This is a genomic window from Vogesella fluminis (assembly GCF_014652335.1).
In the GTDB taxonomy this organism is placed as follows: Bacteria; Pseudomonadota; Gammaproteobacteria; order Burkholderiales; family Chromobacteriaceae; genus Vogesella; species Vogesella fluminis.
Window position 1 is genome coordinate 1 of the sequence record NZ_BMYP01000011.1, and the last position, 100,691, is coordinate 100,691.

The 100,691-nt window shown below is 63.7% G+C and carries 88 protein-coding genes; 46 read left to right on the forward strand and 42 right to left on the reverse strand.

All coding sequences use genetic code 11. From position 1 onward, the window contains the following. Positions 1-184 precede the first annotated feature (184 nt). From IE083_RS05740 to IE083_RS05750, 3 genes are all read left to right on the forward strand, one after another. Positions 185-1,066 (forward strand): NAD(P)-dependent oxidoreductase, encoded by an 882-nt coding sequence (locus IE083_RS05740; RefSeq protein WP_189352670.1) that lies wholly within the window; start codon positions 185-187, stop codon positions 1,064-1,066. A 1-nt stretch (position 1,067) separates the two neighbouring features. Further along, positions 1,068-1,844, forward strand: a complete 777-nt coding sequence (locus IE083_RS05745) for a hydroxypyruvate isomerase family protein (RefSeq protein WP_189352671.1) — start codon at positions 1,068-1,070, stop codon at positions 1,842-1,844. Between the two features lie 299 nt (positions 1,845-2,143). Continuing rightward, a complete protein-coding gene (locus tag IE083_RS05750; RefSeq protein ID WP_189352672.1) occupies positions 2,144-3,469 on the forward strand; it encodes a DEAD/DEAH box helicase in 1,326 nt (441 codons plus the stop codon). Between the two features lie 139 nt (positions 3,470-3,608). Here IE083_RS05750 and IE083_RS05755 read toward each other — a convergent pair whose 3' ends face one another. The 7 genes from IE083_RS05755 to IE083_RS05785 form a co-directional block, all read right to left on the reverse strand. Then, complete coding sequence (locus IE083_RS05755) at positions 3,609-5,300, reverse strand: sensor domain-containing diguanylate cyclase (protein WP_189352673.1); 1,692 nt, start codon at positions 5,298-5,300, stop codon at positions 3,609-3,611. A gap of 64 nt (positions 5,301-5,364) precedes the next feature. Then, on the reverse strand, positions 5,365-5,853 hold the full coding sequence (locus IE083_RS05760) for a phosphatidylglycerophosphatase A family protein (protein WP_189352674.1): 489 nt from the start codon (positions 5,851-5,853) through the stop codon (positions 5,365-5,367). Continuing rightward, the gene (thiL, locus tag IE083_RS05765) at positions 5,837-6,778 is read right to left on the reverse strand and encodes a thiamine-phosphate kinase (RefSeq protein WP_189352675.1); all 942 of its coding nucleotides are present in this window, start codon (positions 6,776-6,778) and stop codon (positions 5,837-5,839) included. The genes IE083_RS05760 and thiL overlap by 17 nt, the downstream gene beginning before the upstream one ends. 56 nt (positions 6,779-6,834) lie before the next feature. Further along, complete coding sequence (gene nusB / locus IE083_RS05770) at positions 6,835-7,284, reverse strand: transcription antitermination factor NusB (protein ID WP_189352676.1); 450 nt, start codon at positions 7,282-7,284, stop codon at positions 6,835-6,837. Positions 7,285-7,318: 34 nt separating this feature from the next. Then, on the reverse strand, positions 7,319-7,786 hold the full coding sequence (ribH, locus tag IE083_RS05775) for a 6,7-dimethyl-8-ribityllumazine synthase (protein WP_189352677.1): 468 nt from the start codon (positions 7,784-7,786) through the stop codon (positions 7,319-7,321). Positions 7,787-7,831: 45 nt separating this feature from the next. Next, the gene (ribBA, locus tag IE083_RS05780) at positions 7,832-8,998 is read right to left on the reverse strand and encodes a bifunctional 3,4-dihydroxy-2-butanone-4-phosphate synthase/GTP cyclohydrolase II (RefSeq protein ID WP_229799625.1); all 1,167 of its coding nucleotides are present in this window, start codon (positions 8,996-8,998) and stop codon (positions 7,832-7,834) included. 64 nt (positions 8,999-9,062) lie between these two features. Further along, positions 9,063-9,671, reverse strand: a complete 609-nt coding sequence (locus IE083_RS05785; RefSeq protein ID WP_189352679.1) for a riboflavin synthase subunit alpha — start codon at positions 9,669-9,671, stop codon at positions 9,063-9,065. 170 nt (positions 9,672-9,841) lie between these two features. Between IE083_RS05785 and IE083_RS05790 the strand changes: the two genes are divergently transcribed. Genes IE083_RS05790 through IE083_RS05800 form a run of 3 tightly spaced genes read left to right on the forward strand, consistent with a single transcriptional unit; the run spans position 9,842 to position 12,980 of the window. Then, positions 9,842-11,452: a peptide chain release factor 3 gene (locus tag IE083_RS05790; RefSeq protein ID WP_189352680.1), complete on the forward strand. Its 1,611-nt coding sequence runs from the start codon at positions 9,842-9,844 to the stop codon at positions 11,450-11,452. Between the two features lie 17 nt (positions 11,453-11,469). After that, entirely contained in the window at positions 11,470-12,330 is an 861-nt protein-coding gene (locus IE083_RS05795) for a mechanosensitive ion channel family protein (protein WP_189352681.1), read from the forward strand. Between the two features lie 2 nt (positions 12,331-12,332). After that, a complete protein-coding gene (locus tag IE083_RS05800) occupies positions 12,333-12,980 on the forward strand; it encodes a TetR/AcrR family transcriptional regulator (RefSeq protein ID WP_189352682.1) in 648 nt (215 codons plus the stop codon). 80 nt (positions 12,981-13,060) lie between these two features. Here IE083_RS05800 and IE083_RS05805 read toward each other — a convergent pair whose 3' ends face one another. Then, positions 13,061-14,041, reverse strand: a complete 981-nt coding sequence (locus tag IE083_RS05805; RefSeq protein ID WP_189352683.1) for a LacI family DNA-binding transcriptional regulator — start codon at positions 14,039-14,041, stop codon at positions 13,061-13,063. 159 nt (positions 14,042-14,200) lie between these two features. On the opposite strand from IE083_RS05805, the gene ptsP reads away from it, so the two are divergent. The 6 genes from ptsP (at position 14,201) to IE083_RS05835 (ending at position 21,163) form a co-directional block, all read left to right on the forward strand. Beyond that, positions 14,201-16,705 (forward strand): phosphoenolpyruvate--protein phosphotransferase, encoded by a 2,505-nt coding sequence (gene ptsP / locus IE083_RS05810; RefSeq protein ID WP_189352684.1) that lies wholly within the window; start codon positions 14,201-14,203, stop codon positions 16,703-16,705. After that, positions 16,702-17,661: a 1-phosphofructokinase gene (gene pfkB / locus IE083_RS05815; protein WP_189352685.1), complete on the forward strand. Its 960-nt coding sequence runs from the start codon at positions 16,702-16,704 to the stop codon at positions 17,659-17,661. The genes ptsP and pfkB overlap by 4 nt, the downstream gene beginning before the upstream one ends. A 43-nt stretch (positions 17,662-17,704) precedes the next feature. After that, entirely contained in the window at positions 17,705-19,405 is a 1,701-nt protein-coding gene (locus tag IE083_RS05820) for a fructose-specific PTS transporter subunit EIIC (RefSeq protein ID WP_189352686.1), read from the forward strand. A gap of 272 nt (positions 19,406-19,677) precedes the next feature. After that, a complete protein-coding gene (gene folE, locus IE083_RS05825; protein ID WP_189352687.1) occupies positions 19,678-20,400 on the forward strand; it encodes a GTP cyclohydrolase I in 723 nt (240 codons plus the stop codon). Between the two features lie 10 nt (positions 20,401-20,410). Next, complete coding sequence (locus IE083_RS05830) at positions 20,411-20,839, forward strand: BLUF domain-containing protein (protein ID WP_189352688.1); 429 nt, start codon at positions 20,411-20,413, stop codon at positions 20,837-20,839. A gap of 153 nt (positions 20,840-20,992) precedes the next feature. Continuing rightward, positions 20,993-21,163: a hypothetical protein gene (locus tag IE083_RS05835; RefSeq protein ID WP_170152108.1), complete on the forward strand. Its 171-nt coding sequence runs from the start codon at positions 20,993-20,995 to the stop codon at positions 21,161-21,163. Between the two features lie 60 nt (positions 21,164-21,223). Here the strand turns inward: IE083_RS05835 and IE083_RS05840 are convergent, their stop codons facing one another. From IE083_RS05840 to pmbA, 3 genes are read right to left on the reverse strand one after another with little or no spacing between them, the layout of a single operon-like run. Continuing rightward, on the reverse strand, positions 21,224-21,718 hold the full coding sequence (locus tag IE083_RS05840; protein ID WP_189352689.1) for a disulfide bond formation protein B: 495 nt from the start codon (positions 21,716-21,718) through the stop codon (positions 21,224-21,226). 57 nt (positions 21,719-21,775) lie between these two features. After that, the gene (locus IE083_RS05845; RefSeq protein WP_189352690.1) at positions 21,776-22,918 is read right to left on the reverse strand and encodes a patatin-like phospholipase family protein; all 1,143 of its coding nucleotides are present in this window, start codon (positions 22,916-22,918) and stop codon (positions 21,776-21,778) included. A 27-nt stretch (positions 22,919-22,945) separates the two neighbouring features. Continuing rightward, positions 22,946-24,298 carry a metalloprotease PmbA gene (gene pmbA / locus IE083_RS05850; protein WP_189352691.1) on the reverse strand — a complete coding sequence of 451 codons (1,353 nt, stop codon included), beginning with the start codon at positions 24,296-24,298 and terminating at the stop codon, positions 22,946-22,948. 110 nt (positions 24,299-24,408) lie between these two features. Between pmbA and yjgA the strand changes: the two genes are divergently transcribed. Genes yjgA through trpC form a run of 4 tightly spaced genes read left to right on the forward strand, consistent with a single transcriptional unit; the run spans position 24,409 to position 27,317 of the window. Then, positions 24,409-24,969, forward strand: coding sequence for a ribosome biogenesis factor YjgA (gene yjgA, locus IE083_RS05855; RefSeq protein WP_189352692.1), 561 nt, complete (start codon positions 24,409-24,411; stop codon positions 24,967-24,969). Between the two features lie 3 nt (positions 24,970-24,972). Beyond that, a complete protein-coding gene (mog, locus tag IE083_RS05860) occupies positions 24,973-25,551 on the forward strand; it encodes a molybdopterin adenylyltransferase (RefSeq protein ID WP_189352693.1) in 579 nt (192 codons plus the stop codon). Next, positions 25,548-26,513, forward strand: coding sequence for a YheT family hydrolase (locus IE083_RS05865; RefSeq protein WP_189352694.1), 966 nt, complete (start codon positions 25,548-25,550; stop codon positions 26,511-26,513). The genes mog and IE083_RS05865 overlap by 4 nt, the downstream gene beginning before the upstream one ends. A 12-nt stretch (positions 26,514-26,525) precedes the next feature. After that, complete coding sequence (gene trpC, locus IE083_RS05870; RefSeq protein WP_189352695.1) at positions 26,526-27,317, forward strand: indole-3-glycerol phosphate synthase TrpC; 792 nt, start codon at positions 26,526-26,528, stop codon at positions 27,315-27,317. A gap of 97 nt (positions 27,318-27,414) precedes the next feature. Here trpC and IE083_RS05875 read toward each other — a convergent pair whose 3' ends face one another. The 7 genes from IE083_RS05875 to orn all read right to left on the reverse strand — a co-directional run bounded on the left by IE083_RS05875 (position 27,415) and on the right by orn (position 35,073). After that, positions 27,415-28,362 (reverse strand): ABC transporter permease, encoded by a 948-nt coding sequence (locus IE083_RS05875; protein ID WP_189352696.1) that lies wholly within the window; start codon positions 28,360-28,362, stop codon positions 27,415-27,417. 12 nt (positions 28,363-28,374) lie between these two features. Then, a complete protein-coding gene (locus tag IE083_RS05880; RefSeq protein WP_189352697.1) occupies positions 28,375-29,472 on the reverse strand; it encodes an ABC transporter permease in 1,098 nt (365 codons plus the stop codon). Beyond that, positions 29,469-30,992, reverse strand: coding sequence for an ABC transporter ATP-binding protein (locus IE083_RS05885; RefSeq protein WP_189352698.1), 1,524 nt, complete (start codon positions 30,990-30,992; stop codon positions 29,469-29,471). Before IE083_RS05885 ends, IE083_RS05880 begins: the two co-directional genes overlap by 4 nt. Positions 30,993-31,123: 131 nt before the next feature. After that, positions 31,124-32,077 carry a BMP family lipoprotein gene (locus tag IE083_RS05890; protein ID WP_229799627.1) on the reverse strand — a complete coding sequence of 318 codons (954 nt, stop codon included), beginning with the start codon at positions 32,075-32,077 and terminating at the stop codon, positions 31,124-31,126. Positions 32,078-32,365: 288 nt separating this feature from the next. Continuing rightward, on the reverse strand, positions 32,366-32,851 hold the full coding sequence (locus tag IE083_RS05895; protein ID WP_189352700.1) for a CinA family protein: 486 nt from the start codon (positions 32,849-32,851) through the stop codon (positions 32,366-32,368). Continuing rightward, positions 32,844-34,493: a glucose-6-phosphate isomerase gene (gene pgi / locus IE083_RS05900; RefSeq protein WP_189352750.1), complete on the reverse strand. Its 1,650-nt coding sequence runs from the start codon at positions 34,491-34,493 to the stop codon at positions 32,844-32,846. The genes IE083_RS05895 and pgi overlap by 8 nt, the downstream gene beginning before the upstream one ends. 34 nt (positions 34,494-34,527) lie before the next feature. After that, entirely contained in the window at positions 34,528-35,073 is a 546-nt protein-coding gene (gene orn / locus IE083_RS05905; protein WP_189352701.1) for an oligoribonuclease, read from the reverse strand. Positions 35,074-35,142: 69 nt separating this feature from the next. Here orn and IE083_RS05910 point away from each other — a divergent pair, with 69 nt between their 5' ends. The 5 genes from IE083_RS05910 (at position 35,143) to msrC (ending at position 39,038) form a co-directional block, all read left to right on the forward strand. After that, positions 35,143-36,387 carry a M48 family metallopeptidase gene (locus IE083_RS05910; protein WP_189352702.1) on the forward strand — a complete coding sequence of 415 codons (1,245 nt, stop codon included), beginning with the start codon at positions 35,143-35,145 and terminating at the stop codon, positions 36,385-36,387. After that, positions 36,384-36,710, forward strand: coding sequence for a 4a-hydroxytetrahydrobiopterin dehydratase (locus IE083_RS05915; RefSeq protein ID WP_189352703.1), 327 nt, complete (start codon positions 36,384-36,386; stop codon positions 36,708-36,710). Before IE083_RS05910 ends, IE083_RS05915 begins: the two co-directional genes overlap by 4 nt. After that, positions 36,707-37,573, forward strand: coding sequence for a ribosome small subunit-dependent GTPase A (gene rsgA, locus IE083_RS05920; RefSeq protein WP_189352704.1), 867 nt, complete (start codon positions 36,707-36,709; stop codon positions 37,571-37,573). The genes IE083_RS05915 and rsgA overlap by 4 nt, the downstream gene beginning before the upstream one ends. Positions 37,574-37,699: 126 nt before the next feature. Further along, on the forward strand, positions 37,700-38,437 hold the full coding sequence (locus IE083_RS05925; RefSeq protein ID WP_189352705.1) for a beta-ketoacyl-ACP reductase: 738 nt from the start codon (positions 37,700-37,702) through the stop codon (positions 38,435-38,437). 100 nt (positions 38,438-38,537) lie between these two features. Further along, entirely contained in the window at positions 38,538-39,038 is a 501-nt protein-coding gene (gene msrC / locus IE083_RS05930; protein WP_189352706.1) for a free L-methionine (R)-S-oxide reductase MsrC, read from the forward strand. A gap of 12 nt (positions 39,039-39,050) precedes the next feature. Here msrC and IE083_RS05935 read toward each other — a convergent pair whose 3' ends face one another. Both IE083_RS05935 and IE083_RS05940 read right to left on the reverse strand, forming a co-directional pair. Beyond that, positions 39,051-41,111 carry a sensor histidine kinase gene (locus tag IE083_RS05935; RefSeq protein ID WP_189352707.1) on the reverse strand — a complete coding sequence of 687 codons (2,061 nt, stop codon included), beginning with the start codon at positions 41,109-41,111 and terminating at the stop codon, positions 39,051-39,053. Next, on the reverse strand, positions 41,090-42,478 hold the full coding sequence (locus IE083_RS05940; RefSeq protein WP_229799628.1) for a sigma-54-dependent transcriptional regulator: 1,389 nt from the start codon (positions 42,476-42,478) through the stop codon (positions 41,090-41,092). Before IE083_RS05940 ends, IE083_RS05935 begins: the two co-directional genes overlap by 22 nt. A gap of 242 nt (positions 42,479-42,720) precedes the next feature. Here IE083_RS05940 and fdnG point away from each other — a divergent pair, with 242 nt between their 5' ends. From fdnG to IE083_RS05975, 7 genes are all read left to right on the forward strand, one after another. Next, positions 42,721-45,777, forward strand: coding sequence for a formate dehydrogenase-N subunit alpha (gene fdnG, locus IE083_RS05945; protein WP_189352751.1), 3,057 nt, complete (start codon positions 42,721-42,723; stop codon positions 45,775-45,777). 12 nt (positions 45,778-45,789) lie between these two features. Then, the gene (gene fdxH, locus IE083_RS05950) at positions 45,790-46,698 is read left to right on the forward strand and encodes a formate dehydrogenase subunit beta (RefSeq protein ID WP_189352709.1); all 909 of its coding nucleotides are present in this window, start codon (positions 45,790-45,792) and stop codon (positions 46,696-46,698) included. Then, positions 46,695-47,315, forward strand: coding sequence for a formate dehydrogenase subunit gamma (locus IE083_RS05955; protein ID WP_189352710.1), 621 nt, complete (start codon positions 46,695-46,697; stop codon positions 47,313-47,315). Before fdxH ends, IE083_RS05955 begins: the two co-directional genes overlap by 4 nt. Further along, a complete protein-coding gene (fdhD, locus tag IE083_RS05960; RefSeq protein ID WP_189352711.1) occupies positions 47,312-48,181 on the forward strand; it encodes a formate dehydrogenase accessory sulfurtransferase FdhD in 870 nt (289 codons plus the stop codon). The genes IE083_RS05955 and fdhD overlap by 4 nt, the downstream gene beginning before the upstream one ends. After that, positions 48,165-49,046, forward strand: a complete 882-nt coding sequence (gene fdhE, locus IE083_RS05965; protein ID WP_189352712.1) for a formate dehydrogenase accessory protein FdhE domain-containing protein — start codon at positions 48,165-48,167, stop codon at positions 49,044-49,046. Before fdhD ends, fdhE begins: the two co-directional genes overlap by 17 nt. 358 nt (positions 49,047-49,404) lie before the next feature. Next, positions 49,405-50,379, forward strand: a complete 975-nt coding sequence (moaA, locus tag IE083_RS05970; RefSeq protein WP_189352713.1) for a GTP 3',8-cyclase MoaA — start codon at positions 49,405-49,407, stop codon at positions 50,377-50,379. A gap of 2 nt (positions 50,380-50,381) precedes the next feature. Next, a complete protein-coding gene (locus IE083_RS05975) occupies positions 50,382-51,026 on the forward strand; it encodes a carbonic anhydrase (RefSeq protein WP_189352714.1) in 645 nt (214 codons plus the stop codon). A 283-nt stretch (positions 51,027-51,309) separates the two neighbouring features. Here the strand turns inward: IE083_RS05975 and mobA are convergent, their stop codons facing one another. The 4 genes from mobA to mobB are packed head-to-tail and all read right to left on the reverse strand — an operon-like array spanning position 51,310 to position 53,107. Next, the gene (gene mobA, locus IE083_RS05980) at positions 51,310-51,897 is read right to left on the reverse strand and encodes a molybdenum cofactor guanylyltransferase MobA (RefSeq protein ID WP_189352715.1); all 588 of its coding nucleotides are present in this window, start codon (positions 51,895-51,897) and stop codon (positions 51,310-51,312) included. Next, entirely contained in the window at positions 51,890-52,351 is a 462-nt protein-coding gene (locus tag IE083_RS05985; protein ID WP_189352716.1) for a molybdenum cofactor biosynthesis protein MoaE, read from the reverse strand. The genes mobA and IE083_RS05985 overlap by 8 nt, the downstream gene beginning before the upstream one ends. Before the next feature lies 1 nt (position 52,352). Then, the gene (locus IE083_RS05990; protein ID WP_189352717.1) at positions 52,353-52,604 is read right to left on the reverse strand and encodes a MoaD/ThiS family protein; all 252 of its coding nucleotides are present in this window, start codon (positions 52,602-52,604) and stop codon (positions 52,353-52,355) included. Next, the gene (mobB, locus tag IE083_RS05995) at positions 52,601-53,107 is read right to left on the reverse strand and encodes a molybdopterin-guanine dinucleotide biosynthesis protein B (RefSeq protein ID WP_308426734.1); all 507 of its coding nucleotides are present in this window, start codon (positions 53,105-53,107) and stop codon (positions 52,601-52,603) included. Before mobB ends, IE083_RS05990 begins: the two co-directional genes overlap by 4 nt. 65 nt (positions 53,108-53,172) lie before the next feature. Here mobB and moaC point away from each other — a divergent pair, with 65 nt between their 5' ends. Genes moaC through IE083_RS06010 form a run of 3 tightly spaced genes read left to right on the forward strand, consistent with a single transcriptional unit; the run spans position 53,173 to position 56,254 of the window. Continuing rightward, a complete protein-coding gene (gene moaC, locus IE083_RS06000; protein WP_189352719.1) occupies positions 53,173-53,679 on the forward strand; it encodes a cyclic pyranopterin monophosphate synthase MoaC in 507 nt (168 codons plus the stop codon). A 23-nt stretch (positions 53,680-53,702) separates the two neighbouring features. Beyond that, a complete protein-coding gene (locus IE083_RS06005; protein ID WP_189352720.1) occupies positions 53,703-55,604 on the forward strand; it encodes a type IV pili methyl-accepting chemotaxis transducer N-terminal domain-containing protein in 1,902 nt (633 codons plus the stop codon). After that, positions 55,601-56,254 carry a response regulator gene (locus IE083_RS06010; protein ID WP_189352721.1) on the forward strand — a complete coding sequence of 218 codons (654 nt, stop codon included), beginning with the start codon at positions 55,601-55,603 and terminating at the stop codon, positions 56,252-56,254. Before IE083_RS06005 ends, IE083_RS06010 begins: the two co-directional genes overlap by 4 nt. 127 nt (positions 56,255-56,381) lie before the next feature. Here the strand turns inward: IE083_RS06010 and IE083_RS06015 are convergent, their stop codons facing one another. The 8 genes from IE083_RS06015 to IE083_RS06050 all read right to left on the reverse strand — a co-directional run bounded on the left by IE083_RS06015 (position 56,382) and on the right by IE083_RS06050 (position 69,305). Continuing rightward, positions 56,382-58,367 (reverse strand): methyl-accepting chemotaxis protein, encoded by a 1,986-nt coding sequence (locus tag IE083_RS06015; protein WP_189352722.1) that lies wholly within the window; start codon positions 58,365-58,367, stop codon positions 56,382-56,384. A gap of 216 nt (positions 58,368-58,583) precedes the next feature. Further along, on the reverse strand, positions 58,584-59,270 hold the full coding sequence (gene narI, locus IE083_RS06020; RefSeq protein ID WP_189352723.1) for a respiratory nitrate reductase subunit gamma: 687 nt from the start codon (positions 59,268-59,270) through the stop codon (positions 58,584-58,586). A 57-nt stretch (positions 59,271-59,327) separates the two neighbouring features. Further along, positions 59,328-59,993, reverse strand: a complete 666-nt coding sequence (gene narJ, locus IE083_RS06025; RefSeq protein WP_189352724.1) for a nitrate reductase molybdenum cofactor assembly chaperone — start codon at positions 59,991-59,993, stop codon at positions 59,328-59,330. 2 nt (positions 59,994-59,995) lie between these two features. Beyond that, positions 59,996-61,546, reverse strand: a complete 1,551-nt coding sequence (narH, locus tag IE083_RS06030) for a nitrate reductase subunit beta (RefSeq protein WP_189352725.1) — start codon at positions 61,544-61,546, stop codon at positions 59,996-59,998. Positions 61,547-61,636: 90 nt separating this feature from the next. After that, positions 61,637-65,326, reverse strand: a complete 3,690-nt coding sequence (locus IE083_RS06035) for a nitrate reductase subunit alpha (protein WP_189352726.1) — start codon at positions 65,324-65,326, stop codon at positions 61,637-61,639. Between the two features lie 226 nt (positions 65,327-65,552). Continuing rightward, positions 65,553-66,740 carry a GGDEF domain-containing protein gene (locus tag IE083_RS06040; protein ID WP_189352727.1) on the reverse strand — a complete coding sequence of 396 codons (1,188 nt, stop codon included), beginning with the start codon at positions 66,738-66,740 and terminating at the stop codon, positions 65,553-65,555. A 178-nt stretch (positions 66,741-66,918) separates the two neighbouring features. Next, entirely contained in the window at positions 66,919-67,989 is a 1,071-nt protein-coding gene (gene alr, locus IE083_RS06045) for an alanine racemase (RefSeq protein WP_189352728.1), read from the reverse strand. 8 nt (positions 67,990-67,997) lie between these two features. Then, positions 67,998-69,305 (reverse strand): D-amino acid dehydrogenase, encoded by a 1,308-nt coding sequence (locus IE083_RS06050; RefSeq protein ID WP_189352729.1) that lies wholly within the window; start codon positions 69,303-69,305, stop codon positions 67,998-68,000. 173 nt (positions 69,306-69,478) lie between these two features. Between IE083_RS06050 and IE083_RS06055 the strand changes: the two genes are divergently transcribed. Then, a complete protein-coding gene (locus tag IE083_RS06055) occupies positions 69,479-69,976 on the forward strand; it encodes an Lrp/AsnC ligand binding domain-containing protein (protein ID WP_308426735.1) in 498 nt (165 codons plus the stop codon). 87 nt (positions 69,977-70,063) lie between these two features. Here the strand turns inward: IE083_RS06055 and IE083_RS06060 are convergent, their stop codons facing one another. The 3 genes from IE083_RS06060 to IE083_RS06070 all read right to left on the reverse strand — a co-directional run bounded on the left by IE083_RS06060 (position 70,064) and on the right by IE083_RS06070 (position 72,920). After that, positions 70,064-71,206, reverse strand: a complete 1,143-nt coding sequence (locus IE083_RS06060) for an acyl-CoA dehydrogenase family protein (protein ID WP_189352730.1) — start codon at positions 71,204-71,206, stop codon at positions 70,064-70,066. Between the two features lie 9 nt (positions 71,207-71,215). After that, on the reverse strand, positions 71,216-72,403 hold the full coding sequence (locus IE083_RS06065) for an acetyl-CoA C-acyltransferase (protein ID WP_373295173.1): 1,188 nt from the start codon (positions 72,401-72,403) through the stop codon (positions 71,216-71,218). Positions 72,404-72,512: 109 nt separating this feature from the next. After that, the gene (locus IE083_RS06070; protein WP_189352731.1) at positions 72,513-72,920 is read right to left on the reverse strand and encodes a MerR family transcriptional regulator; all 408 of its coding nucleotides are present in this window, start codon (positions 72,918-72,920) and stop codon (positions 72,513-72,515) included. 212 nt (positions 72,921-73,132) lie between these two features. On the opposite strand from IE083_RS06070, the gene IE083_RS06075 reads away from it, so the two are divergent. From IE083_RS06075 to IE083_RS06120, 10 genes are all read left to right on the forward strand, one after another. Next, positions 73,133-73,981, forward strand: coding sequence for a 3-hydroxybutyryl-CoA dehydrogenase (locus IE083_RS06075; protein ID WP_189352732.1), 849 nt, complete (start codon positions 73,133-73,135; stop codon positions 73,979-73,981). A 304-nt stretch (positions 73,982-74,285) separates the two neighbouring features. Then, the gene (locus tag IE083_RS06080; RefSeq protein WP_189352733.1) at positions 74,286-76,268 is read left to right on the forward strand and encodes an AMP-binding protein; all 1,983 of its coding nucleotides are present in this window, start codon (positions 74,286-74,288) and stop codon (positions 76,266-76,268) included. Further along, positions 76,265-76,579: an ATP-binding cassette domain-containing protein gene (locus IE083_RS06085; protein ID WP_189352734.1), complete on the forward strand. Its 315-nt coding sequence runs from the start codon at positions 76,265-76,267 to the stop codon at positions 76,577-76,579. The genes IE083_RS06080 and IE083_RS06085 overlap by 4 nt, the downstream gene beginning before the upstream one ends. Further along, positions 76,576-76,746 (forward strand): hypothetical protein, encoded by a 171-nt coding sequence (locus IE083_RS06090; protein ID WP_229799629.1) that lies wholly within the window; start codon positions 76,576-76,578, stop codon positions 76,744-76,746. The genes IE083_RS06085 and IE083_RS06090 overlap by 4 nt, the downstream gene beginning before the upstream one ends. 258 nt (positions 76,747-77,004) lie before the next feature. After that, on the forward strand, positions 77,005-78,504 hold the full coding sequence (locus IE083_RS06095) for a CoA-acylating methylmalonate-semialdehyde dehydrogenase (RefSeq protein ID WP_189352735.1): 1,500 nt from the start codon (positions 77,005-77,007) through the stop codon (positions 78,502-78,504). A gap of 94 nt (positions 78,505-78,598) precedes the next feature. Continuing rightward, positions 78,599-79,759 (forward strand): acyl-CoA dehydrogenase family protein, encoded by a 1,161-nt coding sequence (locus IE083_RS06100; protein WP_189352736.1) that lies wholly within the window; start codon positions 78,599-78,601, stop codon positions 79,757-79,759. A gap of 118 nt (positions 79,760-79,877) precedes the next feature. Then, on the forward strand, positions 79,878-80,660 hold the full coding sequence (locus IE083_RS06105) for an enoyl-CoA hydratase (RefSeq protein WP_189352737.1): 783 nt from the start codon (positions 79,878-79,880) through the stop codon (positions 80,658-80,660). Between the two features lie 259 nt (positions 80,661-80,919). Continuing rightward, positions 80,920-82,047, forward strand: coding sequence for an enoyl-CoA hydratase/isomerase family protein (locus tag IE083_RS06110; RefSeq protein ID WP_189352738.1), 1,128 nt, complete (start codon positions 80,920-80,922; stop codon positions 82,045-82,047). 22 nt (positions 82,048-82,069) lie between these two features. Further along, on the forward strand, positions 82,070-82,954 hold the full coding sequence (mmsB, locus tag IE083_RS06115) for a 3-hydroxyisobutyrate dehydrogenase (protein WP_189352739.1): 885 nt from the start codon (positions 82,070-82,072) through the stop codon (positions 82,952-82,954). A 248-nt stretch (positions 82,955-83,202) separates the two neighbouring features. Further along, on the forward strand, positions 83,203-84,921 hold the full coding sequence (locus IE083_RS06120; protein ID WP_189352740.1) for a DEAD/DEAH box helicase: 1,719 nt from the start codon (positions 83,203-83,205) through the stop codon (positions 84,919-84,921). A 73-nt stretch (positions 84,922-84,994) separates the two neighbouring features. On the opposite strand, the gene IE083_RS06125 is transcribed toward IE083_RS06120, so the two are convergent. The 4 genes from IE083_RS06125 to trxA form a co-directional block, all read right to left on the reverse strand. Next, positions 84,995-85,600: a CoA pyrophosphatase gene (locus tag IE083_RS06125; protein WP_189352741.1), complete on the reverse strand. Its 606-nt coding sequence runs from the start codon at positions 85,598-85,600 to the stop codon at positions 84,995-84,997. Then, entirely contained in the window at positions 85,600-86,250 is a 651-nt protein-coding gene (locus IE083_RS06130; protein ID WP_189352742.1) for a trimeric intracellular cation channel family protein, read from the reverse strand. The genes IE083_RS06125 and IE083_RS06130 overlap by 1 nt, the downstream gene beginning before the upstream one ends. Positions 86,251-86,314: 64 nt before the next feature. After that, positions 86,315-87,571, reverse strand: coding sequence for a transcription termination factor Rho (rho, locus tag IE083_RS06135; RefSeq protein WP_189352743.1), 1,257 nt, complete (start codon positions 87,569-87,571; stop codon positions 86,315-86,317). A 160-nt stretch (positions 87,572-87,731) separates the two neighbouring features. After that, entirely contained in the window at positions 87,732-88,061 is a 330-nt protein-coding gene (gene trxA / locus IE083_RS06140; RefSeq protein ID WP_047967082.1) for a thioredoxin TrxA, read from the reverse strand. Between the two features lie 184 nt (positions 88,062-88,245). On the opposite strand from trxA, the gene fabI reads away from it, so the two are divergent. Continuing rightward, entirely contained in the window at positions 88,246-89,034 is a 789-nt protein-coding gene (gene fabI / locus IE083_RS06145) for an enoyl-ACP reductase FabI (RefSeq protein ID WP_189352744.1), read from the forward strand. Between the two features lie 260 nt (positions 89,035-89,294). On the opposite strand, the gene IE083_RS06150 is transcribed toward fabI, so the two are convergent. Together IE083_RS06150 and putA are read right to left on the reverse strand one after the other, a co-directional pair. Then, the gene (locus IE083_RS06150) at positions 89,295-90,521 is read right to left on the reverse strand and encodes a branched-chain amino acid ABC transporter substrate-binding protein (RefSeq protein ID WP_189352745.1); all 1,227 of its coding nucleotides are present in this window, start codon (positions 90,519-90,521) and stop codon (positions 89,295-89,297) included. 114 nt (positions 90,522-90,635) lie between these two features. After that, a complete protein-coding gene (gene putA / locus IE083_RS06155; protein WP_189352746.1) occupies positions 90,636-94,250 on the reverse strand; it encodes a trifunctional transcriptional regulator/proline dehydrogenase/L-glutamate gamma-semialdehyde dehydrogenase in 3,615 nt (1,204 codons plus the stop codon). 267 nt (positions 94,251-94,517) lie between these two features. Between putA and IE083_RS06160 the strand changes: the two genes are divergently transcribed. The 3 genes from IE083_RS06160 (at position 94,518) to IE083_RS06170 (ending at position 100,194) form a co-directional block, all read left to right on the forward strand. Then, positions 94,518-94,697, forward strand: coding sequence for a DMT family protein (locus IE083_RS06160; protein WP_189352747.1), 180 nt, complete (start codon positions 94,518-94,520; stop codon positions 94,695-94,697). Positions 94,698-94,975: 278 nt separating this feature from the next. Beyond that, positions 94,976-97,669: a hypothetical protein gene (locus IE083_RS06165; protein ID WP_189352748.1), complete on the forward strand. Its 2,694-nt coding sequence runs from the start codon at positions 94,976-94,978 to the stop codon at positions 97,667-97,669. Then, on the forward strand, positions 97,666-100,194 hold the full coding sequence (locus tag IE083_RS06170) for an amidohydrolase family protein (RefSeq protein WP_189352749.1): 2,529 nt from the start codon (positions 97,666-97,668) through the stop codon (positions 100,192-100,194). Before IE083_RS06165 ends, IE083_RS06170 begins: the two co-directional genes overlap by 4 nt. 227 nt (positions 100,195-100,421) lie before the next feature. Here the strand turns inward: IE083_RS06170 and IE083_RS06175 are convergent. Continuing rightward, a partial coding sequence (locus IE083_RS06175) for a hypothetical protein (RefSeq protein WP_229799630.1) occupies positions 100,422-100,691 on the reverse strand: 270 nt, incomplete at its 5' end.

The window sequence follows — 100,691 nt, forward strand, 5'->3', positions numbered from 1 at the left end:
ACCTGGAAAACCGGACCGGAGTTCGGCCCTGAAATTTACACCACCTTGACGGACGCTATCCAATGCTAGGCGCGGACGCTTGTGTGCCGGCAGTGGCACCAGCATCCTTCCCTTGTTTTGAAAAGTGCTTTGCCGCCGGCCCCAAGCCGGCTTTTTTTCGCATGACGAATACCGGAAACAAACCATGACAAGGCTGGGTTTTATCGGATTGGGCTTGATGGGCATGCCGATGTGCCGGCGTCTGCTGGCCGCTGGGCATCCGCTGACGGTATGGAACCGCTCCGCCGCCAGGGCCGACAGCCTGCGCGCGGCGGGCGCCGCGGTTGCGGCCAACCTTGGCGAACTGGTGCGCGACAGCGACATCATCATGCTCTGCCTGGCCAATGACGAGGCGGTGCAGGCAGTGTGGCGGGCGGAAGACGGCATCCGTACACGGCTGCGCCCCGGCCAGTTGCTGGTCGACTTTTCCAGCACGTCGCCGGCGCTGACCCGGCAACTGGCGCAGCAGGCAGCCGAACAAGGCGCCGCCTGGGTCGATGCACCGGTGTCCGGTGGCGTACGCGGTGCGGAAAACGGTACGCTGGTGATCATGGCTGGCGGCCTGCCGCAAGATATCGCCCGCCTGCAGCCCGTTGCCGCCTGCCTGTCGCAGCGGCTGAGTCACATCGGCAGCCATGGTGCCGGGCAGGTCGCCAAGGTCTGCAACCAGCTGATCGTGGCCAGCAATGCGATGCTGATCGCCGAAACGGTGCAGCTGGCAGAGGCAGCCGGCATCGACGCCAGCCTGCTACCGGCGGCGCTGGCCGGCGGCTTCGCCGACTCGCTGCCGTTCCAGATACTGGCGCCACGCATGGCGCAGCGCCAATATCTGCCGCTGCAATGGAAGGTGACCACCTTGCTCAAGGACCTCGGCCATGCCCGCCAACTGGCGGCCGAGCACGACGCAACGCTGCCACTGGCCAGCCTCGCAGCCGGCATGATGGCCCGTCATGCCGCGGCCGGCTATGCGGAGCAGGACCTGAGCACGGTGATTGCCTGCTATCTGCCCGATGGTGAGGATCACTGAGATGCCGCGTTTTGCCGCCAACCTGTCGCTGCTGTTTACCGAGCTGCCGTTGCCGGCGCGTTTCGCCGCCGCCGCTGCCGCCGGCTTTGATGCGGTCGAGATCCAGTTTCCCTACGATTATCCGGCGCCGCTGCTGCGCACTGCCGCAGATGCGGCCGCGGTCGACATCATCCTGATCAACCTGCCGGCCGGCGACCTGATGGCCGGCGGTTATGGTCTGGCCAGCCACCCGGCACGCACCGCGCCATTCCGGGCGGCACTGGCCGAGGGCGAGCGCTACGCACAGCTACTGGGTGTGCGCATGGTCAACGTGCTGGCCGGCCGCTTCGATCCGCAGCAGGACGCGGCGCAGACACGGCAGACCCTTGCGGCCAACCTTGCGCTGGCCGGCGAGCGACTGGCGATGCACGGCATCCACGTTACGTGCGAGGCGATCAACAATCTCGACATGCCCGGCTTCGTGGCCAGCACGCCGGCCGAGCTGGCCGCGGTGCTGGCAGAGGCGGCACACCCCAATGTCAGCATGCAGCTGGACCTCTACCACCTGGCGCGGATGCAGCTGGAGCTGGCCGGCACCTTGGCGCAATATCTGCCGCAGACTGCCCACATCCAGTTTGCCGACTGCCCCGGCCGCCACGAACCCGGCACGGGAACGTTGCCGCTGGCGCAAATCTTTGCCCTGCTGGACGAGCTTGGCTATACCGGATGGTGTGCTGCCGAATACAGGCCCGCCACTAGTACGGTGAGCAGCCTGCACTGGCTGACTGCCCGGTACTGATTTTTTCCGTCGCTGCAGCGCAGCATGATTAAAAATCAGCCACTTGCCGCAACTGTTGGCAAAAATCGCTTGCCACACATAATTAATTTCCGTACAATGCATCCTTTCCTGATTTGCTGAGCGGAATCACCCGCGCCGCCAGCTTCCACGATTTCATCGTATCTGACCGTTTTTGGCTTCGTTTCTCGCCTCGTCCTTTCCGTTCGGACTGCAGTTCGCCGCTTTGTCAGGTTGGTTCGATGACCTGTAACCCTTAGCGGGCTAACGCACCGGCCACAAGCCGGACTGAAAGGATCACCATGCATTTCTCCGAACTCGGACTCCCGGAACCCATCGTTCAGGCACTGACCAAATCCGGCTACGAAAGCCCGACCGACGTTCAGGCCGAAGCCATTCCTGCCGCCCTGCTGGGCAAGGACCTGCTGGTTTCGGCACAAACCGGTAGCGGCAAGACTGCCGCCTTCCTGCTGCCGGCCCTGACCAAGATGGGCGAGCGCTCCAAAGGCTCCGGCAACGGCCCGCGCGTCCTGGTACTGACCCCGACCCGCGAACTGGCATCCCAGGTAGAAAAAAACGCCCAGGTTTACGGCGAACACCTGCGCTGGTTGCGCACCGTGACCCTGGTCGGCGGCGCTTCGTTCGGTTTCCAGACCCGCGCCCTGTCGCGCCCGGTGGACATCATCGTCGCCACCCCCGGCCGTCTGATGGACCACATGCGCTCCGGCCGTGTTGACTTCTCCCGCCTGGAAATGCTGATCCTGGACGAAGCCGACCGCATGCTGGACATGGGCTTCATCGAAGACATCGAAACCATCGTTGCCGCCACCCCGGCCGATCGCCAGACCCTGCTGTTCTCCGCCACACTGGACGGCACCGTTGGCCGCATGGCAGAGAAGATGACCCGCTCGCCACAGCGTATCGAGATTGCCCGCAAGGAAGACGGCGGCAGCATCGAAGAACACCTGCTTTACGCCGACGACAATGTCCACAAGGCCCGTCTGCTGGACGCCATCCTGAAAGAATCCGATTTCGAACAGGCGATCGTGTTCAGCGCCACCAAGATCGGCTCCGAAGAAATCGCCGACAAGCTGTCGGACATGGGCTACTCCGCTGCCTGCCTGCACGGCGACATGCCGCAGAACTGGCGTAACCGCACCCTGAACGACCTGCGTCGCGGCCGCATCAAGATCCTGGTTGCCACCGACGTGGCCGCCCGCGGTATCGACGTGCCGGCCATCGGCCTGGTGGTGAACTACGACCTGCCGAAGCAGGCGGAAGACTACGTGCACCGTATCGGTCGTACCGGTCGTGCCGGCCGCAGCGGCGTGGCGATCACCATCGCCGAGTCGCGCGAATTCCACCGCGTGCGCCGTATCGAGCAGTACATCAAGCGCTCGCTGACCGAAGCCGTGATTCCTGGTCTGGAACCGACCCGTCGTCCGCCCAAAGGCCGTCCGGCCGGTGCCCGCAACAACGGCCCGCGTCGCGGCAACGGCGGCGGCTACGGTGACCGCAAACCGGGCGGCGGCTACGGTGGCAACCGTGGCGGCTACGGCGACCGCCGCAGCAGCAGCGGCCCACGCCAAGGCGGCAGCAGCAGCAACCGCGCGCCACGCGCCGAATAAGCCGGCAACAAAAATCCCCGATGCACACATCGGGGATTTTTTTATCTGCGGCCAACCTTGATGTACTCATTGACCCCATGTCAACTCCGCTTTCTCAGCCGTTTTCGCCTTGTCGCGCGCGCGACCTTAGAACAGGTTCTCAGGGGCGCACGATGGCAGACTTGTCGGAATACATCTTGCGGTCGGCGGCGCTCAGCAGCAATTCCGGTTCATCGCCATCCTCCGGATACAGGGCCACACCGATACTGGCAGAGATGCGATACAGCACATCCTCGTCACGCACCGGCCGGTTGATGGCCATTTCCACCTTGTGCGCCAGCGCCTTCAGCGCATGCTCATCACTGATTTGCGGAATCAGCAGCACAAACTCGTCACCACCGACCCGTGCCACGGTATCGGAGCGACGCAACAAGGCCATCAGCCGGTCAGCGATGGTTCGCAGCACCTTGTCACCGGCGGCATGGCCATAGCGGTCATTGACCTGTTTGAAACGGTCCAGATCGACAAACATCACCGCGAACTGCTGACGCAGGCGTTCGGCACGGCGGATTTCCTGCTCCAGCCGGTCGAACAGCAGGGTACGATTGATGCAACCCGTCAATGCGTCGTGCGAGGCCTGGTACTGGATCAGCTGCTGCGACTCCTTGGCATCGGTGACATCCATCAGCACGCCAAACAGCAGCGGCTCGCCATCGCGCTCCACCACCTGCGCCCGCAGTGCCAGCCAGCGATAACCACTGTCTCCATGACGCAGGCGCACCTCCAGCGCCACTGGCGTGCGCTGCTGCAGACTGTGCTGCAGGGCCGCACGCCAGTGCTGGCGATCCTGCACCAGCATACGGCGCTCCACTTCCACCAGCGGCAATAGCGGGCGCGGCGCAACGGTCAGCAGGCGGCAAGCCTCTTCCGACAGCGATACCTGCCCATCCTGCGGCGCGTAGCTCCAGTGCCCCAAGCGGGCCACCTGCCCCGCCAGCCGCAGCCAGCCCAGCTGCTCCGCCATCGCCTGCTGCACCTGCTGCGCCTCGTCGATGGCCTGCTTGCGCTCCACCACCAGCGCCGCCCAGCGTGCCAGATGCTGTACGAATTCGGCATCGGCATCGGAAAACGGCGCCCGCGGCATACTGGCGCAGAAAGCCAGCGTGCCAAAGATGCGTCCCTGCACCAGCAACGGCACGCCGATATAGGCGCGGTAGCGGAATTCACGGTAGCAGGCACTATCGGCCAGCGCCGTTTCCAGCACGTCTGGCAGGCACAGCAGCTGGCCGTTCTGCAAGGTACGTTCACAATAGGTGAGATCCAGCGGCAGGAATTTGCCGCGCTCCAGGCCGTCACCGGCATGGCAGGCAATGATCTCCAGCTGCTCGGCCTTGCGCTGTGCCACGAACGCAACTTCCATCCCCAGCGCCTCGGCCCCGATGGCCAGCGCGAAATCCAGCCGGTGCAGGCGGTTTTTCTCGCCGGAGGCAGCCAGGTCGGAGAGGATTTGCAGGTAGTGCTCGCGCCGGCGACGCTTCTGCTCCTGCTCGTGCCAGTCTTGCAGCGGCACAAGGCGGCAGGCAGCCAATGCCGCCGTCTGCAGGCACGGTAGCAGGCCGAACAGGTGCGGTCCCAGCAGGCACGGCAGCATGTCTGCCGGCAATGGTGCTCCTTGCCATTCCCCGAAACGGGCAGCAACGGGCAGGTGCATGCCGATGACTGCCGTCTCGCCCAACAGCTGTGCGGCTGCCGGATTGCAGGCATGCAAGCGCTGTTGCGCATCGAGTACCAGCCAGGGCTCTGCCGCAGTGTGCAGCAGCGCCATCAGGCCATCATCAAGCACGTTCTGCATATCCGTAACCCGAGAAAAAGTTTTGGCATATTACGGATATGTCATGCCGGTAACAAGATATCTGCTACAGCATCGGTATCAATCGTAATAATAGTGTTGCAAACAGTGCTGCAATGGCATCATCCAGCATCACGCCGAAGCCGCCGTGCACGTGGCGGTCCAGCCAGCGGATCGGCCACGGCTTGACGATGTCGAACAGGCGGAAGGCGGCAAAGGCCAGCAGCCACCACAGCGGCGTGGCCGGCACCAGCGCCAGCACCAGCAGCATGGCCACGATCTCGTCCCACACGATGTGGCCGGAATCGGCCACCCCCAGTGCACGGCCGGTGACGTCGCACAGCCAGATGCCAAGCAGGAACAGCGGCAGCGTCAGCAGCGCCAGCATCCCGCCGCTGACGCCTAGCCACAACAAGAGCGCGGCCAGCGGCAATGCCGCCAGCGTGCCCCAGGTGCCGGGCGCCGGGGTGATCAGGCCGCTGCCAAAGCCCAGCGCCAAAAAGTGCGCCGGCCGCGCCAGCAAAAAGGCAAGGTCCGGTTTACGCGAAGTGGTCATAGCCCAGCCTTTCCAGGGTCACGGCGGCGCCGTGACTATCCAGCAGCCGCAAACCCGGCTCGGCCACGATGCGGCCAACTTTGGTCACCGCCACGCCGGCCTGACGTGCCGCCGCCAGCACCGCATCGGCCCGCGCCGGGCTGGCGGTGAAGCACAGCTCGTAATCGTCGCCACCGGCGGCGATGCAGGACAGCAGCTGCGCGCGGGCGCCATGCAGGGCCGGATGGGTCGGCAAGGCATCCAGCCAGACCTCGGCGCCACAGGCGGAGCGGTCGAGAATGTGGTGCAGGTCGGCGGCAAAACCGTCGGAAACATCCAGCGCCGCATGGGCGATGCCGAGCAAGGCCCGCCCCAGTGCCACCCGTGGCTGCGGCCACTCCAGCTGTCGGCGGCATTCGGGCGGCAGGTCCAGGCTCAGCCGGCCGAGGCGTTGTTGCAGTGCAGCGGCGGCCAGCCCCAGCTCACCGGACACCCAGATGTCGTCACCGGCCTGTGCCGCGTCACGACGCAGCGCCTGGCCATGCGGCGTTTCGCCAAAGATGGTCACCGACAGCGTCAGCGGGCCGCGGGTGGTGTCGCCGCCGATAATGCTGACGCCGTGTAGCGCCGCCAGCCCGAAAAAGCCGCGCGCAAAGGCTTCCACCCAGGCGCCGTCCAGTTGCGGCAGTGCCAGCGCCAGCACCGCCCAGCGCGGCGTGGCGCCCATCGCCGCCATGTCGGACAGATTGACCGCCAGCGTCTTGTGGCCAAGCGCCTCGGGGTCGACATCGGGGAAAAAGTGGCGCCCGGCCACCAGCATGTCTACCGACACGTGCAGGTCGTGGCCGGGGCTGGGGCGCACGATGGCGGCGTCGTCACCGACGCCGAGCACGGCGTCCGGTGCCGTCTGGGTGAAGTGGCGGCGGATCAGTTCGAATTCATTCATGGCGTGACAAATAAAAACACCCGCCGTGGCGGGTGTGGCATGGAAGCAAGCAGTGCTCAGGCACCCTGACGACGACTGCGGATGGCCTGCACTTCGTCGGCACGCACGTCGGCGGCAAACTTGTCCAGTACGCCGTTGACGAACTTGTGGCCGTCGGTGCCGCCGAAGGTCTTGGCGATCTCGATCGCCTCGTTGATGATCACCGGGTACGGCGTTTGCGGGTGCGAGCACAGCTCGAAGGCGGCCATCAGCATGATGGCGCGTTCGACCGGGCTGACTTCCTGCTCGTCACGGTCGTAGTACGGCTGCAGACGTTTCGACAGATCGGCCACGTCGCGCAGGACGCCGAACAGGATTTCACGGAACAGCGCTTCGTCGGCCTTGACGAAGTAATCATTCTCGCGCAGGTGTTTTTCGATCAGCGACGCGGGACGGTCAGCATTCAGCTGCCACTCGTAGATGCCCTGGACAGCGTATTCGCGGGCACGGCGGCGTGCGGTTTTCATGTACGGCTTCCTTTATTTAAAGAACAGGCGCGGCTCAGCCACGCAGGGTCTTGTGCAGATTGACCATTTCGACCGCCACTTGCGCGGCTTCACGCCCCTTCACCAACATGCGCACTTCGGCTTGCTCGTCGGTTTCGGTGGTCAGAATGGCATTGGCGATCGGGATGTCGAAATCGAGACCGACACGGGTGACGCCCGCGCCGGATTCGTTGGATACCAGCTCGAAGTGATAGGTCTCGCCGCGGATCACCGCACCCAGTGCGATCAGCGCGTCAAAGCGGCCGGACCTGGCCATGGTTTGCAGCACCAGCGGCGCTTCCAGTGCACCCGGCACCGTGGCCAGGGTGATGTCGGCGGGATTCACGCCCAGTGCCACCAGCTCGGACAAGCACGCATCGCGCAGACCGTGGCATACCACCTCGTTGAAGCGGCCCATGACGACACCGATTTTCAGGCCGTTGGCAGACAGGTCGGGGGCAATACGGTTTACTTGGTCCAGCATCCGGTTCTCCTTGCGGCGAAAGCCAATCACGAAAAGGGGCGTATTTTAATCCAAATCGGCGTGCAGGTGTTCAGGTTGGGCAAAGCCGGTGACTTCCAGCCCGAAACCGGTCATCGACGGCAGATTGATCGGCGAGGCCATCAGTTTCATCTTGCCCACGCCCAGCGCGCGCAGCATTTGCGCGCCGATGCCGAAGGTCTTGCTGTCCCAGCGCTGGCGGACGGTGCTTTCCGCCTGTTCCGGCAGCGCACGCGCCAGGATGTCGGCGCCGGACTCCGGACGGTGCAGCAGGATCACCACGCCGCAGCCCTTTTCCGCGATTTCTTCCAGCGCGTTGGGGATGGTCCAGCTGTGCTTGCCGCCCATCGGGTCGAGCAGGTCCATCACCGACAGCGGTTCGTGCACGCGCACCAGCGTTTCGGTATCGGCAGAAGGTTGGCCGCAAACCAGCGCCAGGTGCGTGGCGCGGGTCAATACGTCCTGGAACACGTGCAGCTGGAAGGCGCCGAACGGCGTTTCCGCCAGCCGCTGGCCGACTTCCTCGACAAAGCACTCGGTGCGGCTGCGGTAGTGGATCAGGTCGGCGATGGTGCCGACCTTGAGGCCGTGCTCCTTGGCGAACTCCAGCAGCTCCGGCAGGCGCGCCATGGTGCCGTCGTCGTTCATGATCTCGCAGATCACCGATGCCGGTTCCAGGCCTGCCAGACGCGACAGGTCGCAGCCGGCTTCGGTGTGGCCGGCGCGCACCAGTACGCCGCCCTTCTGCGCTTTGAGCGGGAACACGTGGCCGGGTTGCACGATGTCGGTCGGCCGAGCGTCGCGTGCCACCGCCACCAGGGTGGTGTGGGCGCGGTCGGCGGCGGAAATGCCGGTGGTCACGCCCTCGGCGGCCTCGATGGACACGGTGAAGTTGGTGCCGAAGCTGGTGCCGTTGTTGGTGGCCATCATCGGCAGGTTCAGCTGCTTGCAGCGCTCTTCGGTCAGCGTGAGGCAAATCAGGCCACGGCCGAACTTGGCCATGAAGTTGATTGCCTCCGGCGTCACGCGTTCGGCGGCCATCACCAGGTCGCCTTCGTTTTCGCGGTCTTCGGCGTCCATCAGGACCACCATTTTGCCGGCCTTGATGTCGGCGATAATTTCTTGAACCGGGGAAATGCTCATGCTGTGTTCTCCCGCACGCCGTGCGTGCCAGACTTGCTGCGTAACATTCATGCGCGGACGGGGTGCGTCCGCGCGCCTGTAATCTGTTGTTGCGGCCAACCTTGGCCGCAGCGCGTCATGCGCGCGCCGCCAGTACCCGTTCCACGGTGTCGACGATGGCCTGGGTCTGCGGGTCGATCTCGATATTGACGATGTCGCCGGCCTGGCGCACGCCCATCAGCGTACGCTGCAGCGTTTCCGGGATCAGGTGCACGCAGAAGGTGTCGCCCGATACGTCGCCTATGGTCAGGCTGCAGCCGTCTATACCGATATAGCCCTTCTTCAGCACGTATTTGGCCAGTTCCGCCGGCAGGCGGAACCATACGGTGCGGTTGTCCGGGCTGCTGGTCACCTCGGTGACTGTGGCGGTGGCCATGATGTGGCCGGACATCGCGTGGCCGCCGATGTCGTCGCCGAACTTCGCCGCGCGCTCGACGTTGACCCGGTCGCCGACCTTCAGCGCGCCAAGATTGGTCAGGCGCAGGGTCTCGGCCATCAGGTCGAAGCTGACCTCGTCGCCGTCGATGTGGGTCACGGTCAGGCAGCAGCCGTTGTGTGCCACCGAGGCGCCGATCTGCAGGCCGGGTAGCAATGCGGCTGGCAGCGCCAGCCGGTGGCTGCGGAATGCGGTTTTTTCTTCGATGGCGACGATGCGCGCCATGCCTTGCACAATGCCGGTAAACATGGTTTTGCCTTCATTTCAGGACAAACGATCATCGATTGTACCGCGTTGCAGCGCAAAATCCGACCTCGCTGCCGGCAAGGTTGGCCGCAAGGTCGCATGCCGGTGCGCAAAAGCCGGCCGAAATCCAGTACAATCGCCTGTTTTTCCGAATCTTTACCAGACGAGCATCCATGTCCGCCGAACTGATCCGCATTGCCGCCGAAGTGGCCCGTCGCCGCACCTTCGCCATCATTTCCCACCCCGACGCCGGCAAAACCACGCTGACCGAAAAACTGCTGCTGTTCTCCGGCGCGATCCAGATGGCCGGCACCGTCAAGGGCAAGAAAGGCGGCAAGTTCGCCACCTCCGACTGGATGGAAATCGAGAAGCAGCGCGGCATTTCGGTCGCGTCGAGCGTGATGCAGTTCGACTACCGCGAACACACCGTCAACCTGCTGGACACCCCCGGCCACCAGGACTTCTCCGAGGACACCTACCGCGTGCTGACCGCGGTGGACAGCGCGTTGATGGTGATCGACGCCGCCAAGGGCGTGGAGGAGCAGACCATCAAGCTGCTGAACGTCTGCCGCCTGCGCAACACCCCCATCGTCACCTTCATGAACAAGTACGACCGTGAAGTGCGCGATTCGCTGGAGCTGCTGGACGAAGTCGAGAACGTGCTGAAGATCCGCTGCGCGCCGATCACCTGGCCAATCGGCATGGGCAAGGCCTTCCGCGGCGTGTACAGCCTGCTGTCCGACGAGGTGATCCTGTTCGAAGCCGGCAGCGAGAAGCTGATCAGCGACATCGAGATCATCAAGGGTATCGACAACCCGCGTCTGGACGAGCTGTTCCCGCTGGAAATGGAACAGCTGCGCATGGAGATCGAACTGGTCAAGGGCGCCTCCAACGAGTGGAACCTGGACGAATTCCTGGCAGGTGAACTGACGCCGGTGTTCTTCGGCTCGGCGATCAACAACTTCGGCGTGCGCGAGATCCTGGACGCGTTGATCAACTGGGCACCGGCGCCGCAGCACCGCGACGCCACCGTGCGCGACGTGGCGCCGACCGAGGGCAAGTTCTCCGGCTTCGTGTTCAAGATCCAGGCCAATATGGACCCGAAACACCGCGACCGCATCGCCTTCCTGCGCGTGTGCTCCGGCCAGTTCGAGCGCGGCATGAAGATGAAGCACCTGCGCCTGAACCGCGACATCGCCGCCTCCAGCGTGGTGACCTTCATGTCGCACGACCGCGAGATCGTGGAAGAGGCGTTTGCCGGCGACATCATCGGCATCCCCAACCACGGCAACATCCAGATCGGCGACAGCTTCTCCGAGGGCGAAGAGCTGACCTTTACCGGCATCCCGTTCTTTGCGCCGGAAATGTTCCGCAGCGTGCGCATCAAGAACCCGCTCAAGCTCAAGCAGCTGCAAAAAGGCCTGCAGCAGCTGGGCGAAGAAGGCGCGGTGCAGGTGTTCAAGCCGCACAGCGGCGGCGACCTGATCCTCGGCGCGGTCGGCGTGTTGCAGTTCGAAGTGGTAGCCTCAAGGTTGGCCGCAGAGTACGGCGTGGACGCCGTGTTCGAGTCGTGCAATATCTGGTCGGCGCGCTGGTTCAGCTGCGACAACCGCAAGAAGCTGGACGAATTCAGCGACGCACTGGCGATGAACATCGCCACCGACGCCGGCGGCAACCTCGCCTACCTCGCCCCCAACCGCGTCAACCTGGCGCTGACGCAGGAACGCTGGCCGGATATCGTGTTCCACGAAACGCGTGAACACGCGGTGAAACTGAACGACTGATGACGGGGGATGCGCTGATGCCCGCCTGGCTAGTCTCGCTGATGCACAGCTACGGTTCGGATTTCTTCCGCTCCGCGGTGCTGGTGGTGGTGCTGCTGCTGGTTTACGGCAGCATCGTGCGCACCATTGCGGCCAACCCGCGGGTGCCGGTGGACACGCGCCGCCGCTGGATGATCAACATCCGCAACGCGCTGATCATCATCGGCCTGGCCGGCTTCGTCACCATCTGGGCGCGCGAGCTGCAGACCATCGCGCTGTCGATGGTGGCGTTCACCGCGGCGCTGGTGGTGGCCACCAAGGAACTGCTGATGTGCCTCGGCGGCGGGCTGGTGCGTTCGATGTCGGGCAGCTATGAGCTGGGCGACATCATCGAGATCGGTACCATCCGCGGCCGGGTGATGGACATCACCATGCTCAGCACCACCATCATCGAGATCGGCCCGCGCCACGATGCGCACCAGGCCACCGGCCGCTCGCTGAATTTCCCCAACAGCCTGCTGCTGACGCAGGCGGTGGCACGCGAGAACTTCACCGGCGACTACGTGATGCACATCATCACCATTCCGCTGCCGTACAGCGTGCGTCCGGCCCGGGCGGAGCGCCTGCTGCAGGAGATCGCCAACGAGATTTGCGCACCGCACCTGGAGGGGGCCCGCGCGCACATGGCGATGCTGGAAAGCAAGCTGCTGATGGATACGCCGTCGGTGGAGCCGCGCATCTCGCTGCAGCCGGCCAGCGAAAAGGAATACCGGCTGATCGCCCGCATCGCGCTGCCGCCACGCGAGCGGCAGCGCATCGAACAGGCGATTCTGCGCCGCTTCATGTTCGAGTGCTTCCCGGAAACAGAACCGCACACGGCGGCATCCGCCGCGGATTGACCATGCAAAAAAACCGCATCAAGACCTACGACCGCATCGTGCAGGAGAGCCTGACCCTGTTCAACGAGCACGGCGAGCGCAGCATCACCACCAACCACATCGCCGCCCACCTCGGCATCAGCCCCGGCAATCTGTACTACCACTTCCGCAACAAGGAAGAGATCGTCTACCAGATTTTCCTGCTCTATCGTGGCTTCATCACCGAGCGGCTGGCGGTGCCGCAAGACCGGGCGATGGACATTACCGACCTCGCCAACTATCTGGACACCGCGTTCGAGGCAATGTGGCGCTTCCGCTTCATGTTCTACGACCTGCCGGGGCTGATGACGCGCAACCCGCAGCTGCAGCGCGACTACCACCAGTTCGTCAACACCGAGCTGACGACAATACTGGAAGGCCACTTCCGCGAGTTCATCCGCTTGGGGCTGCTGAAAATGGCGCTGGAAGACATCGAGGCGGTATCGGTCAACATCTGGCTGGTGGTGAAATTCTGGTTCGCCTTCGAGCAGACCGCACGCCCCAGCGAACCGATCAACGAGGCCTCCGGCCATCGCGGCGTGCGCCAGGTGCTGGCACTGCTGAAACCCTACGTCAGCAGCGAATTCCTGCCCGCCTTCCAGCTGCTGCTGGCACGCCACCTGCACGGCTGAGCGGCAAGCCGGCTCCGGCAAAACATTGCGGCCAACCTTGCACAAGGTTGGCCGCAATGTTTTTGATGTGCCGAAGCGTGTTACTGCGGCAGGCTGCTGCCGCGCACCACCAGCCGGCCCTGCAGCACCACGATACGCTGGCTGCGTTCCGGCTCGTTAAGTCGCTCCAGCAGCATCGTCATCGCGGTACGGCCGATCTCGTTCACCGGCTGCTCGACCACGGTCAGGCCGTCGCCGAGCAGGTCGGTCCACACCTCGTTGTCGAAGCCGACCAGCGCCACATCCTGCGGCCAGCGCAGGCCGGCGGACTTGAGCGCACGCACCGCGCCCAAGAGCAGCACGCCGTTGCTGACCAGCAGCGCCTGCGGCCGCGCCGGCTCGGCCAGCCACTGCAGCACCGCCTGCTCCGCCGCCTCCACACTGGGCGCCACGAACCGTGCCGGCGCGGCGAGGCTGGCCTGCTGCAGCGCCTCGCTGAAACCGGCGTGCCGCTCCGTGCCGGTGTTGCTGGTATTGCCGAACAGGCCGCCGATGTGGCGGTAGCCCTGCTGCAGCAGGTGGCCGACCAGCTGCGCCGCGGCGCGGCGGTTGTCCAGCACCACCGCATCGGTAGCGGCATCGGCGTTGATACGGTCGATCATCACCACCGGGAAACCCAACGCCTGCTGGTCGATGCCGGCCACCGCCTGTCGTGTCGGCGCAAAGATCACGCCGGTCACGCGTTCTTCCTGCATCAGGCGCAGGTACATCGCTTCCTTGTCCGGGTTTTCGTCGGTGTTGCACAGGATCACGCGCATGCCGTTGCGGTAGGCCTCGTCCTCCACCGCGCGGCTGACCGCGGTAAAGAACGGGTTGCGGATATCCGACACGATCAATCCTATCGTGTCGGTGTGCTGCGAGCGCAGCCGCCGCGCCGCCAGATTGGGGCGGTAATCCAGCCTGGCCATCGCCGCCTCGACCCGCTTGCGCACCTTGTCGCTGACCGGGCCGTTGCACAACACCCTGGAGACGGTTGACGGGGACACACCCGCCGCTGCTGCCACATCCTTGATCTTTGCCACTCGCCTGCTCCGGAATCGATTTCATCAGGCCATGCCTGGCCCGTCTGACAATTTTGTCGAAATGCTACCACCAATCGTGCGACAAATATTGACACAAAAAGTGGTATCGATTTCAATTGCAGCCAGCGATACAGAAAAACACACCGGAGACAGGATGCCATGACTGCCCAGATTATCCGCAACGAACTGATCCAGCTTGGCGCCAGCGCCAGCGAAAAAACCATTGCAATCAAGGCGGCAGGAGAATTACTGGCCAGGGCCGGCCGCATCGCCCCCGCCTACATCGACAGCCTGCTGCGCCGCGAAACCGTTGCCAATACTTTTCTGGGTCATGGCGTCGCCATTCCGCACGGCATGATCGAGGACCGCCACCTGATCAACGAAACCGGCATCGCCATCCTGCAGGTACCGGAAGGCGTGGAGTGGAACCCCGGCCAGCGCGTGCATCTGGTCATCGCCATCGCCGCGCAATCCGACGAGCACATCGCGCTGCTGCGCCGCCTGACCCGCCTGCTGCAGGACGAGGCACGGCTGGGCGAGCTGTTCACCACCGCCGACCCCTACGCGCTGATCAGCGCGCTGGACGACAGCGCGGTGGCACCGGTCGCGCCGCAAGCCGCCTCCAGTGACCTGGGGCTGAGCCTCAGCTGGCAGATGAACTACCCCAACGGCCTGCACGCGCGACCGGCACGGCTATGGACCGAGCAGGCGCGCCGCTTTGCCGCCACGCTGCAGGTGCGCAACGGCAACGAGGTGGCCGACGCCAAGAACCTGATCGGCCTGCTGCAGATCGGCGCCGAATTCGGCCACCAGCTGCACTTCTCCGCCGACGGCCCCGACGCCGCCGCGGCACTGGACGCGCTGTTGGCGACCGCCAACCAGCTGACCGCGCAGGAAGTGGCCGACGCCGAAGCGGCACGCAAGGCCGCCGCCAATGCCAAGCGCCAGCACTGGCAGGCGCCGGGCAAGGTGCTGGCGCTGCGCGGCATCAGCGCCAGCCCGGGGCTGGTGATCGGCCAGGCGCGGGTGATGAAGCCGCAGGCGATCCAGGTGCCGGACATCCCGGCCACGCTGGGCTACGACGGCGACCTGCTGGAGGGCGCGCTGCAGGCCACCCGCGAAGAGCTGCAAACGTTGGCCGCAGACACCACCCGCCGCCTCGGCAAGACCGAGGGCAGCATCTTCCTGGCGCAGGCCGAACTGCTGTCCGACACCGACCTGATTACCCTCACCTGCCAGCTGATGGTCGAAGGCCACGGCGTGGCCTGGGCGTGGCACGAGGCGGTGCAACGCCTCGCCGACCGTCTGGCGGCGCTGGGCAACCCGCTGCTGGCCGCGCGCGCCACCGATCTGCGTGATGTCGGCCGCCGCGTGCTGGCCCGGCTGGCGCCGGACCTGCAGCTGCAGGATGGCACCAAGACCCTGGGCCACAACGAAATCCTGATTGCCAACGATCTGGCCCCGTCCGACACCGCCACCCTCAATCCGCAGCAAACACTGGCGCTGGTCACCGCCCAGGGCGGCCCGACCTCGCACACCGCCATTCTGGCGCGCACGCTGGACCTGCCGGCGGTGGTCGCCGCCGGCGCCGCGGTGCTGGACATCCGGGACGGCGCCACGCTGATCGTCGATGGCGACAGCGGTACCATCTATCTCAACGCCAGCGACGAAGACCTCGCCAGCGCGCAGCAGTGGCAGCAGGCGCAGCGCGACAAGCAGCAGCAGGCCGCCAGCGCCGCGCAGCAGCCGGCCGTCACCGCCGACGGCGCGCGCCGGATCGAGGTGGCGGCCAACGTCAACCGTCCGGAGCAGGTCGCCGCCGCGCTGCAGGCCGGGGCCGAGGGTGTCGGCCTGATGCGTACCGAGTTCCTGTTCCTGGAGCGCGACAGCGCACCCGATGAAGAAGAGCAGTACCAGACCTATCGCGGCATGCTCGCTGCGCTGGACGGCAAGCCGCTGGTGATCCGCACACTGGACATCGGTGGTGACAAGCAGGTGCCCTACCTCAAGCTGCCGCACGAGGAGAACCCCTTCCTCGGCGTGCGCGGCGTGCGCCTGCTGCTGCGCCGCCCGGACCTGCTGCTGCCGCAACTGCGCGCGCTGTACCGCGCCGCCAGCCACGGCCCGCTGTCGATCATGTTCCCGATGGTCAGCACCCTGGCCGAGGTGAAGGCGCTGCGCGCGCAGTGCGAACAGGTGCGCGCGGCACTGAATGCGCCGGCGGTGCCGCTGGGCATCATGGTGGAAGTGCCGGCGGCCGCCACCATGGCCGACCGCCTCGCCGAGCATGTCGACTTCTTCTCGGTCGGCACCAACGACCTGACGCAGTACGTGCTGGCCATCGACCGCCAGCATCCGGAACTGGCGGCAGAAGCCGACAGCCTGCACCCGGCGGTGCTGCGCCTGATCGCGCAGACCGTGGCCGGGGCCTATGCCCACGGCCGCTGGGTCGGCGTCTGCGGCGGTATGGCCGGCGATCCGCTGGGCGCGGCCATCCTCACCGGCCTCGGCGTGGCCGAGCTGTCGATGAGCCCGCGCGACATCCCCGGCGCCAAGGCCAGCATCCGTGCGGCCAACCTTGCCGAGCTGCAGCAGCTGGCGCAGCGTGCCCTCAATTGCGACAGCGCCGCCGAAGTGCGCGCGCTGACCGGAGCCACAGCATGAGCGCAACGGTCATCACCGTGACACTGAACCCGGCCATCGACCAGACGGTGACGCTGGACGCGCTGCACCCCGGCGCGGTCAACATCGCCGGCGCGGTGCACGTCAACGCCGGCGGCAAGGGCGTCAACGTCGCCAGTTGCCTCGCCGACTGGGGCGTGCCGGTGATCGCCAGCGGCCTGCTCGGCCGCGACAACGCCGCGCCATTCGAGAACCTGTTTGCCGGCAAGGGCATCCGCGATGCCTTCATCCGCGTCGCCGGCAGTACCCGCACCAATATCAAGCTGGTCGACCGCAGCACGCTGGACACCACCGACATCAACCTGCCGGGCATGACGGCCAACGAGGAAGCGCTCGACCGCCTGCAGCTGCTGCTGGACGAGCAGGCCGACGCCGACCGTTACGTGGTACTGGCCGGCAGCCTGCCCGCCGGCATCGGCGACGACAGCTGGGCGCAATTCTGCCGCCAGCTACGCAGCCTCGGCGCCCGTGTGCTGCTCGACAGCAGCGGCACCGCGCTGCAACAGGCACTGGCATTGCCACCAGACGAGCTGCCGTGGCTGATCAAGCCCAACCGGTACGAACTGGAACAATACCTTGGCCGCACGCTGGCCAGCCGCGACCAGCTGGTCGCCGCCGCCCGCGAGCTGCAACAGCGCGGCATCGCCGTGGTGGTGGTGTCGCTGGGCAGCGACGGTGCCCTGCTCTGTTGCGCCGACGGCTGCTGGTTTGCCGAGCCGCTGACGCTCAGCGACATCCACAGCAGTGTCGGCGCCGGCGATGCGCTGGTCGCGGGCCTGGTGGCGGCGCTGAGCGCGCAGCTGGCGTGGCCGGAGGTGCTGCGTCTGGGCATGGCCTTTGCCGCCGCCAAGCTGGGACAGTTCGGCCCCAATCTGCCGTCACACCAGGAGGTCCGCCAGCTGGCGGAGCGCATCCAGGTCAACAGCATCACCAAGTAAGCACACACAAGCCGATCCGGCATACACAAAGAGGAGATTCGCCATGTCCACCATTCTGGCCATCATCGCCTGCCCGCAGCGGGTGGCGCAGGGCCAACTCGCCGCCGAGGCGCTACGCAAGGCCGCCACCCAGGCCGGCCACCAGATCAGCATTGAAATCCGCAATGCACAGGGCGTGCAGGGCCTGCTGGACGGCGGCTACATCGCCGGCGCCGACGCGGCAATCGTGATTGCCGAAGGCGACGCCGATCTGGCCCGCCTGGGCGGCAAAGCCGCACACAGTTCGTCGCTGGAGGCGGTGCTGGCCGATGCCGCCGCGGTGATCGGCAAGGCGCTGGGTGCGCACGCACCGGCGACCACGCTGCGCATCGTCGCCATCACCTCGTGCCCGACCGGCATCGCGCACACCTTCATGGCCGCCGAAGGCCTGACCCAGGGCGCGCAGCAGCTGGGCCACCAGATCAAGGTCGAGACCCAGGGCTCGGTCGGCTCGCAAAACGCGCTCACCGCCGGCGACATCGCCGATGCCGATCTGGTGATCATCGCCGCCGACACCCAGGTCGACCTGTCACGTTTCGACGGCAAGCGCGTGTTCAGCAGCGGCACCAAGGCCGCCATCAATGACGGCCAGGCGCTGATCAAGCGCGCGCAGGTCGAGGCCCGCGCCCACGCCGCCAACGGCAAGGCCGCCGCCAGCGCTGCGGCCAACGTTGCCGCCGCGTCGGAACGCAGCGGCGCCTACAAGCACCTGATGACCGGCGTGTCGTTCATGCTGCCGTTCGTGGTCACCGGCGGCCTGCTGATCGCACTGGGTTTCGCGCTGGGCGGCATCTACGTTTACGAGGACGCGTTCAAGGGCACACTCGGCTGGACCCTGTTCACCATCGGCGCCAAGGCCTCGTTTGCGCTGATGGTGCCGATCCTGGCCGGCTACATCGCCTACTCCATCGCCGACCGCCCCGGTATCGCGCCGGGCATGGCCGGCGGCATGATCGCCAGCGCCATCGGCTCCGGCTTCCTTGGCGGCATCGTCGCCGGTTTCATCGCCGGTTACGCGGTGAAATACCTGAACGAGAAGATCCAGCTCGGCCGCAACTTCGACGGCCTGAAGCCGGTGCTGATCCTGCCGCTCTTGGGCACCACCATCGTCGGCCTGCTGATGTACTACGTGCTGGGCCAGCTAGTGGCGGTGGCGCTGGGCGTGGTCACCGACTGGCTGAAGGGCTTGCAGGGTTCCAGCGCGCTGGCGCTGGGCATGATCCTCGGCGGCATGATGGCCTTCGACATGGGCGGCCCGATCAACAAGGCGGCCTACACCTTCTCCACCGGCCTGCTCGCAAGCCAGGTGTACGCGCCGATGGCGGCGGTGATGGCCGCCGGCATGACGCCGCCGCTGGGCATCGCGCTGGCCGCGCTGCTGTTCAAGAACCGCTTCTCCGCCGACGAGCGTGAAGGCGCCAAGGCCGCCGGCGTGCTGGGCATCTCCTTCATCACCGAAGGCGCGATCCCGTTTGCCGCCAAGGACCCGCTGCGCGTGATTCCGGCGCTGGTGGCCGGTTCGGCGCTGGCCGGTGCCATCTCGATGGCCGCCGGTTGCGAACTGCGCGTGCCGCACGGCGGCGTGTTCGTGCTGCCGATCCCGAATGCGGTGACCAACCTCGGCATGTATCTGGTGGCCCTCGCGGCCGGCACCGCGCTGACCGCCGTGCTGCTGGGCGTGCTGAAGAAGGCGCGCGCCGACTGAGCACCCTGTAACGATTACTCTCCCTTGCTTGCGTTTTGCAGCCGGGCTGACCGCCAACGCGGTCAGCCCGTTATTTTATTGGCTATGCTCCATGCAAGGCCGGCGCTACAGAAAACTATGACCCGCCTGTTTAAGAACGCATAATTGGCACCATATGGCATGGATTGCCATCTCAGATCCGGCTGCCGGCCGCTCCGTTCGTGCCTGCAGCAGCCACCCACCACTGGCGCGCACTACCCCGCGTGCCGCAGCCACGCCACAGGAGATCCTGCGTGAGTAACGACAGCCAGAAAAACGATGCCGTAACCCAGTACAAGGCGCCGGCATCAACCCGTATCCGTGAACGTATCCGCCAGTCGCGGCAGCGTTTTCACGCCAATGACAATATCGCCGCCTTCATCGAGCCGGGCGAGATGGAAGAACTGCTGGACGAAGTACAGGACAAGATGAAAGCGGTGCTGGAAAGCCTGGTCATCGACACCGAGAGCGATCACAACACCCAGGACACCGCGCGCCGCGTCGCCAAGATGTACCTCAACGAGGTGTTCAAGGGCCGCTACGTTGCCGAGCCGCCGGTCACCGAGTTTCCCAATGCCGAGCATCTCAACGAGCTGATGATCGTCGGCCCGGTCACCGTGCGCAGCGCCTGCTCGCACCACTTCTGCCCGATTCTCGGCAAGCTGTGGATCGGCGTGATGCCGAACGAACACTCAAACCTGATCGGCCTGTCCAAGTATGCGCGCCTGGCGGAGTGGGTCATGAGCCGCCCGCAAATCCAGGAGGAAGCCGTTATCCAGCTGGCCGACCTGCTGCAAAACAAGATGAACCCTGATGGCCTCGCCATCGTGATGGAAGCCGACCACTTCTGCATGAACTGGCGCGGGGTAAAGGATATGGAATCGAAGATGATCAACAGCGTGATGCGCGGCTCGTTCCTGAAGAATCCGGACCTGCGCCGCGAATTCCTGGCACTGCTGCCCAACAAGAAAGCCTGAGGAGACTACCATGCTCGTTCGCCTGCTCTACGCCAGCCGCGCCGCCCAGCCCTACAGCGCGGAAGTGCTCGACAGCATCCTGGCCCAGTCCCACAAGCACAACCCGGTGCGCGGCCTGACCGGCATCCTGTGCTATAGCGGCGACATCTTCATCCAGGTGCTGGAAGGCAGCCGCGCCGAGGTATCCTCGCTGTACAACAGCATCGTGCGCGATCCGCGCCACCAGAATGTCGAGCTGCTGCATTTCGAGGAAATCCGTGAGCGCCGTTTCGCCAACTGGACCATGGGTCAGGTCAACCTGGCCAAGGTCAACCCGTCGCTGCTGCTGCGCTTTGCCGAAAAACCGCTGCTCGATCCGTTCAGCATACGCGGCTCGGCATCAATGGCGCTGCTGGAAGAACTGATCGCCACTGCTGCCGTTGTCGGACGCTGCCACTGAGTCACCGGGCCTGCCCTGCGGGGCAGGCTTTTTGCACACCCGCCGACATGACACGGCACCAATTGCCAAAACCCTGTCAAACATGTAATACAGTAGCAATGTGCAGCCGCTCTAATCGGGGGCACCGTCCAGTAGACAATCCGGAGAAATGCCATGGCACGCTTTCATCCCAGATCCGATTTCGTACAGGTCCGCGCCGAAATGCGCAGCAATGAACTGACCGGCAAGCCGATGCCGCGCACCAGCCCCAGCGATATCCGCAATGCCAATGCCCGGCGCGAGATCGAACGCCGCCGCCTGGAGCGAGAATCCCGCGAACAGTAAGCGGCAACAAGGCGCCTGAATCCGTCAGGCGCCTTGTGTTTTGGAGACCTTGCCGGATATTTAGCGGGCCTGGCGCCAGCCGTTGTACAGCGCCAGCAGCAAGGTCAGCAGCAGGAAGGCCCCGACCCAGAACGGCATCGACTGGCCGAGGAAAGTCCAGTCGATCCGGGCGCACTCGCCGCTACCCTTGAACACCTTCTCCAGCACCTGGGTCATCGGCAGCGTCTCCAGCATGTAATCCAGCCCCGGCCCGCACGCCGGCACCTGCTCTGGCGGCAGGTGCTGCAGGTATACCTGCCACGCCGACACGCTGCCCCCGGCAATTGCCGCCAGCGCAATCAGCAGCGACCACACTTTTGCGGCCAACCTTTGCGGATTGAAGATGGCGGCCAGCAGTGCCAGGCTGCCGACGGCAATCACGCCGATGCGCTGGAAAATGCACAGCGGGCACGGCTCCAGCTCCAGTACATACTGCGCATACAGGGCATAGCCCATCGCGGCGGCACACATTGCCGCAATCACGCCATACAGCTGGCGTCGCGTCAGAAAACTCATTAATGACCCCTTGGTAGTAACCATGCCGCCACGGCGGCGGCACCGGAATGAGCCGGACTAATGCCCGGACAGAAAGTTCATGATCTCGTTCTTCCTGGCGAACGCATCCTTGTAGCCCAGTTCGACCAGTTCCTTGCCATACGCCGGATGAAACAGCAAATAACTGGCCAGTGCCGAACCGTGCTGGCGCATGGCACCGGCGCCGCGCAGCAGGAAGCGCATTGTCGCCGGGAAGCCGTCGAAATGGCGGTGGGCAATGCTGTCCAGCGAGACGCTCGGCGAGATATTGAATACCTCGATCCTTCTTAGTGCGGTACCGTGGTTGCGGGTGTATTCATCCAGCAGCGATACGGTATGGTTGACACGCACCAGGCGCTCCATGTCCGCCGACATGCTGTCGATGAAGATACTATCCAGCAAGTGGCCGAAGATCTGCGCCAGGCTGGGCGCAGCCGTCTGCTGCACCTGCCGCCGCTCGGCATGTTTCTCCTGATGATTGACCAGACTGATCACGAATAGCCGCTGTGCACCAAGATGCAGCGCCGGTGACAGCGGCGCCATCTGGCGGATGGCGCCATCGCAGTAATGACGGCCATCCACATGCGCTGAGGGAAAGATCAGCGGAATCGCCGAGGTCGCCATCAGGTGCTCGATGCTGAGTCGCTCGCGCTGGCCACAGCGCTGGTGACGATGCCACGGTTCGACCTGCTCGCAGCCCTCGAAAAAGCTGACCGACTGCCCGGTGGTGTAACAGGAAGCTGTCAGCGACAGGGCACGCAGCGCACCGCTCTGGATGGCGGTTTCAATGCCGTCCAGTTGCACCGTACGCGCCAGATAGTGATACAGCGGGCGATTGTCGAGAAAGCTGGGCGGCGTATGCACCAGCTTGCCGCCGGTCAGCAGCGAACCGCCCCACTGCAGGAAGGCCTTGACGAAGTATGGCGCGTCAACGCGGTAGACATCCTGCACCCGTACCGACTGCCACATCCGCACCAGATGTGCGGTAGTGCGGCGGAAATGCTGCGCCCCCGCGGCAAGACCGACAGCATTGATCGCCCCGGCAGAGGTGCCGCTGATGACCTGAAACGGGCTGGCAGCATGGCGCGGCAGCATGCGTGCCACTGCCATCAGCACCCCGACCTGATACGCTGCCCGCGCGCCGCCGCCGGCCAGCACCAGTCCCACGACAGGTTTTGTCATGTCCTGCCCCCTTGTCGAAATACCCGCTCAACCCTCGCCGGCAACCATCATCGACGACAGCAGCACCGAGCCGATATGGCGGCTGCCGCGGCGATCGATGTCGTCGCCGACGGCGTCGATCTGCTGCAGCATGTCACGCAGGTTGCCGGCGATGGTCAGTTCTTCCACCGGGTAGGCAATGACGCCGTTCTCGACCCAGAAGCCGCTGGCGCCGCGCGAATAGTCGCCGGTCACCATATTGATGCCCTGTCCCATCAGCTCGGTGACCAGCAGGCCGCTGCCCATGCGCTGCAGCACCGCATCCAGACCGCCGGCCAGCGTCGGCTGCACCGTCAGGTTGTGCGGACCGCCGGCATGGCCGGTGCTTTGCATGCCCAGCTTGCGCGCCGAATAGCTGCCGAGGAAATAGCCCTGCAGCACGCCGTTGTCCACCAGCCGGCGCTCTCGCGTCGCCACCCCCTCGTCGTCGCAGCAACCGCTGGCCAGGCCGCGCAACACGAACGGATCTTCGTCGATGGTGACAATGCCGGCGCAGACCTCGGTACCGAGCGAATCCAGCAGGAAGCTGGACTTGCGGTACAGGCTGCCACCACTGACCGCCTGCACCAGATGGCCGAGCAGCGAACCGGCAACCGGCGCCTCGAATACCACCGGGTACTGCCCGGTCTTGATGCGGCGGCCGTCGAGGCGGCGCACGGTGCGCTCGCCGGCGATGCGGCCAACGTTGGCCGCAGGCAGCAGATCACCGGCGCAGCGCGCGGCACTGTACCAGTAGTCGCGCTGCATGCTGTCGCCGCTGCCGGCGATCACCGCCACCGACAGACTGTGGCGTGTAGTGGTCTGGCTGCCGATGAAACCGTGGCTGTTGGCGTAGCAGTGACGGGTAGCGTGGGTGGATACGGTACCGCCTTCGGAATTGCGGATGCGGGCATCCACCGCACGCGCGGCGGCCTCGCACTCGCGCGCCAGATCAATCGCGCTTTCCACCGGCAGGTTCCACGGATGGTAAAGATCAAGATCGCGATCCTGCTCCGCCTTCAGCAGCAGCGCCGGATCGGCCAGGCCGGCGCAATCGTCGGCAGCGGTATAGCGCGCGATATTCAGTGCGGCATCGACGGTATCCTGCAAGGCGGCATCGGAAAAATCGGAGGTGCTGGCGTGGCCCTTTTTCTGGCCCAGATACAGCGTGACCGACACGCCCTTGTCGCGGTTGTACTCGATGGTCTCCACTTGTGCCAGGCGTACCGACACGCTATGGCCGCAGCCTTCTGAAATATCGGTTTCCGCAGCAGTAGCGCCACCGGTGCGCGCCAGCTCCAGTATCCGGCTGGCAATGGACTCCAGCTCGGGCGAGCTGTAGGAAAAAATCTGTTCTGACATGGCAGCCTTCTTCAATCTGTCAACGATAGCACCACGAAAAGCCCGGTGAGCGGCCGTGGCTTGTGCTTTTCCGGTATCATACCAGCTTGAAACCGTAACCAAGTCTTACCATGCCCGAATACCATAATGATGGCGCCGATGCGCTACCCGCCAGCAAATCGCAACGCAAGCGCGACATGGACGCATTGCAGGATATCGGCCGTGCGCTGACCGAACTGCCGGCCGCCAAACTGAAGAAAATGAATCTGGATGACGGCCTGCTGGCTGCCGTGCTCGACTTCCAGAGAATCACCGCCAATGGCGCCAAGCGCCGCCAGCTGCAATACATCGGCAAGCTGATGCGCGACATCGATCCGCAGCCGATCGAGCAGCAGCTGGCCGCGCTGCGTGGCGATTCCAGCGCCCACACCCGCTGGCTGCACCTGCTGGAACGCTGGCGCGAACGGCTGGTGGAAGACGACAGCCATGTGCAGCAGCTGATCAACGACTTCCCGCAGCTGGACGTGCAGCAGCTGCGCACCATGGTGCGCAACGCCCGCAAGGAACGCGAGGAAAACAAGCCGCCCAAAGCCAATCGCCAGCTGTTCCAGCTGCTGAAAGAACTGATCCCGGAACAGGGCAAGCCGGCTGCCAGCGGTACCGACGAACAAGACGACACGCAGGATGAGTAAATCATGAGTATCAAAATTGGCCTGATTTCCATCTCCGACCGTGCCAGCCAGGGCATTTATGAAGACAAGGGCATCCCGGCGCTGCTGGACTGGCTGAGCCTGGCTATCGCCACGCCATTCAGCACCGAAACCCGGCTGATCGCCGACGAGCAGGCACTGATCGAGGCCACACTGCGCGAACTGGTCGATAACGCCGGCTGCCACCTGGTACTCACCACCGGCGGCACCGGCCCGGCGCCGCGCGATGTCACCCCGGAAGCCACGCTGGCGGTCGCCGACCGGGTGATGCCCGGCTTTGGCGAGCAGATGCGCCAGATCAGCCTCAAGTTCGTGCCGACCGCGATCCTGTCGCGGCAGGTAGGCGTGATCCGCAAGCAGAGCCTGATCCTGAACCTGCCCGGCCAGCCCAAGGCCATCCGCGAAACGCTGGAAGGCCTGCGTGACGGTGGACAAGTTGTGGTACCGGGTATTTTTGCCGCGGTACCCTACTGCCTGGACCTGATCGGAGCCCCCTGGATGGAAACCCGCGAGGCCGTGGTCAAGGCCTTCCGCCCGAAATCCGCCGTCAAACCGGGCACATGAGCTATTGTCCGCCGCGCTGGCTGATCGGCAGTCACCTGCAGACCATCTGGCCGGCGCTGTTTCTCAAATCGCAACTCCCGGCCTATCGCCGCGAAATCTGGCCGACACCGGATGGTGGCGAAATCGCCGTCGACTACGTGGATGGCGACGCCGGTGCGCCGCTGGTGGTGCTGTTCCACGGTCTTGAAGGCAGCAGCCAAAGCCACTACGCCAGCGCGCTGATGCACGCGGTCAAGGCGCGCGGCTGGCGTGGCGTGGTGCCGCACTTTCGCGGCTGCGGCGGCCAGCCCAACCTGCTGCGCCGCGCCTACCATGCCGGCGACGCCGCCGAGGTCGACTGGATATTGCAGCGACTGGCGGCCGGCAATGGCGTGCTGTTCGTCGCCGGCGTGTCGCTGGGCGGCAACATGCTGCTGCGTTACCTCGGCGAGCACGGCGCCCGCGCGCTGCCACAGGCGGCGGCGGCAATCTCGGCGCCGCTGGATCTGGCGGCGGCCAGCACCTGTCTCGATCGCGGCTTCGGGCGCCACGTCTACACCCGCATGTTCCTCAACACGCTGAAGCCGAAATCGCTGGCCCAGCTGGCGCAGCATCCGGACCTGTTCGATGGCGAGGCGGTGCGCAACAGCAAGACCTTTGTCGAGTTCGACAATCTGGTCACCGCACCGCTGCACGGCTATCGCGACGTGCAGGACTACTGGCGCCGCGCCAGCAGCAAGCCGCTGCTGAAGGACATCGTGCGGCCAACCCTGGTGCTGAATGCGCGCAACGATCCGTTTCTGCCGGTATCGGCACTACCCGGCAACGGCGAAGTCAGCCCGGCGGTGACGCTGGAGCAGCCGGAACACGGCGGTCACGCCGGCTTTGTCAGTGGCCGCTTTCCCGGCCACCTGCAATGGCTGCCGCAACGGCTGCTGACCTTTTTCGATCTTCACCTGCCGGGTACTACCGGCACCGACTGAAAGACAATCCGCATGTCCGACATTCTCAACAAAATCTGCGCCACCAAATTCGAGGAAGTGGCCGTCCGCTCGGCGCAGCAATCGCTGGCCACGGTACGCACCAGCGCCGAAGCCAAGCGCGGCGACCATCGCGATTTCGTGGCTACCATCCGCGGCAAGCACCAGCAGCAACTGGCGGCGGTGATTGCCGAAGTGAAAAAGGCCAGCCCCAGCAAGGGCGTCATCCGTGCCGACTTCGACCCGGCCGCGATCGCCCGCAGCTACGAGGTGGCCGGTGCCGCCTGTCTGTCGGTGCTAACCGACGCGCCCTACTTCCAGGGCCACGAGGACTACCTGATCGCCGCCCGCGCCGCCTGCAGCCTGCCGGTGCTGCGCAAGGATTTCATGGTTGACCCGTACCAGATCTACGAGGCACGCGCCATCGGCGCCGACTGCATCCTGCTGATCGCGGCAGTGCTGAGCCTGTCGCAGATGCAGGATTTCGAGGCGCTGGCCCACGAGCTGGGCATGGCGGTGCTGGTGGAAGTGCATGACGCGGCGGAGCTGGAAGCGGCGCTGCAGCTGCGCACGCCTCTGGTGGGCGTCAACAACCGCAACCTGCGCACCTTCGAGGTCAACCTCGATACCACGCTGCAACTGCTGCCGATGATCGGCAATGACCGCATCGCCGTCACCGAAAGCGGCATCGTCACCCGTGACGACGTGCAGCGCATGCGCGATCACGAGGTGCACACCTTCCTGGTCGGCGAGGCCTTCATGCGCGAAAGCGACCCCGGTGCCGCACTGCAGCAGCTGTTCGCCTGAAAACCGGCACCTCCTGCGGCCAACCTTGACCACATGCCGCCAGTCAGCACCGGCTGGGCCGCAACCTGGCGTGGCAGCGGCCTGATTCCGCTGCCGCTCAGCGCGATTTCACGAACGGCACGCCGATCGCTTTCGGCGCCACCGCGCGGCCCATGAAACCGGCCAGCAGCACCACGGTCAGCACGTAGGGAATCGCCTGGATGAAGGCGTCCGGGATGCTGCCGATCAGCGGCAGTTCCGAGCCTTGCAGCCGGATCTGGATCGCATCGGTAAAGGCGAACAGCAGGCAGCCGGACACCGCCGCCCACGGCCGCCACTTGCCGAAGATCAGCGCCGCCAGCGCGAGGTAGCCCTTGCCGGCGGTCATGTCCTGGATGAAGGCGCCGGTCTGCGCCAGCACCAGATAGGCGCCGGCCACGCCGCACAGGGCGCCGCTGATGCTCTGCGCCAGATAGCGCACCAGCTTGACGTTGATGCCGGCGGCGTCGGCGGCGTGCGGGTTTTCACCCACCGCGCGCAGACGCAGGCCAAAGCGGCTCTTGTACACCACCCAGCTCACCGCCATGATCACCAGCACCGCCAGATACACCAGGATGTTGTGGCCGAACAGCGCCTTCAACGGCGCCGAGGCGGCAATGGCGTCGGCAACCGGTAGCTCGACGCTGCGAAAGCGCGCCGCGTCGTCCAGCGTCGGGGTGCGACCACCCTGCTGGAACCAGGCCAGCGCCAGCACCGGCGTCAGGCCGGACACCATCATGTTGAGCGCCACGCCGGAAATCAGCTGGTTGCCGTTGTAGCCGATCGACACGATGCCATGCAGCAAGGCCACCATCACCCCGGCGGCCATGCCGGCGGCAAGGCCGGCCCACGGCGACTGCATCATGTAGGCAACGCAGGCGGCGGCAAACGCGGCGGCCAGCATCTTGCCCTCCAGCGCCAGATCGACGATGCCGGAGCGCTCGGAAAACAGGCCGGCCAGCGCCGCCAGCACCAGCGGGGTGGCGACGCGGATGGTGGCGTCCAGCACACTGAAAAAGCTGTCCATGTCAGTGTCTCCTTATCGTTTCGTCATCTGTTTGAAGGCCAGCGCCAGCGGCGTCTGGAACAGGTTTTCCAGTGCGCCGCAGAACAGGATGATCAGGCCCTGGGTCAGGATGATCATCTCGTGGGTGATCGCCGGCTTCTCGAAGGACAGGTCCAGGCCGCCCTGGGTCAGCGCACCGAACAGCAGCGCCGACAGCAGGATGCCAAACGGGTGGTTACGCCCCATCAGCGCCACCGCGATGCCGACGAAGCCGATGCCGTTGGTGAACGCCAGGTTCATGCGATGGGTGGAGCCGAGCAGCTCGTTGACCGCGGCGAGGCCGGCCAGTGCGCCGGAGAAGCACATCGCCACGATGATTACCTTGGACACCGGCATGCCGGCATAGCGCGCCGCCTTCTCGTTGAGGCCGACGGTGCGCAGCGCATAGCCCCAGCGGCTGCGCCACACCATCAGGTAGAACAGCACCAGCGCCAGCAGCGCGAGGAAGAAGGTCGCGTTCAGCGGCGTCTGCGGCAATTCGATGCCAAGGTTGGCCGCAAGCTCGTGCAGCATCGGGATCCATGCCGATTCGGCGAACAGCCGCGTCGCCGGCGTCTGCGAGCCGGGCATGATCAGCTTGTCGACCAGCAGCCAGGTCATCAGCGCGCTGGCGATGAAGTTGAACATGATGGTGGTGACCACGATATGGCTACCACGCTTGGCCTGCAGGTAGCCGGGGATGAACGCCCACGCCGCACCGAGCGCCATCGACGCCAGCAGCGCCAGCGGAATCACCACCCAGCCGGGCAGGAAATCCAGCCCCAGGCAGACCAGCGTCACGCCGAGGCCGGCGAGATACATCTGTCCCTCGCCGCCGATGTTGAACAGGCCGGCGTGGAATGCCGCCGCCACCGCGAGACCGGTGAAGATGAAGCTGGTGGTGTAGAACAGCGTGTAGCCGATGCCTTCCGGATAGCCGAAGGCGCCGTTGATCATCAGTTGCAGACATTCGACCGGATCTTCGCCGATCAGCGTGATGACCAGCCCGGACACCAACAGTGCCGCGAACAGGTTCAGTACCGGCATCAGCCACAAGGTGGCCCAGCGCGGCAGGTTACTTGGCTGGCTCATTTATGCCCCCCCATCAACAGGCCCAGTTCGGTGGCCGTGGCTTGCGCCGCCGGCAGCTCGCCGCTGACGCGACCGGCGTTCATCACGATGATGCGGTCGCTCAGCGCCAGGATCTCGTCCAGCTCCACCGAAACCAGCAGCAGCGCCTTGCCGGCATTGCGCAGGGCCATGAGTCGTTTGTGTATGAATTCGATGGCGCCGATATCGACGCCCCGTGTCGGCTGGCCGATCAGCATCAGCTGCGGATCGCTGTCGATCTCGCGCGCCAGGATCACCTTCTGCTGGTTGCCGCCGGAGAACAGGCCGCTGCGGCGGAAGGCGTTGGCCGGGCGCACGTCGAACTCGCTGATGAAACGGCGGCAGCGCTCGATGATCGCCTTGCGGTTGAACAGCAGGCCGCACTGGATCGCCGGATCGTCGTGATAGCCGAGGATCGCGTTCTCGAAGGTGGAAAAGTCCTTGACCAGTCCTTCGCGCGAGCGGTCTTCCGGTACATGGGCGATACCGAGGCGACGATAGGCGGCCGCCTTCGGCTCGCACGCCTGCAGCGTGGTCAGCTCGGTGCCGTTATAGCGCACCGAGCCGGCGCTGGCCTCGCGCATGCCGGACAGGATTTCCAGCAGCTCGGACTGGCCGTTGCCGGAAACGCCGGCAATGCCGACGATCTCGCCCTCGCGCAGCTCGAAGCTGACGTCGTCCAGCAGCTTGACGCCGCGCGCGTCGGTCAGCGACAGATTGCTTACCTGTAGCACCGTCTTGCCCGGCGTGGCCGGCGTCTTGTCCAGCTGCAGGTTGACCTTGCGGCCAACCATCAGGTCGGCGAGGTCTTCCTTGCCCACTTCGGCGGTGACCACGTTGCCGACGATCTCGCCGGCGCGCATCACGGTGACGGCGTCGGTGATGTCCAGCACCTCGCGCAGCTTGTGCGTGATCAGCAGCACCGTCTTGCCCTGCGCCTTGAGCAGGCCGAGGATACGGAACAGATCGTCCGCCTCTTGCGGCGTCAGCACCGCGGTCGGTTCGTCGAGGATCAGCACGTCGGCGCCGCGATACAGCGCCTTCAGGATTTCCACGCGCTGCTGCTCGCCCACGCCCAGCTCGCCGACGATGGCGTCCGGATCGACCTGCAGGCCGTAGTCGCGGTTCAGCGTGGCCAGGTGCGCGCGGGCGGCCGCCAGGCTCTGCTTCAGCGCCACGCCCTGCTCGGCGCCGAGCACGATGTTTTCCAGCACGGTAAAGGTGTCCACCAGCATGAAGTGCTGATGCACCATGCCGATGCCGCGGGCGATGGCATCGTGGCTGTTGCGGATGCGCACTTCCTGCCCGTTCAGGTGGATGCTGCCGGAGTCGGCCTGGTAGTAGCCGTACAGGATGCTCATCAGCGTCGACTTGCCGGCGCCGTTTTCGCCGATGATGCCGTGGATGCTGCCCTTGGCGACGGCGAAGGAAATGTTCTTGTTGGCGTGGACTTCGCCAAAATACTTGTTGACGCCAGTCAGCTCGATAGCGAGTTCGGCCATATTGATTCAGCTCTCGATCAACACTCATCCCGGCATGGCCTGCAAAACGGCAGCACACGAAAGAGCGCGGCAAGCAGGAAACCTGCTTGCCGCGCGGGTCGTCCGGGATTCAGACGATTAATAAGGAACGGTTACTGCACCGGGCAGCTGTTGCCGGCACGGTAGTCGACCACCTTGATCTTGCCGGCCACGATGTCTTTCCTGGCCTGGGTGATCCTGGCTTCCATATCCTTGGAGATCAGCTTGCGGTTATTGGCATCCACCGCCCAATCCACGCCGCCTTCCTTCAGGCCCATGGTCACGATGCCCGGCTTCCAGGTGTTGTTCTTGCCGGCCATGAAGATGTCGTAAACGGCATTATCGACACGCTTGAGCATCGAGGTCAGCACAAAGCCGGGGAACAGGTGGTTCTGGTTGGAATCGACACCGATGCCCAGTTTGTTCTTGTCCTTGGCAGCCTGCAGCACGCCCATGCCGGTGCCGCCGGCAGCATGGAATACCACGTCGACGCCACGGTCAAACTGGCTGCGCGCCAGCTCGCCGCCGCGGGCCGGATCGTTGAACGCCTGCGGCGTGGTGCCGGTCATGTTGGTGATCACCTCCACCTTTTTGTCGGCCGCCCTGGCGCCCTGGGCATAACCGCAGCCGAAGGCGCGGATCAGCGGCACGTCCATGCCACCGATGAAGCCGACCTTCTTCGACTTGGAAGCCATGCCTGCCGCCATGCCGACGAGGTAGGAGCCTTCCTGCTCCTTGAACACGATCGACTGCACGTTGGCGCCCTTGGCGGCATCGTCAACGACGGCAAACTTCACTTTCGGGAATTCGGCGGCAACAGTCTGCACCGCCTGGGTAAAGGAGAAACCCACGGCCACGATCAGGTCGACGTTGCGACGCGCCAGGTTGCGCAGCACCTGTTCCTTTTGCGCTTCGTTGGCGATCTGGGCTTCGCGGTAGGCGATGCCGGTGGCCTTCTTGAAGCGCTCGGCGCCGGTGTAGGCCGCTTCGTTGAAGCTCTTGTCGAACTTGCCGGCCTGGTCGTACACCACGGCCGGTACAAATGCCCAGCTTGCAGATGCCGTCATCAGCATGACAGCAGCGGCAATACCCCGTTTTTTGGAAATTTGCATGAGATGTTTCCCTCAATGTGCGTGTAGTTACAACGAACGGATCATGGTAACCATAATCGGTTTGCCATGGGCGCGCCATTCGTTGTGCATGTTGGCGACCGGAGCGCCGGCACTGGCCGGCCGCAGCCCGATCCGCGACAGGGGCGTGATTATAAGCACAGTCACCCAAAGTTATTAGCAAAAAAACGGCCAGCGTTGCAGATTACGCGCAATGCGTAAAACGGCGCAGCCGGCACGCCACATTCACAAGGCCAGTTGCGCGCAAAGTGTAGACAGCGCGCTGCACACCGACTGCCGGCGGACGGCGGCGCGATCGCCGGCAAAGTGTTGCGTGTATGTCAGCGGCTGCGGCAGCGCCAGCCCGGCCAGCGCGAAACAGACGGTGCCGACCGGTTTGTCGGCACTTCCGCCGTCGGGACCGGCGATGCCGCTGACCGCCAGCGCCCAGTGGCAATCGGCCAGCCGCAGCGCGCCGCCGGCCATCGCCGCCGCCACCGGCTCGCTGACCGCGCCGTGCTGCAGCAACAGCTGCGGCGGCACCCCCAGCAGGCGCTGCTTGGCGTCATTGCTGTAGCTGACGATGGCCATGTCGAACCAGCCGGAACTGCCGGCGATGGCGGTAATTGCCTGAGCGATGCCGCCGCCGGTGCAGGATTCGGCGGTGGTCACCTTTTCGTCGCGCGCCAGCAGCAATTCGCCAAGGCGGGTTGCCAGCTGAAATTCATCCATGAAAGCGCTCCTGGAAATGTCGCATCAGGCCGCTGGTGGAGGCGTCGTGGGCGGCGGAGGCCTTGCCATCCATCTCCGCCAGCAGCTGTGCGGCCAACTGTTTGCCGTACTCCACGCCCCACTGATCGAAGGAGTTGACCCCCCAGATCACGCCCTGCACGAACACCTTGTGCTCGTACAGCGCCAGCAGCATGCCTAGTGTATAGGGGGTGAGCCGGTCCAGCGCCAGGGTGTTGGACGGCTGGTTGCCGGGAAACAGTTTCTGCGGCAGCAGCATGTCCAGCTCGTCGCCCGGCAGGTGCGCCAGTTCGCGCAGCACCTCGGCCTCGCTCTTGCCGCGCATCAGTGCCTCGGTCTGCGCCAGGCAGTTGGCCACCAGCACGCGATGCTGGTCGCCCTGCGGGTAGTGCGAATTCAGCGGCAGGATGAAGTCGCAGGGCACCAGGCGCGTGCCCTGGTGCAAGAGCTGGAAGAAGGCATGCTGGCTGTTGACGCCCTCCTCGCCCCAGATCACCGGCCCGGTGTCGAAATCCAGCCGCTCGCCGCAACGGCCGACGCGCTTGCCGTTGGACTCCATGTCCAGCTGCTGCAGGTGCGCCGGCAGGCGGCGCAGGCCGTGGTCGTAGGGCATGATGGCGTGGGTGTGCGCGCCATAGAAGGTGTTGTACCAGATGCCGAGCAGCGCCAGCAGTACCGGCATGTTGCGTGCGAACGGCGCGCGGAAGAAGTGTTCGTCCATCGCCGCGCCGCCGGCGAGGAACTGGCGGAACTGCTCGGGCCCGATCGCCAGCATCACCGGCAGCCCGATCGCCGACCACACCGAGTAGCGGCCGCCGACCCAGCCCCAGAAGCCGAACATGTTGGCCGCATCGATACCGAAGGCCTGCACCGCCGGACGGTTGCTCGAGATCGCCACGAAATGCCGCGCCACCGCCGCGTCGCCGGCGGCCGCCACCAGCCAGCGGCGGGCGGCGTGGGCGTTGAGCAGGGTTTCCGGAGTGGTGAACGACTTGGAGGCGACGATGAACAGCGTGGTCGCCGGCTGGCACTGTTCCAGCGTTTGCGCCAGATGCTGGCCGTCGACATTGGAGACGAAGTGGACATTCAGTCCCGGCTGGCAGTACGGCCGCAACGCCTCGTGCACCATCAGCGGGCCCAGGTCGGAGCCGCCGATGCCGATATTGACCACGTCGCGGACAGGCTGGCCGTCATGACCGCGCCAGTCGCCGCCGCGCACGGCCTCGGCAAAGCGGCTGCACGCCGCCAGCACGTCCTGCACCTGGTCCACCACGTTGACGCCGTCCAGCAGCACGCGGCTGCCGGCCGGCTGGCGCAGCGCGGTGTGCAGCACCGCGCGCTGTTCGCTGACATTGATGCGTTCGCCGTCGCGCATCCACTGCAGCCACTGCCCAAGGTTGGCCGCATCGGCCAGCTCCAGCAGCAATTCCAGGGTGCGGTCGGTGATGCGGTTCTTGGAGTAGTCCAGCAGCAGGCCGTCCAGCTCCAGCGAATAGCGGTGAAAACGTTGCGAGTCCTGCTCGAACAGCTCGCGCATGTGCACGTGGCGGGTGGCGCGCTGGTGCTGGTGCAGGCGCGCCCACACCGGCGTGCTGTTGATCGCGGCATGGCGCTGCTGCGCCATCTGTTCGAGGAAACTGCTCATTCCGGGCATCGCCTTACACTTTGAGGAAGTGTTCGCGGTAATAGCGCAGTTCCTCGATCGATTCGAGGATGTCGGCCAGCGCCTCGTGCTTGCCCTTCTTCACCACGCCCTTGGCGATGTCCGGGCGCCAGCGCTTGCACAGTTCTTTCAGCGTCGACACGTCGAGGTTGCGGTAGTGGAAGTAGCGCTCCAGCTCCGGCATCCAGCGCGCCATGAAGCGGCGATCCTGGCCGATGGAGTTGCCGCACATCGGCGACACGCCCTTGGCGATGTATTCCTGCAAAAAGGCCAGCAGCTGCTGCTCGGCCTCGGCCTCGCTCAGCATCGACGCCTTGACGCGGGCGGTGAGCCCGGTCTTGCCGTGGGTATTGGTGTTCCACTCGTCCATTGCGGCCAACGTTTCGTCGCTCTGGTGCACGACCAGCACCGGCGATTCGGCGACCACATTCAGTTCGCCGTCAGTGATTACCATCGCGATTTCGATGATGCGGTCGGTGTCTGGTTCCAGCCCGGTCATTTCCATGTCCAGCCAGATGAGATGCTTGGGATCTTGCGGCATAATGCTCGTCTCTAACGAAGATGCAGGCATTTTCCTTTAATAACCGCCCTTGGGCAAACCCGGCTCACCATGAATTTATTCACCTGGTCTTTCCTGCTCGCCGTGCTGCTGTCGCTGGCGCTGCGGCTCTACCTGTCGCAACGCCAGATCCACCATGTGCAGCAGCATGCGGCCGAGGTGCCGACCGCCTTCCGTGACCGTATCACGCTGCAGCAGCACCAGCTGGCCGCCGACTACTGCGTGGCGCGGCAGCGCCCCGGACAGTGGCAGTCGGTCGCCGACAGCGCGCTGCTGCTGGCGCTGACGCTGGGTGGCGGCCTGCAGTGGCTGTGGCAGCTGCTGGCCGCGTACGGCTTGGGTGGTGTGTGGCAGGGCGTGGCGCTGATCGGCGTGCTGGCGCTGCTCAGCAGCGTGCTCAGCCTGCCGTTCAGCCTGTATCGCACCTTCGTCATCGAGAAGCGCTTCGGCTTCAACCGCACCAGTTGGCCACTCTATATCGCCGACATGGCCAAGGGCGGTGCGCTGGCCGTCATCGTCGGCGCACCGCTGGTCACGCTGATCCTGTGGCTGCTGCAGGCCGCCGGCGACCGGGCGTGGCTGTGGGTGTGGTGCAGCTGGACGCTGTTCAGCCTGGCGATGCTGTGGGCGTACCCGACGCTGATCGCGCCGCGCTTCAACCGCTTCACCCCGCTGGCCGATCCGGCGCTGCGCCAGCGCATCGACAACCTGCTGGCGCGCACCGGCTTTCACAGTGACGGCGTGTTCGTGATGGATGGCTCGCGCCGCTCCAGTCACGGCAATGCCTACTTCACCGGCTTTGGCAAAACCAAGCGCATCGTGTTCTTCGATACCCTGCTCACCCAGCTGGACGAGGGCGAGGTGGAGGCGGTGCTGGCGCACGAGCTGGGCCACTTCAAGCACGGCCACATCCGCCAGCGCATCGCCACCACCTTCCTGCTGTCCTTCTTCAGCCTGTACCTGCTCGGCTGGCTGCTGACGCTGCCGGCGTTCTACAGCGGACTGGGCGTTAGCGACACGGCGCCGGCGCTGGGGCTGGTGCTGTTCATGCTGGCGGCGCCGGCCTGCACCTTCCCGCTGACACCGCTGTTCAGCCAGCTGTCACGGCGTCACGAATATCAGGCCGACGACTTCGCCGCCCGCCACAGCAGCGCCAGCGAACTGGTCAGCGCACTGGTCAAGCTGTACCGTGACAATGCCAGCACACTGACGCCGGACCCGCTACACTCGCGCTTTTACGACTCCCATCCACCGGCGAGCCTGCGCATCGCCCACCTGGAAAGACAAGCACAATGAATCTGCAACACATGCACTGCGAGGCCCGGCACAGCCTGCATACCCTCAGCGAACAGACCCGCGCCGAGCTGCTGGCCCACCTCGACGGCTGGGCGGTAGAGGGCATCGAGCTGGTCAAGACCTTCCGCTTCGACGACTACTACCGCACCATGGCCTTCGTCAACGCGCTGGCCTTCATCGCCCACCAGCAGGATCACCATCCCGACCTGTCGGTGCACTACAACCGCACCGTGGTCCGCTTCAGCACCCACGACGCCGGCGGCCTAACCCTCAACGATTTCATCTGCGCCGCCAAAACCGAAGCACTGGCGGCCGGCAAATGAAGCAGCAAGGCCAGATCATCCGCAGTTACGGCCGCCGTTTCATCGTCGAGAGCGACAGCCGGCAATTTGATTGCACCACCCGCGGCAAGCGCGTCGATTACGCCTGTGGCGACCACGTCGAGCTGTCCATCATCAACGACGAACAGGCGGTGATCGAGCAGGCCTGCGAACGCAAGAGCCTGCTCTACCGCCAGGACGACTGGCGCACCAAGCTGATTGCGGCCAACGTCACGCGCATCGTGTTCGTCACCGCCGCGGTGCCAACACCCAGCGAGGAACTGCTCAACCGCTGCCTGCTGGCCGCCGAGGCCGCCGACATCGAGCCTATCATCCTCGTCAACAAGTGTGACCTGCCGGAAACCGCCGGCTGGCTGGCCAAGCTGCAGCCGTACCGCGAACTGGGCTACACCCTGGTCACCGTCAGCGCCCTGCACGACATCAACGAGCTGCTGCCGCTGGTCAAGGGCCAGACCTCGGTTTTTGTCGGACAGTCCGGCATGGGCAAATCGACACTGACCAACGCGCTGCTGCCAGCCGCCGAGGCGCGCGTCGGCGATATTTCCACCGCGCTGGACGCCGGCCGCCACACCACCACCCACGCCGCGCTCTACCATCTGGATGACGACAGCCACCTCATCGACTCGCCCGGCCTGCAGGAATTCGGCCTCAGCCACCTGGCTGCCACCGAGCTGGCCGGCCTGTTCCCGGAAATGCGCCCCTATGTCGGCCACTGCCGCTTCCACAATTGCACCCACCGCGCCGAGCCCAATTGCGCGATCAAGAGCGCCTGTGATGAAGGCCGCATCCGCCCGGCCAGGCTGGCTCTGCTGCAGAAACTGACGAATCAGCTTCTTAATGCGTAAGGAATAAAATTTTCACATAACAAGCCGTTTACATTTTCTGGTGATGACCCTAATCTGTCACAAAACGACAACAAGGGGGCGCTAGCATCCCCCTCCATTCCGACAAAAAGACAAGGAGTCAGCATCATGAATAAGCGAATCGCACTGGTTACCGGGGGCATGGGCGGCATCGGCACCGCCATCTGCAAGGCGCTGGCCGACAGCGGCCACATCGTGGCCACCACCTACAGCAAGCCGGGCAAGGAACAAGCCTGGTTGGCGGACATGAAGGAACAGGGTTACGACTTCCACGCCTTCCAGTGCGATGTCAGCGATTTCGACTCGTGCCAGCAGGCGGTGGCCGCCATCACCGAAAAACTTGGCCCGGTGGACGTACTGGTCAACAACGCCGGCATCACCCGCGACGCCAGCTTCCGCAAGCTGGGCAAGGCCGACTGGGACGCGGTGATCAGCACCAACCTCGATTCCGTGTTCAACGTGTGCAAGCCGGTGGTGGAATCGATGCTGGAGCGCGGTTTCGGTCGCGTGATCAACATCTCGTCGATCAACGGCCAGAAAGGCCAGTTCGGCCAGACCAACTACTCTGCCGCCAAGGCCGGCATGCACGGCTTCACCATGGCGCTGGCACAGGAAGTGGCGCGCAAGGGCGTGACCGTCAACACCATCAGCCCGGGTTACATCGGCACCGACATGGTGATGGCGGTACCGGAAGACGTGCGCAACAAGATCATCGCGCAGATCCCGGTCGGCCGGCTGGGCCAGCCGGAAGAAGTTGCCGGTCTGGTCAGCTACCTGGCCTCCGATCTGGCCGGTTTCATGACCGGTGCCGACTTCACCATCAACGGCGGCCAGCACATGATGTAAGCACGCACGCCGCAAGGTTGGCCGCACGCAAAAAGCCGGGATACCTTCCCGGCTTTTTGCTATGCTGCTCTCCCCTTTTTCACACTGATGGAGTCCTGCCATGGCAGAACAGCTGCTGATCGCCGAAGGCTCGCGCGAGGCGCAATACCAGGCCCTGTTGCCGCAGGTGCTGGCACTGATCGAATCCGAGAGCGACATCATCGCCGCCATGGCCAACTGCAGCGCCGCGATCCAGCAGACCTTCAACTGGCTGTGGACCGGCTTTTATCTGGTCAAGGGCGAGCAGCTGGTGCTGGGGCCGTTCCAGGGCCCGATCGCCTGCACCCGCATTCCGAAAGGCCGCGGCGTGTGCGGCAGCGCCTGGGCGCAGGCGCAGACGCTGATCGTGCCGGACGTGGACGCCTTCCCCGGCCACATCGCCTGCTCGTCGGCGGCACGCTCCGAGATCGTGCTGCCAGTGTGTGATGCCGCCGGTACGGTGCTGGCGGTGCTGGACATCGACGCCAGCGAACTGGCGCAGTTCAGCGAGCTTGACCAGCGCTACCTGGCGCCGGTGTGCGCAGCGCTGGGCAAGCTGTTCGGCCAGCCGGCAAGCATCTGACCCACCCGGCACCTACAGCACAGCCAGCCCTGCCGCAGCCAGTGCCGGCTCGCACGGCAGCCACACACTGAACACCGCGCCACCCTGCGACTGATTGGCAGCCTCGATCACGCCGCCACTACGCTCCGCCAGCCCCTGGCACACCCACAGCCCGAGGCCGGTCCCGTCGTGCTTGCTGGTGAAGAACGGATCGAACAGCCGCGCCATGTCGGCCTCGGCGATGCCGTTGCCGTTGTCGGCCACGCTCAGGCGCAGGCCGGGACGGCCGTCGCTGCCGGGGGCGTCGTGCGCCGACAGCGTCAGCACCCCGCCCTGCGGCATCGCCTGGATCGCGTTCAGGATCAGGTTGATCAGGATCTGCTGCAGCTCGAAACGGTTGGCCAGCAGCGTGGCGCTGCTGTGCCACTGTTTCACCACCGCGATATTGCCGCGGTTCATCTGGTAGCCGACCAGCAACAGGCTGTCCTGAAATACCTCCCGCGGCTGCACCTGCTGCAGGTCGCCGGCATACTCGCTCGGCCGCGCGTACTGCAAGAGCTTGGCCACGATCAGCCTGATGCGCTGCACCTGTTCGCGCATCAGGCGGATTTCCGGCAGTACCGGCGCCGCCGCCTCGCCCAGCAGCTCCTGCATCAGCTCCAGATTGCCCTGGATCACCGCCACCGGATTGTTGATCTCGTGTGCGGTGCCGGCCGCCAGCTGGCCGATGGCGGCCAGTTTTTCCGACTTGAACAGCTGCTGCTGCGCGCTGAGCAGGGTGTGGTTGGCCGCCGCCAGCTCGCGCGTGCGCTCCGCCACCTTGCCGTCCAGCTCGCCGGCCCAGCGCAGCATGGCCTGGTTCTGCGCCTCCAGCCGCGCCAGCAGCGCGTCGAAATGCGCGGCCAGCAAGGCCAGCTCGTCCTGCTGCGGCAAGGTGCCGACGCGGGCATCCAGCCGGCCGGCAGCCACTTCGCTCATGGTCTGGCGCAGGCGCTCCACCGGGCCGATCACCGAGCGTGCAAAACGCCAGCTCACCCACGCCGCCGCCGCCATGGTGATGGCGAACAGCACGAACAGCACCGCCAGCGCCATCCACTTGGCCAGCACGAACGGCTGCTCCAGAAACCCGACATACAGCATGCCAATACGTTGGCCGCGGCTGTCGCGCAGCGGCTGGTAGCCGGAGACATACCAGTCGCTGACCACCCGCGCCCGGTTCAGCCACGCCTGACCACGGCCCAGCACCTGCGCCGACACCTCCTGCGACACGCGGCTACCGATTACCCGTCCGCCGCGCGGCTGAGTCACCGTGGTGGCGATGCGGGTGTCGTCAAGGAATAGTGTGGCCGAACCGCGGCTGCTGGCCGGCAGCGAACCCTGCGGGTACACCAGCCGGCGGATACGATCGATGAACTCGAGATTGCGGTTCAGCAATACGCCGCCGACCAGCACCAGCGGCCGCCCCGGCACCCTGGCCGCGGCATGCAGCAACAGGCCGTTGTCACTGACACGACGCCCGCTCGGCCGCGCGCCGGGCGTCGCCAGCAGCACGATGTGTGAGCGGGTGCGCAACGACGGCGACAGCGCGGCCAGCTGCGCCGGGCTGAACACGTCCAGCATGGTGCGCTGCGTGCCGCCGCTGGCGGCCAGTGCCACCGACGGCTGCGGATAGCGCAGGCCCAGGCTGGCCGGCAGCGAAGCCGCCACTACCCGCTGGTGCGCATCCAGCAACAGCAGATAGTCCAGCCCCAGGCTGCGCGCCCGCTCGCGCAACAGCACATCGGAGGAGCGGGCGCGCGGCTGGCGGCGGGCATCGGCCAAGGCCTCGGAACTGGCCAGCGCCTCGATGCTGCGGCCAACGTCGTTCTGCACCCGCTCGAAATAGGTAGCCGCCACCGCCAGATCGCTGCGCACCTTGAACACCAGCAACTCCTCGAATGCCGCCCCGCCCCAGCCGGCCAGCAACAGCAGCAGCACCGGAAAGCCGACCGCCAGCGGCAGCAGCGCCAGGGTGACGAAGCGAGTGCGTACCGAACGGTTCAGCGGCTGCAGCAGGCGCCGCCACAGGCCGGCTACTCGCCCCAGGACAGGCATTTGCGCTCCAGCGTCTTGCGGGAAATGCCGAGCCGGCGCGCCGCCTCCGACTTGTTGCCGGCACAGGCGGCCAGCACCGCGCGAATATGACGGGTTTCGACCTGACTCAGGCTCTCTTCCGCCGGCGCCACCCCGACCAACGGCTCACCGGCGGCCGGCGGCAGCCGCGTCGCCGGCAGGTCCTGCGGCAGATAGCCAAGAATCAGCGAGCGTTCGATCAGGTTTTTCAGCTCGCGTATATTGCCCGGCCAGTCGTAGGCGGCCATCGCTGCCAGCAGCGCCGGCTCCACCTCCACCGGCGCCACCCCCAGCGCCGGGCTGAGCAGATCCATAAAGTGCGCCACCAGCTCCGGCAGGTCCTCGGTGCGCTCGCGCAGCGGCGGCAGCGCCAGCTCCAGCACCTGCAAGCGGTAGTACAGGTCGGCACGGAAGCGGCCGGCGGCGACCTCGTCCGCCAGCGGCTTGTTGCTGGCGGCGATCACCCGCACGTCGACCTTGATTTCCTGCTCCGAGCCGACCGGGCGGATGCTGCGTTCCTCCAGTACCCGCAGCAGCTTGGCCTGGATCGCCAGCGGCAGCTCGGCCACCTCGTCCAGGAACAACGTGCCGCCGCGCGCGTAGTAGAACAGCCCGTCGCGGCTGGCGGCGGCGCCGGTATAGGCGCCCTTCAGATGGCCGAACAGCTCGCTCTCGATCAGCTCCTGCGTGATCGCCGCGCAGTTGACCGGCACGAAGCTGGCGTCGGCGCGCGGGCTGAGCTGGTGCAGCGCGCGCGCCACCACCTCCTTGCCGGTGCCGGATTCGCCCTGTATCAGCACCGTCGACGGCATCGGCGCGAAGCGCTGCAGCAGGCCGCGCAGCCCGGCGATCGCCGCCGAGTGCCCGATCAGGCCATCGCGGCTGACCTTGCTGCGACTGGCGTGCGATGCCACCTCGCGGCGCAGCACCCAGTTTTCCGCCTCCAGCCGCGCGCGCTCGAAGGCGCGACGGGCGGCGTTGATCAGCTGTGCCAGCGAGAACGGCTTGAGCAGGAAATCCGACGCGCCGGCGCGCAGCGCGTCGATGGCGGTTTCCACGTCGGCAAACGCGGTCATCAGGATCACTTCGCTGTTGACGCCGCGCTCGCGCAACTGTTTCAGCCAGTTGACGCCGGACATGCCCGGCAGCGAGATGTCGAGCACGATCAGGTCGAAGCGCTGCTGCGCCACCAGCGGCTCGGCCGCTTCCACGCTGCCGGCGGTGTGCACGCTGCCGCAGCGCGACTCCAGCGCCCGCTTGATGAAATTGACCATGCCCGGCTCGTCATCGACCACCAGCACGCTGTAGCTGTCCCACTGCCTGGCCGCCGCATTTTTGCTTGCGGCCAACGTTTCGTCTTGCTGCAAAAGCTTGTTCCCCTCATGGACAAATTGACCCAGCCCGCGCAGCGGCGTTGCGACTATTTGTCCGTTCAAGCCGGGCCTGATGACCGGCATTCATGACGCAAGTGACTGTTTATTCTGGGTTTTGACAAAAGCCCTACCACGGGCACGGCAAATGCTATGCCAAGACTATTGCGCGGGCTCGCCCGCGTCAAACGCGACAACCCAAAAACAAGAGGAGAGCCATGATGGAAGTGAACCGGCGGCAGTTCTTCAAACTGAGCGCGGCGCAGATCGGCACCGCTAGCCTGGTGGGCATGGGCTTCAGCCCCAGCCAGGCGCTGGCCGAGGTGCGCCAGTACAAGCTGATGGGCGCCAGGGAGACGCGCAACACCTGTACCTACTGCTCGGTCGGCTGCGGCGTGATCCTGTACAGCCTCGGCGATGGCGCCAGGAACGCCAAGTCGGAGATCTTCCACATTGAGGGCGATCCGGATCACCCGGTCAGCCGCGGCTCGCTGTGCCCGAAAGGCGCCGGCCTGCTCGACTTCATCCACAGCCCGAAACGGCTGCAATACCCGGAAGTGCGCGAGGCTGGCAGCAGCGAGTGGAAACGCATCGGCTGGCACGACGCCATCCACCGCATCGCCCGCCACATGAAGGCCGACCGCGACGCCAACATCGTCGCGACCAACGCTGACGGCGTGCCGGTCAACCGCTGGCTGACCACCGCCATGCTGACCGCCTCCGCCGGCTCCAACGAGACCGGCATCATCACCCAGAAATTCCTGCGCAGCCTGGGCATCATCGCCACCGACGCGCAGGCGCGCGTCTGTCACGGCCCGACGGTGTCGGCGCTGGCGTCCACCTTCGGCCGCGGCGCGATGACCAACAGCTGGGTCGACATCAAGAACGCCGACTTCATCCTGGTGATGGGCGGCAACGCCGCCGAGGCGCACCCGGTCGGCTTCAAATGGGCCATCGAAGCCAAGAAGACCCGCGGCAGCAAGCTGATGGTGGTCGATCCGCGCTACAACCGCACCGCCGCGGTGTCCGACCTCTACCTGCCGATCCGCGCCGGTGCCGATATCCCCTTCCTCGGCGGCGTCATCAACTGGCTGATCGCCAACGACAAGATCCACTGGGACTACGTGAAGGCCTACACCAACGCCAGCTTCATCGTCGGCGACGGCTTTGCCTTCGAGGACGGCCTGTTTTCCGGCTACGACGAGGCCAAGGACAAGTACGACCACAGCAGCTGGACTTACGCGCTGGACGAGGCCGGCAACGCCAGAACCGACCCCACGCTGCAGCATCCGCGCTGTGTGTGGCAGCTGATGAAGGCGCACTTCGCCCGCTACACGCCGGAAGTGGTCACCAACCTGTGCGGCACGCCGGTGGATGGCTTCCTCGAAGTCTGCAAACAGCTGGGCGAAACCGCGCGTCCGGACAAGGTCGGCACCATCCTGTACGCGCTGGGCTGGACGCAGCACACCGTGGGCGCGCAGAACATCCGCACCATGGCGATCATCCAGCTGCTGCTGGGCAATATGGGCATGCCCGGCGGCGGCGTGAACGCGCTGCGCGGCCACTCCAACATCCAGGGGCTGTCCGACCTCGGCCTGCTGTCGACCAGCCTGCCCGGCTACCTGACGCTGCCCAACGAAAAAGACCACCCCGACTTCGCCAGCTACCTCGCCAAGACCACGCCCAAGCCGCTGCAGCCGGGGCAGATGAACTACTGGGGCAATACACCGAAGTTCTTCGTCAGCCTGATGAAGTGGCTGTGGGGCGACAACGCGCGCCAGGACAACGACTGGGGCTACCACTGGCTGCCGAAGTGGGACAAGCTGTACGACGTGCTGCACATCGTCGAGCTGATGCACCAGGGCAAGATGAACGGCTTCATCGTGCAGGGCTTCAACCCGCTGGCGTCCTTCCCCGACGCCAACAAGGTCACCGAATCGTTCTCCAAGCTGAAATACATGGTGATCATCGACCCGATCGCCACCGAGACCTCTACCTTCTGGCAGAACCACGGCGACAGTCACGACGTCGACCCGGCCAGGATCCAGACCGAGGTGTTCCGCCTGCCGTCCACCTGCTTTGCCGAAGAAGACGGCGCCATCGTCAACTCCAGCCGCTGGCTGCAGTGGCACTGGAAAGGCGCCGACGCGCCGGGCGAGGCCAAGGGTGACAACGAGATCATCGGCGAGCTGTTCACCGCGCTGCGCGAGCAGTACCGCAAGGAAGGCGGCAAGGTGGCTGAGCCTATCCTCAACGTGGCGTGGAACTACCGCGACCCGGCGGCACCGTCGCCGGAGGAACTGGCCAAGGAAATGAACGGCAAGGCACTGGCCGACCTGCCGGACCCGAAAGAGCCGGGGAAATTCCTGGCCAGGAAAGGCGAGCAGATCCCCGGCTTTGCCGCGCTGCAAGACGACGGCAGCACCGCGAGCGCCTGCTGGATCTTTGCCGGCTGCTGGACGCAGGCCGGCAACCAGATGGCACGCCGCGACAACAGCGACACCGGCCTGGGCAACACCCCCGGCTGGGCCTGGGCGTGGCCGGCCAACCGCCGCATCCTGTACAACCGCGCCAGCTGCGACCCGGCCGGCCAGCCGTGGGACGCCAAGCGCAAGCTGATCGGCTGGAACGGCGAAAAATGGGCCGGTGCCGACATCCCCGACTTCAAGGCCGATGCCGGCCCCGATAGCGGCATGAACCCGTTCATCATGAACCCGGAGGGCGTGGCGCGGCTGTTCTGCACCGACAAGCTGGCCGACGGCCCCTTCCCCGAGCACTACGAGCCGATGGAAAGCCCGATCGGCACCAACCCGCTGCACCCGAAAGTGGTCAGCAGCCCGGCGGTGCGCATCTTCAACACCGACCGCGAGCGCCTGGGCACCCATCACGACTACCCGTACGTGGGCACCACCTATCGGCTGACCGAACACTTCCAGTTCTGGACCAAGTCGGTGCTGCTCAACGCCATCGCGCAGCCGGAGCAGTTCGTCGAGATCGGCGAGGCGCTGGCGCGCGAAAAAGGCATCGTCCAGGGCGACACGGTGAAGGTCAGCTCCAAGCGCGGCTTCATCAAGGCCAAGGCGGTGGTCACCAAGCGGCTGATGGCGCTGAAGGTCAACGGCCAGACCGTGCACCAGATCGGCATCCCGCTGCACTGGGGCTGGGAGGGTGTGGCGCAGAAGGGCTACCTCACCAACAGCCTGCCGCCGGCGGTGGGCGACTGCAACACGCAGACCCCGGAGTACAAGTCTTTCCTCGTCAACCTGGAAAAAGCATAAGGAGCGCCGGACATGGCATTGCAATCCCTGGACATTACCCGCCGCTCCGCCAGCCCCACGGCCAGCCCGCAAGCGCGCAAGACCATCGAGATCGCCAAGCTGATCGACGTGTCCACCTGTATCGGCTGCAAGGCCTGCCAGGTGGCGTGCTCAGAGTGGAACGACATCCGCGAGGAAGTCGGCCACAACATCGGCGTCTACGACAACCCGACCGACCTGTCCGCCGACGCCTGGACGGTGATGCGCTTCGCCGAGGAAGAGAGCAACGGCAAGCTGGAGTGGCTGATCCGCAAGGACGGCTGCATGCACTGCGCCGACCCCGGCTGCCTGAAGGCCTGTCCGTCGCCGGGCGCCATCATCCAGTACAGCAACGGCATCGTCGACTTCCACCAGGAAAACTGCATCGGCTGCGGCTACTGCATCTCCGGCTGCCCGTTCAACGTGCCGCGCATCAGCCAGCAGGACAACAAGGCCTACAAGTGCACCATGTGTTCCGACCGCGTGGCGGTGGGCATGGAGCCGGCCTGCGTCAAGACCTGCCCTACCGGCGCCATCCAGTTCGGCAGCAAGGAAGACATGAAGCAGCTCGCTGCCAGCCGTGTGGCCGACCTGAAAACCCGTGGCTACGCCGGTGCCGGCCTGTACGACCCGCAAGGCGTGGGCGGCACCCACGTGATGTACGTGCTGCACCACGCCGACAAGCCGCAGCAGTACTCGGGCCTGCCCAAGGACCCGCAGATCAGCCCTGCCGTGCAGCTGTGGAAGGGCTGGCTCAAGCCGCTGGCTACCGTCGGCATCGCCGCCGCCGGCCTGTTCGGTTTCTTCCACTACATCACCGTCGGCCCCAACCACGCCGACGACGAGGAGGATGACACTGCGGCCAACGTTGGCCGCAAGGAAAAACAGGAGGACAAGGCATGAAACCGCAACTGATCCGGCGTTATTCCGCCGCCGAGCGCATCAACCACTGGATTGTCGCCGTCTGCTTCATCCTGCTGGCGCTATCCGGCCTGGCGTTCTTCTACCCGGCCTTCTTCTGGCTCACCGGCGTATTCGGCACCCCGCAACTGGCGCGCATCGTGCACCCTTTTGTCGGCGTGCTGATGTCCGTCGCCTTTGCACGGCAGTTCTTCCGCTACTGGCACCACAACCTGCTGACGCGTGACGACATCCAGTGGATGAAGTCGGTGAAAACGGTGATGCAGGGCCACGAGGTCGGCGACACCGGCAAGTACAACGGCGGCCAGAAAGGCATGTTCTGGCTGATGTGCGCATGCATGGCCGTGCTGCTGGCCTCCGGCATCATTGCCTGGCGGCCCTATTTCGCCGGCCACTTCCCGATCCCGCTGATCCGCATCGCGCTGCTGGCGCATGCCTGGGCGGCAACCATCCTGATCGCCGGCATCATCGTGCACGTGTATGCCGCGTTCTGGGTGCAAGGCACCATCCGCGCGATGGTGGAAGGCGTGGTCAGCCATGCCTGGGCGAAGAAGCACCACCCGCGCTGGTACCGCGAAGTGACGGGCAAGCAGAAATGAGCGGCCGCTGCCCGTTGCCGCAGGCGGCCGATGCGCTACCGGCCAGCCGCCACTTGCCGGTGCTGCGGCTGGCAGGGGCTGCGGCCAACCTTGCCGAAGACCAGCTGATCGAAGAAGTGCCGGTGGCGATGGTGTACAACGGCGTGTCGCACGCGGTGCTGCTGGCCACGCCCTGCGATCTGGCCGACTTCGCGCTCGGCTTTTCGCTGAGCGAGCACATCCTGCACGCCCCCGATGAGCTGTACGACTGCGAGATCATCACCGCAACCGGCGGCATCGAGCTGCAACTGGAGATCGCCAGCGCCCGTTTTGCCGCGCTGAAACAGCGCCGGCGCAGCATGGCCGGCCGTACCGGCTGTGGCCTGTGCGGCGTCGACAGCCTGGACGCGGTGGCGCAGACCATCGCGCCGCTACCGTTGCGGCCAAGCTTGCGCGCCGCCGCGGTCGCCCGCGCGGTGGCGGAGCTGCCGCACTGGCAGCCGTGGCACCACGCCACTGGCGCCGCGCACGGTGCCGCCTTCTGCAACGCCGACGGCGACATCCTGCTGGCGCGCGAGGACGTCGGCCGCCACAACGCGCTGGACAAGCTGATCGGTGCGCTGCGCCGGCAGCGGATCGATACCGGCGACGGCTTCGTGCTGGTTTCCAGCCGCGCCAGCTACGAGATGGTGCAAAAGACCGCCAGCGCCGGCATCGCCGCGCTGGTGGCGGTATCGGCACCAACCGCCTACGCGGTGGCGCTGGCCGAATCCTGCGGCCTGCTGCTGGCCGGTTTCGCCCGCCCCGGGCGGCTGGTGGCCTACAGCCAGCTGCCGCGCCTGATCCGCCCCGAATTGACGAGACCCCACCATGACCCAGTTTATTGATACTGCCGCCCACGCCGCGACACCGGCGCTGCGCCTGGCAACCCTGACCGTGTTCAGCCGCCGTGCCGAACGCCTGCAAACGTTGGCCGCAAACCACCCGCTGCGCGATTTCCTGCTGTTCTGTGCCGCACTGGCCCGCGCCCAGCACGCCTGCCTGGCCACCCGGGTGGAACACGCGGTGGCCGACAGCGCCAGCCTGCGCCAGTTGCTGACGCTGCTGCGACGCCACCTTGACGTCGAGCTGCCGCCGGACAGTCACAGTGCGCTGCTATGCCTGCTGGTGCTGGACGATGCCGCGCTGCAGGCGCTGGCCGACGCGCTGCGCCACGGCCGGTACGACGCGCACAGCCCGCTGGCCGCCGCCTGGCCCTTGCTCGGCGCCGCCCTGCAGGTGCAGGCCACCATCGTCGTGCGGCAGCAGGATGTCGCCGCGCTGCCGGCCGGCGAGACGGCATGCTGCCCGGCCTGCGGCGGCCTGCCGGTGGCGTCCGTACTGCGCCGTGGCGATAGCGGCCACGCCGTGCGCCACGTCTGCTGTTCGCTGTGCGCCAGCGAATGGCACGTCAGCCGCGTCAAGTGCGTCGCCTGCGGCAACACCCGCCAGCTGCAGTACCACAGCCTCGCCGACCGTGACGCCGCCGCGCCGCAGCCGGACCGCAAGCAGCCGCACGCCCATCGCGGCACGCAGGAGCTGGAGTGCTGCGACAGCTGCCACGGCGCGCTGAAGGTGGTGTCGCGCCTGCAGGATGCCAATGCCGACGCTTTTGCCGACGACGTGGCGTCGCTGACGCTGGACCTGCTCGCCGGCGATGCCGGCTACGGCCGCATCGGCTTTAATCCCTGCTTCCTGCCAGCACGGGATTGACCCCGGCAAACGCACCGTTTCACCCCGCGCGGCAAGCGGCAGCGCGTGAAAACGGCCCGCCGCAGGGTTATTCCCGGCCAGGGCCGTTTGACAAAGCGATGCGCCGGGCAAAGCCGGCCCCCAAGAACAGGCCGGATAAGCCATCAACTGCGGCGTTGCCGGGTTTGCCCCTGGAATACTGCGCGGCACGTGCTGCACCTTGTTCCGGCCGGTTTTGACTCAAACGCGATCTACAAACGAAACGTCAACAGGCCCTAGTTCTTACGGTCTAGCTGCGGTAATGCTTTGTGTAGCTGGCAGGCTGTCTGGCAGTGCGTAAAATGAGGCATAATCCCCATTTACCTTGGAAGGACACCGCATGTTGTCAGACCGCTTCGGCCGCACTATCGACTACCTGCGCATTTCAGTCACCGATCGCTGCGACCTGCGCTGTACTTATTGCATTCCCAAAGGCTTCAAGGACTTTGAGGAACCGGGCAACTGGCTGACCTTCGACGAGATCACCCGCGTGGTGGCCGTGTTCAGCCGCCTGGGCACCCGCCATTTCCGGTTGACCGGCGGCGAGCCGCTGCTGCGCCGCAACCTGCCGGCACTGGCCGCCAGCCTGTCAGCACTGGAAGGCGTCGATGACCTGTCGCTGACCACCAACGCCACCCAACTCAGCCAACAGGCGCAAGCGCTGCGCGATGCCGGGGTCAACCGCATCAATGTCAGTCTCGATTCGCTGCGCGGCGATTGCGTCAGCCACATCACCGGCAGCGACTGCCTGGACAAAGTACTGTCCGGCCTCGCCAGCGCCAGCCAGGCCGGCTTCGACAGCATCAAGATCAACATGGTGCCGATGCAGGGCGTCAACGACGGCGATATCGAAGCCATGGTCGCATTCTGCATCGAGCACGGCTTCATCCTGCGCCTGATCGAGGCAATGCCGATGGGCAGCACCGGGCAACATGCAGCCGGCCTCGACCTGCAAAAACTGCTGGCACAACTACAGCCGCGCTTCGGCCTGCTGCCATCGGACCAGCCGCTGGGCGGCGGCCCGGCCCGCTACTGGCGCACGCCGGATGGTCGCTTCACCCTCGGCCTGATCACCCCGATCTCGCAGCATTTCTGTGCCAGTTGCAACCGCGTGCGACTGTCGGTGGACGGCACGCTGTACATGTGCCTGGGACAGGAAGAACGCTTCGAACTGCGCCCGCTGCTGCGCGCCGGTTGCAGCGACGCCGAGTTGGAAACCGCCATCCGCAATGCCATCGAACTAAAACCGGAAAAGCACGAATTCATCGAAAAACCAACGCGCATCGTACGTTTCATGTCGATGACCGGAGGTTGACCATGCCGCTGGCCGACCCACTGCTGGAAGGTTTTCGCCGCTTCCAGCAGCAATATTTCTCGCCCGAAAACGACCTGTTTGCCGCACTGCGTCATGGCCAGCGGCCGGTCACACTGGTGATCGCCTGCTGCGATTCACGCGTACATCCGCCAGCACTGATGGGCAGCCAGCCCGGCGAGATGTTCGTGATCCGCAACGTCGCCAATCTGGTACCACCCCACTCCCCGGACAACCAGCATGCCAGCGTTGCCGCGGCCCTGGAATTTGCCGTACTGAGCCTGCAGGTAGCACGTATCATCGTGATGGGGCATGCCGGCTGCGGCGGCATCCGCGCCCTGATGCTGCGCAGCACACCACAGGACAGTGCCCTGACGCACTGGCTGAATATTGCCGCCCCGGCCCGCGAACTGGTCTACCGCCATCACGCGGCAGAAGACGAAGCCAGCCGCCTGCGCCGCTGCGAGCAGGCCGGCATTCTGGTATCACTCAACAACCTGCTGACTTACCCGTGGCTGGCGGACAAGGTAAAGGCCGGCGAAGTCACTCTTGACGGCTGGTATTTCGATCTGAACGATGGCACGCTGTGGGGACTGGATGCCCCGTCCAACCAGTTCATACCGCTGGTCTGCCCGCTCGGCCAGCAATAAATCCCGTTCCTTGCATGCGACATGGTGCCCTCGCGGCGCCATTTTTTGTGTCTGCGGCAAACAAGTCCGGCCACCCCCCGATTGCCGCCGCTCCCTGCCTTGACCATCCCGCGATAGCGATTGGCATGGCACCCGAGGCGTATCCTGCACAAGTCCGCCAGCGGGTCATCACCAACATCCGGCACCGGGAAAAGCGGTAAGCCGATGCCTGCAAAACATTGCGGCCAACCTTGTACAAGGTTGGCCGCAATGTTTCCGGATCGCCCCGCGCGAGCGCGTCAGCCTACTCGCCGAGGCGGGCCAGCGATTGCGGATCGTTGAGATTGCTGAAGGCGCGGGTATCGTCAAAATCGGCAACGCGGCACTCCAGCAGCGCAAGAAAACCGCGCAGGCTGCGCCCGCCGCCGGCCAGGTAGTCCGGCAGCCGGACCAGTGCGCCGCGGCGCAGCAGCGCACAAACTGGCTGCGGCCCGTTGATGGTACTGGGACAACAGGCGTCGGCGCACGGCTCCGCCTGCAGGATGGCCAGCTGTCGCGCTACCAGATCATCCGGTAGCAATGGTGCATCACACGGCACCAGCTGCACGTAGTCGATGCCGTCCGGCAGCTTGTCCGCCAGAGTGGCGACACCGGCCAACGGCCCCATGCCCTGCCAGGCCGCCTCGTCGGCGAATACGGCGTGGCCGCTGGCCGCGTAATCGTCCAGATGACGGTTGGCGCTGATCGCCAGCCAGCCGGCCTGCGGTGCCAGCCGTGCCAGCACGTGGCGGTACAAAGGTTGGCCGCACCATGGCAGCAGGCCCTTGTCCCGGCCGCCCATGCGCCGGCCTTCGCCGCCGGCCAGCAGCAATACGGCAACCGGCTCAGTCATGCCAGCGCTCGCAGGCCGCGTCGTCGCTGGCCTTGGCCTCGACCCAGCGGCTGCTGCCGTCGACAAAATCCTCGCGCTTCCAGAACGGGGCCTGCGTCTTCAGGTAGTCCATCAGGTATTCGGCGGCGGCAAAGGCGCCGACACGGTGGCCGGCGGCGATGAGCACCAGGACGATGGGCTCGCCCGGCACCAGCGCTCCGACGCGATGGATGACACGACAGGCACTCAGCGGCCAGCGTGCCGCTGCCTGGCCGGCGATACGGCGGATTTCCGCCTCGGTTACACCGGGATAGTGTTCGAGGAATAGCGCCGCCAGCGGGGTGGCTTCATCGTGGGCACGTACCATGCCCTGAAATGCCACCAGTGCTCCCGCATCACCGGCATGCGCGCGCAGCGCCAGCTCCTCGGCACCCAGATCGAAAGCGGCGGTTTGTACGGTAACATCGCAATACATGTCAGCCTCCGGTCACCGGCGGCAGAATGCCGACCTCGGCGCCATCGGGAACCGGCACCTCGCCATGCACGATCTGCTGGTTAACCACCAGGCGGAATACCTTGCCCGGCGCCAGTGCCGCCGCCCAGTCTTCGCCGCGCGTACGCAGCTGCGCAAGCAGGGCCGTGCTGCTGCCGCCATCCCAGGCTAGCGTTTCCTCGCTACGCCCCAGCACATCCTTCAGAACACCAAAATACAGTAGCGTGATACTCATGCAGAATCCTTCAGCCAGTTAACAATAAAACCGGCAATCGCGTCATGGTCATCCAGCGGCAATTGCGGTAAAGTGGTGGCCGTTGCGGTATCGGTGGCCAGTGCGATCACGAACGGGTCATCCGGATACAGCCACGGCTTGCCGCAAGCGGCACGATGCACCTCGATGCGCGGCAGCGGCAATGTCTTCTGGCCTTCCAGCAGCACCAGATCGACTGCGGCCAACCTTGACAGCTGCTGCTGCAACGTTAGCGGCTGCGGCGTTTCGGCAAACAGGCCAAAACGGTAGGGTGATACTACCATCACCTCGTGTGCACCGCTGGCACGATGGCGCCGGCTGTCCTTGCCGGCAACATCCAGCTCGATATCATGATGACTGTGCTTGATCACCGAAACCGTCAGCCCGTGAGCCGCCAGCAACGGTAATAGTCCGCCTATCAATGTGGTTTTGCCGCTACCGGACCAGCCGGCAATACCCAACACTTTTTGCATAGCATCCCCCATTGGTGGATTGTGATCTGCGCCATACGGCGCTATCGTTCGACCCAACCCTATATTTGATGATCCAGATGAATCCGCTTACCCACTTCAATGCCGCAGGCCAGGCCCACATGGTCGATGTCGGCGACAAGCCGGAGACCCGCCGCATAGCCGTGGCTACCGGCCACATCACCATGCAGCCGACCACCTTCACCCTGCTGCAGGACGGCAACGCCAAAAAAGGCGACGTTATCGGCATCGCCCGCCTCGCCGCCATTCAGGGCACCAAGCAAACGGCAAGCCTGATCCCGCTATGCCATCCGCTGGCATTGACCCGCGTGAATGTCGATTTCAGCGTGGAAGAGGCCCTGTCGCGAGTACATATTTTTGTTACCAGCGAAACCGTCGGTCGCACCGGTGTGGAAATGGAAGCACTCAGTGGCGTGATGGCCGGCCTGCTTACTGTTTATGACATGCTGAAGGCGGTGGACCGCGGCATGCAGATCGATGGCGTGCGCCTGCTGGAAAAACAGGGTGGCAAGAGCGGCCACTGGCAAGCCGGCAGCAGCGATTCTGCGCCGCACAGCCAGTGCTGACCATACGCCGGACGAACTAAATCATGCCCCTGCCTGCCCCGCCCTCCGTACGCAGCCTGTCCAGCAAGCTACTGATCCTGACTATCATCTGGCTGGTGCTGGCGATGACCTCCATCGGCTATACCCTGGTACTGTCATGGAAACTGGAAGGCGGCGCTGCCGCCATCAATGATGCCGGCAGCCTGCGCATGCGCAGCTACCGTGTTGCACTGCTGGTCAGCGAAGGCGCCAATCCCGCACAGATCGGGCAGGAAGCCGCCCGCTTCAGCGACACCATGGCACGATTGCGCAAGGGCGATCCGGGACGACCGTTATTCCTTCCCGACAACGCGGAAGTACGCGCACAGGCCGCTGAAATTGCCCGCTACTGGCAGCATGACATGCTGCCAAACATGACAAGGGAAAAGCTCGATCCGAAAAACCCGCCGCCAGACATCGACCTTGGCGCCTTTGTCAACCGCATCGATCGCCTGGTACGGCTGGTGGAAGAGGACAACGCACGCAATACCACGCTATTGCGCTTCTTCCAGATGACACTAATGGCGATGGCCGTCTTCGGCGCCATCACCATGATGTTCCTGATGTTCCTGCTGATCATCCGCCCGCTGAATGAACTGGGCGAGGCCATCGTGCAGGTACGGGACGGTGAACTGGCAACGCGGGTACCGGTAGTCGGCAACGACGAATTCGCCATCCTCGCTACCGGCTTCAACCAGATGGCCGGCCGCCTGCAGGAACTCTACGCGACACTGGAAGACAAGGTTCGTGACAAGACCCGCTCGCTGGACGAAAAAAACCACCAGCTGACCGCACTTTACAGCGTCACGGCCTACCTGCACGAGTCGCACGACCTCAACACCATGTGCAAGGGCTTCATCGAACGCCTGATCCATCTGACCAATGCCGATGCAGCCAGCGTGCGCATCGTCGACAGCAAGCGCGGCAAGCTGGAGCCGGTAGCGCAGATCGGCCTGCCGGACGATCTGGTCTATACGCACGACTGTATCCATATCAATGGCTGCTACTGTGGCGATGCCGTCGACCAACCCAGTGCCGTGATCCGTTTCTTCCGTGAACTACCCCAAAAAGAACAGAAACATTGCGAGCGTGCCGGCTTCCACAGCGTGTCGATCTTCCACATCCGGGCCAACCAGCAAAACGTCGGCATCTTTACGCTCTATTTTGACGATGACACCCGCCTCAGCGCACAGGAGCAGTTTTTGATCGAAACACTGGGCAGCCATCTTGGCGTTGCCATCGAAAACATCCGGCTTGCCGCGCGCGACCGGCAGTTTGCCGTCTCGGAAGAGCGCAACCTGATGGCACAAGGCCTGCATGACAGCATCGCACAGTCACTATCGTTCCTGAATCTGCAGGTGCAAATGCTGGAAAGCGCACTTGGCGACACGCACGACGAGCAGGCCCGTGAAAATCTGGCATTCATCAAGACCGGAGTGCAGGAATGCTATGACGATGTACGTGAACTCCTGCTCAACTTCCGCACCCGCATCAGCAAGGAAAACTTCCCGGATGCCGTCAACACCTTGCTCAAGCGTTTCGAACAGCAGACCCGGGTACTCACCCAGCACCAACTGCGCGGCAACGGCTTGCCGCTGGATCCGGAACAACAGCTGCAGGTAATCTTCATCTTGCAGGAAGCACTGTCCAATGTGCGCAAACACGCACAGGCAAACCGTGTCGATATCGACATCAACAATCAGAACGACTTTGTAATGCGCATCAGTGATGATGGCTGCGGCTTCGATGCCGCAATGCTGGCAGCACGCCAGGCGCGCCACGTCGGCATATCCATCATGCAAGAGCGTGCCTCCCGCATCAACGCCCATATCCGGATCGACAGCCGTGACGGAGGCGGCACCACCGTCACCCTCACCCTGCCGCACACAGAAAGACAAGCTGCATGAACACCCCCATCCGCATTTTATTGATCGACGACCATACCCTGTTCCGCAGCGGCCTCAAGGCACTATTGCAACGCCAGCCTGACCTGGAAGTCATTGGCGAAGCTGCCGACGGACTGGAAGGCGTAAAACTGACTGAGCAGCAGAAACCCGATGTCGTACTGCTGGATCTGGACATGCCGGTCATGCATGGCCGCGATGCGCTGTCGCAGATTCTGGTTACCCAACCACAGCAGGCCGTACTGATGCTGACCGTATCAGAAGATGGTGAAGATCTTGCAGAATGCATGAAGAGTGGTGCACGCGGCTATCTGCTGAAAAACATCAATGCCGATTTTCTGCTCAGCAGCATCCGCCGGGCAGTAGACGGTGACAGCGTACTGTCCCCGGAAATGACGGCCAAACTGGTAGCACGACTGCGCACCCCGACAATCGAAACGCGCAACCCGGAGCTGGAGAGCCTGACTCCGCGCGAGCGCGAAACACTCAGCTACCTCGCCTCCGGCGCCAGTAACAAGGAAATCGCCCGTGCGCTGGACCTGGCGGAAAGCACCATCAAGGTGCACGTGCAGAACATCCTGCGCAAGCTTGGCCTGAGCAGCCGGGTACAGGCCGCGGTATATGCAGTGGAGCACGGTCTGGACAAGGCCTGAGAACCTGCCGCAACCACTGGCACTCTACGGCTGACAGGTGGCAGGGGTATCCACCCCGCACCCAAAACAATGCGGCCAACCTTGAACAAGGTTGGCCGCATCGTCATTGCCGGATGAAAAACGCGCTTCAGGCTTGCGAGGTGTGCTTGAAGCGATCGACCTGCGCCACCAGTTCGGTCGCAGTCCGGTTCAGCTGCGTCGACAGCGCCGCCGCTTCATCCACGATCAGCGCATTGTCTTCAGCCAATGCCGCGATGCGGCTGATATTGACGGCGACCTCGTTGCTGGCTGCGGCCTGCTGCTGCATCGCTGCTGCCGTATCCTGGCTCTTGGCTGCGGACTGGTTGGCTTCATCATGGATACCGTCCAGATCCTGCAAGGTGGCCCGCACCAGATCCAGGCCGCTGTCCATGCGCGTACGTGCGGTGCGCATCTGGCCGGCAGCATTGGCCGTTTCGTTGGTGATTACCTCGATCAGCTGGGTGATCTCCACCGTTTCCTTGCCGGTGCGCTCCGCCAGCTTGCGCACCTCGTCGGCGACGACGGCAAAGCCGCGGCCCATTTCGCCAGCACGAGCAGCCTCGATCGCCGCATTGAGCGCCAGCAGGTTGGTCTGGTCGGCGATATCACGGATTGCCGTGATGATCTGACGGATACTCTGCGACTTGTCGGCCAGACTGACGATCACCTCACCGGCACTGTCCAGCGAGCCGGCGGTATGCTGCATCGCCTCGGTTGTTTCCTGCATCCGCTCACGACCGGCATTGACACCCTGGCGCATTTGCTGTGCTACGGCCAGGTTGTCGTGGGTGTTGTCACGCACCGAGGCAATACCGACGGTCATCTCCTCCACCGCTGCAGCCATCTGGGTCGACGATTCACTCTGCGCCTCGGCAGCAGACGCCGCCCGCGCTGACACTGCCTGCAACGCCTCGGCCGCACTCATCAGGCTATGAGCATTGCTTTTCACTACCTTCAGGGTGCCGGCAAAAGCGCCGACCAGCTCGTCAAAGGCACGTCCCATGCGTGCAATCTCATCATTGCCATCCAGCCTCGCCCGTGGTGCCAGATCCAGATCACGGCTCATGCTGGTCATCAACTGCTCCAGATACATCACCGGCTTGCGGATGCTGCGGTATACGGCCAGGCCACCGACCAGCAACAGCAGCGATAGCAGCAAGGTGCCACCCAGGGTAACCAGCAGGCTGTTGCGGGCTTCATCCATTTTCTGCGCAACGACTTCATCCAGCTGCTGCAACAGTTTTTCCTGTGCGATCCTCAACTGGCCCATTTGTGCCGATGTGGCAGTGAACCATTGCTCCGGCGTTACGCTCGACGGCATACCCGGTTCGGCACCATAGACTGTGGCGCGCAACTGTTTCAGGGCCGCGGCGGCATCAGACTGCAGGAATGGTTTCAGCGATTGGGCCAGCTCCGGCGGCGCCAGCAGCAGCAACTGCCCGGCGCAGGCATCCTGGTATGCCTGCAAGCCGATGGCCTGGCCAAGACTGGTCTGGGTCAGACCTCCTGCCGCCAGCACACCATTGACGAAGCCACGTTCACGGCCGGCATACTCTCTGGTACACAGCAGATTGGACAAGGCCGCACTGAAGCGGATGACATCACCTTCATCGGAGGCCGTAGCAAGGCCGGCCACCAGCCCGATTTGTGCTTCGATTTGCTGGCTGTAGGCAGCAAAGGCGGCTGGTGCCGCCAGGCTGCGGTTGTCAATTGCGGCACGCTGTCCCAACAGGCTGCGCACGCCACTGGCCACGGTATTGGCATGCTGCCTGACCTCACCCTCCGGCAGTGTCGGCACCATATTTTCCAGAGCTTTCAATGCGGCATCAGCCTTGACCCGTGCCTCGCTCAGGCCGGCCGGAACGGCACCCTGCCCGCTGAGATAGCCATTACTCAGGCCGCGCTCGGTCTGCAGCGTGTCCACCAGAGTGGACGCCAGGGTCGATACCGTTACCAGCTGCCTGGCTTGCTGCATGTCGCCAAGAAAACTGTAACGCTGCAACGATAGCGTGGAGGCAAGGAAGAAGGTCATCAGGCCAAAAGGCAGGACAAGCAGGATCAGCTTGCCGCCGATACTGAGACGGGAAAGCATGGCATTAACTCCGGTGGGTAGAGAAATCGTGGCAGATGTGTTCTGAAACAGCTATTTTTTATTTTGTCGCAAGCACCAAGCATGACGCACTGCAATGATCCGGCCAGTCCGCTTGGCAGTACCGCAATAATACCTTGTACTGCAATATGCACAGACATTATAAACACAAAAAAGGCCTGACTGTGAAATCAGGCCTTTTTTTTACAGCATTACTTATTAACGGCGTGGACGCACCAGCTGCCAGCTGCGACCGAGGTAGGTAACGGCACCAAAGCCGCTCCATACGTGCACCAGACGGGTGAACGGGAAGATCACAAACAGCGACATGCCCATGAACAGGTGGGCCTTGAACACCGGCGAGGCGTCGACGATGAACTGCGCGGCGTCGCCACGGAAGGTGACCACGTGTTGCGCCCAGGTCATCAGCAGCACCATCTCATGGCCGTCCATGTGCTGGGCGGACACAAAGATTGTGGACAGACCAAGCACCAGCGTGGCCAGAATCCACAGCAGTACCAATTTGTCACGCCAGGTGGTGTTGGCCGCCAGGCGGTCGTTGCCCAAGCGGCGAGACAGCAGCAGCAGCAGACCGATAAGGCACAAGGTACCCATGATGCCGCCCATGGTCATTGCGAAGCCCTGTTTGAAGCTGTGCGATACGCCCAGCGCGTCCCATACCGCCACCGGGGTCAGCAGGCCGACCAGGTGGCCGAAGAACAGGCCGATAATGCCAAGGTGGAACAGGATGTTGCCCAAGCGCAGGCTGCCGCGATGCAACAGCTGGCTGGATTCACTCTTCCAGCTGTATTGCTCGCGCTCAAAGCGCATCAGGCTGCCTAGCAGGAAAATTGCCAGCGCAATGTAGGGATAGATCCCGAAAACGAATTGATGCAAGTAATCCATTTGTCTCTCCTTGTCGCGGCCAACCTTGCACGTTGGCCGCAAGACGGAATCAACGGGTCACGGCGTGGCCGCATGTCCACCAGGTTGACGGGGGTAGAAATTGACTGGGGCGATCTGCGGCAGCGAGGGCTTCAGCAGCGGCTCAACACCATCGGCACCGGGGCCAAAGGTTTCCAGCGCTTCGTCCATATCACGAATCGGCGGCACCGACAGCGGCTCCGGAGCCACCGGTGACAACGACACCAGCGCCCGAAGCACACCGGCATAGTCGCTGCCACTCTCCACCAGCTTGCCCGCAAGATGAGCCAGTACATGTACGGCATCACCGAGCAGGCGCTTGGCCTCATCTGCCTCGCACAACGACAGGAACTCCAGGAACAGCGGCACGTAGTCGGGCAGCTCTTCGCTGACCGGCTCGAAGCCGTGCGCCTTGTACTCTTCGATCAGGTCTACCATCGCCTGGCCACGGGCACGGTCCTCGCCATGAACATGCTCGAACAGGTGCAGCGAGTGCGACGGACTACGGTCGAAAATTTGTACATAGTCCTGCTGCACCTCGATCAGCTCGCCACTGCCCAAACGCTGCAGCAGCGGCTCGACAGCCGCCACCAAGGTGGCATCGTCGGCCAGCACTGCACGGATTTCCGGCAGCGCAGCGATCAGGTCGGGCTGTGGGTAACCCAACAGCGCCGCCAGCGCACGATAAATCATCGGGTTGTGCATGATCAGCCTCCGGCGTTAGCCTTGCGGTCGCGACGCATATCGTGGAATACGATAGGCGATGCCTTTTTCTTGCCGAACAGGCTAGGCTCGGAAACCCCGCCAGAGCAGCCATTGCCGAAAGTGAAACCGCAGCTGGCCTTATCTTCGAAGGTGTTTTCCACCATTTCCTTGTGGCTGGACGGGATCACGAAGCGGTCTTCGTAGTTGGCGATCGCCATTACCTGATACATCTCTTCCACTTGCGCGGCCTTGAGATGCGTCCCCTTCAGCGTGCTTTCGTCAACAACCTTCTCCACGCTCTTCTTGCGCATATAGCGGCGCATGGCAACCATGGTTTCCAGCGCCTTCACCACCGGTTCTTCCTTGCCGGCAGTCAGCAGGTTGGCCAGATACTGGATCGGGATGCGCAGATCCTTGACGTCCGGAATGATGCCGTTTTCGCCAACCAGGCCGTTTTCCAGTGCGGACTGGATCGGCGACAGCGGCGGGATGTACCACACCATCGGCAGCGTGCGATATTCCGGATGCAGCGGGAACGCCACTTTCCATTCCATGGCCATCTTGTACACCGGCGAGTTCTGTGCCGCGGTGAGCCAGGCATCTGGAATGCCCTGCTTCTTGGCTTCGGCAATCACTTCCGGCGCGTTCGGGTCAAGGAATACGCCCAGTTGCGCTTCGTACAGGCTCTTCGGATCCTCCACGCTGGCAGCGGCTTCGATCTTGTCGGCATCGTACAGCAGCACACCCAGGTAACGGATGCGGCCAACGCAGGTCTCGGAGCACACGGTCGGCTGGCCGGCTTCGATACGCGGGTAGCAGAAGATACACTTCTCTGCCTTGCCGGTAGTCCAGTTGTAGTAGATCTTCTTGTACGGGCAGCCCGATACGCACATGCGCCAACCGCGGCACTTGTCCTGGTCGATCAGCACGATACCGTCGTCTTCACGCTTGTAGATGGAGCCGGATGGGCAGCTGGCGACGCAGGCCGGATTCAGGCAGTGTTCGCACAGGCGCGGCAGGTACATCATGAAGGTGTTCTCGAACGCCGAGTACATCTCCTTCTGGATGCCTTCGAACAGCGCATCCTTGGAACGCTTGCTGAATTCGCCACCCAGATCGTCTTCCCAGTTCGGACCCCACTCGATCTTGTCCATCTTCTTGCCGGTCAGCACCGAGACCGGGCGTGCGGTTGGCGGCGTGATCATTTCCGGCGCGTTCTGCAGATGTTCGTAGTCGTAGGTGAACGGCTCGTAGTATTCGTCGATTGCCGGCAGGTTCGGGTTGGCGAACACGTTGGCGAGAATCTTCAGGCGGCCACCCTGGCGCGGCTCCAGCTTGCCGTTGGGCTTGCGCACCCAGCCACCCTGCCATTTGTCCTGGTTTTCCCAGTCCTTGGGATAGCCGATGCCGGGCTTGGTCTCGACGTTGTTGAACCACGCGTATTCGACACCGTCGCGACTGGTCCACACGTTCTTGCAGGTTACCGAACAGGTATGGCAACCAATGCACTTGTCGAGGTTGAGCACCATACCGATTTGGGCACGGATTTTCATTGTGATACTCCTGTTTTTTTGCGACAAACCCCGCGCACGACACCTTACAGCGTCACTGCATGCCGGCGCGGGCTTCGCGGCCAAAAGGGTTTAGGCGTTATCAGCCAGCGGCTTGTCCAGCCAGTCCACGTTCTTCATCTTGCGTACGATCACGAATTCGTCGCGGTTGGAGCCGACGGTGCCGTAGTAGTTGAAGCCCCAGGCCAGTTGTGCATAACCACCGATCATGTGCGTCGGCTTGATCACCGCCCGCGTTACCGAGTTGTGAATACCACCGCGCTTGCCGCTGGTTTCCGCCCCTGGCACGTTCACGATCTTTTCCTGGGCGTGGTACATCAGGCTCATGCCTTCCGGCACGCGCTGCGATACCACGGCGCGGGCGGTCAGTGTACCGTTGACGTTGAACACCTCGATCCAGTCGTTGTCGACGATGCCAGCCTTCTTGGCGTCGATCTCGGAGACCCAGACGTGCGGGCCGCCACGCGACAGCGTCAGCATGCGCAGGTTGTCGGAGTAAGTACTGTGGATACCCCACTTCTGGTGCGGAGTAATCCAGTTCAGCACGATCTCGCTGTTACCGTTCGGCTTCTTGCCCAGAATAGCCTTGGTAGTCTTCAGGTCGATATGCGGCTTGTACACGCACAGCCCTTCACCAAAGGCACGCATCCACTGGTGATCCTGGTAGAACTGCTGGCGGCCGGTGATGGTACGCCATGGAATCAGCTCATGCACGTTGGTGTAGCCGGCGTTATAGCTGACTTCTTCGCTTTCCAGACCAGACCAGGTCGGCGAGGAAATGATCTTGCGCGGCTGTGCCTGTACGTCACGGAAGCGGATGCTGTCGTGCTCGCGTGGCAGCGCCAGATGAGTGTGGTCTCGACCGGTGATCTTGGACAGCGCCTCCCAGGCCTTGACCGCGACGTGACCGTTAGTCTCCGGTGCCAGGGTCAGGATCATCTCGGCGGCGTCGATAGCGGTATTCAGCTTCGGCTGGCCGGCAGCGATACCGCTGGCCACGGTCTTGTTCAGGCCGCGCAGGATATCCACTTCATGACCTGTCTTCCAGGCAATACCCTTGCCGCCGTTGCCCACCTTCTCCAGCAACGGGCCGATGGAGGTGAACTTGTCGTAGATCTTGCTGTAATCGCGCTCGACCACAGTCATTTTCGGCATGGTTTTGCCCGGGATTGGCTCGCACTCGCCTTTTTTCCAGTCGCGCGGATCGAACGGCTGGCCCAGCTCTTCCGGTGTATCGTGCATCAGCGGGGTCAATACCAGGTCCTTGCGGGTCCCCAGGTAATCGCCACCCACTTCCGAGATCGCCTTGGCGAAGCCCTTGTAGATCTCCCAGTCACTCTTCGCTTGCCACAGCGGCTGTACAGCTTCCGACAGCGGGTGGATGAACGGGTGCATGTCGGACGTGTTGAGGTCGTCCTTCTCGTACCAGGTTGCAGTCGGCAGCACGATATCGCCATACAGGCAGGTAGTGGACATACGGAAGTCCAGCACCACCAACAGGTCCAGCTTACCTTCTGCAGCAGGACGCACCGTGATTTCCGTCGGCTTGATGCAGCCTTCTTCGTCATTCATCACTGCGTTCTGGGTACCCAGCAGGTACTTCAGGAAGTATTCATGGCCCTTGCCGGAAGAACCCAGAATGTTGGAACGCCACACGAACATGTTGCGCGGGAAGTTCTTGGGGTTGTCCGGGTCGTTACACGACATGTCCAGCTTGCCGGACTTCAGGTTTTCCACCGCATAGGCGATCGGATCCTTGCCGGCGGCCTCGGCGTCGCGCACCACGTCCAGCGGGTTGGTGGTCAGCTGCGGTGTCGACGGCAGCCAGCCCATGCGCTCGGCTTTGGCGTTGTAGTCGATCATCGCCATCTGGCTCATGCTGCCATCGGCAGTCGGGCACAGGATTTCGTCAGCGCCCAGTTTTTCATGGCGCCACTGACTGGTGTGCGCGTAGAAGAAGCTGGTGCCGTTCATCTGGCGCGACGGACGCACCCAGTCGGCGGCAAATGCCAGCGGAGCCCAGCCGGTCTGCGGACGCAGTTTTTCCTGGCCCACGTAGTGACACCAACCGCCACCGCTCTGGCCGATACAACCGCACATCATCAGCATGTTGATGATACCGCGGTAGGTCATGTCCATGTGGTACCAGTGGTTCAGCGCAGCACCGACGATCACCATCGACTTGCCGCGGGTCTGGTCGGCGTTCTTCGCGAATTCGCGCGCCACCTGGATTACCATCTCCGGCTTGACACCGGTATGTTTCTGCTGCCAGGCCGGGGTGTATGGCACGTCGTCGAAGTAATCCTTCGCCACGTTGCTACCGCCGAGACCACGGTCGATACCGTAGTTGGCCGCCATCAGGTCGAATACGGTGGTTATCAGTGCCTGCTTGCCATCAGCCAGCGTGATGTGCTTGACCGGTACATTGCGGGTCAGCAGTTCGTCGTGCTCGGAACCGAAATACGGGAAGGCAACACCGACCACGTCATCACGATTGTCGATCAGCGACAGGCGCGCCTTGACTGCGCTGTCGTCCTTGCCGTTCTTCTCTTCCAGATTCCACTTGCCGGACTGACCCCAGCGGAAGCCGACCGAACCGGTAGGCGCCACGATGTTGCCGGTATTTTCGTCCAGCACCAGGGTCTTCCATTCCGGGTTGTTGTCTTCACCCAGATTGTCGGCCAGGTTGGACGCACGCAGGAAATAATCCGGCACGTAACGGCTGCCGTCCTGACGCAGCGCCACCAGCATTGGCATGTCGGTGTACTGGCGGATGTAATCGGTGAAATAGGCCGATGGATTATCAAGGTGGAATTCCTTGAAGATGACATGACCCATAGCCATGGCCAGCGCGGCATCGGTACCCTGCTTCGGTGCCAGCCAGATATCGCCGAACTTGGCCATTTCGCCGAAGTCGGACGACACGGCAACGGTCTTGGTACCCTTGTAGCGTACTTCGGTGTAGAAGTGCGCATCCGGAGTACGGGTCATCGGGATGTTGGAACCCCATACCATCAGGTAGGTGGAGTTGTACCAGTCGGCCGATTCGGCCACGTCGGTCTGTTCGCCCCAGATTTGCGGGCTGGACGGCGGCAGGTCGCAGTACCAGTCGTAGAACGACAGTGGCACACCACCGATCAGCGACAGGTAACGGCTACCTGCAGCATAGGAAATCATCGACATCGCCGGAATCGGCGAGAAGCCGACTACGCGGTCCGGACCGTAGTTCTTGATGGTATAGGCATTGGATGCCGCGATGATTTCATTCACTTCATCCCAGCTGGCGCGCACGAAACCGCCCTGGCCACGCTTGGATTTGTACTGTTTGGCCGTTTCCGGGTTCTGGCTGATTTTTTCCCAGGCCTCAATGGCACCCATGCTCTTGCGAGCTTCGCGCCACAGCTTCATCAGGCGGCCGCGTACCATCGGATACTTCACACGCTGTGCCGAGTACACATACCAGCTGTACGAGGCGCCGCGTGGACAGCCGCGCGGTTCATGGTTAGGCAGATCCGGACGGGTACGCGGATAGTCGGTCTGCTGGGTTTCCCAGGTAATCAGGCCGTTCTTCACATACACCTTCCAGCTGCAGGAGCCGGTACAGTTCACGCCATGGGTGGATCGCACAATCTTGTCGTGCTGCCAACGCTGACGGTAGCCGTCTTCCCACTTGCGGTCTTCTTTCACCACCGCACCGTGGCCATCGGCGAAGGTGGATTTCACCTTGCCCAGAAAATTCAGTCTGTCGAGAAAATGGCTCATTTTGCCTCCGTATTTTTGCCGCCAACGCGGCCCGCAAAGGTTGGCCGCAAGCGAATGCGGATACCTGTGGTCACGGTTGACAGAATAGGAAAACGAGGCAACGGCGCCCATTCGCCACAGGTGGCAGCGAAGTAGCGCAAAATGATGAAGCCGACTAGTTCAAAAGTAGTATCCGACTACAACCTTGGAAGTAGTTCTGGCCATGGCGATCTCCGAGCATGCCATATCAGGCAAGCACCGGTTGCGATACCGGAGGCTCGTTTCCGGCAGTGGCAATGACGCGATTGCGTCCCTGCTGCTTGGCGACGTACATGCGCTGGTCGGCAATCTCGACCAGCCGGCGCCAGTCATTACAGCCCTCCTCCAGCATGTCGGCAACGCCGATACTGGCGGTCAGCGGCGTCCGGTCCGGACGCAGGCCGAAGCCGTTGCGGCGCAGGCGCTGCAAGGCATGCATAGCCTGCTGGCAATCGATGTTCGGCAGCAGCAGCAAGAATTCCTCGCCGCCCCAGCGTACCAGCACGTCACCCTTGCGTAACCCCTGGGTCAACGTCTGCGCAAACTGCTTGAGCAGGACATCACCCTGTTGGTGACCATACTGATCATTGACTGCCTTGAAATGATCGATATCGATGAACGCCACCGAAAACGGACTGCCACTGCGTCCGGCCAGAATGAACTGCAGTTCCAGCACCTCTTCACCACTGCGCCGCGAAAAGGCACCCGTCAGCGGATCCCGCACCGCCTGCTGCACCAGTGCAATCATGAATGCCAGCTGGCAGACGCCGGCCAGTGCCGCCACACCGGCGATCAGGCCTTGCAGCCAGAAGGCCCCCCAGAACGATGGCCAGTCCACCACGGGAAACTGGAAATAGCCGGCAATAACGTGGGCGATCAGAATCGGAGCGGCAAAAGCGGCACTCTCCAGCAATGTCAGCGGAAAAATGGCAAGCCCCGCCAGCAGGACGAACGGCAGGAAGGCATAGCCGGTGCCGACTGCCGCCGACACACCGCTAAGATGGTAGCGTGCCAGCAGCAGGTACGATATGACATAAAACAATGTCGGAATGGCAAACAACATTGCCATGCCGCGCCAGGCATTGAACAACGTCACCTCCATCCGGTAATACAGGATGAAGACGAAACAGCCGGTAGCCCCCAGCCGCAGCAATGACAGCTGCCAGGCCAGCGGATTGGGCAGCGCCAGCAAATCCACAAACATCCATAGCGGCGTCAGCACCGCGAACAGGCTGGCGAACAGCCGCACCCGGTTCATGATCATCTGTGCGCGGCGATTGCTCATCAGCGGCATGTGATGCTGAGGCAAGGCCAGCCAGCCGGCTTCGTTCGGATTCAACTCGCCAGGCAGCAGACCCAGCAGCTTGACCCAGGTCGAGGATTGGAAAATGGTCATGGGCTTCACACGCGGGCAGAGTGCATTAACGGATCATTATATTGACATGTCCGGCATGTTCTTTTGCCAAATATCAAGCCCCCGCCAGATTCCGGTTACATTTCATCATGTTTTTGCAAACAAAAATGCCCGGCACAGGCCGGGCACCGCTTGGACATGCTGCGTCAACTGCCGATATTCAGTCTTGATACCGGAAATGCGCCCGCTTTACGTTGCACAGCAGCTCGTAGCCGATGGTGCCGGCATGGGCGGCCACCGCGTTGACGCTGACCTGCTCGCCCCATAGCTCCACCTCGCTGCCGATGCCGGCTTGCGGCAGATCGGTCAGGTCGATGGTGATCATGTCCATCGACACGCGGCCGATGATGCGGCTGGCGTGGCCGTCGACCGCCACCGGGCTGCCGGTGGACGCCAGCCGTGGATAGCCGTCGGCATAGCCGCCGGCGATCAGGCCGACGCGGGTCGGCCGCGTGGTGATGAAGCTGGCGCCGTAGCCGACCGGTTCGCCAGCGGCCAGCTCGCGTACGCCGAACACACGGCTGGCAAGCCGCATCACCGGCTTGAGGCCAATGTTGGCCGCATGGCCGTCCGGCAGCGGCGTCGAGCCGTACAGCATGATGCCGGGACGGCCCCAGTCGCGGTGCGCGTGCGGGTGGATCATGATACCGGCGGAGTTGGCGACACTGCAGTCGCCGGACAGGCCGGCGGTGGCGGCATCGAAGGCGGCCAGCTGCAAGGCGGTGGCGTCGCAGCCCGGCTCGTCGGCGCGGGCAAAGTGCGTCATCTTGACGATGGCGTCGGCCTTGCCGCTTGCGGCCAACCTTTGATAGGCCGCCGCATAATCGGCAGGAAAGAAACCGGCGCGGTGCATGCCGGAGTCCATCTTCAGCCACACGCGGTACGGCTGGTCGGCCGGCGCGGCCAGCAGCATGTCCAGCTGCTCGCGGTTCTGCACCACCAGCCACAGGCCGTGCGCCTGCACCTCGGCCAGCTCGGCCGCCTCGAACACGCCTTCCAGCAGCAGGATCGGAGCGCGGATGCCGGCGGCGCGCAGCTGCAGCGCTTCTTCCAGGCAGGCGACGGCAAAACCGTCGGCAACATCGGCCACTGCTTGTGCACAGCGCACCGCGCCGTGACCGTAGGCATTGGCCTTCACCACCGCCAGCGCGCGACCGCCGTGCTGCTGACGAGCCAGCAGGTAGTTGTGGCGGAAATGATCGAGACGGATGCTTGCAATCAACGGACGCATGATGCTCCTTAAGCGTTGGCCGCAAGCGGGCGTGCCATCGGCACCACCAGCGTTTCGCCGCTCTTGGCGTAACGCTGCATCGACAGGCCGTCGATCAGGATTTCCGGCTGCGCACCGGTGATCAGATCGGCCAGCACCTTGCCGGAGCCGGCACACATGGTCCAGCCCAGCGTGCCGTGGCCGGTATTCAGCGACAGATTGGCAAAGCGGGTGCCGCCGATGATGGGCGTGCCGTCCGGGGTCATCGGGCGCAGGCCGGTCCAGAATTCGGCGCGGGACACGTCACCGCCATCCGGGTACAGGTCGGTGACCACCATTTCCAGCGTGGCGCGGCGTTTCGGGTTCAGGCGCAGGTCGAAGCCGGCCAGCTCGGCCATGCCGCCGACACGGATGCGGTTATTGAAGCGGGTGATGGCGATCTTGTAGGTCTCGTCCAGCACGGTGGATACCGGTGCACCCTTGGCATTGGTGATCGGTACCGTCAGCGAGTAGCCCTTCACCGGGTATACCGGGATGTCGATGCCCAGCACCTTCACCATGTCGCGTGAATAGCTGCCGGTAGCCACTACATAGTGGTCGGCGGTCAGGCGCTCACCATCGACACGCACGGCAGTGATCTTGTCGCCGTAGTGCTCGATGGCCTCGACGCTCTTGCCCCACAGGAACTTGACGCCGACCGCTGCCGCCATCTCCGCCAGGTGCGAGGTGAACAGCTGGCAGTCACCGGTGTCGTCGTTCGGCAGGCGCAGGCCGCCCTTCAGCTTGTGCTTGGTCTTTTTCAGTGCCGGCTCGACACGGGCACAGCCGTCGGCATCCAGCACCTGGTATTCCACACCGCACTCTTTCAGCACCTCGATGTCCTTGCCCATTGCATCGACCTGCTGCTGGCTGCGGAACAACTGCAAGGTACCGCCGGTGCGGCCCTCGAAGTTGATGCCGGTCTCGGCCGTCAGCTCGCGGATCTTGTCGCGGCTGTACTCGGCCAGACGCATCATGCGGCCCTTGTTGGTGTTGTAATCCTGATAGTTGCAGTTGGCGAACATGCGCGCCATCCACTCCCACTGGTAGAGACTGCCGTCGGCACGGATTGCCAGCGGCGCATGCTTCTGGAACAGCCACTTGGCCGCTTTCAACGGAATACCCGGCGCCGCCCACGGCGCGGCATAACCCGGAGAGATCTGGCCGGCGTTGGCAAAGCTGGTTTCCAGCGCCGGGCCGGGCTGACGCTCGATCACCGTTACGTCCACACCTGCCTTAGCCAAATACCACGCGGTCGAAATACCGATAACGCCGCCGCCAAGCACGATTACTTTCATGATCTCTCCTGCCAGTTATGCTGTCTTGATCAGGCTGATGCCTGTTTTTCCGGGATCTGAAAGCGCATTTGCACTTTCAGTGAATTTGCGTAGTATATTGATTGCAAGGCAGTTTTTTTAACTGAGTTACAAATGTATTGCAGTTAATTTACCCTTTAAACGGTGATTTTTCAGTGAAAACGCAGCGCAGCAATTTGAACCTGTCCCGCCAGCTGGACCGCATCGACCGCAAAATCCTGTTGCACCTGCAGGAAAACGGCCGCATCGCCATGACCGAACTGGCGGAAAAAGTCGGCCTCTCCACCACGCCGTGCACCGAGCGCGTGCGCCGGCTGGAGCGCGAGGGAGTAATTGAAGGCTATCACGCGAAACTGAACCCGCAAGCTCTGGGTGCCAGCCTGCTGGTCTTCGTCGAAATCAAGCTGTCGGCCAAGTCCGGCGACATTTTCGACGCTTTCCGCCGCGAGGTGCAGAAGCTGCCGGACGTGCTGGAGTGCCATCTGGTATCCGGCGAGTACGACTACCTGCTGAAGGTGCGGCTGCCGGACATGTCGATGTACCGCAACATCCTCGGCGACATCCTGCTGAAGCTGCCGCAGGCCAACGAGTCGCGCAGCTATGTGGTGATGGAAGAAGTGAAGGAAACCGGCATCCTGTCGATCACGCCCTGACGCCCGGCGCCGGCCGCAAGGTTGGCCGCAACAAAAAAGGCCGCAGCGCGTGCTGCGGCCAACCCTAACAACGACCCACTCAAAAAATCAGTGTACTTCGTCCTCCAGCGCGCGGGCGATCACCAGCTTCTGCACGTCGGAAGTGCCTTCGTAGATCTGCGCCACGCGCACGTCGCGGTAGATGCGCTCCAGCGGGTAGTCGGACAGGTAGCCGTAGCCGCCCAGGGTCTGGATCGCCGCCGAGCACACCGCCTCGGCCATCTCCGACGCCACCAGCTTGGCCATGCTCGATTCCTTCAGGCACGGCTTGCCGGCATCCTTCAGCGCCGCCGCGTGCCGCACCAGCTGCCGCGCCGCTTCCAGCTTCGCCGCCGCTTCCGCCAGGCGGAAACCGACCGCCTGATGACGGATGATGGCCTGGCCGAAGGTCTCGCGCTCGGTGGCGTAGCGGGTGGCAAACTCCAGCGCCGCGCGCGCCATGCCCAGACACTGCGCGGCGATGCCGATGCGGCCGGATTCCAGGTTGGCCAGCGCGATGCGGTAGCCCTCGCCTACCCTGCCCAAGAGGTGGTTGGCCGGCACGCGCACCTGGTCGAACACCACCTGGCAGGTGTCGGACGCGTGCTGCCCCATCTTGTCTTCCATCTTGGCCACGGTGTAGCCGGCGGCCGTGGTCGGCACCAGGAAGGCACTGATGCCCTTCTTGCCGGCGGCCGGATCGGTGACCGCAAACACGATGGCGACATCGGCGTGCTTGCCGTTGGTGATGAACTGCTTCACGCCGTTGATCACGTAATCGTCGCCATCGCGCAGCGCCCGGGTCCTGAGGTTGGCCGCATCGGAGCCGGCATCCGGCTCGGTGAGGCAGAACGCCGAGATCCACTCGCCACGGGCGATCGGGCGCAGGAAGGTGTCCTTCTGCCAGTCGTTGCCGAAGCGCTCGATCGGGCCGCAGCCCACCGAATTGATCACCGAGATGATGGTGGACAGCGCGCCGTCACCGGCGGCGATCTCCTCGATCACCGCGGCCAACGTTACGTAGTCGAAACCGGCGCCGTCCCACTGCGGCGCCACGGTCAGGCCGAAGCAGCCCAGCTCGCCCAGGCCGTGCAGCGCCTGGCGCGGAAAGGTGTGCGCCTTGTCCCACTCGGCGGCGTGCGGCGCGATTTCGCCCTGCACGAAGTCGCGCACCGCATCGACGACCTGTTCCTGTTCTGTAGTCAGCAGCATGGTCGCCCCTTACACCAGTTCCAGCGCCAGCGCGGTGGCTTCGCCACCGCCGATGCACAGGCTGGCGACGCCGCGCTTCAGCCCGCGCGCCTGCAGCGCCGCAATCAGCGTCACTACGATGCGCGCACCGCTGGCGCCGATCGGGTGCCCCAACGCGCAGGCGCCGCCGTTGACGTTGACCTTGGCGTGCGGCAGGCCGAGATCGTGCATCGCCGCCATGGTCACCACCGCGAAGGCCTCGTTGATTTCGAACAGGTCGACGTCGTCCACCGTCCAGCCGGTCTTGGCCAGCAGCTTCTGCATCGCCCCCACCGGCGCGGTGGCGAACCACGCCGGCTCGTGCGCGTGGGTGCTGTGGCCGACGATGCGCGCCAGCGGCGTCAGGCCGCGGGCGCTAGCTTCGCTCTCGCGCATCAGCACCAGCGCGGCGGCGCCGTCAGAAATGGAACTGGCGTTGGCCGGCGTCACCGTGCCGTCCTTCTTGAACGCCGGTTTCAGCGTCGGAATCTTGTCGAGATTGGCTTTCAGCGGCTGCTCGTCCTCGGCCACCACTTCTTCGCCCTTGCGGCCAACCATGGTCACCGCCGCGATCTCGCCCTTGAACGCGCCGCTGGTGATCGCGTGCTGGGCACGGGTCAGCGACGCGATCGCGTACTCGTCCTGCGCCGCGCGGCTGAAGCCGTACTTCTCCGCGCACAGCTCGGCGAACACGCCCATCAGCTTGCCCTTGTCGTAGGCATCTTCCAGGCCGTCGAGGAACATGTGGTCCTTCAGCTCGCCATGACCGAGACGCAGGCCGCCGCGCGCTTTCGGGATGATGTACGGCGCGTTGCTCATGCTTTCCATGCCGCCGGCTACCATCACCGTGTTGCTGCCCGCCTTGAGCAGATCGTGCGCCAGCATCAGCGCTTTCATGCCGGAGCCGCACATCTTGTTGATGGTGGTGGCCCCCGCCGCCAACGGCAGGCCACCCTTGATCGCCGCCTGGCGCGCCGGGGCCTGGCCCTGGCCGGCCGGCAGCACGCAGCCCATGATCACCTCTTCCACCGCTTCCGGCGCCACGCCGGCGCGCTCCACCGCGGCCCGGATCGCCACCGCGCCCAGCTCGCTGACGCTCTGGCCGGACAGGCTGCCCTGGAAACCGCCCATCGCGGTGCGCGCCATTCCGACAATCACAATTGCATCGTTCTGCATCATCCGGTTCCTCTGCGGTGAAATATACGTTTACGTTAACGTAAACTAAGCACAAAAAACAAGCCGCATCGCAGCGGCTGTGGCACAAACACAAAAATCGGCCGGCGCCGGCTTACAGATCGGGCAGACCGCCGGTGCGCTTTTCCATCCACTGCTCGCACTGGCCGCGCAGCTGGCCGATTTCCTTCAGCACCAGCTGGATGTCGTCCAGCTGCTGCAACAGCTGCCGTTCGCGCCGCGACAGGATGTCGACGAACTTCATCAACTGCGGCTCGTCGGTGTTGGCCGCGTCGTACAGCTCGAACAACTCGCGGATCTCCTGCAGCGACAGGCCGATGCGCTTGCCGCGCAGCGTCAGCATCAGCCGCACGCGGTCGCGCCGCGAATAGATGCGGCGCTGCCCCTTGCGCTCGGGCGTCAGCAGGCCCTCCGCCTCGTAAAACCGGATCGCCCGGGTGGTGACGTCGAACTCCTGCGCCAACTCGGAAATGCTGAATGTACGATCAGCAGAGACAACCACGGCAACCCCCTTGCTTGAACTGTCCAGATACTCGGCTCTTGTCGGCCACCCGCAATTGTAATACGGGCGGCCCCTTGCCGGACATCCGGCAAGGCCCGGCGCCGGCAACAAAACGCGCAACCGGCACCACAATCTGGTGCCCTTGCTATCACTTTAGTTGACGTTAACGTAAACTGGAAATAATTTTAGTGCACCTCAACAGGAGAACCGCTATGGAATTCAAGCAGATTGGCGTGATCGGCGCCGGCACCATGGGCAACGGCATTGCCCAGGTCTTTGCCCAGGCCGGCTTTAGCGTGGTGATGGCCGACGTCAGCGACGCCGCGGTGGCGCGCGGCCTCGCCAGCATCGGCAGCAGCCTCGCGCGGCTGGTGAAGAAAGGCGTGCAGACCGAAGCCAGCTCCGGCGAGGTCCTGGCCCGCATCCACGGCCGCACCGGCCTCACCGCACTGGCCGACTGCCAGCTGGTGATCGAGGCCGCCACCGAGAACGCCGCCATCAAGGAGCAGATCTTCCGCGAGCTGGCCGGCATCGTCGGCCCCGACACCATCCTCGCCAGCAACACCTCGTCGATCTCGCTGACCACCATCGCCGCCTGGGTGCCGCAGCCGCAGCGGGTGATCGGCATGCACTTCATGAACCCGGTGCCGGTGATGCAGCTGGTGGAGATCATCCGCGCACTGCAAACCAACGACGCCACCCACGCCGCCATCCACGCGCTGAGCCTGCAGCTGGGCAAGACGCCGGTGACGGTGAAGGACGGCCCCGGCTTCGTGTCCAACCGCGTGCTGATGCCGATGATCAACGAGGCGGCCTTCGTGCTGTACGAGAACCTGGCCACCGCCGAGGACATCGACACCGTGATGAAGCTGGGCATGAACCACCCGATCGGCCCGCTGGCGCTGGCCGACCTGATCGGGCTGGACACCTGCCTGTCCATCATGGACATCCTGCACCGCGAGTTCCGCGACTCGAAGTACCGCGCCTGCCCGCTGCTGGTGCAGCTGGTCGCCGCCGGCCGGCTCGGTCGCAAATCCGGCAAGGGCTTCTACGAGTACTGAGCGATTTCCCAGCCAGATCAGACACTTCCGTCACGGCGGCGCCCGCCGCTGTGACGGAAGCACAACATGACGCAACGCAGTAAACCCGCCGTTCATAAAAACCCTTTGCATAAAACCGAGCGCTTGCTTTAGCTTAGTCACACCAAGTTGACGTTTACGTCAACGCAAAGGCCACAAGCCTTCCGCATTCCCACTGGCCACAAGCCTGTCTGATTTTACCCGGCATCACCCCCGCCCGTTCCGGGCCACGCACCACCCGTGGCAGCCTGCTGCCGCCCAAAAAAACACAAGAGGAGACACGAGAATGGCCAAGCCTGAAACTGTCCGCCCCGCCATCGCGCATGGCTATCCGGCAGACACGTTCCCCAAGCTGCTGCTGGCCCACGCCCAGCAACGTGGCGCGCGCCCGGCAATGCGTGAGAAAGACCTCGGCATCTGGCAGACCTGGAGCTGGCAGGAGGTGGCGACCGAAGTGCGCGCCCTCGCCCTCGGCCTTGCCAGCAAGGGCTTCCAGCGCGGCGACCGTCTGGCCGTGATCGGCGACAACCGCCCGCGCCTGTACATGGCGATCATGGCGGCGCAGTGTCTGGGCGGCGTGCCGGTGCCGCTGTACCAGGACTCGGCGGCGGAGGAGATGGTATTCGTGCTGTCCGACGCCGAAGTGGTGATGGCGGTGGTCGAGGACCAGGAACAGGTCGACAAGCTGCTGGAAATCCGCGACCGCCTGCCGACGCTGCAGGCCATCGTCTACGACGACGCGCGCGGCCTGCGCCACTACCAGCAGGCCGGCCTCTACGACATCGCCGAAATCCTGGGCTTGGGGCGCGTGCAGCACGACGAGCACCCGCAGCTGTTCCAGAACATGGTCGACCTCGGTCGCGGCAGCGATCCGGCCATCATGCTGTACACCTCCGGCACCACCGGCCACCCCAAGAGCGTGCTGCACACCAACGACAGCATGATCATCACCGCGCGCAATGCGGCCAACCTTGAGGGCCTCACCGAGCACGAGGAAGTGCTGGCCTACCTGCCGATGGCGTGGGTGAGCGACAACCTGTTCTCCTACGCGCAATCGCTGGTCACCGGTTTCTGCGTGTCCTGCCCCGAGTCCAGCGATACGGTGATGACCGACATGCGCGAGATCGGGCCGACCTACTACTTCGCCCCGCCGCGCGTGTACGAGAACCTGCTGACCCAGGTGATGATCCGCATGGAGGACGCCGGCCGCATCAAGTACCGGATGTTCCACTACTTCATGGACCATGCCCGCCGCGTCGGCACCGCCATCCTGGAGGGCAAGCCGGTCGGCTTCTGGGACCGCGTCGGCTACCAGCTGGGCGAGATGCTGGTCTACGGCCCGGTGAAGAACGTGTTGGGCTTCACCCGCCTGAAGCTCGCCTACACCGCCGGCGAGGCCATCGGCCCCGAGTTGTTCGACTTCTACCGCGCCCTCGGCGTCAACATCAAGCAGCTGTACGGCCAGACCGAAGCCTACGTGATGGTGTGCGTGCACCCCAACGACAAGGTCAAGCCGGACACCGTCGGCGTGCCGGTGCCGGGCGTGGAAGTGAAGATCGCCGACAGCGGCGAGGTGCTGTTCCGCGGCCCCGGCACCTTCCACAGCTACTGGAAGCGCGACGACGCCACCGCCGAGACGCGTAACAGCGAAGGCTGGGTGCACAGCGGCGACGCCGGCTTCTTCGACGAAGACGGCCACCTCAAGATCATCGATCGCGCCAAGGACGTTGGCCGCATGAACGGCGGCAGCCTGTTCGCGCCGAAATACCTGGAAAACAAGCTGAAATTCTTTCAGCAGATCAAGGAAGTGGTCGCCTTCGGCGACGGCTGCGACTACGCCACCGCCTTCATCAACATCGACCTGATCGCGGTCGGCAACTGGGCGGAAAAACGCGGCCTCGCCTACACCGGCTACACCGACCTCGCTGGTCAGGAGCCAGTGTACGAGCTGATCCGCGAGTGCATCGAGAAGATGAACGCCGACCTCGCCACCGATCCGCGGCTGGCCGGCAGCCAGATCAAGCGCTTCCTGATCCTGCACAAGGAGCTGGACGCCGACGACGGCGAGCTGACCCGCACCCGCAAGGTGCGCCGCAAGTTCATCGCCGAGCGCTACGCACCGCTGATCGCCGCCCTCAACAGCGACGCGCACGACTGCACCATCGACGCGCAGGTAAAGTTCGAGGACGGCCGCAGCGGCAACATCCGCGCCACGGTGAAAATCCGCGACGCCAGGACCTTCCCCGCCACCGCCAAGGAGGCCGCATGAACCCGCACCGCAAAATCGGCGACGTCATCCTGCAAGCCGAAGCCATCTCGCTGTCCTTCGGCGGCGTCAAGGCGCTGACCAATATCAGCCTGGAAGTGCGCGAGCACGAAGTGCTGTCCATCATCGGCCCCAATGGCGCCGGCAAGAGCTCGATGCTGAACGTGATCAACGGCGTCTACCACCCGCAGCAGGGCCGCGTGATCTACCGCGGCGAGGCGCGCAGCAAGATGCGCCCGCACGAAGCGGCGCGCCAAGGCATCGCGCGCACCTTCCAGAACATCTGGTCACGCAGCACGAGCAGCTCGACGTGATGACGCTGCACGCCGAGGTCGGCGATCAGCACGACAGCAGCCTTGCGGCCAACCTTGCCGCCAGCCTGCGCGAGGTGTGCAAGCTGCGCGGCGAGGTGGTGCTGTGCGCGCCCGGCAGCCTGCCCGCCGACGGCAAGGTCATCGCCGACGAGCGCAGCCTGGCCTGAATGCCGTACCGATCCGGGCCGGCGGCCGCACTTTCGCCGCCGGCGGCGGTCTATCGAGACAGATGACCGGCATTACCAAGCGCCGCCTGTACCCACAATGCAACAGCCTGGCCGCACGATTTGCGTTGCCGGTATTGCGCCCGTCAAAAAACCAAGCGCTTGCTCTAAATTGAGATTAAATTGACGTTTACGTCAACGTGCACTAAATATCCAACACCACGGCCGCTCGCGCCCCGCCGCCCGCAAAGGAGAAACACCATGTCGCACCTGCCCACCGTCAAGCTGCTGATCAACGGCGAATTCGTCGAATCGACCACCAGCGAATGGCGTGACGTGATCAACCCGGCCACCCAAGAGGTGCTGGCCCGGGTACCGATGGCCACCGCCGCCGAGGTGGACGCCGCCGTCGCCGCCGGCAAGGCCGCGTTCAAGAGCTGGAAGAAGACCCCGATCGGCACCCGCGCCCGCATCTTCCTCAAGCTGCAGCAGCTGATCCGCGAACACATGAAGGAACTCGCCGCCATCCTCACCGCCGAGCAGGGCAAGACGCTGGCCGACGCCGAAGGCGACGTGTTCCGCGGCCTGGAAGTGGTCGAGCACGCGGCCAGCATCGGCAGCCTGCAGCTGGGCGAGTACGCCGAGAACGTCGCCGGCGGTGTCGACACCTACAGCGTGATGCAGCCGCTGGGCGTCTGCGCCGGCATCACCCCGTTCAACTTCCCGGCGATGATCCCGCTGTGGATGTTCCCGATGGCGATCGCCACCGGCAACACCTTCGTGCTGAAGCCGTCGGAGCAGGACCCGATGGTGACCATGCGCCTGGTCGAGCTGGCACTGGAGGCCGGCGTGCCGCCGGGCGTGCTCAACGTGGTGCACGGCGGGCCGGAGGTGGTGAACGCGATCTGCGACCATCCGGACATCAAGGCGATCTCCTTCGTCGGCTCCAGCAAGGTGGGCACCCACGTCTACAACCGCGCCAGCCTGGCCGGTAAACGCGTGCAGTGCATGATGGGCGCCAAGAACCACGCCATCGTGCTGCCGGACGCCAACAAGGAACAGGCGCTGAACCAGCTCACCGGCGCCGCCTTCGGTGCCGCCGGCCAACGCTGCATGGCACTGACGGTGGCGGTGCTGGTCGGCGACGCGCAAGCGTGGATTCCCGAGCTGGTGGCCAAGGCCAAGACATTGCAGGTCGGCCCCGGCAATACCAATCCCGACATCGGCCCGCTGATTTCCTGCGCCGCCAAGGACCGCGTCGCCACCCTCATCGCCAAGGGCGTCGAGCAAGGTGCCACGCTGGAGCTGGACGGCCGTAGCGTCAGCGTGGCCGGCTTCGAGCACGGCAACTTCGTCGGCCCCACCATCTTCAGCGGCGTCAAGCCGGGGATGGCGATCTACGACCAGGAAATCTTCGGCCCGGTGCTGTGCCTGATGGCCGCCGACAGCCTCGACGAGGCCATAGCCATCATCAACGCCAACCCCAACGGTAACGGCACCGCCATCTTCACCCAGAGCGGCGCCGCGGCGCGCCACTTCCAGGAGGAGATCGACGTCGGCCAGGTCGGCATCAACGTGCCGATCCCGGTACCGGTGCCGCTGTTCTCGTTCACCGGCTCGCGCGCGTCCAAGCTCGGCGACCTCGGCCCCTACGGCAAGCAGGTGGTGCTGTTCTATACCCAGACCAAGACCGTCACCAGCCGCTGGTTCGACGACGAGGCCAGCAGCGGCAAGGTGCACACCACCATCCAGCTGAAATAAGCGCAAGGTTGGCCGCATCCACCCAGCATGGTCTGCGGCCATCCCGGCCGGCGCCACCAGCGCGGCGGCCGGCGCAGCAGAAAAGGAATCAAGCATGGACTTCGCACTCAGCGACGAACAGATCGCCTTTCGTGACAGCGCGCGCGCCTTCGCCGACAACGAGCTGGCGCCGCACGCCGCACACTGGGACGAGGCGGAAATCTTCCCGGTTGACGTGATCCGCCGCGCCGGCGAGATGGGCTTCTGCGGCCTGTACACGCCGGAGCAGTACGGCGGGCTGGGCCTGACGCGCCAAGACGCCGCCATCGTGTTCGAGGCGCTGGCCGGCGGCTGCACCTCCACCACCGCCTACCTCACCATCCACAACATGGTCAGCTGGATGATCGGCAGCTTTGCCCGTCCGGAAGTGGCGGCGCAATGGGTGCCGCAACTGGCCAGCGGTGAGCTGCTCGGCAGCTACTGTCTGACCGAGCCGGGCGCCGGCTCCGATGCGGCCAACCTGCGCACTCGCGCCGAGCGCGACGGCGACAGCTATATTCTCAACGGCAGCAAGGCCTTCATCTCCGGCGCCGGCAGCAGCGACGTGCTGGTGGTGATGGCGCGCACCGGCGGCGCCGGCCCCAAGGGCATTTCCGCCTTTGTGGTGCCAGCCGACCTGCCCGGCATCGTCTATGGCAAGAAGGAAAAGAAGATGGGCTGGAACAGCCAGCCCACGCGCGCCATCACCTTTGACAACGTGGTGGTACCCGCGGCCAACCTGCTGGGCGAGGAAGGCCAGGGCTTCAGCTTCGCGATGAAGGGGCTGGACGGCGGCCGCATCAACATCGCCACCTGCTCGGTCGGCACCGCGCAGGCGGCGCTGGACGCCGCCACCCGCTACGTGCAGGAGCGGCAGCAGTTCGGCCAGCCGCTGGCCGAATTCCAGAGCGTGCAGTTCCGCCTCGCCGACATGGTCACCGAACTGGTCGCCGCACGGCAGATGGTCAGGTTGGCCGCCTGGAAGCTGGACAACGCCAGCACGGACGCCAGCGCCTACTGCGCGATGGCGAAACGCTTCGCCACCGATACCGGCTTCAAGGTCGCCAACGAGGCGCTGCAGCTGTTCGGCGGCTACGGTTACATCAAGGAGTACCCGCTGGAGCGCTACGTGCGCGACAACCGCGTGCACCAGATACTGGAAGGCACCAACGAAATCATGCGCGTGATCATCGCCCGCCGCCTGTTGCAGGACGGCGCGCTGGAAAACCTGCGCTGACGCGCACCACCCGCACCGCCAAATTGAGATAAGACATTGCCCGTCACACCCGCACCACAGTACCAGGCCGCCGTTGCCGGCAACGCCAGACCTGAGGTAGCAAACACAGGAACCGAACATGCAAGACTACGCCAACCTGATCGTTGAAAAACGCGGCCACACCGCCCTCGTCACCATCGCCAACCCGCCGGCCAACACCTGGACCTACGACAGCCTGCAGGCGCTGAAGCGGCTGGTGGCCGATCTCAACGCCGACCGCGACATCTACGCGCTGGTGATTACCGGTGAAGGCGAGAAGTTCTTCTCCGCCGGCGCCGACCTCAAGCTGTTCGCCGATGGCGACAAGGGCGTCGCCGCCAGCATGACCATCCTGTTCGGCGAGGCGTTCGAGGCGCTGTCGGCGTTCCGCGGCGTCAGCATCGCCGCCATCAACGGCTACGCGATGGGCGGCGGGCTGGAGTGCGCACTGGCCTGCGACCTCCGCATTGCCGAGGAACAGGTGCAGATGGCGCTGCCGGAGGCCGCCGTCGGCCTGCTGCCCTGCGCCGGCGGCACGCAGAACCTGTCGCATCTGGTCGGCGAAGGCTGGGCCAAGCGCATGATCCTGTGCGGCGAGCGCGTCGACGCCGCTAGCGCGCTGCGCATCGGGCTGGTGGAAGAAGTGGTGGTCAAGGGCAGCGCGCGCGATAGCGCACTGGCGCTGGCGGAAAAGGTTGGCCGCCAGTCGCCCTGCTCCGTCACCGCCTGCAAGACCCTGGTCCAGGCCGCGCGCCATGCGCCGCCTGCGGCCAACCTGATCCACGAGCGCGAACTGTTCATCAAGCTGTTCGACACGGAAGACCAGCGCGAAGGGGTGCAGGCCTTCCTGCAGAAGCGCACGCCGCAGTGGCAGAACCGCTAACCCTTTTTTAGCCACAGAATCCACGGAAGACACGGAAGAAAAACAAGAACACGGCAAGTGCTTTTCGTACCGCACACGACCGGTTTATGTCTTGGTCTGTGTTTTTCCGTGGATTCTGTGGCAAAAACAAAAACCCGATTCGCCACAGAATTCACAGAAAACACAGAAGAAAGACAAAGGCGAAAACGGAGGGCCGCAAAGCCTTCGCCCGTTCGTGTTTTTCGTGGGTTTCATGGCAGAAAACCAGTAAAGGACCAGCATGAACGACGTCGTACTGTTTGACGAAATCAGCACCGCCAGCGGCCATCGCCTCGGCGTGGCGACGCTGAACGCGGAAAAGGCGCTCAACGCGCTCAACGGCGACATGATCCGCCTGCTCGACGCGCGGCTGTCGATCTGGGCTCAGGATGACGGCATCGCTGCCGTGCTGCTGCGCGGTGCCGGCGACAAGGCCTTCTGCGCCGGTGGCGACGTGCGCGCGCTGCGCGACGCGCTGGTCAGCGACCCCGAGCAGCAGTGGCCCAATCCGCAGGCCGAGGCGTTTTTCAGCGCCGAATACACGCTGGATTACCGCATCCACACCTACGCCAAGCCCATCCTGTTGTGGGGCAGCGGCATCGTGATGGGCGGCGGCCTTGGCCTGATGGCCGGCGCCAGCCACCGCGTCGCCACCGCCAGCACCCGCATCGCGATGCCGGAAATCAGCATCGGCCTGTATCCCGATGTCGCCGGCAGCTGGTTTTTGCAACGGATGCCGGCCAGGGCCGGCCTGTTCCTCGGCCTGACCGGCGCGCCGCTGAACGCGCGCGACGCGCTGCTGTGCAATCTCGCCGACCACATCCTGCCGCAGGACGGCTGGCCGCAGCTGCTGGTCCGGTTGGCCGCCGCCGGCTGGCACGCCGACAGTGCGGCCAACCATGGTCAGCTCACCGCGCTGCTGGGCGAGCTGGAAGCCGGCAACGGCGATGCGCTGGCCGACAGCAATGTTTCGCGCTGCCTGCCGCTGATCCACCAGCTGATGAACAAGGGCTCGCTGGCGGCGGTAGACCAGGCGCTGCGCCACACCGCCTTCGAGGACGCGTGGCTGGCCGCAGCCGCCAGGAGCTACGCCGCCGGCAGCCCGAGCAGCGCCGCCGTCACCTGGGAGATTTTCCGCCGCGCCAGACACCTGTCGCTGGCCGAGGCCTTGCGCATGGAGCTGGTGCTGTCGCTGAATTTCTGTGCCGCGCCGGACTTCCGTGAAGGCGTGCGCGCGCTGCTGGTCGACAAGGACCGCAATCCGCAGTGGTCACGGCCGACGCTGGCCGCGGTTGACCAACCCTGGGTGGCGCAGCACTTCCGCTCGCCGTGGCGCGAGCAGGATCACCCGCTGGCCGCCCTGCACTGACACACGAGAAGAGGAGCAAGACATGCAACACATAGCCTTTATCGGCCTGGGAAACATGGGCGGCCCGATGGCCATCAATCTGGTGCGCGCCGGCTTCAGCGTCAGCGGGGTCGACCTCTCCGCCGAGGCGCTGCAACACTTCAGCGAAAACGGCGGCAAGGCGGCCGCTAGCGTCGCCGAGGCAATCCAGGGCGCCGATGTGGTGATCTCGATGCTGCCGGCCGGGCGCCATGTCGAGGGGCTCTACCTCGGTGACGACGGCCTGATCGCGCGCCTGCCGGCAGGCACGCTGGTACTCGACTGCAGCACCATCGCCGCGCACACCGCACGCGGTGTCGGCCATGCCGCCAGCGACGCCGGCCTGCGCTTTCTCGACGCGCCGGTATCCGGCGGCACCGCCGGCGCCGCCGCCGGCACCCTCACCTTCATGGTCGGTGGCGATGCGGCCAACCTTGAAGCAGCGCGGCCGCTGCTGACGGCGATGGGCAAGAACATCTTCCACGCCGGCGACATCGGCGCCGGCCAGACCGCCAAGGTGTGCAACAACATGCTGCTCGGCATCCTGATGGCCGGCACCGCCGAGGCGCTGGCGCTGGGGGTGAAGAACGGCCTCGATCCGGCGGTGCTGTCCGAGATCATGTCGAAAAGCTCCGGCCGCAACTGGGCGCTGGAGCTGTACAACCCGTGGCCGGGCGTGATGGAGAACAGCCCGGCCAGCCGCGGCTACAGCGGCGGCTTCATGTCGGAGCTGATGCTGAAGGATCTCGGCCTCGCCGAGGAAACCGCGCTGCAAAGCCACGCCGCCAACCCGCTGGGCGCGCTGGCGCGCAACCTGTACGAAAGCCACGTCGCCGAGGGCAACGGCAAGCTGGACTTCTCCAGCATCGTGAACCACTTCCGCCACTGACGGCGCCGGACGGGGTGTTGCAACGCAGCACCCCACTCCACCCAAACTGCATACCGGCAATTTATTGTCAATGATTCGCTGCACAACGGCGGCAATCGGAGTACACTAGCGAATCGCGTGCCACCAATCACCGCGACCTTTTCTTCAGACCCGCACTCTCCCGCCGGGTCCTCCATTGAAAACACTATTTTTGTCCGCCCGGATTGGTATTGTCTTTGCAATGGGCAGACATCCTGATTGCACAATAAATGTCCGAACTGACTTTTGCCGCCCTGGGCCTTGCCGAGCCACTGTTGCGTGCCGTAGCCGATACCGGCTACACCCAGCCTACCCCTATCCAGGCGCAGGCCATTCCTCAAGTCTTGCAAGGCGGCGACCTGCTGGCCGCCGCGCAGACCGGTACCGGTAAAACCGCCGGCTTCACCCTGCCGCTGCTGCACCGCCTGATGGACCAGCCGTCCAAGCAGAAAGGCCGTCCGCGCGCACTGGTGCTGACCCCGACCCGCGAACTGGCCGCCCAGGTAGAAGAATCCGTACGCGAGTACGGCAAATACCTGCCGCTGAAATCGATGGTGATGTTCGGCGGTGTCGGCATCAATCCGCAGATCGCCCAGCTGAAGAAGCCGGTCGACATCCTGGTGGCGACACCGGGCCGCCTGCTGGACCACGCCGGCCAGAAGACCGTCGACCTGTCCGGCGTCGAGATCCTGGTGCTGGACGAAGCCGACCGCATGCTGGACATGGGCTTCATCCACGACATCAAGAAAGTGCTGGCGATGCTGCCGAAGGAACGCCAGACGCTGCTGTTCTCGGCCACCTTCTCCAGCGAGATCAAGACCCTGGCCGACAAGCTGCTGAACCAGCCGAAGCTGGTGGAAGTGGCACGCCCGAACCAGACCAACGCCCAGATCACCCAGAAAGTGCATCTGGTCGACCGCGACCGCAAGACCGAGCTGCTGATCGAGATGATCAAGGGCGGTGACTGGCACCAGGTACTGGTGTTCACCCGCACCAAGCACGGCGCCAACCGCCTGGCGGAAAAACTGGAAAAAGCCGGCATCGCCTCGATGGCGATCCACGGCAACAAGAGCCAGGGCGCGCGCACCAAGGCGCTGGCCGGCTTCAAGGACGGCAGCCTGCCGGTCCTGGTTGCCACCGACATCGCCGCCCGCGGCCTGGACATCGAAGAACTGCCGCACGTGGTCAACTACGAGCTGCCGAACGTGCCGGAAGACTACGTGCACCGCATCGGCCGTACCGGCCGTGCCGGCTGCGTCGGCGAGGCGATCTCGCTGGTTTGCGTGGACGAGCTGGGCTTCCTGCGCGACATCGAAAAGCTGACCAAGCAGACCGTGGACCGTTTCACCGTGCCCGGCTTCGAGGCCAACCCTAACGAAACGCCGCAGGCCATCGAGATCGGCCTCGGCCGCTACATCCACGGCGCGCTGACCCCGACCGCCACACCGCCGAAAGGCAGCAGCAAGCGTCGCGAAGGCAGCACTGGCAGCAACCAGCGCCGCCAGCCGGCAGCACAAGCCAAGCCGCGCCAGGGCGACAGCAATGGCCGTCGCAACGAGCCGCGTGATGACGCCGCCCGCCCTGCCGCCGCACGCAGCAATGGCAAGCCCGCCGCGGCCAACGGCAGCGCCAAGCCGGCAGCCGGCAAACCGCGCCAGCCACAGGCCGAGCCGCGTCGCAACGAGTCGCGCAATAACGCGCCCAAGCGCAATCCGCAGCAAGAGCCGAACGGCAACTACTTCCACGACGACGGCCCGCGCCAGCCTACGCTGACGCTGCACGCACTGGGCATTTCGCCGACCGAGGATGCCCCGCTGCGCAAGCCGGCAGGCGGCCAGCCGCGCAACGGCGGCAGTGGCAAACCGGCCGGTGGTGGCGGCAAGCCACGCCAGGGCGGCAGCGGCAAGCCGCGCCAGACATCGGCGCTGTTCAGCCCGCCAAAGCGCTAAGCGCCAAGGTTGGCCGCAAACAGAAAACCACCGCAATGCGGTGGTTTTTTTCGTTTCGCGACGGTCGAGAACCTCAGCGCGACCACGCCGCCAGGTGCAACGCCAGCCGCCGCAACATCGCCGCCGTGGCGCCCCAGATGAAGTAGTCGCCGTAACTGATCGCGTAGTAGTGACCGCTGAAGCCGTCGCGCTGCACCGCATGGCGCTGGTAGGCGGCGACATCCATCAGGTGCGCCAGCGGCACGAAGAACACCTCGTCGACCTCGTCCGGCGCCGGCACCGGCTGGAACGGTTGCGCCAGCAGGCCCAGTACCGGCGTCACCTCGTAACCGGTGATGGTGACGTAGGGCGGCATCACCCCAGCCAGCTGCACCAGCGCCGGCGGCAGACCGACCTCCTCCTCCGCCTCGCGCAAGGCGGCGCTGGCCGCGTCCGCATCCTGCGGCTCCAGCTTGCCACCGGGCAGGCTGATCTGGCCGCCATGGCTGCGCAGATGGGCGGTGCGCCGTGTCAGCAATACGCTGGGCCCGTCCTGCTGCCAGACGATGGCCAGCAATACCGCCGCCTGGCTGCGCGCCTGCGGCCGTGGCAACAGCCCCTCGTCATCCGCCGCCGCCGGCATCTGCGCCAGTGCCGCGGCAAACCAGGCGTGGGCACGCTCGAATTCAGCAGGCCACATCAGTTATCCCGTCCTTTCCGCTGTGCCGCCAGCTTGGGCAGCGACAGCTCGCCCCAGTGCGCCAGCAGGCGCAGCGCCACGCCGGCGACGAATACCAGCTGCACCGCCAGCAGATGATCCCAGCCGAAGCGGCTGAGCACGAACAGCAGCGCCGCCGCCACAATCGACACCGTGCCGTAAAAATCCTTGTGCAGGATGAACGGCACGTCGTTGACCATCATGTCGCGCACGATGCCGCCGCCGACCGCGGTCACAAAGCCGAGCAGGATCACGCCGAAGGCATTGAGATGGAACTCCACCCCCAGCTTGGCGCCGGCCAGGCTGAATGCCACCAGACCGATGGAGTCGGCGATGATGAACAGCGTGGTCAGCACCTCGTTCTCGCGCTTGTGCAGTCGCACCAGCCACGCCAGCAGCACGGTCAGCGCGATCACCACCAGGTTGGTGTTGTCGAGGAACACCATCGGCATACGGCCAACCAGCATGTCGCGGATGATGCCGCCGCCGATCGCGGTCAGCAGCGTGACGATCACCACGCCCAGCAGGTCGAGGTGCTTGCGCACGCCCAGCAGGTAGCCGGAGACCGCAAACGCCACCGTGCCGATGATCGAGTAGCCGTCCAGATCCAGCAGTAAATCCATCCAGTTCATTATTTCGCTTCTGCAAAGAAAAACGCCAGGCAAACCTGGCGTTTGAACAGTCATGCCTGGCGTCTTAGCGACGCATCGAATCAAAGAAAGCCAGGTTGGTCTTGGTGGCCTTGATCTTGCCCAGCAAGAACTCCATCGCCTCCAGATCGTCCATCGGGTACAGCAGCTTGCGCAGCACCCAGATGCGCTGCAGCTGGTCCTGCTGGATCAGCAATTCTTCGCGGCGGGTGCCGGAGCGGTTGATATTGATCGCCGGGAAGGTGCGCTTCTCTGCCATGCGGCGGTCGAGGTGCAATTCCATGTTACCGGTGCCCTTGAATTCCTCGAAGATCACGTCGTCCATGCGCGAACCGGTATCCACCAGCGCGGTGGCGATGATGGTCAGCGAGCCGCCTTCCTCGATATTACGCGCCGCACCGAAGAAACGCTTCGGACGCTGCAGTGCGTTGGCGTCGACACCACCGGTCAGCACCTTGCCGGAGGACGGGATCACGGTGTTGTAGGCGCGGGCCAGACGGGTGATGGAGTCCAGCAGGATCACCACGTCCTTCTTGTGCTCAACCAGACGCTTGGCTTTCTCGATCACCATCTCGGCAACCTGCACGTGACGGGTGGCCGGTTCGTCGAAGGTCGAGGACACCACTTCGCCCTTCACCGAACGCTGCATCTCGGTCACTTCTTCCGGACGCTCGTCGATCAGCAGCACGATCATTTCCACTTCCGGATGGTTGGTGGTGATCGCGTGCGCGATGTGGGTCAGCATCACCGTCTTGCCCGACTTGGGCGGCGCCACCAGCAAGGCGCGCTGGCCTTTGCCGATCGGCGCGATCAGGTCGATGATGCGGCTGGTGATGTTCTCTTCGGCCTTGATGTCGCGCTCCAGCACCAGACGTTCGGTCGGGAACAGCGGCGTCAGGTTTTCAAACAGGATCTTGTGCTTGGTCGCCTCCGGCGGTCCACCATTGACCTTGTCGACCTTGACCAGTGCAAAGTACCGCTCGCCCTCTTTCGGGGTACGGATCTCGCCTTCGATGGTGTCGCCGGTATGCAGGTTGAAACGGCGGATCTGCGACGGGCTGACGTAGATATCGTCAGGGCCGGCCAGGTAGGATGCTTCCGGGCTGCGCAGAAAGCCGAACCCGTCGGGCAGCACTTCCAGGGTGCCCTCACCAAAAATGCTTTCGCCTTTTTTGGCCTGATGTTTCAGGATGGCAAAGATGAGATCCTGCTTGCGCAGGCGGTTGGCACCGTCGATCTCGTTGGCGATGGCCATTTCTACGAGTTCGCTGACGTGCTGATGCTTTAGATCGGATAAATGCATGGTATGTATGGTGTCGACCGGTAGCGGGACAAAAAACGGGACGTGCTGCTAATGAATACAGGGAAAACCGGATGAGAATCGAGCGACCACGTCAGGTCGCTCGCTCGATTGTGAAGATATGGCCGGAAGATAGCCGATCAGTACAGGCGTGTCAAATCAATCAGGCCAGGTTATTGTTCAGGAATTCAACCAGTTGCGTTTTGGACAACGCGCCGACCTTGGTTGCAGCCACTTCACCACCCTTGAACAGCATCAGCGTCGGAATGCCGCGAATGCCGAACTTCGGCGGAGTGGCTTCGTTCTGGTCGATGTTCAGCTTGGCAACGGTCAGACGGCCCTGATATTCCTTGGCAACATCATCCAGGATCGGTGCAATCATTTTGCAAGGGCCACACCACTCGGCCCAGTAATCCACCAGTACCGGCTGCTCGGACTTAAGTACTTCTTGTTCGAAAGAATCATCAGTCACATGCAGGATCAGGTCGCTCATCGTCTTCCTCTCGAAGTCTGTCATTTCAGGTTTGATGGACGATGGTAGCAATACCCGGCACGGGCAGCAAGCCTTGACAAGGGCTGTTTCAACACACGGCACATGCCAACAGCCAGAGAACAAACACTGTCGGACAATAGGCGGTTATAATGCGCACTTGCTTGAAAATAACGAAGGATTCAACATGGGTTTCTTGCAGGGTAAAAAGATCCTGATTACCGGCATGATTTCTAATCGGTCGATTGCCTACGGCATCGCACAGGCCTGTCATCGGGAAGGCGCAGAACTGGCGTTCACTTATGTCGTTGACAAACTGGAGGACCGCGTCCGCGAAATGGCCGCCGACTTCGGCAGCACGCAGGTATTCCGCTGCGACGTACAGAACGATCAGGAAATCGAACAGCTGTTTGCTGACCTTGGCAAGGAATGGGACGGCCTCGACGGCCTGGTGCACGCTATTGCATTTGCCCCGCGCGAGTCACTGGAAGGCGACTTTCTCGATGCACTGTCCCGCGAAGCGTTCCAGACCGCACACGACGTGTCGGCCTACAGCTTCCCGGCACTGGCCAAGGCGGCCCGGCCGATGATGCAAGGCCGCAACGGTGCGCTGCTGACCCTGTCCTACCTCGGCGCGGTGCGCGCGATCCCGAACTACAACGTGATGGGCCTGGCCAAGGCCAGCCTCGAGGCATCAGTGCGCTTCATGGCCGCCAGCCTGGGCAAGGACGGCATCCGTGTAAACGGCATTTCCGCCGGCCCGATCAAGACGCTGGCGGCAGCCGGCATCTCCGGTTTCGGCAAGCTGCTGTCCATTGCGGCCAACCAGTCCTGCCTGCGCCGTAACGTGACCACCGAAGAAGTAGGCAACACCGCCGCCTTCCTGTTGTCCGGCCTGGCATCAGGCATTACCGGTGAAATCACCTATGTTGACGGCGGTTTCAGCATCAACTCGATGAACGTGCAGGACGCGTAAGCTCTCGCGCTGCAGGGCGGCATACCCTGCAAGAATGCCAGTAAAATACAGGAGGCATCGACTACCCGGGTAGTGATGCCTCTTGTTGCATCCGGCTTGCCTCACTGATTACCGGACAAGACGCAAACCGCGCCCGTATTGGCTGCATCGCCCAACATATCCCGGCGGTAGCTGCTACCTGCCCGCCCGCTCCATGACTGCAGTCGTAAAAAAACCGGCACAGAAACCTGTGCCGGTTTTTTGTCCTGCCAGCCAAAGACTTACTGGGCAGCGGAAGCAGCAGGTGCAGCGGCAGCACCGGCACCACCCACGGTTTCCATTACTTTCCACTCGCCGCCTTCAACCTTGTACACGGTGATGCCACCGTCTTTCAGGTCGCCGCTCTGGTCGTAAGACCAGGTAGCGGAAGTCACGCCGGAGTAGTTGATCGCGGCCAGTTTCGGCAGGTAGTCAGCCGGCTTGGTCGAATCCGCTTCTTTCATCGCCGCGATGATCACGCGGGTCGCGTCGTAGCCGTATGGCGAGTAGGTTGCCACGTCAGCGTTGAAGCGAGCCTTGTAACGGGTAGCGTAGTCGCCGCCTTTAGGCATTTTTTCCAGCGGCAGGCCGGCCAGCGAGGCGATGGTGCCTTCGGCTTCCTTGCCAGCCAGCTTCAGGAAGGTCGGGGTCTTGGTCATTTCGCCGGATACCAGCGGTGCCTTCAGGCCCAGACGCTTCATCTGCTTGGCCATCGGGGCGGACTGCGCATCGGCGCCGCCGAAGAACACCACGTCAGGTGCGGTGCCCTTGATCGAGGTGATGATGGCGGCAAAGTCGGTTGCCTTGTCGTTGGTGAATTCGCGCTTCACCACTTCGCCACCGGCCGCCTTGACAGCCTTTTCGAATTCGTCAGCCAGACCCTGGCCGTAAGCGGTACGGTCGTCAACGATGACGATCTTCTTGGCAGCCAGCTTCTCAACCACGAACTTGCCCATGACCGAACCCTGCTGGGTGTCGGAAGTCATGGAGCGGAAAGTGGTCTTGTAACCTTGCTGGGTGAAAGCCGGGGCAGTCGCCATGGCCACTTGTGGCAGGCCTGCGTCGGAGTAGATCTTCGAAGCCGGGATCGAGGTGCCGGAGTTGAAGTGACCAACAATGCCGCTTACCTGGTTGTCGACGAATTTCTGCGCCAGTTGGGTCGCAGTTTTCGGGTCGGCCTGGTCGTCTTCCGCTACCAGTTCGAAGGTCACCGGCTTGCCGCCGATGGTTGGCTTCTCGGCGTTGGCATCTTCGATCGCCAGAGTCACGCCGTTTTTGTACTCTTCACCGTAGTGCGACTGCGGGCCGGTCAGTGGCGCGGCAAAGCCGAGCTTCACGACTTCGCCGGCAGCGGCGCCGGATTGAGCGGCGGAAGCGTCGGCCGGGGCTTCTTCTTTGTTGCCGCAGGCAGCCAAAGTCAGTGCGGCAGCAACCGCGAGGGAAAGACGGGTCATTTTGGTCAGTTGCATGTTTCTCTTCTCTAGTTATGTCAGGGAAAGACATCGGAACGATTGTGCCGCTCCAAGGCAAAATGCCAAGGTTGGCCGCATTATTCCAATGCGGCCAACCTCAGGCAAGTCTGATTAATCACCAATGCTCATCAGGCTGGCATTACCGCCCGCGGCTGTGGTGTTTACGCTCACTGCACGCTCTACGACCAGGCGGTGCAGGTTGTAGCCCTCCTCATCCGCAGTCAGCAGCGGAATCAGCGCACCGTCGCGCTGGGCCAGGGTCTGACGCAGGCGGTCGGCGGCATCGCCCTCGTACAGCACGGCGGTCACGTCGGCGCTGGTGACATCGCCGCCCTTGGCCACGAAGAAGCCGGCCAGCGTCGCCGGCAAGGCAGCGGTCAGCGCGCCGTCCAGCAGCACCGCGCTGTTGCCGGTGGCAAACACCGCCACCAGTTGCTGCAGCAGGCCTTCCAGCGTCAACGCCAGGCAGCCGACGCGGCCGCGGGCAGCGAAGTGCAGGCTGTTGCGCTCGCCGGTCGGGCCGGGCAGCGTCACCATGTTCGCCAGCGGTGTGTGGCGGCGGGCATAGGCGATGGCTTCACGCAGACGGGTCTGGGCGGTGGCATCCGGCAGCAATTGCGCCAGCACACCCTGCAGGCGGTCCAGCTCAGACAGCGCCGGCACTACCGGGTTGGCCGCCAGTTCCGGATTCCAGCTGGCGCCGCTGAGGCGGTAGACATAGAACGGGCCGCCGGCCTTCGGACCGGTACCGGACTTGCCTTCGCCACCGAACGGCTGCACGCCGACCACGGCGCCGACGATGTTGCGGTTGACGTAGACGTTGCCGACCTTGATGCGGGCAACGATGTTGTCGATGGATTCGTCGATACGGCTGTGGATACCGTGGGTCAGGCCGTAGCCGGTGGCATTGATTTCATCCACCACGCGGTCGATATCCTGCGCCGAGAAGCGGATCACGTGCAGCACCGGGCCGAACACCTCGCGCAGCAGCAGGCTGACGCTGTCGATCTCGAACAGGGTTGGCGCCACGAAGGTGCCGTCGGCACACTCCGGCGTCAGCCGCGCCTGGTAGCAGTCGCGCGCCTTGGTTTTCATGCTGTCGATGTGACGCAGCAGTCCCTGCTGCGCCTCGGCGTCGATCACCGGGCCGATGTCGGTTTCCAGCAGCGCCGGGTTGCCGACACGCAGCTCGTCCATCGCGCCCTTGATCATGGTAATGACCTTGTCGGCGATGTCCTGTTGCAGGTACAGCACGCGCAGCGCCGAGCAGCGCTGGCCGGCGGAATCGAAAGCGGACGACATCACGTCGGCCACCACCTGCTCCGGCAGTGCCGAGCTATCGACGATCATCGCATTCTGGCCGCCGGTTTCGGCTACCAGCGGCACTTCGCCGCTGCGCTTGGCCAGGGTACGGTTGATCAGCTGCGCCACCTCGGTGGAGCCGGTAAAGATCACGCCCTTGACGCGCTCGTCGCGGGTCAGCGCGGCACCGACCACTTCGCCACGGCCCGGCAGGAACTGCAGCGCACCAGCCGGCACGCCGGCCTGGTGCAGCAGTTGCACGGCAAAGCCGGCGATCAGCGCGGTCTGCTCGGCCGGCTTGGCCAGCACCACGTTACCGGCGGCCAGCGAGGCCACCACTTCGCCGATGAAGATCGCCAGCGGGAAGTTCCACGGGCTGATGCACACCACCGGGCCCAGCGCCGGGTGGGTCTGGTTGTCGAATTCGCGACGCACCTGTGCCGCGTAGTAACGGCAGAAATCGACCGCCTCGCGCACTTCGGCGATGGCGTTGGCAAAGGTCTTGCCCGCCTCGCGCACGGCCAGTCCCATCAGGGTGGCCATGTACTGTTCCATCAGGTCGGCCATGCGTTCCAGGCAGGCAGCACGCTCTGCCGGCGCGGTGGCGGCCCATTGCGGCGCAGCCAGCACTGCCTGCTGCAAGGCCAGCTCGACATCGGCGGCACTGGCTTCCTGGATGGTGCCGACCACGTCCTGCAGGTTGGCCGGGTTCAGCACGTTCTGTGCCACGCCTTCGCTCAGCGGGCCTGCGGCCAACATCGGCTTCAGGTGCAGGCTCTGCGCAGCGCCGGCATTCAGCGCCTCGTTCAGCTGCTGCAGCACATGTTCGTTGGACAGGTCCATGCCCAGCGAGTTGAGACGTTCGGCACCGTACAGGGTACGCGGCAGGGTGATCTTGCGATGCGGCTCGCCGCCCTGACGCAGTGCTTCGGCGACCGGATCTTCCACCAGCTCGTCGATGGACACGCTCTCGTCAACGATGCGGTTCACGAACGAGGAGTTGGCCCCGTTCTCCAGCAGGCGGCGCACCAGATAGGCGAGCAGGGTTTCGTGCGAACCGACCGGTGCGTAGATGCGGCACGGCTTGTCGAGGTTATCGGCACCGACCACCTGGTCGTACAGGCTCTCGCCCATGCCGTGCAGGCACTGGAATTCGTAGTCCTTGCCAGCGGCAAGGTGGTACACGGCAGACAGGGTGTAGGCGTTGTGCGAGGCGAACTGCGGGTAGATCGCATCCTGTGCCGCCAGCAAGCGCTTGGCGCAGGCGAGGTAGGACACGTCGGTGTAGACCTTGCGGGTGTACACCGGGTAGCCGTCGAGGCCGTCGACCTGGGCGCGCTTGATCTCGGCATCCCAGTAGGCGCCCTTCACCAGCCGCACCATGAAACGATGCTTGCTGCGGCGGGCGAGGTCGATCAGGTAGTCGATCACGTACGGGCAGCGCTTCTGGTAAGCCTGCACCACGATGCCGATACCTTCGAAGCCGTCCAGATCCGGATCATTGGCCAGCGCTTCGATCAAGTCGAGCGATATCTCCAGACGATCGGCTTCTTCGGCGTCGATGTTAAGGCCGATGTCGTACTGCTTGGCCAGCAGGAACAGCTGCTTCAGACGTGGCAGCAGCTCCGCCATCATCCGCTCGTGCTTCATGCGCGCGTAACGCGGGTGGATCGCCGACAGCTTTACCGAGATGCCGGGGCCCCGGTAAATGCCGCGGCCGTTGGATTCCTTGCCGATGGCGTGGATGGCGACTTCGTAGTCACGCAGGTAGCGCTGTGCGTCGGCCTCGGTCATCGCCGCCTCGCCCAGCATGTCGTAACTGAAGCGGTAGCCACGGGCTTCGCGTTCGCGGCCGTTGACCAGTGCCTCGTCGATGGTTTCGCCGGTCACGAACTGCTTGCCCAGCATGCGCATCGCCAGATCGACACCCTTGCGGATCAGCGGCTCGCCGCCCTTGGCGATCAGGCGGGTCAGGGCCGAAGACAGGCCGTGCGCACTGTGCGACGACACCAGCTTGCCGGTGACCAGCAGGCCCCAGGCAGCGGCATTGACGAACAGCGAGGAACTGTTGCCCAGATGGGACTTCCAGTCGCCGCCGGAAATCTTGTCGCGAATCAGGCGATCGGCGGTAACGCGGTCCGGGATGCGCAGCAGCGCTTCGGCCAGGCACATTAGTGCCACGCCTTCCTGGCTGGAGAGAGAGAACTCGTGCATCAGCGCGTCGACACCGCTGGACTTGGTGCGCTCGCTGCGCACTTTCGACACCAGCTTGGCGGCCAGGGTCTTGACCGATGTCACCTGCTCGGACGACATCTGCGCCTCGGCGGCCAGTGTCTGGACACAAGACTGCTCGTCACGGCGATAGGCTGCCGTAATGGCGTCACGGAGTGCGGTTTGTTTGCGCGCGAATGCCTGAAACTGCATGAGAACTCACCTCTATCGATTTTATTTGCCAACTTGCCTATTGTATACAATCTAAAATCAACTTGTTGGACAATATAAAATATAACGCAACAACGTTTTCACCTGCGATCGAAACGCAACAAAAATATAGACCACCGTTCCGCGACCGCAACAGCGACGCAACACCACCCTCCCCGCCATCGTGCATCCATGGCAAGAGGGCCGGCCTCGTCCGCCGCCGCCAAAACTGCGACAATCACGGCCCCGCATTTACACCGCAAAACCGTCATGGCCCTGTCGCCCTACCTGCTGTCACCGCTGCTGCTGATCCTGTCCAATATCTTCATGACCTTCGCCTGGTACGCGCACTTGCGCGACATGGCCGCCAAGCCATGGTATCTGGCGGCCTTCCTCAGCTGGGGCATCGCGCTGTGCGAATACCCGAGCCACACCCAAGTCCGGCATTAATGGACTGAACTACTTTTCGAAAAATCAAATACATAACAATTTCTGCCTGTCCATCAAGCTTCGTGGACTGATGGAAAAATTTAGCCCACTCTGTCCATTTTATGGCCACGTAGAGTCAGGTAAATATCAGCTGCACTCTGATACCTGCCAGGTCTTGCGAGGGGAAAAGACAGACCATGAACATTTTCCCATGTTAAAATTATATATTTGGGATACTCGCCAGACTCGGTACAGTCCACTGGTGCGCCTGCCTGTCGAGAAAGTTCGGGGTGGCTCCCATGATCGAAACCTCGGGAGATACTCACTTGATACAGCCAACACCTGAAACAGCGACATCCTCTGAAGTACTCATTCGCCTTGAACAAGGGGACAGTGCTAAAGCGCTGTCGATCGACCAACTCGTCCACAGTGAGCGCTATGAGCGTCTGCGCGATCAGATCATCAAACACCTCGACGACCCCTTAGTTACCGCTGAATCAACCTCGCTGTACGATCACCCTGCCGGCAGCGGCTGGACCCAGTTTCTGGATGGGACACGGGGCGCAGGCAAGTCGACATTTTTGAGCTCGGTAAAAGTCGCCCTCGAAGGCGACGCGAGGGTGAACAGCCATCTGGCCTTCATCGATCTGATCGACCCCAGTCGCATCGAGCGCAGCGAGATCATTCTGCTTGTGATCCTGCAGCAGCTTCGCAAGCGAGTTGACGACGCTCTCAAAATTCAGCTCCGAGCGCAAGATGAGCTACTTCGAAATGAATGGCGCCGCGCTTTCAGGGGAGTCGCTGGGGGCCTGAGCCTGTTCGCCAAGGACTACCACCCGCTTAACGATCTTGACCCGGATCTGTTCCTCGAATGGGGCTTGGAACGTGCCAGTGACAGTACGAGCTTGCGTACAAAGCTGCACCGTCTGTTCTCCACTGCCTGCCGCATTCTTGGCGTGCGCGCGCTCATGCTAGCCTTCGACGATGCCGACACAGATTCAACCCATGCGGTCAGTCTGTTGGAATGCGTCCGGAAATACTTGGACTCTCCTCTCGTAATGGTTCTAGTGACAGGTGACCTAGAACTCTACTCGTTGCTCGTGCGCCAACACTTCGCACAGACGGTCGCTGGCAAGCGAGAGGCGGCCCTGGAGCTTCAACGCCGTTCAACGAAAGGGGATCGGTCAGCCCAGTATCTACGCATGATTGACCACCTGGAAGATCAGTACCTACTCAAGCTCTTCCCGATCCGACGGCGTATGCAACTGCAGCCGCTATGGAGCGTGATGCTTCGCGCGGATTGTCGTGTGACTCATCCTGAGTGGGACTCTACCACCCTGCCGGTCAGGGACGTCGTTGATGCAATCGTGAAGCGTGGCTTGCGCGTCAAGACTAGCTCTGATGTCGAGATCTACGCTGAGTTCTTGCTCAAGCAACCCTTACGCTCGGTGTTGCAGGTCATAGCAAGCTGTGCGCCGTATTTGGGCAACTCATCGTCGATCGATTTGAGTTTACTAACGGGATCGTACCATTTGACTATTGAGCTCAGCCGGTCCTTGCAAGCTTTGGCACTCGCCAGCCTCTATAAATTCTCGGTCGACACCGACGCCATTGCCGCACAGGAGTTACCTGAGTTGACTCAGGCTGTCTTCGACCTGTCGCTGCTGGACGGTGACATCGACACCGCGCCATATCTCCGACCCATGTCGGCAGATCAGGACATCAAGGCCTGCTTTGCGGCCTTGGCTGCACAGGTGCCCAAGTTCTGTATAGGCCAGCCGGGCATGGCCCTTAGGTACCTTCTGCGAGGGCCCGGCAGTGTCTCACTTTACGGACTAGCCCGTGCCCAGCAGGGGTTGATGAGTGCCTCCTCAGAAGACCAGATCCGTCACTTCAAGTCGTACATGGGAATCGGCAGGAGGGAGGATAGCCTCGATTGGGCCCGACGCTGTACTGCGGTTATCGCGGTGCCCTATAGCATCAATTCCAAGCCTCGTGCTGTGCTACCGGGTGTTGTGGGGTTGCGAGGAAAGGGACGCCGCTCTGAGCACGCGGCTCAAGCTGTGATCCCAATGGCCCTCAAAAACACTGCAATAAAGCGCCTGCCCGTCTTCGCTCTAGGCATGGTTTCTGTTGCGAATGCTACCAACACGCGTACATATGGATCCATCTTTATTCTCATCGGCCTCATCGAGAAGCTGCTGTCCGCGGGTTCAGAACAAGACGCTCGCACGATTTTCTATCGAGCTTATCCGTCCTTGACCGTTTCTGCCCCCCCTTGGTCTTCACAAGGAACAGAGGATGGCAGCGAGACCCTAGCTGTCGAGGAGGAAAATACACTTACTAAGCAAGAGAAGCTGTGGAGCGCCATCCAAGTATGGAGGCAGAGTGCGCTTGAATTGGCAGAAAAGATCGCACCTTCTTCCATCTTTCTCGGAAAAGTATGGACGCGACTCTTCTTTAGCTTGCAGAAAGCCGCCGATGAGCTGAGACCTCGTTCAAAATTCAGCGAGGTGATGGAGATATTCGCACTGTGCGTCATCAACGCTTTCATGGTTGAGGAGGCGGAACATCATCTAGTGAACTCTTCTGATGCCTCGACTGACAACTTTGACCTCGCCAGAAACAACCCCAGAACTTCGGCCTCCTGGTTTGTCGAGAAGCTTAAGACCATGCCACTGGGGCGGCTTAACTTTCCATTTACGTCCATTATGGGAACGTGTCCGCTAATCTTAGGACTGCTTGATGAACAAAAGGACTACGCCGATGTCCTGGCACCTCTGTTTCCCGATAACACAGAGAAGCAGGTTATCACTGAGCTGTTGTGCCCCAAGGAGCTCAGTGTGCTCATGGCGAAGATCTCCGTGGCGGGAGGTACGATGGATGACGAGAAGGAAGGCACGACCAATGGAATCAAGGGGGCTCAGCCGAAAAGCTCTGGATCCAGAAGAGCTACTTCGTCCAGCGACGCTGACGAGGCTCCCAAGGAATGAGTGCGCAGGCCGCCTCCATCAGCTCTCTCCTTTCGGCCCTGTTGCTGTCAGACCACCGCGTCCTACGCCTCTCCTGGACAGCACCCTTCACATCACCGTTGGGATGGGCCGAATTGCGAGAACCGACCTATCTCGCCTACCAGCCATGGGCCGCACGATTCCCGGATCATGTGTTCGACTCAGCATGGCGATTTCTGGCATCACAGCAGCGACCTGACCAAAGCTTCCTGTTTACAGCGCTGCAAGCCTTGGTCGATGAGTACCTGGAACTGCGGCATGGCGAGGTGCGTGTCCGTCGTGATCTTTTAGGTGCTTGGCAACAGGGCTTGGCCAGTCGGATCTCTTCGATTCCGATCCAGGCTATGGCGGATGTATCCTTCGGTATAGGGCACTATGCCCTAGTGAACACTACACGATTACAGCCTGTCCCGACCGATCGCGAGGTGGCCCCGTGGCAACGTCAGATTCTACCCATGCTCCGTCCCGAGGTTGCCCCAGTCGCGGACTACGTGGCACGGGAAGGGTTGCATGAAACACACTTGCACCTCAATGGCAGCACACATGCAGAGATTTGCTGGCTGAGAGCGATCCGCGACCCTTACACGGAGGCTCGGGAGTTTGTCGAAGCGTGGACCCGTGGCAAGCACTCCGGCCACCTTCGTGAACTGGTCGGGCAGGCGAATTCCGAGCTGACGCCGCAAGTTTTCTACCAGCATTTGCGGACGGCGAACCGTCTTCGCGCGTGGCTTATCGGTGCGGTTGAAGATCAGATCGCGCCGGACGTTCTATTGCCTGAGTCCTGCCAGAGCTTGTGCAGCGCGGGTAACGACGAATGGTCCACTGGTCTACTGGAAACGGCCCCGTCGTGGCGATACGAGCCGGATGTAACGGAAGAACTTACCTGGATGGCGGGCCTCATTGCCAAGCTCCGGCAACAGCCAAGCATACAGTTAACCCGCATGTTCCATGCCTATCTCCTGCTGATGAATGAGCATTATCGGCTGCTTGTTCAGAGCGAGGCACAGTACGGCTTTGACCAGTTCCAGAAGTTTACCCTGACAGAACTCCGTGAGCCGGCGGAGCGGGACTATCGAACGCGCTTTCACTCGATGCATGGTCCCAGGTCAGCGACCAGCACTGTTGGATATCTGGAGGGTCGCTTCGCACCCAAGGACAACCCACTAAAAGCCTGCCGGCTTTTCCAGGCCATCCTAGGCGGCTACCTCAACTATCTGCGCGACACATCAGTACCCGAACATACTCCCGGCAGGTCTCCTCGCTCCCTCTCGGCGTTGCTGGTCGAACTCGACCGATATTTCGAGCGACCTATCGTCCGGCACCGAAGTATCCATCGCCTGACGCTTGTCGCGCATTTCATCAAGCAACCCTGGGACCCTTCTCAAAGGTACAAGGCGGGCCCATTTCGACACTATTCGCTCGACAGTCAGCTACGTCGGACGACAGGTGTGCTGCTCTCGGTGCTGACGCGATGGCCGCGACTCCAGACCTGGGTGCGGGGAATCGATGCCGCCGCAAACGAACTTCATGCACCACCGGACGTGTTTGCCCCGGTCTTCCGCGTCTGCCGTCGAGCTGGCTTAACTCGGCACACCTATCACGGAGGCGAGGACTTCCGCCACCTGCTGTCGGGGATCGCCACCATATGGGAGGCACTAACCCTACTGAATCTGCGTGATGGTGACCGCATCGGGCACGGCACAGCCATGGGGATCCGTCCAAGCCTGTGGCTTGATCGCATGCCGAGTACGTTAACCCTATCCCGGGGCGAGTGGATGCTGAGCGTGCTAGCCGCATGGCAACTGCTGCGAGACGTGCCTGCAATGCAGGAATGCGCACATCGGTTACTGCGTGAACTGGAGGAAGTCGCCTACCAGGTCTTCAGGCGTTCGTTGGCAGCGCGCGACGTGGAGTGCGCGATGAAGCTTCGCGGCCTGAGCCGCCGGGACCTGATGCGACATTTGGCAGGTGACGAAGAATCACTGCACGAGCCCTGGAGCGAGCACTGGCGCGAGGAGGTTGCACATGTCCGGTTAATCTGTGAGAGCCAGCCCCAGACCGTCGCGCTGCTTTGGACATGGTTGAGCGACACAGCGGTGCAGGAGCGCGCGGACGAGTTGATTTCCAAGGAAGCTTCTTTCCTGGATGCGCCAACCTACGTCCGACTGCAGCAAGCTCTCATGCGGCATGTGGCTGATAGGGGTGTTCTCATCGAAACTCTGCCATCAAGCAATGTCCGGATCAGTCAGTACTACAATATTGACGAGCACCACTCGCTGCGCTGGATGCGGATTCCAGGATTCGTAGAAGAAGGCGATCCGGAAATCATGGTATGCCTCGGCTCTGATGACCCAGGGATCTTTGCAGGGGACCTCGAAACCGAGTTCTACCTGCTGTATGGTGCTCTACGGCGAGCGGGATTAAGCGATGCGGAGGCCTTAGGCCGCCTGAGCGTGTTGAACGAACGTGGCAGGATCTATCGCTTCCATCATCCCGTACTGGCTTGATTATGGGCACTGCGGCGACACTCGGCGGCAGCTATTCTAGCTGGTCAGGATAAATGGCCATTACCTTCAAAGACACATACCCACCCTGCTCTACATAGCTAGAAGCAGTTATACATTTCGACGCAGCGACACCGGCTGTCAATAGCAATATTGCCTTCCAGGGGCGAGAGACGCAGCGCCAGATACATGACGGCTTCCGCTGTGCATGGATGTCCCTGCTGACGCATCTACTGCCGGTAGCGGATGCGGTCTTCGATTTTCTTGATCGCGTCTAGTGCCTCACGACCAAGCTCCTCATCGTCGCAAAGACTGCGCAAATTTTGAAGATCGTCGGTGTTACCAAACTGCCCAATCACTTGAATGGAAAAGGAGGCGATGCGCGCCAGATCATTAATGCCCCCAAGTTCATGGTACATCTTTTGAGACTCGCGATTGGTCGTAAGCGTCCGGCCCGCCCACCTTCCCAAACAGCTTAGTCGTTGCTTTGGGGGCGAAGC

Excerpts from the sequence above, each read along its gene's own strand:
- fdnG (WP_189352751.1), top strand. The coding sequence starts at position 42,721 with ATGGAAGTGAACCGGCGGCAGTTCTTCAAACTGAGCGCGGCGCAGATC.
- IE083_RS06050 (WP_189352729.1), bottom strand. The coding sequence starts at position 69,305 with ATGAAAGTAATCGTGCTTGGCGGCGGCGTTATCGGTATTTCGACCGCG.
- trxA (WP_047967082.1), bottom strand. The coding sequence starts at position 88,061 with ATGAGCGACCTGATCCTGCATGTGACTGATGATTCTTTCGAACAAGAA.
- IE083_RS06065 (WP_373295173.1), bottom strand. The coding sequence starts at position 72,403 with ATGATGCAGAACGATGCAATTGTGATTGTCGGAATGGCGCGCACCGCG.
- ribH (WP_189352677.1), bottom strand. The coding sequence starts at position 7,786 with ATGCTGGACCAAGTAAACCGTATTGCCCCCGACCTGTCTGCCAACGGC.
- IE083_RS05820 (WP_189352686.1), top strand. The coding sequence starts at position 17,705 with ATGTCCACCATTCTGGCCATCATCGCCTGCCCGCAGCGGGTGGCGCAG.
- IE083_RS05835 (WP_170152108.1), top strand. The coding sequence starts at position 20,993 with ATGGCACGCTTTCATCCCAGATCCGATTTCGTACAGGTCCGCGCCGAA.
- IE083_RS05800 (WP_189352682.1), top strand. The coding sequence starts at position 12,333 with ATGCAAAAAAACCGCATCAAGACCTACGACCGCATCGTGCAGGAGAGC.
- IE083_RS06075 (WP_189352732.1), top strand. The coding sequence starts at position 73,133 with ATGGAATTCAAGCAGATTGGCGTGATCGGCGCCGGCACCATGGGCAAC.
- thiL (WP_189352675.1), bottom strand. The coding sequence starts at position 6,778 with ATGAATGAATTCGAACTGATCCGCCGCCACTTCACCCAGACGGCACCG.
- moaA (WP_189352713.1), top strand. The coding sequence starts at position 49,405 with ATGTTGTCAGACCGCTTCGGCCGCACTATCGACTACCTGCGCATTTCA.
- IE083_RS05975 (WP_189352714.1), top strand. The coding sequence starts at position 50,382 with ATGCCGCTGGCCGACCCACTGCTGGAAGGTTTTCGCCGCTTCCAGCAG.
- IE083_RS06015 (WP_189352722.1), bottom strand. The coding sequence starts at position 58,367 with ATGCTTTCCCGTCTCAGTATCGGCGGCAAGCTGATCCTGCTTGTCCTG.
- IE083_RS06005 (WP_189352720.1), top strand. The coding sequence starts at position 53,703 with ATGCCCCTGCCTGCCCCGCCCTCCGTACGCAGCCTGTCCAGCAAGCTA.
- IE083_RS05935 (WP_189352707.1), bottom strand. The coding sequence starts at position 41,111 with ATGCCTGTCCTGGGGCGAGTAGCCGGCCTGTGGCGGCGCCTGCTGCAG.
- IE083_RS06150 (WP_189352745.1), bottom strand. The coding sequence starts at position 90,521 with ATGCAACTGACCAAAATGACCCGTCTTTCCCTCGCGGTTGCTGCCGCA.
- IE083_RS05890 (WP_229799627.1), bottom strand. The coding sequence starts at position 32,077 with ATGACGGCATCTGCAAGCTGGGCATTTGTACCGGCCGTGGTGTACGAC.
- pfkB (WP_189352685.1), top strand. The coding sequence starts at position 16,702 with ATGAGCGCAACGGTCATCACCGTGACACTGAACCCGGCCATCGACCAG.
- IE083_RS05785 (WP_189352679.1), bottom strand. The coding sequence starts at position 9,671 with ATGTTTACCGGCATTGTGCAAGGCATGGCGCGCATCGTCGCCATCGAA.
- rsgA (WP_189352704.1), top strand. The coding sequence starts at position 36,707 with ATGAAGCAGCAAGGCCAGATCATCCGCAGTTACGGCCGCCGTTTCATC.
- IE083_RS06110 (WP_189352738.1), top strand. The coding sequence starts at position 80,920 with ATGAACGACGTCGTACTGTTTGACGAAATCAGCACCGCCAGCGGCCAT.
- fdhD (WP_189352711.1), top strand. The coding sequence starts at position 47,312 with ATGAGCGGCCGCTGCCCGTTGCCGCAGGCGGCCGATGCGCTACCGGCC.
- narJ (WP_189352724.1), bottom strand. The coding sequence starts at position 59,993 with ATGCACAACCCGATGATTTATCGTGCGCTGGCGGCGCTGTTGGGTTAC.
- ptsP (WP_189352684.1), top strand. The coding sequence starts at position 14,201 with ATGACTGCCCAGATTATCCGCAACGAACTGATCCAGCTTGGCGCCAGC.
- IE083_RS05795 (WP_189352681.1), top strand. The coding sequence starts at position 11,470 with ATGCCCGCCTGGCTAGTCTCGCTGATGCACAGCTACGGTTCGGATTTC.
- alr (WP_189352728.1), bottom strand. The coding sequence starts at position 67,989 with ATGCGTCCGTTGATTGCAAGCATCCGTCTCGATCATTTCCGCCACAAC.
- msrC (WP_189352706.1), top strand. The coding sequence starts at position 38,538 with ATGGCAGAACAGCTGCTGATCGCCGAAGGCTCGCGCGAGGCGCAATAC.
- IE083_RS05875 (WP_189352696.1), bottom strand. The coding sequence starts at position 28,362 with ATGGACAGCTTTTTCAGTGTGCTGGACGCCACCATCCGCGTCGCCACC.
- IE083_RS05990 (WP_189352717.1), bottom strand. The coding sequence starts at position 52,604 with ATGAGTATCACGCTACTGTATTTTGGTGTTCTGAAGGATGTGCTGGGG.
- pmbA (WP_189352691.1), bottom strand. The coding sequence starts at position 24,298 with ATGTCAGAACAGATTTTTTCCTACAGCTCGCCCGAGCTGGAGTCCATT.
- IE083_RS06170 (WP_189352749.1), top strand. The coding sequence starts at position 97,666 with ATGAGTGCGCAGGCCGCCTCCATCAGCTCTCTCCTTTCGGCCCTGTTG.
- narH (WP_189352725.1), bottom strand. The coding sequence starts at position 61,546 with ATGAAAATCCGTGCCCAAATCGGTATGGTGCTCAACCTCGACAAGTGC.
- IE083_RS06125 (WP_189352741.1), bottom strand. The coding sequence starts at position 85,600 with ATGTGGCCTGCTGAATTCGAGCGTGCCCACGCCTGGTTTGCCGCGGCA.
- IE083_RS06060 (WP_189352730.1), bottom strand. The coding sequence starts at position 71,206 with ATGCTGCTGACTACAGAACAGGAACAGGTCGTCGATGCGGTGCGCGAC.
- IE083_RS05740 (WP_189352670.1), top strand. The coding sequence starts at position 185 with ATGACAAGGCTGGGTTTTATCGGATTGGGCTTGATGGGCATGCCGATG.
- IE083_RS05840 (WP_189352689.1), bottom strand. The coding sequence starts at position 21,718 with ATGAGTTTTCTGACGCGACGCCAGCTGTATGGCGTGATTGCGGCAATG.
- IE083_RS05955 (WP_189352710.1), top strand. The coding sequence starts at position 46,695 with ATGAAACCGCAACTGATCCGGCGTTATTCCGCCGCCGAGCGCATCAAC.
- IE083_RS05910 (WP_189352702.1), top strand. The coding sequence starts at position 35,143 with ATGAATTTATTCACCTGGTCTTTCCTGCTCGCCGTGCTGCTGTCGCTG.
- IE083_RS05790 (WP_189352680.1), top strand. The coding sequence starts at position 9,842 with ATGTCCGCCGAACTGATCCGCATTGCCGCCGAAGTGGCCCGTCGCCGC.
- IE083_RS06165 (WP_189352748.1), top strand. The coding sequence starts at position 94,976 with ATGATCGAAACCTCGGGAGATACTCACTTGATACAGCCAACACCTGAA.
- IE083_RS06035 (WP_189352726.1), bottom strand. The coding sequence starts at position 65,326 with ATGAGCCATTTTCTCGACAGACTGAATTTTCTGGGCAAGGTGAAATCC.
- fdhE (WP_189352712.1), top strand. The coding sequence starts at position 48,165 with ATGACCCAGTTTATTGATACTGCCGCCCACGCCGCGACACCGGCGCTG.
- ribBA (WP_229799625.1), bottom strand. The coding sequence starts at position 8,998 with ATGAATGTTACGCAGCAAGTCTGGCACGCACGGCGTGCGGGAGAACAC.
- IE083_RS05880 (WP_189352697.1), bottom strand. The coding sequence starts at position 29,472 with ATGAGCCAGCCAAGTAACCTGCCGCGCTGGGCCACCTTGTGGCTGATG.
- pgi (WP_189352750.1), bottom strand. The coding sequence starts at position 34,493 with ATGGCGCAGCAGCGCCATGCCGCGATCAACAGCACGCCGGTGTGGGCG.
- IE083_RS06160 (WP_189352747.1), top strand. The coding sequence starts at position 94,518 with ATGGCCCTGTCGCCCTACCTGCTGTCACCGCTGCTGCTGATCCTGTCC.
- IE083_RS06120 (WP_189352740.1), top strand. The coding sequence starts at position 83,203 with ATGTCCGAACTGACTTTTGCCGCCCTGGGCCTTGCCGAGCCACTGTTG.
- narI (WP_189352723.1), bottom strand. The coding sequence starts at position 59,270 with ATGGATTACTTGCATCAATTCGTTTTCGGGATCTATCCCTACATTGCG.
- IE083_RS06085 (WP_189352734.1), top strand. The coding sequence starts at position 76,265 with ATGAACCCGCACCGCAAAATCGGCGACGTCATCCTGCAAGCCGAAGCC.
- IE083_RS05845 (WP_189352690.1), bottom strand. The coding sequence starts at position 22,918 with ATGACAAAACCTGTCGTGGGACTGGTGCTGGCCGGCGGCGGCGCGCGG.
- IE083_RS06095 (WP_189352735.1), top strand. The coding sequence starts at position 77,005 with ATGTCGCACCTGCCCACCGTCAAGCTGCTGATCAACGGCGAATTCGTC.
- mobB (WP_308426734.1), bottom strand. The coding sequence starts at position 53,107 with ATGGGGGATGCTATGCAAAAAGTGTTGGGTATTGCCGGCTGGTCCGGT.
- IE083_RS05745 (WP_189352671.1), top strand. The coding sequence starts at position 1,068 with ATGCCGCGTTTTGCCGCCAACCTGTCGCTGCTGTTTACCGAGCTGCCG.
- IE083_RS05760 (WP_189352674.1), bottom strand. The coding sequence starts at position 5,853 with ATGACCACTTCGCGTAAACCGGACCTTGCCTTTTTGCTGGCGCGGCCG.
- orn (WP_189352701.1), bottom strand. The coding sequence starts at position 35,073 with ATGCCGCAAGATCCCAAGCATCTCATCTGGCTGGACATGGAAATGACC.
- mobA (WP_189352715.1), bottom strand. The coding sequence starts at position 51,897 with ATGACTGAGCCGGTTGCCGTATTGCTGCTGGCCGGCGGCGAAGGCCGG.
- IE083_RS06080 (WP_189352733.1), top strand. The coding sequence starts at position 74,286 with ATGGCCAAGCCTGAAACTGTCCGCCCCGCCATCGCGCATGGCTATCCG.
- IE083_RS05750 (WP_189352672.1), top strand. The coding sequence starts at position 2,144 with ATGCATTTCTCCGAACTCGGACTCCCGGAACCCATCGTTCAGGCACTG.
- mmsB (WP_189352739.1), top strand. The coding sequence starts at position 82,070 with ATGCAACACATAGCCTTTATCGGCCTGGGAAACATGGGCGGCCCGATG.
- IE083_RS06105 (WP_189352737.1), top strand. The coding sequence starts at position 79,878 with ATGCAAGACTACGCCAACCTGATCGTTGAAAAACGCGGCCACACCGCC.
- yjgA (WP_189352692.1), top strand. The coding sequence starts at position 24,409 with ATGCCCGAATACCATAATGATGGCGCCGATGCGCTACCCGCCAGCAAA.
- mog (WP_189352693.1), top strand. The coding sequence starts at position 24,973 with ATGAGTATCAAAATTGGCCTGATTTCCATCTCCGACCGTGCCAGCCAG.
- IE083_RS06130 (WP_189352742.1), bottom strand. The coding sequence starts at position 86,250 with ATGAACTGGATGGATTTACTGCTGGATCTGGACGGCTACTCGATCATC.
- IE083_RS06010 (WP_189352721.1), top strand. The coding sequence starts at position 55,601 with ATGAACACCCCCATCCGCATTTTATTGATCGACGACCATACCCTGTTC.
- IE083_RS05915 (WP_189352703.1), top strand. The coding sequence starts at position 36,384 with ATGAATCTGCAACACATGCACTGCGAGGCCCGGCACAGCCTGCATACC.
- nusB (WP_189352676.1), bottom strand. The coding sequence starts at position 7,284 with ATGAAAACCGCACGCCGCCGTGCCCGCGAATACGCTGTCCAGGGCATC.
- moaC (WP_189352719.1), top strand. The coding sequence starts at position 53,173 with ATGAATCCGCTTACCCACTTCAATGCCGCAGGCCAGGCCCACATGGTC.
- IE083_RS05985 (WP_189352716.1), bottom strand. The coding sequence starts at position 52,351 with ATGTATTGCGATGTTACCGTACAAACCGCCGCTTTCGATCTGGGTGCC.
- IE083_RS06040 (WP_189352727.1), bottom strand. The coding sequence starts at position 66,740 with ATGACCATTTTCCAATCCTCGACCTGGGTCAAGCTGCTGGGTCTGCTG.
- IE083_RS05925 (WP_189352705.1), top strand. The coding sequence starts at position 37,700 with ATGAATAAGCGAATCGCACTGGTTACCGGGGGCATGGGCGGCATCGGC.
- IE083_RS05755 (WP_189352673.1), bottom strand. The coding sequence starts at position 5,300 with ATGCAGAACGTGCTTGATGATGGCCTGATGGCGCTGCTGCACACTGCG.
- IE083_RS05895 (WP_189352700.1), bottom strand. The coding sequence starts at position 32,851 with ATGGATGAATTTCAGCTGGCAACCCGCCTTGGCGAATTGCTGCTGGCG.
- fdxH (WP_189352709.1), top strand. The coding sequence starts at position 45,790 with ATGGCATTGCAATCCCTGGACATTACCCGCCGCTCCGCCAGCCCCACG.
- putA (WP_189352746.1), bottom strand. The coding sequence starts at position 94,250 with ATGCAGTTTCAGGCATTCGCGCGCAAACAAACCGCACTCCGTGACGCC.
- IE083_RS05830 (WP_189352688.1), top strand. The coding sequence starts at position 20,411 with ATGCTCGTTCGCCTGCTCTACGCCAGCCGCGCCGCCCAGCCCTACAGC.
- IE083_RS05865 (WP_189352694.1), top strand. The coding sequence starts at position 25,548 with ATGAGCTATTGTCCGCCGCGCTGGCTGATCGGCAGTCACCTGCAGACC.
- trpC (WP_189352695.1), top strand. The coding sequence starts at position 26,526 with ATGTCCGACATTCTCAACAAAATCTGCGCCACCAAATTCGAGGAAGTG.
- rho (WP_189352743.1), bottom strand. The coding sequence starts at position 87,571 with ATGCATTTATCCGATCTAAAGCATCAGCACGTCAGCGAACTCGTAGAA.
- fabI (WP_189352744.1), top strand. The coding sequence starts at position 88,246 with ATGGGTTTCTTGCAGGGTAAAAAGATCCTGATTACCGGCATGATTTCT.
- IE083_RS05885 (WP_189352698.1), bottom strand. The coding sequence starts at position 30,992 with ATGGCCGAACTCGCTATCGAGCTGACTGGCGTCAACAAGTATTTTGGC.
- IE083_RS06100 (WP_189352736.1), top strand. The coding sequence starts at position 78,599 with ATGGACTTCGCACTCAGCGACGAACAGATCGCCTTTCGTGACAGCGCG.